Source organism: Streptomyces sp. NBC_01551 (genome assembly GCF_026339935.1).
Taxonomy (GTDB): Bacteria; Actinomycetota; Actinomycetes; order Streptomycetales; family Streptomycetaceae; genus Streptomyces.
On sequence record NZ_JAPEPX010000001.1, the window covers coordinates 285553 to 397852 of the forward strand.

Consider the following 112300-nt stretch of genomic DNA (forward strand, 5'->3'; position numbering starts at 1 on the left):
CGTAGACCTCGCGCATGTCGGCGGGGAAGCCGCGGCCGTGGACGGGGTCGAGCCACCAGCGGTTGACGTGGCCGTCCATGCGCACGGCAGCCGCCCGGTCGGCCTCGGAGGCGGTGGCGGGCTCGATGGTGGAGAGGTTGTTGACGATGCCGATCTCCGCCCCGGGCGCGGCGGCGCGGACGGCCTCGGTGGCCAGGCCGTGGCCGAGGAGCAGGTGGTACGAGGCGCGGACGGCGGCGATCAGGTCGGTCAGGCCGGGGGCCATCCTTCCCTCCAGGTGGCCGATCCAGGCCGAGCAGAGCGGCTCGTTGAGGGTGGCCCACCGGGTGACGCGGTCGCCGAGGCGTTCGGCGACGAGCTCGGCGTACGAGGCGAAGTGCCCGGCGGTCGCCCGCTCGGGCCAGCCCCCGCGGTCCTGGAGGGCCTGGGGCAGGTCCCAGTGGTAGAGGGTGGCGCAGGGGGTGATGCCGGCGGCGAGCAGGCCGTCCACCAGCCGGTCGTAGAAGTCGAGGCCCTTGGGGTTGACCGGGCCGTCCCCGCCGGGGACCACGCGGGGCCAGGCGACGGAGAACCGGTAGGCGTCGGCGCCGAGTTCACGCATGAGGGTGATGTCCTCGGGCCAGCGGTGGTAGTGGTCGCAGGCGGTGTCCCCGGTGTGGCCGCCGTCGACGGCCGAGGGCGTGTGGGAGAAGGTGTCCCAGATGGAGGGGGCCCGGCCGTCCTCGTCGACCGCGCCCTCGATCTGGTAGGCGGAGGTCGCGGTGCCCCAGGCGAAGTCGCGGGGCAGGGCGGCGAGGTCGATGGCGTGATCGGTCATTTGACGGCTCCTGCCGTGAGTCCGGCCACCAAGTACCGCTGCAACAGCAGGAATCCGGCGACGACGGGGATGCTGACGACGAGTGAGGCGGCCATGATCTGGTTCCAGTAGACGTCGTTCTGCGTGGAGTAGCCCTGCAGGCCGACGGCGAGGGTGCGGGTGGTGTCGTTGGTCATGACGGAGGCGAAGAGCACCTCGCCCCAGGCGGTCATGAACGCGTACACGGCGACGGCGACGATGCCGGGGGCGGCCGCCGGGATCACGACCCGCACGAGCGCGCCGAGGGGGCCGCAGCCGTCGACGGTGGCGGCCTCGTCGAGGTCGCGGGGCACCGAGTCGAAGTACCCGATGAGCATCCAGATGGAGAAGGGGAGGGAGAACGTCAGGTAGGTGAGGATCAGCCCGCCCCGGGAGCCGTAGAGCGCGACGCCGGTGCTGTTGCCGATGTTGACGAAGATCAGGAACAGCGGGAGCAGGAAGAGGATCCCCGGGAACATCTGGGTGGACAGCACGGTGACGGTGAACAGGCGCTTGCCGCGGAAGCGGTACCGGCTGACCGCGTAGGCCGCGAAGACGGCGATGACCACCGAGCAGACGGTGGCGGCGCCCGCCACGATCAGGGAGTTCACGAAGTACCTGGCGAGCGGGACGGTGTGCCAGATGTCGGCGTACGGACGGACGGTGAGGCCGCTGGGTATCCAGCGGAACCGGCCGGAGACGTCCCCCAGCGGCTTGAGCGAGCTGGTGACCATCACATAGACGGGCAGCAGCACGAAGCCGGTGAGGAGGGTGAGGAAGACGGCCCGCACGACGCGGAACGACGGCGGCGGGGCCAGCGGCGACCTCGTACGCGCGCGGGCGCGGCGGCGGTCAGGCATCGGCGTTCCTCCGTCCGCGCCCGGTCAGGACCAGGTACCCGGCGGTGACCAGCAGCAGGAACAGCAGCAGGAGGACGGACATGGCCGCGCCGGCGCCGAAGTTCCAGGTGACGAAGCTGGACTGGTAGATGTGCAGGGAGATCAGGTCGGCGGCCTCCGGGGCGGCCTTGCCGAACAGCACGAACGGCGTGTTGAAGTCGTTGAAGGTCCACAGGAACAGCACCAGGAGCAGCACCTGGTTGACCGCGCCGACCGAGGGCAGGGTGATCCGGCGGATCCGCTGCCAGCTGCCGGCCCCGTCCAGCGCGGCGGCCTCGTACAGCTCCTTGGGGATGTTCTGGAGCGCGGCCGTCACGATGAGGAAGGCGAACGGCCAGCCCTTCCAGACGGAGACGGTCAGCAGCGCCCAGAAGCTGTTGTCGCCGAGCAGCCAGAAGGTGTGGTCCGCGCCGCCGAGGCCGAGTTGGTCGTGCAGGACGTGGTTCACCAGCCCGTTGTCCCGCTGGAACATGAACGCCCAGGTGATGACCGCCGCGTAGACGGGCAGGGCGTACGGGACGAGGAACAGCGCGCGCAGCGCACCGCGGCCGCGGAAGGACTCCTGGGTGAAGACGGCGGCCGCGGTGCCGAGCAGCCAGCACAGGCCGACGGAGAGCAGGGTGAACAGGCAGGTGGTGAGGAACGAGCCCAACAGGGCTTCGCCGACGGGCTTGTTGACGTCGACGGCGAGTTCGTAGTTGGCCAGGCCCGTCCAGGCGGCGCCGGTCCAGTCCCGGATGAAGAACTGGGTCAGCTGCCGGAAGCTCATGACGATGCCCATGGCCATCGGGGCAAGGTGGATGAGCAGTTCGAGGAGCAGGGCGGGCAGCAGCAGGAGGTAGGGCAGGGCGGCCCTGCGCACGCGGCCGGTGCGGCGCGCGCGTGCGAGGGGGCGGGCGGCGGCGTGGGCTTTGGTGTGGGGGTCGGCGTGGGGATCCGCGTGGGGGTCGGTGCGGGTGTGGGTGTCGGTGTCGGTGTGGGCGCTCATGGGGCGGGGCTCAGCTCGCCATCTGCTGCTGGGCCTTGGTGAGCTTGGCCTTGACCGACTCGGTGGTCACGGGGCGGCCCGCCGCCGCGTCGGCGAACAGCTCCTTGACCGCGGTGCCGACGGTGGTCTCGAACTGGGATTCCTGCGGCACCTGAGGGAGCGGGGCGGCGCTGGTGGAGAGGGTCTCGCGGAGCACGGTGAGGTCCTCGGTGGCGAACGCGGCGTCGCTCTGGGCCGCCTTGACCGGCGGAATGGAGCCGTAGGCCTTGTTGAGGATCTTCTGCTCCTCGTCACCGGTCATGAACTTCACGAACGTGAGGGCGCCGTCGATGTTGTCGGTGTTCTTGAAGACGGCCATGTTGATGCCGGCGACCATGGAGTTGGTGTTCGTGCCGGTGCCGGGCGCGCCGCCGGCGGGCACCGGGACGGGGGCCACGCCCCAGTCGCCCTCCTTCATGCCGTGGCTCTTGAAGGAGGTGGCGGCGCTCTGCCAGAGCACCATGGCCGTCTTGCCGGCCGCGAAGTCCTGGAGGGACTGGTTCTGGGCGTACTCGGCGTTGCCCGGGGCGATGATCTTGTCCTTGGCCATCAGGTCGACATACTGCTTGACGGCTTCGACGGCGCCCGGGCTGTCGAAGGTGGGCTTGCCGGCCGCGTCGAAGAAGTCCGCGCCGTGCTGCCGGGCGAGGACGAAGACCTGGTGGATGTTGTTGGCGAGGTTCGACCCCTCCGCGCCGAGGGCCCAGCAGCCGTCCCTGGACAGCCTCTGCCCGGTCGTGACCATCTCGTCCCAGGTGGCCGGGGGCTTCTCGATGCCCGCCTCCCGGAACATCTTCTTGTTGTAGTAGAGCGCGTACGACATCGAGTAGAGCGGGACGGCGGCCGGGTCCTGGCCGGTGGCGCCGGCCGAGCCGATGGCGGAGGCGACGAAGCGGTCCTTGCCTCCGATGGCGCCGAACTTCTCGGCGTCCCAGGGCAGCAGTGCCCCGGTGGCCTGGAGGGAGGCGGACCAGGTGTTGCCGATGTTGAGTACGTCGGGCCCCTGGCCGGAGGCGGTGGCGGCGAGGATCCGGTTGAGGAGGTCCGCCCAGGGAACCACCTCCAGCTTGACCTTGATGCCGGTCTGCTGCTCGAACTTCTTCAGCTCGGGGCCGAGGGTCGCCTCGTCCGCCGCGATGTCGGGGCCCTGGTTGGAGGCCCAGTAGGTGAGTTCCTTCGGGGCGGTGTTGGAGCCGCCCCCGCCGTTCGTCGTGCCGCCGCCGCAGCCGGCGGCCGTGGCGGCGAGGAGGGAGACGGCGATCGCGGTGGTGGTGGCGGCTCGGGCTCTGCGCATGGCGGATCGGCCCCTTTCGGCAGGGTCGGGGAAAGCCGGCGGGCGGGTCTCGGCCGGGGCGCCTCGTCGGCGCCCACTGGTCCAGGCCTTAATTTAGGACGTGAGTTAAGCCTCGTGAAAGGGTCGCGTCAAGAGCTCGCGCAGGGGTATGTTGCGACCAACTGCAGGGCGGGAGGAGACAGATGACGACAGGGCGTAGCGGCCGTACGGTGCGGGACCTGCGGCGCGGCAACCGCAGCGCCGTGCTCCAGCGGCTGTACTTCGGCGGACCGATGAGCCGTCAGGAGCTGGGGCCGGCGACGGGGCTGAGCTCCGGATCCGTCAGCAACGTCGTCGGCGAGCTCATCGCGGACGGCTTGCTGGAGGAGGCGGGCGTCGTGGACTCGGACGGGGGCCGCCCGCGGACCCTGCTGCGGGTCTCCCCCGGCAGCGCCCACCTGATCGGGGTCGACGTCGGCGAGACCCGGGTCCGCGTCGAGCTGTTCGACCTCACCCTGACCGAACTCGCCCGTACCGAACTGCCGTTGCTGCCGCGCGGCTGCTACGACGTCGGCCCGATCGTGGACCACGTCCGGACGGGGATCGCGGCGGTGCTGGCGCAGGCCGGCGTCGGCACGGACCGGCTGCTGGGCGTGGGCGTGGGCGTCCCGGGGATAGTGGACCGCGAGGCGCCGGGCGGCGCGGTCGTCCACGGGCAGACGATCGGGTGGGACGCGGTGCCGCTGGAGGCCCTGCTGCGCGCGACGGGGGCGCTGCCGCAGGAGGTCCCGTACCTCATCGACAACGGCGCCCGGACGCTCGGCCAGGCGGAGATGTGGTTCGGGGCGGGGCGGGGCGCACGGGACGCCGTGGTGGTCCTGTTCGGGTCCGGGGTCGGCGCGAGCCTGATCACGGACGGCTCGCCGGAGGGCGGCAGTACGGAGGGCACCCCTCTGGAGTGGGGCCACTTGACGGTCTCGGTCCGCGGGCGGCGCTGCCGGTGCGGGGCGCTGGGCTGCCTGGAGGCGTACACGGGGGCGGAGTCGCTGCTGGCGCGGTGGGCGGAGCTCGGCGGGGACGTCGGGGGCCGGCGGGCCGACGCGGCGAACGAGGAGGAAGCCCTCGCGGCCCTGCTGGCGGCGGCGCTCGCGGACGACCCGGTGGCGCGGGACGTCCTCGACGAGACGGCGGAGTACCTGGGCGCGGGGCTGTCGGACGTGATCAACCTGTTCCGGCCGGAGCGGATCCTGATCGGCGGCTGGGCCGGCCTGCTGCTGGGCCCGTACATCCTCCCGGCGGTACGGGAGCACGCGACGCGCTACTCCCTGCGCCACCCGGCCGCCCGGGTCGCGATCGAGCTGGGCTCCCTCGGCCCGGACGCGGTCACGGTGGGCGCGGCCACGCTGCCCCTGTCCGCCTTCTTCACCACCGGCGGCCGCCGCCCCGCCCCGCCCGCCCTCCCCGAACAGCCGGGCTGGCGAACCGCGTTGACCCGGCGGGGCTAGGGAGTGTCGTCAAAGCGGCGCCTGGCCCGCGCCGCCCTTGCCGGGGGCCGGCGGGCGCCCCGGAGCGGAAGGAGAAGGCCGACCTCGTGGCGGACCACCGGATCCGGGAGCTGGACCTGACCGGCAAGATCCGGATGCGACTGGTACCGGCGGCCCGCGAGGTGCGCGCGCTCCACGAGCAGCGGGGCAACCCGTCGCACGAGCACTCCGGCAGCAGGCAGAACGGCCGCGGGGGCACGACCGTCGCCGCCCGGCAGTGGCGGATCCAGAAGGGCGAGGACGGCCGCCGGCACCTGGTCGAGACGCTCCGCTTCAGCAGCCGGGAGATCCAGGACCTCCTGCGCACCAACGTCACCGACGCGGGCTGGACGTGGCGCGGGGTGCTGCACAAGCCGTGACGGGCGCAGCCGCGGACCCGGCCCGGGGTCCGGGGGCCGGCGCGGCGGCGCGCCGCGCCAGGGCCCGGCTCACTCGTACTCCGTGCCGCCCTTGCGGGTCAGGTACGCCGGGCTGACGGCCTTCGCGATGGCGCGGCCGCCGACGACCGGGCTGTAGCGCTCCGCCGCCGGGCGGATGACGACGCCCTCGCGCAGGTGCAGGTTCCGCCCGGAGACGGTCTCGCGGCCGGTGGCCAGCTCCAGGACCACGTCCAGCGTGTACGGACCCTCGAACAGCCTCGGCACCTGCGGGAGTTCCCCGTCCGCCAGCACCTCGGCCGGGTCCAGCCAGCGCACCTGGCCGTCGATCTCGGCGGAGACGTCGAAGACCGCGAACCCGGGGGCCGAGCCGGCCAGCGCGGCGTGCGCCCCGTAGCCCAGGTCCTGGACGCCCGTCCCGTACACCTCGCCGAAGATCCCGACGCGGCTCGCGCCCAGCGTCCCGGCGAGCCGGGCGGCGACCTCCGCCACGCCGTGGCCGCGTACGGCCCGCCAGTACACGTTGCGCTCGTCCTCCTTGAGGGCCAGGCCCTTGGCCCCGATGCCCTTGGAGGAAACGAGCACCCGCTCCCCCTCGGCGACGTACGTCAGCAGGCAGGCGGTCCCGTGGAGCTTCTCCGTCAGGACGACCGGCTCGCCGGGCTCGAAGATGTGCGGGTAGCGCTGGAGGTTCTCGATGTCCACCCACGGCAGCAGATCGGGGGCGGACTCCACGTCGCCGTCCATGGTCGTGGGGATCGGCGGCGCCCATTTGGTGATGCCGAGCAGCCCGGCGAAGTCCGTGCCCTCCTCGGCCGCCTGCCCCAGGTCCACCTCGGCCAGCGCGCCCGGCCGGCACACCAGGCCCTGTGACAGCTCGCCCCGCAGCCGGACGGCCTTGACCCGGTCGCAGGCGCTCCCGGCGAGGCGGCCCGTCAGGCCCAGTTCCTCGATCAGGGCGGCGGGCAGTACGGCCTGCTCGGGTATGTAGAGCGCGAAGTCCCCCGTACGGTAGGCGCCCTTGGCGACGACGGCGCGGTACAGGCCGACTTGGGCCAGTTCCAGGGCGTCGGCGTTCGGGTGGTCGTGGACGGTCAGCTCTTCCACGGTGACGCGCAGGGTCGACATGGCAGGCTCCTTCGGGAATCGGTGTCGGGTGGACAAGTGGGTCTCGGGTGACGCCGGACCACTGTCCGTGGCGCCATTTGCGGTGGTCCAGCCGTTATCCGGCTGCTAGCCTGCGCCGCCCACCGCGTCACACAGGAGGCTCGCATGTCACGTCGCCCAGTCACGATCGTCACCGGAGGCAGCAGGGGCATAGGTGCGGCGGCCTGTGTGCGGCTGGCCTCGGCCGGCCATGACCTGGTCCTCGGCTACGCCACGGACGACGCGGCCGCCGAGGCCACCGCCGAGCGGTCGAGGGCGGCCGGCGCCCGGTGCGTGACGGTGCGCGGCGACACCTCCCAGGAGTGCGGCGTCGAGCGCCTCTTCGACATCGCCGGGGCCGAACTCGGCACGGTCACCGGCCTCGTCAACAACGCCGGCGTCACCGGGCCGCTCGGCCGCCTCGCCGACGCCACGACCGACGACCTGCGGCGCGTGGTGGAGGTCAACCTCCTCGGGTACCTGCTCTGCTGCCGCCGGGCCGCCCGCGACATGTCCGAGGCCGGCGGAGGCGCCGGCGGGGCCATCGTGAACGTCTCCTCGGCCGCCGCCACCCTCGGCAGCCCCGGGGACTACGTCCACTACGCGGCCACCAAGGCGGCCGTCGACACCCTCACCCTGGGCCTGGCCAAGGAACTCGGCCCGGACGGGATCCGGGTGAACGCCGTCGCGCCCGGCATCATCGAGACCGACATGCACGCGGCGATGGGCGACCCCGACCGCCCCGCGCGGGCCGCCGCCGGAATCCCCCTCGGGCGGCCCGGGCAGCCCGAGGAGATCGCCGGGGCCATCGCCTGGCTGCTGTCCCCGGACGCCTCGTACACGACCGGAGCCGTCCTGCGGGTCTCGGGCGGCCGCTGACCGGGCTTCGGGGCTCGGACTTCGCGGCTACGCGGCTTCGGGGCTTCGGGGCTTCGGGCTACGCGGTTTCAGCCGGGGTACTCAGCCGAACGCCGCCCGGGTGGCCGGGCCGTAGACGCCCTGGGGATCCCCGCTGATGCCCCGGTCGCTCTGCAACTGGGCGACGCCGCGCCGGGTGTGGCCGTCGTAGAGCCCGTTGACCTTGACGTACGTGAACCCCTGTCCGTACAGCCGCTCCTGAAGGGCGCGCACCTCGGGTCCGCGGTCCCCCGGGCCCAGCGTGCCGTCCCCGGCGGGCGTCGCCGGGGGCGCGACGGGCGCGCTCCGGCTCGCGGAGGCGCCGGGCGCGGGCCGGCCGCCGGACGCGGAGGCCGACGCGGAGGGCGAGACGGAGGCTCCCGGCGCCCGGGAGGCCGCGCCGGCACGTGGCGTGGACGCCGCGGGCGAAGGCTCTTCGGCCAGGCCGGGACTGCCCGCCGGGAGCGCCGGTACGGACAGCCCGGGCGGGGCCACCGCCCGCTCCGGGCCGGGCTCTTCGGGGCCCGTCAGCAGGAGCAGCAGAGCGCCCGCCGCTCCCAGCCCGAGCAGCGCGCACACCGCCACCGCCACCGGCCGGCGGCGGCCGCGCCCGGCCGCAGCGGGGACCGGAGCCGAGTCGGACATCGAACCGGAACCCGAACCGGAGGCAGCATCGGGCGCGCCCGCCGGTGGCGGGACGCGGGAGGAGACGGCGGGGCCGCTCTGGGGCCAGGCGGGCGCCGTCGGGGCGGACGGGCGGCTCGCGGGCGCGACGTAGGGGCGTACGAGCAGGCGGTCGTCGGGGACGGCCCCGCTCTCATCGGGATGGTGGGACACGGTTGTCTCCCGGCGGGGGTGGAGGCCGACGCGGCGGTGCGGTGCCGGCCTCCACCCGGCCGGTCAGGCCCCGCGCCGCCACGCGGCGAGGACCGTGCCTGGAGCGACGGCGGACCCGACGGCCCCGCCGGTCGCGGGAGAACCGCCGAAGCCGGCCGGGGCCGAAGCGGAACGCACTGCGGAATCCGCCGCGGAAGCCGAAGCCGGAGCGAGCGAGGAGCGAACGGATATGCGCATGCTGAGGGTCTCCGTAGTGCGGCTCAAGCGGGGTCTTTGATCGGCGCACTCTTGCCCTTCGGGACGGCCCCGGTCAAGCCGGACATCCGATCCGCCCTATCCATCCGCTTTGTTCGGGACTTCCGTCCCCGCCCGAGCCACCCCGAGCGGGTGGTCCGGGACCCCGGCGGTCGGCTCCCGGCGGCGGACCGAGGTGGCCCACACCGTGACGGCCGCCGCCAGCATCAGCGCGGCGCCGGTCAGCGGCGCGGCCGGAACGGAGATCCCGTCGACCGCGAGGCCCCCGACGAGCGCCCCGGCGGCGATCGCGAAGTTGAACATGGCCACCATCAGCGAGGAGGCCGCCTCGGCCGCGCGCGGAGCCGCCCGCGTCATCCAGCTCTGCAGGCTCACCGAGACCCCGCCGTACGCGACTCCCCACGCGAGCAGCAGGGCGGTGCCCGCGACCGCCCCCGGGAGGACGGCGATCAGTGCGAGGACCACGGTGAGGGCGGCGCTGACCACGAGCAGCGTACGGCGGGCATCGCGCGCCCCGGCCAGGAAGTTCCCGGCGACCCCGGCCACTCCGTACCCGAGGAGCAGGGTGCTGACGTACCCGGCGTCGATGCCGGAGACGTCCCGCAGGATCGGCCGTACGAAGGTGTACGCGGCGAACTGCCCGGTCACGACGAGAAAGGTGACGATCACTCCGGCCCGTACGCCCCGGTTGTCGCGCAGCAGGGCGGGGAGCTCCGCGAACCGGATGTTCCGGTCGGCGGGCAGCGCGGGCAGCAGCAGGAGCAGGGCGACCAGGGTGAGGAAGCCGAGGGCGGCCACGGCGGCGAAGGCGGTGCGCCAGCCGCCGAGTTCCCCGAGCAGCGTCCCGGCGGGGACACCGAGCACGGAGGCGGTGGGGACGCCCCCGAAGACGAGGGCGGTGGCCCGGCCGACGTGCCGCTCGGGGACCAGGCGGACGGCGAGCCCGCCGGCTATCGCCCAGAAGCCGCCGACGCTGACGCCCACGAGCAGCCGGGCCGCCAGGACCACGGCGAAGCCGGGCGCGAGGGCGGCGGCGAGGTTGGCGGCCGCCATCAGGGCGATCAGCGCGCACAGCACGAGCCGCCGGTCCAGGCGTCCGGCTCCGACGGTGACGAGCGGCGCGCAGAACCCGGCGACCAGCCCGGGCACGGTGACCATCAGCCCGGCGGTGCCGTCGGACACCCCCAGTGAGTCCCCGACGGGGGTGAGCAGCCCGACGGGCAGCAGCTCGGAGGTGATCAGGCAGAAGATCCCGAGGGAGACGGCCGCGACGGCCGCCCATCCCTTCCAGGGGCTGCCGGGCGCGGCGGCATCGGCGTCGGCGTCATTCATGGACTCGGCACTCCTACGGGTCGGGTGGCGGACGGGACACGGCGGCGCGCGGAGCACCGGAGGTCGCGCCTCCCCCGTCACCCCGCACTGCCGTTCCAATTCCCGGGCGACGCGGGGCATTCCCGCACCCCACTCCTCACGCGCCGCGCTTAGCCTGAGCCGCATGGACGACGAACTCGACGGAGTGGCGATCATCGCCTTCGCGGACGCCGCCGCGTTCGAGAACTGGCTGGCCGAGCACCACACCCGGCGCGAGGGCGTGTGGGTCAAGATGGCGAAGAAGAACTCCGGCATTGCGTCCGTCACTTCGGACGAGCTCGTCGACATCGGGCTCTGCTACGGCTGGATCTCGGGCCGGCGCCGCTCGTACGACGACGAGCGCCATTACCTCCAGAAGTACGTGCCGCGCCGGCCCAAGAGCCTGTGGTCGCAAGTGAACGTCGACAAGGTCGCGGCACTGACCGCCGCCGGCCGGATGCGCGAGCCCGGGCTGGCCGAGGTGCGCGCGGCGCGGGAGGACGGCCGCTGGGCGCGGGCGTACGCCCCGCAGAAGACGGCCCCGGTGCCACCCGACCTCGCGGCCGCGCTCGACGCGGACCCGCAGGCCAGGGAGGCCTTCGAGGCGCTCGACAAGACCGCCCGCTACCTGCTGGCCCTGCCGCTGCTGCAAGCTGGCACGCCGCAGACCCGGCGGTCCCGCCTCGACAAGGCCCTGCGTTCCCTGAAGCGGCGTCACCCGGACGCGTGAGCCGGGCACTCGGGCGGGCCGGGGGTGCGGCATGGTGGAGCGATGCAGTTGCGTCGGGCCGTGCCCCTCTCCCTCCTCGCGCTCCTCGCGAGCGCCGGATGTGTCTCCGTCGGCCCGGGCTCCCCGGCTCCCGCACGGGGTTCCGCACCACTCGTGGGCGCACCGGACGCATCGGACACCCCCGACGCCCCTGACACCGCCGAGAGCCCCGGCACGGCCGCCCTGCCCGCGCTGTCCGTCCCCCGCCCGCTCCCGCTGGGCGACCTGCCCGGGCAGGAGAGCGGCCCCGAACCGGAGCCGGACCGGAAGCGGCCCCCCGCCAAGGCGGCCCGGCCGCCCGCCAAACGGCCCGCGAAGCCCGCGCCACCGCACCGGGCGCACCCGCCCAAGCCCGCGTCGCCCCGGTTCCCGGAGCGGCTGCCCCGGGTGGACGAACTGTGCGCGGCCGCGGAGGGCACCGTACCCGCGTCGATCGTGGACCTGTGCGTTGGCCAGTACGGGCAGCCCGCCCGCTGACCTGACCCAGGGCGTAGGCTCCGCCGATGCGACGCGTACTGGTGGTCGGGATCAGCGGAGCCGGGAAGTCCACCCTGGCCCGGACACTGGGGCGGCTGCTCGGGCTGCCGTTTCACGAGATGGACGCGCTCCACTACGGCGGGCCGGGGTGGGCGGTCAGCGCCACGTTCGCCGAGGACACGGCGCGACTGGCGGGGACCGACCGGTGGATCTTCGACTCCCTGGGCCCGCCGGAGGTCCGGGATCTGCTGTGGGAGCGGGCCGACACCGTCGTGTGGCTCGACCACCCCCGGCACGTGGTGATGCGGCGCGTGCTGCTGCGCTCGCTGCGGCGGAGCCTGCTGCGCGAGCGGCTGTTCGGCGGGAACCGGGAGTCCTGGCGGGAGTGGCTGCGCCCCGACCATCCCGCGTGGTGGGCCTGGTCGCAGTACCGGTCGCGGCGCGCCGCGATCGCCCGGCTGGCGGGTGACGCCCGGTTCGCCCCGCTGCGCGTGATCCGCCTGCGCGGCCCGGGGGCAGCGGCGTCCTGGCTCCGGGCCCAGGAAGCACGGCCGGACGTGGACCAGGTGAACCAGGTGAACCAGGTGGACTAGGGGGTGTCGCCGGCCGAGCGGCGGCCGCGGACGTGGGCGCAGCGGGCGGCCGTGCCGCGGCGGGCGGCGCGCAGCCGGTGCATCGTGTTGTACCGCCGGCGCCGCCATTCGGCCCGCGGCAGCCCGGCCCGCTGACCGCCGCCGCTGATGAGGGCGTTGACCGGGGTCAACGGGTCCGCGCCAAGGCCCTTGGCGACCAGGACCCCGATGACGAGCGGGACCAGGGCCACGGCCAGCGCGGTGCCGGCGGTGGTCATGTGCTGCATGCGCGGGCGGATCGCGGGGCGCGGGGCGGCGGAAGTCATGCCCTCATTCGATCACCGGCGACGCGGCGGGGAATCGGGGCGGATACTCAGGCCGTTGGGCGTGAGGTACTCAGACGGGACCTGTGCGGCGAAGGGCGGTGGGTGATGACGGTACCCGGGCAGGGGTTCGAGCCCGCCACGGGCGACGGGCCGACGGAGCTCGGGGACGCGGCCGCGCGCTCCCGAGAGCTGCGGACGGCGTACGAGGGCCTGGTGCAGATCCGTCGTCTGGTGAACGCCGGGGCGGGCTCGGCGGTTCCCGCCCCGTGGGAGCTGAGGCAGATGCCGCGCGCGGTGGCCCTCGTACTGGAGGCGGCGGGGATCGCGCCGTCGGCGGTGGACGCGGAGGGCCGGCGTACGCGCACGGGCTACCGGGTGGCGGCCGCCGCGGAGCCCGGGCGGGTGGAGGTGACCTGGCTCGGCCCGCCGGGCGGCGGCGCGGCCGAGGAGGAGCAGGAGCGCCTGACGGCCTGCGCGGCGGCGCTGGAGCCGATGGGGTGGGAGTGCCTGCTGTACCGGGGCCCGCGCCGGCGGCGGTTCCTGGAGGTGGAACCGGCGGCCGGGCCGCCGAAATCCGCTTCCCCCCGGCCGTGACACCTGCGCACACTGCCCCGATGGGCATGCTCGACGCGATGGCGGACCGGGTCGGCCGGGGCGAGACCGTGGAGTTCCGGCCGACCGGCGGGTCCATGGTGCCGTTGGTCCACAGCCGGCAGCGGGTCCGGGTCGCGCCGGCCGATCCCGCGTTGATCGAGGTCGGGGACATCGTGCTGGCCCGGGTCTCGGGCACGGTCCACCTGCATCTGGTGTCGGCGGTGGACGCCCCGCGCCGACGCGTGCAGATCAGCAACAACCGGGGCCGTGTCAACGGCTGGACCGCCCACGACCGGGTGTTCGGGATCTGCCTGTCGGTGGACGACGTGCCCCGCCCGGGGGCGGCCGCGAAGGTGCGGCGGCCCGCACCCCGGCGCGCCCCGCCCGCCCCGCCCGCATCCACCTCACCCGCCCGGCCCGCCGGGATCGCGACCGACCGCCTTGATCTGGTGCCGCTGTCCGTCGGCCACGCCGCCGAGATGGCCCGCGTACTGGCGGATCCCGCGCTGTACGCGTTCACGGGCGGCGCGCCGCTGTCGCCCGAGGCCCTGCGGGCCCGCTACGCGCGGCTGGTGGCGGGCTCCCCCGACCCGGCGGTCGTCTGGTGCAACTGGGTGGTGCGGCTGCGCCCGGACGGCTCGCTGATCGGCACGGTCCAGGCCACGATCACCCCGGCCGAGGACCGGGCAGAGCTGGCGTGGGTGATCGGCACGGCCTGGCAGGGCCGGGGCTTCGCCGCGGAGGCCGCGCGGGCCCTGGCCGCCTGGCTGACGGCGCTCCCCGTCGGGCGGCTCGTGGCGCACGTCCACCCGGACCACCATGCGTCGGCGGCGACCGCCGCGGCCTGCGGCCTCTCCCCGACCCGGCACCGCCGGGACGGGGAGGTCCGCTGGGAGGGCGCCGGCCCCTGACGGCGGTCGTCGGGACCGGAGCCGTACGCGGCTCGGCGCCGGGTCGTGGCGCGCCTCGACCCCGTGTCCGGGTCAGGCGTAGATCGCGCCCGGGTACGCCCACGTCGTCGTGCCGAAGACGTCGTTCTCGTCGTTGATGGACACCTTCAGGTTCGTGATCTTGAGGCCGTACTGGCTCGCGGTGGTGCCGGCCGGGCAGTTGATCTGCTCCGGCGGGAAGTTCAGGTAGAGCTGCGGCCCGAGGTCCGCGGCGCCCTTGCGGAGTTCGGAGACGATCCGGTTGGCGTCCGCGTAGAAGTAGTTGTGCGCCAGCGCCGTCCGAACGGTCCGCACCACGACGTCGTCCGCGCGCTCGGAGCCGCCGTCCGGACGGACGCAGCGGAAGGTGCGCGCGGTGTCGGCGTGGGCCTGGAAGCGGTCGTCGGTGCTCCACAGGCCCGCCTTGAAGCCCGGGCTGCCCTGCACGTCGTGCAGGACGACGTCCAGGCTGAAGCCGCCGCAGCCCTCCGTCGCGTAGTAGTGGTGGTACTTCAGCACGCACGCCCGGGGCCCGTAGTAGGCGGTGGGATCGGGGTCGTACGGCTGGGGCACGACGGCCCCGTGGACCTTCACGGAGGCGGAGATCCCGCCCGGGACGGCCGCCGGGACCTCGACGGTCCGTGTGGCGTGGGCGGCGCCCGAGCCGGTGAGTACGAGGGCTCCGCCCGCGACGAGCGCGAGACCGAGCCGGGACGCTGACGCTGACGCTGACGCGGCAAAGGACATACGCAAGCGTGCCATCGTGTGGTTCCCCCCTGGACCAGTGGATGGTGGCGAACACCGGCGACCGTATCGGCGGAAGCGGCGGTTCGGCAGTACGCCCGGACGCACGGAGGGGCGCACCCCGAACGGGGCGCACCCCGAACGGGGTGCGCCCCTCCCCCTACGCCAAGGGCGTCACGGGGCGCCGAACGTCAGCGTCAGCCGCGGCGTCCCCTCGTTGGCGGCGGCCTCCGAGGACCACAGCCACAGCGCGTCGGTCCCGACGCTGGTGAGCGCCAGGCTGTAGCCGCCGCCGAGGGCCGCGGCGACGGTGCCCGTGGTCAGCCCGGTGGTGTGCACGGCCGAGCCGTCGGGGATCCCGGCGAAGCCGCCGAGCGCAGGACTTCCCAGCGCGGGGCGGTTGTTGTACGTCGTCCCGCCCTCGCTCCACGATCCGGTGACCGGGACCACGGAGACGGTGTCCGCCGTGCCGGCTCCGGCCATGGTGCTGGTCTTCACGCTGAGCGCGGCCGACTTGAGCACCGTACCCGCGGGCGCGGCCGGCAGGTTGAAGCGCAGGTAGCTCGCGTACAGGGAGGTCCCGCGCACGGCGAGCGAGCCCGAGGTGCCGTAATTGGCGGTGGGGGCGCCCGCGTTGGCGTACGTGTCCTCGTCGGCGGTGACCTCCACGACCGAGTCCGCCGGTGCGGAGGCCAGGGCGTAGTGGTTCTGGACCTGCGCCGCGCTCAGGACGCTCGGGTAGACGGCCGTCTCGTCGAGCCGGCCCGCCCAGAACTCGCTGGTGGGGCGGTCGGGCCAGCCGCCGAGGCTGTCGCCGCCGGCGTGCCAGTAGCCGGCGAAGTTCTCGTGCGTGGTGACGTTGAGGGTGCCCTTCTGGACGCCGTCCACGTACAGCGTCATCCCGCCCGGCCCCTGGGTGGCGACGACGTGGTGCCACTGGTCGTTGTTGTACCGGTCGGCGCCGCCGGTGGTGATGGTGCGGGTGGCACCGGTGTACACGCCGTAGACGAGCCGGCCGTCATTGGTCATGTAGATGTGCTTGTCGTACTGACTGCTGCCGCGGTCCTGGTTGTTCCCGAAGCCGAAGAGCTTCCCGCCCCGGGTGGTGTTCGTCTTGAACCAGGTCTCGATGCTGTAGCTGCCGCCCACGTTCTGGCGCTTGTCCGCGTAGACCCGGTTGTCCGTGCCGTTGAAGCCGATCGCCGTGCTCGCGCCGGTCACCGCGCCGGGCGTCTGGCGCAGGGCGGGGCCGTTCTGGTGCACTCCGCTCTGGTTTCCGCCGTCGGAGGAGTCCGCGACGAAGGGCAGCGCCGACTCGTCGTAGCGCCAGTACAGCTGGGCGCCGTCGCCGCGGATCGCGTTCGGGTAGCCGTCCGCCGAGGTGGGCACGGTCACGCTCGCCGTCCCGGACAGGGCGCTGGTGTTGCCCGCCGCGTCGGTCGCGGTGACCCGGTACGTGTACGACTGGCCCGGCGTGACGGTGGTGTCCGTCCAGGAGGCCTGCGGGCGCTTGAAGAACAGCGAGTCCGCCGTGACCGTGGCGATCGGCGCGGCCGCGCCGTTGCGGTAGATCCGGTAGGTCAGCGCGCTGTCGTCCAGGTCGAGGCTGGTGCGCCAGCGCACCTGGACCTCGCCGGGCTCGACGCTGACGGCGCCGGCCACGGGCACGGTGGGCGCACCCGTGTCCCCGGTGGAGGCGAAGCGGGTCAGGCTCTGCTGCGCCGCCCCGTTGACGGTGGTGAACTCCCCGCCGACCCACAGGTACTGGACGCCGCCCTTGGAACCGACCGTCATCACGCGCGGGCCGATGCCCTCGCCGATGCCGTCGTTGGTGTCGGGGGCCCAGCCGAGCTTGCCGGTGCCGCCGGTCGGCTGCGCCAGCAGGTGGTGGCGCTGGCCGTCGGGGAACTCGCCGACGCTGGAGCAGTCGTGCGCGTGGGAGGCGCTGTAGAGCACGCTCCGGTACGGGAGCACGGCCTGGGTGGCGCCGAGGCAGGTGTCGCGCCAGCGCTGGTTGAAATCGGCCAGGTTGAGGGCGATGCGGCCGTCGAAGACGCCGCCGCCGGTGCCCTCGTTGGCGGTGTAGAAGCCGCTGTCGTCGGTCGCGATGTCCTTGACCACCGAGTTGGTCTCGATGAAGCCGGCGTACGACTTGGTGAGGGCGCCGCTGGTGGCGTTGACGACGGCCAGCGCGTGCGTGTTCGTCCCGTTGACGGTGAAGAAGTCGCCGCCGAGGACGACGTTGGCGCCGTCCGGGGTGACCTCGATGGCCCGGCCGGGCTCGTCGGCGTTGGCGACGAAGGGCCTGAGCGTCCCGTCGACGGCGTCGACGGCGGCGAAGCGTTCGCGCTGCTGGCCTGCGACGGTGAGGAAGTCGCCGCCCGCGTACACGGTGTCGTCGGTGACGGCGAGGGCCCGTACGGTGGCCGCGAAGGCCGGCCGGAAGCCGGGCTTCACCGTGCAGGTCGCCACGTCGATGGCGGCGAGGCTGGAGACCGGGGTGCCGTTGACGGCGCCGAAGTAGCCGCCCGCGTACAGGGTCTTCTTGTCCGGCGAGAGGGTGAGCGCGCGGACGGTGGCGGTGCCGCCGCCGACGGTGAAGGACAGCTTGCAGGACGTCGGGGCTCCGGTCGCGGCGTCGAGTGCCACGAAGTTGACCGCCGACTGCTCGCTGCCGCCGGCGCCTTCGGGCGGGCGGACGGCGGAGAAGGTGCCGCCGGCGAAGACGGTGCCGCCCGCCTCCGCGAGGGCCCAGACCACGCCGTTGGGCTGCCAGGTCGACAGCGGGTCGGCGGTGAAGGCCACGGGCGGGGTGAGCGCCGCCGCCTGCGGGACGAGGCCGAGGCCGACGACCGCGCCGGTGCCGGCCAGGGACAGGGCGAGAGCGGCCGCCAACCCTCTGGATCTACGCATGAACCCCCCAGTTCGGTGTGCCGAGTGGTACCCGCACGGCGCGCGGGAGCGCGACGCGCCGTCGTATGACCGTTGGCCGTTGGCCCTCGGCTGTTGGCCCTTGACCCTTGGCTTGAAACCGATCGTGCGAACGGCCGAACTGTCATACGCGTGGGCGCACTCTAGGGCGATCCGGCCGCCCGGACACCCCACTTGACCCATCGGATACCGAAGGGACGCGGGACTTCACTCGGCTCAGGAGGTGGTTTCGCGGCTGCCGGGGCCCGGAGCGGCCTGCCGGGAGAGCCGGCCGGGCCCCGGCCTATCCTTCCCCCATGATCTTGTCGACTGAGCCCGCCGAGTCCGATCCGATCCAGCCAATCGAGCCGGTCGGGCTCGTGATCTTCGACTGCGACGGGGTGCTCGTCGACAGCGAGCGCATCGCCGCCCGCGTGCACGTCGCCCTCGGCGCCGAGCTCGGCTGGCCCCTCACCGAGGAGGAGACGGTCCGCCGGTTCGTCGGCCGCTCCAACGCCTCGATCCGGGAGCTGCTGGCCGCCCGGGTCGGCGCGCAGACGGCGCGCGAGTGGGACGAGCGGTTCGTGACGATGCACGCGGAGGCGGTGGACGCGGGGCTCACCCCGGTCGACGGCCTGCCCGAGGCGCTCGACGCGATCACCCTGCCGACCTGCGTGGCCTCCAGCGGAAGCCACGAGAAGATGCGCCACACCCTCGGCCGCACCGGCCTCTACGAGCGGTTCGCGGGCCGGATCCACAGCGCGACCGAGGTCTCCCGGGGCAAGCCGGCCCCCGACCTGTTCCTGTACGCGGCCGGGCGGATGGGCGTCGATCCGTCGGCCTGCGTGGTGGTCGAGGACAGCCGCCCGGGCGTCGAGGCCGCCCGCGCGGCGGGCATGCGCTCCTTCGGTTACGCGGGCGGGCTGACCCCGGCGGCCGCCCTCGCGGGGCCGGGCACGGTGGTCTTCACCGACATGCGCGACCTCCCGGCACTGATCGCCGCCGCGGGGACCGGGGCCGAGGCGGTGCGGGCGTGAACCGGCGTACGCGCAAGCGGCTCTCCCGCGCCCTCGTCGCGGCGGCCGGGAACGGCCCGGCCGGCCGGGTGGCCGCCTTGCTGAGGCTCGGCGCGGAGCCCGGCGGTACGGACGCGGAGGGCACGACCGCCCTGTACGCGGCGGCCGTCTCGGGGCACCCGGAGGCCGTACGGCTGCTGCTCGCGCACGGCGCGGCCCCCGACGCCGAGAGCGGCGGGCCGACGGACGGGACACCGCTGTGCGCGGCGGCGTCCTGGGGCGACGCGGAGACGGTGCGCGCGCTCCTGGAAGGCGGGGCCGACCCGCTCCTGCGCGAGGACGGCGGGAGCGGGCTGTCGCCGCTGGAGTGGGCGGTGCGCGGCGAGCACACGGAGGTCGCGCGGCTGCTCCGCGAGGCGGCCGCCGGCGAGCACTAGCTCCTCCCCGGCCCCCGTCAGGCGGCCGGGAGGGGGCGGCAGAGCAGCGCGGCCGGGCCTTGGCGGGCGGCGGCGCGGGTGGTGAAGGCGATGCCCGCCGCGTACTCGGTCGGCAGGCACTGGCCCTTGTAGCGGCCCGACGCGAAGTCGCCGCCGGCAACGCCCTGCGGGCGGTTGTCGCCCCGGTCGAACCAGACGGTGCGGCCGCCCGCCGCCGGGAGCGCGGTGCGCGCGGGGGCGCACAGGGCCGCCGAGACGCGGGCGCCCCGCAGGCTGTAGCCCGTCAGGTACTGCCCGGCCGGGCACTGGAGCTTCGTGTAGCCGGAGGCCCAGTCCCCGCCGGGCGGGACGTGCGCCTCGTCGCGGACCACCGTGTGCCCGCCCGTCGGGGCACGCAGGTCCGAGCCCGCGCACAGGCCCCGGCCGCCGGTGTGGGCGAGGCCGGCCAGCCGGGCGCCGTCGGGGCAGACGGCCTTGCGCGCACCGTTGTCCCAGTCGCCGGCGGCCCGGGTGAGCAGCGAGGCGACGTGGTCGCGGTGGTCGATGTCGAGCTGGTACCAGGCCGGCGCGTCCGGCACCGCGCCGGTCCGGCCCGCCGTGCCCGCGAGCCCGGTCCACGGGCCGGTGCGCCAGTCCGCCGGGTCCAGTACGCCGGACCGGCGGCCGGTGTGGTCGTAGCGGAGCATCGCCCAGCTGTCGCCGCCCGGGGCGCCCTGCGCGGTCGTGCTCCAGCCGACCAGCGGCCAGTACGCGAAGTCGGCGTCGGTGGTGGTCAGGTAGGCGGTGAGGTTCTCGAACCAGGCTCGGGGCCTCGCGCCGCTCTCGTCGGCGCCGATGCCGAACTCGCTGATCCACACGGGCGCGGTGAAGTGCGTGCCGGTCTCGGCGGAGACGAAGAAGGCCTGGTCGTAAAGGGTTTGTTCGAGTTGAGCCCGGGTCATGTCCTGGTAGCGGAGGTCGCTGGTCTCGCCGATGCCGGTGGCGCCGCTGTGCCGGGGGCCGGTGTAGCCGTAGAAGTGCGCGGAGTAGACCAGCTTGTGGGAGACCACGAGGGTGTGGGAGAGGGTACGGACGGGGGTCAGGGTGGGGCGGCCGTGCGGGAAGCCGTCCACGGGGATGCCGGTCCAGTTGATGCCCTCGACCACGATGAGCAGGTTCGGGTTGGCCTCGGTGAGGATCCGGTCGGCGGCCTCCTGGACGGCCGCGTGCCAGTCGTGGCCGTCACCGAGGCCCCAGTTGGGGTCGTCGAGGACGTCGCGGCGGACCTCGTTGTAGAGGTCGGCGCCGACCACGCGCGGGTTGTCGCGGTAGCGGCGGGCGAGGAACACCCAGTCGTCGGCCCACTGGGCGGTGGAACGGCCGCTGTTCCAGCGCTCGTTGCCGTCGAGGCCGCAGCACCAGCGGGTGGTGACGGTGTGGTTGTTCAGGATGACGGCGAACCCGGCGTCGGTGAGGGCGGCGACGACCGCGTCGTAGACCTGGAGCGGGGTGCGGCCGCGCAGCGCCGGGTTGGCGGCGACGGCCGCGTCCGGGACGGGGGCGGTGGTGCGGAGCATCTCGTTGGAGAAGGGCAGCCGGATGCTGTTGAGGCCGAGCGCGCGGAAGTCGGCCAGCAGGGTGGGCAGGGGAACCCGGTCGAGTCCGAGCGGGATGCCGTGGGAGTCCTGGCCGCTGTGGTGGGTGGCCGGGTCGTTGCGGTCGCCGGAGCCGCCCCAGGAACCCTGGGCTCCGTCCCAGTTGCCCGAGCGGAGGCGGAACCGGCTGCCGTTCGCGTCGACGATGTAGCGCCCGCGGGTGGACAGCGGCGCCGTCCAGGACTCCGCGGGGGTGGCGGCCGCGGCCGCCGGGGCCGCCGCCACCGCGGGCAGCAGGCCCAGCAGGAGCAGGAGGACGCCCGGTATCGCGCGTAAGAGGTTCTTCATCTCGCTCGCTCGCTCCTGCCGGGGCTTGACGGCCTGGACTGCCGCGGTCAAGTTACCGGCCGGTCCGCAGCAGCGGAAGCCACGGGCGGGGACGCCTTTCGCGGGGCGCGAGGGGCGCCGTCAACCGGGTGGGGCCCTCGCCACCCCTTCACACAGGGTCACCCTGGCGAAACGGCCCCGCGCGGCGCGCCGCGCCTCTACCGTGCCCTCAGGGTTGGCACGGCACGGGAGGGTGGGGCGGATGGACGACGAAGAAGACATGCGGCTGGCGAGGATGACCCCGGAGATCTCGCGCCGCACGCTCGCGATGCTGCGCGGGCTGGCCGGGCTGGAGCCCCCGGAACAGGTACCCGAGGAGGCCATGCTGGTGGCGGACGCGATCCTCGCCGAGCACGGCACGGACGGGCTCCGCGTCCTCGTGATGACCCTCGCCGCCTGGGCGACGGCCCAGATCGAGAACGTCGCGGAGCTGAGCCGGCGCAGCCACGAGGCGGTGCTCGACGCGATGGAGCTGGCCTGCCTGGAGGCGGGCGCCGAGGACTAGTGCTGTGGCCGGAACCGTTCCGGCCACAGCACCAGGGAGCGCCTGGGGGTCATCGCGGGCCCCGGCCCGGTCGCCCGCACCGGCCGCCGTCGGCGGGGGCGACGCACCGATCGGTGACGGGCAGGCCCTGGATCGGCGGGCGTCGGCGACACTGGTGTGAGCAGGAGCGTCCTGGGGGGTCGTGATCGGAGGCCGTCGTGAGCACACCTTCCCCCGTCCGGATCGCCGCCGTCCTGTCCACCGAGCACCGTGGACGGCTCATGTCGCACGCCCGCGAGGTCAATTTCCCCGAGGGCGCCCGGGTCTTCGACGAAGGGGCCCGTGCGGAATCCTTCTGGATCGTACGGTCCGGCACGATGACCCTGGAGCTCCCCATGCCCAGCCGTCGCCCCACGCCCATCGAGAGCCTCGGCCCCGGTGAGCTGGTCGGCTGGTCGTGGCTGTTCCCGCCGTACGTGTGGCAGCTGAGCGCGGAGGCGATGACACCGGTCCGCGCGTACGAGTTCGACGCCACGACCGTGCGGATGCTCATGGACGCCGACCCGGCCTTCGGCTCGGCCATCGGGCACTGGGTCGGGCGGGTCCTCGCCCTCCGGCTCCAGCAGACCCGTACGCGCCTGATCGACATGTACGCCCCGCGCGCCATCGCCGGCTAGAGCCGCACTCCGGGGGGCGCGCGAGGGGCTTCTGGGGGTGTGTTCGGCCGTTTCCGCCGTGCGCTCCCCCACAGGTCAGCATCCCGGCACCGCTGCGGACTGCACTCATGCGCTCACGATCGGTGACGGAAAACAGGGGTCCGAACGGGCGTTCACCGCCCGTTTGAGCAAGACTCCCGTCCGTTATCCGAAACACGAACCCAAAGGAGTGTTCGCAATGCGGTCCATCGCAAGGGGTCTCGGACTCGGTTCCGCCGCCATGGCTCTCACCGCGCTCACCGCGCTGGCCTGGCCCGGAACGGCCGGAGCCGCGCCCTCCGGTACGGAAAGCCTGTACGCGCCGTCGGCCCTCGTGCTCGGCATCACCGCCGGGGAGGACGCGTCGAGCGGTACGGTGCTGCGCGCGGTGACCCTCGTATGCGCGCCGACGCCGCGCGGCACGCACCCGTCGCCCGCCGCCGCGTGCGCCGAATTACGCGCCAACTTCGACACGTTGGACGCGGTGACGGAGCCCGAGTGGGGCACGGCGTGTACCAGGGAGTGGAACCCCATGACAGTGACGGCCGACGGCGTGTGGCAGGGGCGCCGGATGAGCTACTCGTACACCTTCGGCAACCCCTGCGGGCTGCACAACACCAGCGGGTCCCTGTTCGGGTTCTGATGACCCGGGACATCCCGTGACACCCGTGACATCCGTGTCACCCCCGACGCCCCGTGAGGCGTGGGGCCGGGCGGCGCCGTGCGACCGCCGTCCGGCCCCGGCCCCGCGGGTGCCGTCAGCCCAGTTCGAGGCTGGTGACCCCGTACAGGCCCGCCAGGTCCAGCTCGGGCGCCGCGCCCGTGTACATGCGGGCCGCCTCGAAGGTCGGGGTCAGGCCCAGGCCGGCGACCAGCGCGGTGGCCGCCGGGTTCGCGTCGGGCACGTCCACGGCGACCTCCCCGCCGGGCGCGTGCTCCGCGAGCCGCCGCAGCAGGGCGGCCGCCACCTGCGGGGTGGCGGCGTACAGGGGGCCGATCCGGGAGGCGGAGCTGCACGGGCGGATCACACCGAGCCCCTCGACGCGGCCGTCGCGGACGGCGGCGAGGGCGGTGCGGCCGGGAAGGCCCGTCCAGGCGGAGAGGAACGCGTCGCGCCGCTCGGGGAAGAACCGGCTGTCGTAGGCGGCGAGTTGAGGGAAGGGCAGGGTGGCCGCGTCCACGATCGCCACCCCGTCGGCGGCCGCCGCACCGCCCGGCAGGTCCTGGGGCACGCCTTCGTGGCGGACGTTGTTCCAGGCCGAACGGAACCCGGATTTACGGTAGTTGTCCTGCTGCTCGACCACCCCGTCCAGCCCTACGAGCCGCCCGTCGAGCCGCTGCATCCCGGCGTTCCAGAGCCGGATCCCGTAACCCCGGCCGCGGAAGGCGGGGCGGGCGATGTAGAAGCCGATGAAGCCGAACCCGGCCCCGTAGCGCACGGCCGAGATACAGGCGACCGGTTCGCCGTCGAGCCGGCCGACGAGGAAGCCCTCGGGGTCGGCGACCGCGAAGGCGAAGCGGTCGCCGTCGCCCGGATTCCAGCCCTCCTCGTCGGCCCAGGCGCGCAGCAGTTCCATGTCAGCGGCGCTGGCGCCGACAATCTCGAATCCTGTCATGTCGGGTGTTGTACCAGATGTACGAGCGGCCCGGCAGCGGGCGCCGACCAGCCGTCGGGAGGCCGGGAAACGCGCTGTCAGCCCGCGCAGATGACGTCGTCGAGCGTGATCGGCCGGGAGTCGAGGCGGACGTACGCGGTGAAGGTGTCGGTGCGCGCCTCGGGGCCGCTGCCCCAGTGGGTGGTCACGGTGGCCCACCCGATCCCCGCCGCCGGGGCGACGGTGGCGGGGCCGATTTCGATCTTCTCCGGGGTGTTCTGGGAGCAGAGCAGCACGTCGAACTCGGAGTGCTGCTGTTTGTCCCGGAGGGCCTGGGAGATGCGGCTCTCGCGGAACGTCTCGGTCGGGCCGTGATGGCCGTAGAAGTCGGCGAGGAAGCTAGTGATCTGGGAGGCGGTGTGGGGCGGGGCCGGTGCGGTGACGGTCGTCGCCGCCGCGGAGGGGGCGGCGGCGAAGACGGTCACGAGCAGGGCGCCGAGGGTGTGGGACATGGGCTTCATGTCCGGTTTCTTAACCGCCCGGGCGGGTCCGCAGGAGGGGCGCGGGGCGGATCTCACTCCTGTGGGGGGCGGGATTCACCGCAGAAACGACCATCCGGCGGCGCGCGGGCGGGGGCCGGAGCCGGGGACCGGGCCGTAAATCCGTTCGCGGCGCGATCCGGACCGTACGTAGGGTCGTCCCATGGGAAAGCCGCTTGTCGCAGTGTTCAGTGGGGCCGGGATGTCCACCGATTCCGGGATCCCGGACTACCGGGGACCGCAGGGGTTGTGGCGGCGCGAGCCCGACGCCGAGAAGCTCGTGACGTACGAGTACTACATGGCCGATCCGGAGATCCGGCGGCGCTCCTGGCTGATGCGCGCCGAGATCGGCGCCCTCGGCGCGCAGCCGAACGCCGCGCACCGGGCCGTCGCCGAGCTGGAGCGCGGCGGCACCCCGGTCCGGGTGATCACCCAGAACGTGGACGGGCTGCACCAGCTCGCCGGGATGCCCGCGCGCAAGGTGTTCGAGCTGCACGGCAGCGCCCGGTCGGTTCTGTGCACGGCCTGCCACGCCCGGTCGGGGATGGACGAGGCGCTGGCCCGGGTCGCCGCCGGGGAGCCGGATCCCGCGTGTGCGGCCTGCGGCGGGATCCTGAAGGCGGCCACCGTGATGTTCGGCGAGCGACTCGATCCGCAGGTGCTGGGGCAGGCCGTGGCGGTGGCCAAGGGGTGCCAGGTGTTCGTCGCGGTCGGGTCGACGCTCCAGGTGCAGCCCGCCGCCTCGCTGGCCGGCATGGCGGCGGAGGCGGGGGCCCGGCTGATCATCGTGAACGCGGAGGAGACCCCGTACGACCCGCTGGCCGACGAGGTGATCCGCGAGCCGATCGGCACCGCCCTGCCCGCGCTCCTGGCCCGGATCGCGGCTCCGAGCGAGTCCGCGACGTAGCGGAGCGGGGCCCCGGCCCGCTGTGACGTCCCCCACCCTTCCTTCCCCTTGCCCGGGGAAGGAAGGGTTACCTAAGTTCGTTGTATGGCTCCCTCTCCCCCCACACCTCCCACCGGTCCGGACGAAGCCGGCCGGCCGGACGCTCCCGCACTGGTCGACTTCACCGTCGACCTCACGCGCCAGGAGGCGCTCCGGCAGGTCCACGTCCTGGACGCGATCGGCCCCGACTGGGACCCGATGGAGGTGCTCCGCGGCGAGGAGGCGGCGTACGACCTGCTGTACTCCGGTCTCGACGCCGACCAGCAGCGCCTGTACGACGACCTCGTCGCGGCCGGCGTGCTGCCGCGGCGCGGGGGCGGCCGTGCTGCCGCTTGACCCGCAGGCGGACCCCGGCCGCCGGGCCTGGGTGACCTGCCCGAAGTGCGACGACAGCCGTGGCTGCGAGCCGTGCGAGGAGCGGCGTACCTGCTCCCACCACTGGCGCTACATGCTGTCCAACACCGGAAGCCTGCTGCACCTGCAGTGCCCGTCGTGCACCCATGTCTGGGTGCACGAGAGCGGCTTCGGCGCCACCCGTTCCCTGTGGGACCGCGTCACGAGCGGCTGGTCGCGCCGCTGACGGTTCAGCCGGCGTCGGCCGCGCGGCGCAGCTCCGCCACGTCGAGCTTCTTCATCTTCATCATGGCGGCGGTGGCGCGGGCGGCGCGCCCCGGGTCCGGGTCGGCGATCAGGTCGATGGCCCCGGGCGGGATGACCTGCCAGGAGACCCCGAACTTGTCCTTGACCCAGCCGCAGGCGGACTCCTCGCCGCCGTCCTTGGTGAGCTCTTCGTAGTAGTAGTCCGCCTCGGCCTCGTCCTCCGCGTTGATCTGGAAGGAGATGGCCTCGGTGAACGGGAACTGGGGTCCGCCGTTGAGGCCGATGAACTTCTGCCCGTTGATCTCGAACTCGACGACCATCACGTCGCCGGCCCGGCCGGGGCCCGCCTCGTTGTAGTGGCCGATCCTGCCGATGCTGCCGTTCTTGAACACCGACACGTAGTAGTCGGCCGCCGCCTCCGCGTTGCCGTCGAACCACAGGCAGGTGGTGAATCCGTTGCCGCTCATGACTGCCTCCAGAGAGTGTGTGCGGGACAGCGTCCCGCACCTACAGACCGGAGCCGGGACCGAAACTCATCGGTCGGCCCGGACCGGTCCGTGATTCCTCCTGGAACGCTCCGACGGCCTACGGCCTAGACCTCCAGATCGTTTTCGATCTTCTTCAGCTGGTGCCGCGCCATCGCGAGGTTGGCCCGGCCCCGGTCGAGCGCCAGGTAGAGGAAGAACCCGTCGGATCCCCGGGCCTTCATCAGTCGGATCAGGTGGTACTGACCGCCCAGGGTGATCAGGATGTCTTCGATCTCGTCCTTGAGGCCCAGCATCTCCATCGTGCGGACCTTCGCGCGCACCACGTCGGTGTTGCCGGCCGCCGCGACCGCGAGGTCGAGGTCCTTGCCTCCGCCGATGGTGCCGAGGGCCATGCCGCTGCCGTAGTCGACGAGAGCCGCGCCGAGCGCGCCTTCGATGGTGGTGGTGGCTTCCTTGAGGGCGGTCTCCACGTTGACCATGAGGGGTTCCTCTTTCCGTTTTCCTTGGGAACTGTTGAGCTGTCCTGGATTTCTCTACTGCGAGGGGTGGTCTGGGGGGGCTCAGGCGGGCGGGGCGCCGGGGGCATGGGCGCCCGGTCCCCGTCGGCCGAGGCTGTGCTCGATGAGCTCGGCGATGCGCAGGCTGGAGCGCCGTGCCTCCAGGTGGAGGCGGCCGACGTTGACGCGCGGCTCCGCGATCAGGGTGAGAACGGCCGCTTCGCCCGCCGCGTAGGTGGCGACGTACCCGTGTTCGCCGCGTACGAGGAGTTCGCGGAAGCCGCCCTGGCCGGTGCTGTCGCTGAGCCGTTGCGCCACTCCGAGGGCGGCGGCGGTCAGGGCCGCCACGGCCTCGGCTTCGGCGGCAGCGCTGTCCTGGGCGAGCACGAGGCCGTCGACGCTCGCGGCGAGGGTGCCGGTGAGCTGGGGGACACGGGCGCGCAGCCGCCGGAGCTCGGCGAGTAGCTCTGCTTCGGCCTCGGCGGACACCATCGCCGTCATCATGTCGGCCTTACTCCTTTCGGGCTGCCTCCGCTCCGAGCGTTCGGCGCGCAGGACCGGTCGCAGCGGGAGCCTCACAGGCTTGCCTCCAGTGCGTCGCGTAACCGGCGGAGCAGCGCCACGTCCGGGGGTTGGGCTTGGGTCATCCAGTCCGGCAGCGGTGCTTCCACCGGTGGCGGAGCGGGGGCGTGGGGGGTTTCGACGAGTCCGGCCGCTGCGAGTCTTCGTACGTCGAGCAGTGTGTGGAAGGCCGGCCGGCCCAGTACCCAGGCGAGGTCGGCCGGCGTGCGTATGCCGTCCGCCCGGGCCAGCAGGAGGCGCTGGCGTGCGGTGACCGTCTGGCCGGGGGCGGCGGGGCGGGGCACGACGGGGGCGGTGTCGAGCAGGGGGTACGGCCAGACCGCGTCGAGGAGTTCGCGGCGGCGCAGGGTCTCGCGTTCGACGGCGGCGGCGGGGACGGAGCGTACGGAGCCGATCCAGTGGGTGGCCCCGCGGCGGAACCGGGAGGGGCCGCTGCCCGGGGAGAGGGCGAAGAAGGCGGCGTCGAATATCGCGGCGAGATGGCAGATTTCCAGTTCGCCTCCCGCGAGCCCGCCGCTGTCGACGAGGAAGCGGGCGACCTGGCGGCGGGCGCCGGCCCGGTCGACGGCCTCCCGCCAGCGCTCGGGGGCGAGACCGCCGCCGGTGGTGAGGAGGACGTCGAGTCCAGGGGTGGCGGGGCTTTCGGCGTGGACGATGCGGCCGTCTTCGAGGAAGAGCGTGCCGCGGTCGCGGAGGAGGGCGCCGGTGGCGCGTTCGGCTGCGAGCCGGGTGAGCAAGGGAGATACCTCAACGGGGGTGCCGGGGAGGGTGGAGGGGGTCATCTGAGTACCAGTCCCTCGGCGAGGGCGCGGAGTCGGTGGCGGGCGAGGGCGAGGTTTCCGTCGGCGCGGTCGAGCCATAGGTGGAGGAAGACGCTGCTGTCGAAGCTCGTCTCGACGAAGCGCAGGACGTGGTAGCCGGAGCGGGTGGTGACGATGAGGTCCTCCACGGGCGGACCCGCGGGGTCAGTTCCCGCGGCGTCCGGTCCGGCCGGGGCGAAGGACTCGTACTCGGCTGCCGCCCGGGCCAGTTCGGCGGTTTCGGCGGCGGTGGTCTCGTGGTCCCCCACGGGTGACTCCCCGATGGTGCCGAGGGCCAGTCCGCTGCTCCAGTCGACCAGCGAGGCCCCCCGCGCCCCGGGCAGGGTCATGGCTTCGAGCAGGCATTCGTCGATCCCGGGCACGCGGGCTCCCCTCCCGGCCAGACGTGCTGGGTGCACGGTCGTACGGCGCGACAGGAGGGAACTTACTCAAGTTCCACAGTACGAAAGGGCGTTCTGGCATTTTCCGCTGGAACATGCACGGGTGTGCTAGACAGCTTGGCCGGAACCCGTCCGCTTTTGATCACGAGGCAAGCGGAAGATCGTCCTCAAGCCTGAACGCCCCGCCCTCGCGCCGCACATAGCCCTCGTGGCTGAGCGTGCGCAGCAGGTGGTAGACGGTGGGCAGGGGGATTCCGGTGACCCGCGACAGCCTCTTGGCGGTGGCCCCGCCCTCCGCGTGCATCGCCTCGACGAGACGCAACGCACGCTGCACGGAACCGATGAGGGTGGGAGTGGTGTCCTTCTGGCTGCGATCGGCGCCCATGAGTGATCCCCCTGCTCCGGTACGAGGCCTGGCGAACCCATCAAAGTCGGTCACCGGCCGCAAAACCAGCGGACGCGCTTAAACCTGAGCATAAGATCACCGCACGCCGCCCGGGCGCCCCCCGCACCCACCCCGCCCCATATCCTGCCCGGAACGCGCCCTGGGGAGGGGCGTGACGGGAAAAGCGAGCGTGGAGATCAGGGGTGGGGTGGCGGCCCCGGCCCGCGCGGAGCCGGCCCGCCGGGTCATCCGCGACCACGCCGGCCGAACCGCTACCGCGTGCACGTCACGAATGCCGGGAGCGGCGTCTCCTCGATCAGGTGCCTCGGCAGGGCGAGCGCGAAGCGGGCTTCCAGTACGGCGAGGGTGAGCCGGTCGCGCTCCTCGCCCGGTTCGTCCTCGGGGCGCACGTAGGCCCCGTCGGGCGCGAGGATGCCGGCCGTGACCAGTTCCGGGAGGAGGAAGTCGGGCTGGTGGCCGCCGCGCCAGCACTCCTCGCCGAGGCCGAAGCAGCACACCAGCTCCCCGTCGCGGGCGTACGCGAACTGGCGGGGCGGGTGGTCCGGCTGCGGGTCGAGGTGGACGGCCTCGACGCCGCCCCGGGAGACCTCGGCGAGCCGCTCGGCGCCGGCCGGCAGGCCGTGCTCGACGGCGAAGGACCAGCCGCCCCAGCTGCCGACCCGGGCCACCCCGTCGCCGTCCACGGTCTCGCCGGCCATGCTCCAGGCGTCCATCGCGCCGAGCGGACCGGGGTGGATGTCGGGCAGCGCGCCGAGGCGGGCCGCGAGTTCCTCGGGGCCTATGCCCCGGGCGAAGGTGAGACTCACGAACCAGCTGTCCCAGTGGGCGAGCCACTGGATGCCGGCGCCGCCGGTGTCCCCGATGGCGCCCGAGATGTCGGCTATCAGCACGGTGTCCTCCCGTGTCCGGTAATCCCCCACCGGCACGATAGTCACTCCGCGGGCGAATCCGGGAGGAGGCGCTCGACCATTGCCTCAATGAGCCCCTCCACGGGATAGGGGTCCAGGACCGCCGGCACGGTCAGGTCGTCCACGATCAGGCCCAGCATGGCGAGGTAGAGCAGGACGACGCCCTGCCGGTCCCCGGGCAGGCCCGCCGCCAGGTGGAAGGCGACGTTCGCCTCCAGTTCGAGGCCCTGGAACCGGGCGGCCTCCTCCTGGAGCTCGGGGCGTCGGGTGGCCTCCAGCCGGAGCTCCAGCATCGCGATGTGCACGCTTCGCTCGCGCCGCATCCGGGCGAGGAGCTGTTCGAGCAGCACCTTGGTGTCCAGGGGCCCGGCCAGGTCCGCCGGGTCGGGGACCAGGCGTTCCCGGGTCCGGTGCAGGATCTGGACCAGCAGCTGGGCACGGTTCGCGAAGTAGTTCGAGGCGGTGCCGGTCGGTACGCCCGCCTCCTTGTCGACCGCGCGCAGGGTCAGGCCGCGCGAGCCCTCGCGGGCCAGGACTTCGATGGCGGCGTCGAGCAGCGCGGCGCGGCGCTCCGGATTCTGGCGCATGGGCGGGTCCCTGGGGGCGTGGGGGCGTCGCGGCGGCCGGTGGAGCGGGCGCGGCGGGACGGCGGGCGGACACGGGCGAAGCACTGCACGTGCAGTGCTTCGCACACGCTAGCGGACGCGGCGCGGTCGGCACCCTCCCCACCGGCCCCCCGCCCGTGTCACTCTGCCGGTCATGGATCGGATCATCGAGCAGATACGCGAGGACCTGGCCCGCCGGATCGCCGTGACGGCCGACCGGCTCGCCGACCGCACCCTGGCCGAGGATCCCGCGTACGCCGCGCTGCTGGGCCGCGCCGAGCTGCGCGAGCGGATCCACCTCACCCTGCGCCAGGCCGTCGAGGGCCTGGCTCGCAGCGCCCGCGGGCTGCCGCCGGAGCTGGCCGACGCCCGCGCCACCGGCCGGCTCCGGGCCGAGCAGGGCCTGCCGCTCGACTCGCTGCTGCGCGTCTACCGGCACAGCGGGCGGATGCTGTGGCAGACCCTCGTCGAGGCCGTCGGCGCCTACGACCGGGCGGCGCTGCCCCGGCTGCTGCCGGGCGCCGCCGCGCTGTGGGACGTACTGGACCAGATGACGGACGCCGCGTCGGAGGCGTACCGGCACACCGAGGCGGCGCGCGGGGAGCGCGACCGGGAGCACCGGGCGGCCCTGCTGGACGCGCTGCTGGACGGCACCGGGACGGCGGCGGAGGCCGCCGCGCGGCTGGGCCTCCCGGAGCGCGGCCGCTTCGCGGTGGTCGTCCTGGGGCCGGGCGGCACCGGCAGCGCGGGCCTGGAATCCGGCTCGGGCGCCCCGCGCGTGCTGCGGCGGATCCGGGCCGACGGGGAGAGCGCCCTGGTGGAGCTGGGTCACCTGCCGCTGGAGGCCGTACGGGAGCGGCTCGCGCCGCTCGGGGTGCGGGCCGGGATCAGCCCGGTCGTGGAGGACCCCGCCGACCTGGCGCGGGCCCGGCGGCTGGCCGCGCTCGCGCTGCGCACCGCGCCGGCCCCCGGCTCCGGCGGCGGCCCGCGCACGGCCGTGCTCGACGAGCGGCTCCCGGCGGCGCTCGTCGCGGCCCACGCGGAGCTGGCGGACCGGCTGCGCCAGGTGGTGCTGGGTCCGGTGCTGGCGCTGCCCCCGGAGGACGGCCGGGTGCTGCTGACCACGCTGGGGACCTGGCTGGCTTGCCAGGGCTCGACCACGTACGCCGCGCAGCGGCTGTACTGCCACCGCAACACCGTCTCGAACCGGCTGCGCCGCCTGGAGCAGCTCACGGGCCGGTCGCTGTCCGATCCGGCGCACGTGGTGGAGCTGGCGCTGGCCCACGCGGCGGTGACGCAGCGGGCGGCGGCTACCGCGCAGGCCGCGCCGGCCGCGCCGATTCCAGCAGGTACGGCACGTCGATCACCGCGACCCCAGGGGTGAACAGCAGCCGCGCCTTGAGCCGCAGCGCGTTCTGGTTGTGCAGGGGCTGTTCCCACCAGTGGCCCACCACGTACTCGGGGATGACCACGGACAGCACGTCGGTGTCCTCGGCGGCGGCCTGTTCCTGTACGTGGGCCAGCACCGGCCCGATCACCTCCCGGTACGGCGAGTGCAGCAGCGTCAGCGGGATCCCCGGGTCGTGTTCCGCCCACGCCTCCCGCAGCCGGCGGGCGTCCTCCTCGTCGGCGGCGACGGACAGCGCGGTCAGGGTGTCCGGCCGCAGCCCCGCGCGTAGCCGAGGGCCTTGAGCGTCGGCGCGTGCACGTTGGCGACCAGGACGACGACGTGGTGGCGGGCGGGCATCCGCGGCCGGATCCCGGGGGCGACGGCGACCTGCGCGGCGACGGTGTCGTAGTGGCGCCGGACGCCCTTCATGCCGATGAACAGAACCGGCATCGCGATGACGACCAGCCAGGCGCCGTGCGTGAACTTGGTGATGAGGACGATCACGAGCACCAGGGCGGTCATGCAGGCGCCGACCGCGTTGATGGCGCGGCGGCGGTGGATGTGGACCCGCTCCTGACGGGGGGTCGCGGGCGAGGCGAGTTCCCGCTTCCAGTGCCGGACCATGCCCGACTGGGACAGGGTGAAGGAGACGAAGACGCCGATGATGTAGAGCTGGATGAGACGGGTCAGCTGGGCGTCGAAGGCGACGATGAGGGCGACGGCGGCGAGCGCGAGCAGCACGATGCCGTTGGAGTAGACGAGCCGGTCGCCGCGGTTGTAGAGCTGGCGGGGCGCGTAGTGGTCCTTGGCGAGGATCGAGGCGAGCATCGGGAAGCCGTTGAAGGCGGTGTTCGCGGCGAGGACCAGCACGCCGGCGGTGACGGCCTGGAGCAGGTAGAAGAGGAAGTGCCAGTCTCCGAAGGTGGCGCGGCCGATCTGGGCGAGCGCGGTGGAGGTGGGGGTGCCGGCGGGCAGCCCGAGCTCGGTCGGGTCGGCGGCGACGTGGACGTGGTAGGCCATGGCCAGGACGGTGATCCCGGTGAACATGGTGATCGACAGGGCGCCCATCGCGGCCAGGGTGGTGGCGGCGTTGCGGCTCTTGGGCTTGCGGAAGGCGGGAACGCCGTTGCTGATCGCCTCGACACCGGTCAGCGCGGTGCAGCCAGAGGCGAAGGCGCGCATCGCGAGCAGGACCAGGCCGAGGCCGGTGAAGGTGCCCTCCGCGATGATCGGGAGGTCGGCGGATTCGGCGCGGACGGTGTCGCCGGTGGCGTACCGGACCGCCGCGACCGCGAACATGACGTAGATGACGAGGACGAACCCGTAGGTGGGCACGGCGAAGACCCGCCCCGACTCCCGTACGCCGCGCAGGTTCATCAGGGTCAGCAGCACCACGAACCCCACGGAGAGCCCGACTTGGTGGTCGCTCAGCGCGGGGACGGCCGAGGTGATCGCGGCGACGCCGGACACCACCGACACGGCGACGGTCAGGACGTAGTCGACCAGCAGCGCGCTGGCGGCGGTGAGCGCGGCGGTCTGGCCGAGGTTCTCGGCGCTGACGACGTACGCGCCACCGCCGCCGGGGTAGGCGTGGCAGGTCTGCCGGTACGAGGCGACGACCACCAGCATCAGGAAGACGATCGCGGCGGCGGCGTACCAGGTGAGGTGCAGCAGCGTGACGCCGCCGAGGGCGAGGATCAGCAGGATCTCCTCGGTGGCGTAGGCCACCGAGGAGAGCGGGTCGCTGCAGAAGATCGGGAGCGCGAGCCGTTTGGGCAGCAGGGTCTCGCCCAGGCGCGCGGTGTCGAGCGGCTCGCCGACCAGCACGCGTTTCGCATTGATACGCCTCATTCAGGCATGATCAGCCAGCTCCTGCGCGCTTCGACCGTTCTGCGGCCTGTGTCCCGCGATGTCATGCCATAGGTCCAGTCACATCCGGGCGGCGGCGCTGCGGATGGCCTCGCGGATCCGGAAGTAGGTTCCGCAGCGGCAGATGTTGGCGATGGCGTCGATGTCCTCGTCCGTGGGCGCGCTGGTGCGCCCCAGCAGGGCGACGGCGGCCATGATCTGCCCGGGCTGGCAGAAACCGCACTGGGAGACGTCCTGTTCGAGCCAGGCCTCCTGCACGGGGTGCAGTTCGTCGCCGTCGGCCAGCCCCTCGATGGTGGTCACCGTCTTCCCGGCGCACGCCGACACGGGCACCACGCACGGGCGGATGTCCGCGCCGTCGAGGTGGCTGGTGCAGGCCTTGCAGACGTCCACGCCGCAGCCGTACTTGGGGCCGTGGACGCCCAGCATGTCGCGCAGGACCCACAGCAGGGGCAGGTCGTCGGGGGCGTCAACGGTGACGCTCCGCCCGTTGACGGTGAAGGTGTGCGAGGGCACGAGGTACTCCTGGACTAGCGGGGGTAAGGGGTGAAGTCGACGTCGAAGTCGAGGGGGAAACTGCGCGGCTTCGTGCCGGTGGCCCGGGCGTAGGCGTTGGCGATGGCGCCCACGGCGGCGGGGACCCCGAGCTCGCCCGCGCCGCCCGGCTCGCCGGCGGTGGCCGGCAGCACGAAGACCCGTACGTCCTTCGGGGTGTCGCGCTGGCGCGCCCAGTGGAACTGGCTGTAACTGCCCTCCAGCGGCAGGCCCTTGTCCAGGTGCAGTCCCGCGCGCAGGGTGGTGGAGATGGCGTCGGTGAGACCGCCGATCATCTGGGCCTCCAGTCCGCGCGGGTTGACGGGCAGGCCGACGTCCACGGCGATGACCGCCTTGGTGACGCGGACGTGCTCCGGGTCCCGGGTGTCGATCTCGACGAGGCAGGCGGTACGGGACTTGTACTCCTCGTGGAAGGCGATGCCCTGCGCGCAGCCGGCCGGCATCGCCCGGCCCCAGTTCCCCTCGGTGGCGGCCTTGTCGAGCACCGCCCGCTGGGCGGCGGTCTTCAGGAAGGTACGGCGGAACTGGTACGGGTCCCGGCCGGTGCGCTCGGCGAGCTCGTCCACCACGATCTCCTCGGCGCCGCGGGTGTTGGCGGAGTAGACGGAGCGCCAGGACGCGGTGGGGATGCCGGTCGGGACCTCGGTGAGGGCCTGGGTCGTCAGCCCGAAGTGGTACGGCGACTTGACGGTGGTCAGGAACAGGGTCTGGGCGAGGGTGGCGTTGCCGATGCCCGAGGGGAGGCTGGCCGCGGTGGCGGTGATGATCTCGCCGAGGCCGTGGCGGAAGTCGGTCTCGGCGGCGGCGACCCGGTGTTCGAAGCTGAGCACCTCGCCGAGCAGGTGGGTGGCCCGGATCCGGTGGTGGGTCGCGGGGCGCATCCGGCCGTGCCGGGTGTCGTCGACGCGGGTCCACATCAGCTTCACGGGGCGGCGGCAGGCCTTGGAGACGCGGGCGGCCTCCAGGGCGGCGTCGAAGAAGAGCCGCCGGCCGAAGGAACCGCCGGCCTGGACCACGTGGACGGTGACCTTGTCGAGCGGCAGGCCGAGCTCGGCGGCGATGGTCTCCCGGGCCACGATGGGGGACTTGAGACCGGACCAGATCTCGGCGCGGTCGTCGCGTACGTCGGCGATCGCGGAGTTGGTCTCCATCGGGGCGTGGCTGACGAAGGCGAAGTCGAACTCGGCGTCCACGTACGGGGTGAGCAGCGGCGGCACCAGCAGCGGCGGGGTGGCGGCGCGCAGCTTGGCGCGGATCTGCGCGTCGGACAGCTGGTCGGCGGGGCCGGGACCCCAGCTGACCTGGAGCGCGGCCTTCGCGTCGAGGGCCTGCCCGAAGGTCTCGGCGACGACGGCCACCCCGGTCGGGACGCTCACCACGTCCAGGACGCCGGGCATGGCCCGGACGGCGGCCAGGTTGGCGACGCTCTTGACGGTGCCACCGAGGCTGGGCGGGCGGCGCAGTACGCACGGCTTGGCGCCGGGTACGTCGAGGTCGAGGGTGTAGCGCTGGGCTCCGGTGACCATGGCGCGGGCGTCGATGCGGCCGGTCGGCTTGCCGACCAGGGTGTGCCGGGCGGCCGGCTTCGGGGTGGCGCCGAGGACGATCAGGCCCGGGTCGGCGGCGGACGCGGCGAGGCTGCCGTAGCCGGCGGTGCGGCCGTCGGGGGCGCGGACGGTGCCGGCGGCGGTGGTCAGTGAGCCCGCGGAAACGTTCCAGCGGCGGGCGGCGGCCGCGACCAGGCGGGCCCGGGCGGTGGCGGCGGTCTGGCGGACGGGTCCGTAGAGCGAGCGGATGGAGTTGGAGGAGCCGGTGAGCTGGTTGAAGAGCAGCTCGGGCCGCGCGTCGTCCAGCTCCACGCGTACGTGGGCCAGGGGCGCGTCGAGTTCCTCCGCGACGAGCATCGCGACGGCGGTGGTGAGGCCCTGGCCGACCTCCTCGCGCGGGAGCCGGAAGCGGATGCTCCCGTCGGCCTCGACGGAGAGCGCGAGCAGGGCGGCGGTGGGCGAGCCGGCCAGGATGAACAGGTCCCCGAGGTCCACCAGGTCGGCGATGGCGGGCAGGGTCGGGATCACCGCGTGGGCGGTCTGCGGAGCGAGGGCGTCGGCCCCGGCGCGGGTGACGAGGGCGAGGGTGGGGGCCGCGACCAGGTAGGTGAGGAAGGAGCGGCGGCTCGGCCCGGGCGAGGCGGGCGGCTTTTCGGCCCGCCCGGCCTGGCCGGCCGGTCCAGCCTGATCGGCCTGCTCGGCCTGCTCGACCGCGTCGAGTCGTCCGGAAGCGCCGGTGTGCGCCGTCATGTCGTTGTGTCCCCACCCTGCGCGGGCCCGCTCGGCGCGGACCTCCCCGGCTCGTTACCGGCACGTAGCGTAGCGATCACGGGGTGGGGTGGGAAGCGCTGGTTCCGTAGCACTTCTCGCCGATGACGAGGGGGTCCTCCGTTCGGGGGGTACTCCGCGGGGGACCGTGAACGGCCACGTACCCCCGTCCGGGGGTACCGCCCGCTCGTACACGTCGGCCATACGATCGACCCACCCCTCCCGGAGGGCCGATTTCCGGCCGCGGGCGGACCATGGAGGGAGAACGGTTCAGCGCACCGAGCGAGCGAGGAGGTGTGCGGCGGTGACGAAGTTCATGGACGTCCACCACGGCATGCACGGGATCACGGCGGACCAGCTGCTGGCTGCCCACAACGCGGATCTGGCGATCGAAGGAGACGAGAAGGTCCACTTCGAGCGGGCCTGGGCCGACCCCGAATCCGGGATGGTCTACTGCCTGTCCGAGGCCCCCTCGGCCGAGGCCGTCCAGCGCATCCACGAGCGCACGGGGCACCCGGCCAGCGAGATCCACCCGGTCCCGCTGATGGTGTGACACACCGGGCGGACGCCGGGCTCGCGCCGGGCTGACCGGATTCGTTCGTACAGGCGCCGCAGACCCCGCAAGGCCGTAGGCATATACCAGAAGCAACACCGTTACGGATGTTGCCAAACGCCTTACGGGCCGTCTCGGGCTGTGCCACAGTCGTTACCGGTCCTTCCTTCAGACTTGGCCGCGCCGCGCCTGTATCGGAGTGCTCATGCCGTCCCACCTGTTCGCGGACCGTCCCGCGCAGCCACCCGAGCCGGGGTCGGTGGACGCGCTCATTTCGCAGACCCGGCGGCTGCGCGGAGACGTGGACGCGGTGCGCCGCGACACCGTCGTGGACGACGACGACGCCCAGGGCCGATGGCAGCGCGCGCTGTGCGACCTCGCCGTGCACCACCTCGACGACCTCGGCGAGCACCTCGGCCAGCTCAAGGAGGGCCTGCCGCCCGCGCCCGACCTGGTGGAGTTCCCGCGCCAGGCGGAGGCCGAAGCCGTGCCGGAGGACCGGCAGGCCCGGGTCGGCAGCGCCGAGTGGAACCTGCTGACCGACGAGGTCACCTGGTCCGAGGAACTCTTCCAGATCTTCGGCCGGTCCCCGGAGTCGGGTGCGCTGCCGCTGGACGAACTGGGCTCGACCCTCTTCTCCGAGGACCAGCCGCTGCTGACCGCGATGGTCACCGCCTGCCTCGTCGACGGCCGGCCCCTGGACGGCGAGTTCCGCATCGTCCGCACCGACGGCCGGGTCCGCACCCTGCACATGCGGGGCGAGCCCGTCCTCGACGACGACGGCTGCACGGCCTCCATGTGGGCCGTGCTGCGCGACGTGAGCGACCTGCGCCGCAGCGAGCGGGCGGTGCGCGAGACCCGGGACTCGCTCCAGCGGCACCGGGAGATCGCGCGGACCGAGCGCCGGCTGGCGGTCGAACTCCAGGAAGCCGTACTCCCCCCCTGGGGCGGTTCCCTGCGCTTCCCGCACCAGAGCACCGGCGCGCTGGACACGGCCGCGCACTACCTGCCCTCCGCGACCAACGCGCTGATCGGCGGCGACTGGTACGACGCGCTCGAACTCCCCGACGGCCGCTCGATGCTGACGGTCGGTGACCTGACCGGGCACGGGGTGACCGCCACCTCCGGGATGGCGATGATGCTGGGCGCCCTGCGCGGGATGGCCATGGCCGGCATCGAACCGGGCCCGCTGATGGGCTGGCTCAACCAGCTGCTGGAGAACTCCGTGCAGCCGGCCCTCGGTTCGGCCGTTTGCTGTCGCTACGATCCCGCGCGCCGGGTGCTGTCCTGGGCGCAGGCCGGACACTCCGCTCCGCTGCTGTTCCGCCGTGGCCAGGGCCGCTCGCTGCAACCGCCGGAGGGCGTGCTGCTGGGAGCGACCTCCGGCGCGACGTACGGGCAGGCGGAGGAGCGGCTCGAAGCGGGCGACGTACTCGTCCTGCACACGGACGGGCTCACGCCGCGCAGCATCGAGTTCAGCCGGACGGACGGGACCGAGCGGCTGCTGGCGCTGGCGCCGCGGTTCTCGTCGGCGCGGTCGGCGCAGGACTGCGTGCGGATGGTGATCGAGGAGTTCGGCGAGGGCGAGCGCGAGGACGACGCCTGCGTGCTGGTGGCGCGGGTCGGCGGATAGCCGTCGCCGTCAGGGGATTCGGGGCCGCGCCGGGAGGCGCGGCCTTCTTCGTGTGTCCTGTGCGGAACGGGGGTCCGGTGCTCACGCGGCGGCACCCTAGACGACGTGCTGCGGCGTCGGGCTGTTGGGCAGGGCCAGCTTGATCTCCGCGCGCAGGTCCTCGATGCGCGAGTAGCCGGCGTACTGGCCGGTGAGCCGGTACATCTCGCGCAGCCGGTCCCACGTCCGGTGCGAGGAGGTCTCGTTCATCGAGACCAGGGCCAGCCGGGCGTAGCGGTCGGCCTGTTCCGGGTCGTCCGCGATGAAGCAGGCCGAGGCCATGGAGATGTAGTCGAAGATCTGCGAGCGCTGGTGGCCGCTGGCCCGCAGCCGCAGCGCCTCCATGGCGTGCCGCTGGGCGATCGGGGCGGCCGAGGGGTCGTGGTCCGCGAGCGTGCGGAAGGCCAGCGCCTGCATGCCGTGCAGGTCCGCCTCGTCGAAGTTCTGCATCCAGCTCGGCGGCGGTACGTCGCCCTTGTCGGACACGAACAGGTCCTCGGCCTCGCCCAGGGTGCGGCGCATGGCCTGCCCCTTGCCCATGGCGGCCTGCGCCCACGCCTCGATGGTGTGCAGCATGGCGCGGGTGCGCGGCAGGGTCTCCTCGCCGGAGCCCGACTGCGCCAACTTCATGAGGTCGAGGGCCTCGTGCGGCTTGCCCAGGTGGACCATCTGGCGGGCGGCCCGGGAGAGGGCCTCGCCGGCACGCGGCCGGTCGCCGCCCTCGCGGGCCGCGTGCGCGGCGATGACGAAGTACTTCTGGGCGGTGGGTTCGAGGCCGACGTCGTGCGACATCCAGCCCGCCAGTACCGCCAGGTTGGCCGCCACCCCCCACAGGCGCCGCTGGAGGTGGTCGGGGTGGTGGTAGGCCAGCATGCCGCCCACCTCGTTGAGCTGGCCCACGACGGCCTTGCGCTGGAGCCCGCCTCCTCTGGAGGCGTCCCAGGCGCGGAAGACCTCGACCGAGCGCTCCAGGGCCTCGATCTCCTGCGAGCCGATCGGAGCCGCCTCGTAGCGGTCGTAGCCCGCCTGGTCGGCCTGGAAGGAGTCGCCGAAGGCCGGCGCGGCCTTCGCTGGGGTGGGGTCGGCACGCAGCCAGTCGTACATGGCGTTGCTGAGGGCTGAGCCGGCGGTGAGCGCGGCTCCCGCGCCCATCAGACCGCGACGGTTGAGCATGAGGTCCATTCCCGTGAATTCGGTGAGGACCGCGGCTGTGCGTTCGGGCGCCCAGGGCAGGCCGTCGGGGTTCTCCTTCGCCCCGTCCGGCTGCCGTTTGGTGGTGCGCCGCTGCCGTACGAACCCGAGGTCCTCGATGGTCACGACACGACCGAGCCGCTCGGTGAACAGTGCTGCCAGTACCGTGGGCACCGGTTCGCGCGGGGTCTCCCCCATGTCGATCCAGCGCCGTACCCGCGAGGTGTCGGTGGCCAGCTGGTGGTGGCCCATGGCCGCCGCCTGCCGGTTGACCATCCTCGCCAGTTCGCCCTTGGACCAGCCGGCCAGGCCGAACAGGTCGTTGAGACGGGTGTTTGGACCTTTGCTCACGTCAAGCCCCCAGGTTCTCGGCTGAGTTGACAGTAGCCCGCCGTCAGATGCCGAGCGACTATTCGCCAGGGTTCGCCAGGGTCCGCCAGATGGTGTGCCACCCACGGCCGGGTGTCAGGTAGGAATGCGCCTCCCCGACCCGGTTCACCGGCGGAACTCCCCAGGGTGAAGTACGGGATCCGGCGGGGCGGCGTACGCAACTCGTCGGCGCACGAAGGGAACCGTAACCGCCATGTACGCAGCAACGTCCTCCGTGTCCGCGCCGGTCCGGCCGCACCGCACCATCCCCGCGGGCGGCGGCCCCTACCTCGATCCCGGCCGTCCGACGGCCCCGGCCCAGGGCGCCGTACGGGCCCGGCGCATCCCGGGAGCCGCACCGCAGCCGCTGAGCGGAAGAATCGACCTCTCGGGGCCGCAGGGCGCGCAACTGCGCACCGCGCTCGCCTCGGTGCAGCGGATCTGCCCGGAGTTCGCGCCGGTCCAGGTGCTGCGGCGCAGCGGCCGGTCGGTCCTGCTGGTGGGGACCACGGGGCGGATGACCGCCGTCGCCAAGGTTTTACTGGATCACTCGCCGGAGTGGCGTGAGCGGTACCGGCACGAAATAGCGGCATACAGGGCGTTCGTCCGGCACCGCCCGCCGGTCCGGGTGCCGCGGCTGATCGCCGCGGACCCGGAGAACTGCACCCTGGTCGTGGAGCGGATGGCGGGCCGGGTGGCGGCCTTGCAGCGTCATCCGGTGGAGGCCCCGCCGCGGCCGGACGTACGGGCGGCCCTGGGCGCGGTGTGCCGGGTGAACCAGTGGCGGCCGCCGGCCGACCTGTTCGGACACCCGATGGACTACGCCCGGCGGATCACCCGGGATCACGAGCTGGGGCTCTTGACCGACCGGGACTTCGGCGACCTGCAGAAGCTGCTGCACGGGCTGAAGCTGGCCGGGACCCCGTGGCAGTTCAACCACGGCGACGCGCTGCTGTCGAACCTGCTGCTCTCCCCGGCGGGGCCGGTGCTGCTCGACTGGGAGCACGCGGGCTGGTACCTGCCCGGGTACGACCTGGCCACGCTGTGGACGGTGCTGGGCGATGCCCCGGCCGCCCGCAGCCAGATCAGCCGCCTCGCGCAGTCGGCCGGTCCGGCGGCCCGGGACGCGTTCCTGGTGAACCTGATGCTGGTCCTGACCCGCGAGATCCGGATGTCCGAGACGGCCGTCCAGCGCTCCATGCAGACGGCCGCCCCGGCCCAGCCGCTGCCGGCGGGTTCCCTGTCCTCGGGCGAGGAGCAGCGGCTGCTGCTGCGCCGCCTGCACGACGACTGCGGCCTGGCCCGCAGAGCGGTGCGTGCGGCGGTGGGTACGCGCTGACGGCGCAGGCGTGATCACGCAGATCCCGTGGTGGGCACATCTGGAGTGCCTGCCACGGGATTTCGCCGTTCCCGGGGCCGATGGGCGGGCATGCCCGGACAACCGGCGCGCATGCCTTGACTTCACATGATCCCCCGAACACCTTTTCTGACTCGACATCAGAACGGTCGAGCCTTCCCCGCCCTCCCCAGCCGCTGGAGCATGCCCATGTCCGCAAGCCCCGAACGCGTGAGCACAGAACACACGAGCCAGGAACGCATGAGCCCGGAACGCGTGAGTCCAGAACGCGTGCGCATCGGACAGACGCATGCCGCCCTTCCGTCCCGCCGGGCGGTCCTCGCCGGGACCGGGGCCGGGGTGCTCGCCGCCACCGTGCTTCCGGCCGCCGTCGCGCGGGCCTTCGACGGGGCCCCGCTCGGCGAGTACGACGTCGTCGTGGTCGGGTCCGGGGCGGCCGGGATGACCGCCGCGCTCACCGCCGCCAAGCGGGGGCTGAGCGTGCTCGTGGTCGAGAAGGCCCCGACCTTCGGCGGTTCGGCCGCGCGGTCCGGGGCGGGCATATGGCTGCCGAACAACTCGGTGGTCCTTGGCGCGGGCGTGCCGGACACCCCGGCGAAGGCGGCCGCGTATCTGGCGGCCGTCGTCGGGCCGGAGGTGCCGACCGACCGGCAGCAGGCGTTCCTCGCCAACGGGCCCCGGATGCTGGACTTCGTGATGGCCAACAGCCCGCTGCGGTTCCGCTTCATGGAGGGGTACAGCGACTACTACCCCAACCTGCCGGGCGGCCTGCCGAACGGTCGCTCCATCGAGCCGGTCCAGATCGACGGCCATGTCCTGGGCGCCGAACTCGCCCGCCTGAACCCGGCGTACATGCCGGTGCCGGACGGGATGGTGGTGTTCAGCCAGGATTACAAGTGGCTCAACCTCGCGGCCGTGAGCGCCAAGGGGCTGGCGGTGTCCACCGAGTGCCTGGCGCGCGGTACGAAGGCGGCGCTGCGCGGGGAGAAGCCGCTGACCATGGGCCAGGCGCTGGCCGCCGGGCTGCGGGCGGGGCTCCAGCGGGCGGGGGTGCCGGTGTGGCTGAACAGCCCGCTGGTCGATCTGGTGCAGGAGGGCGGCGCGGTCACCGGGGTGGTGGTGGAGAAGGAGGGCGTACGGGGCGTCGTGCGCGCCCGCAAGGGTGTCGTCATCGGCTCGGGCGGCTTCGAGCACAACGCGGAGATGCGGGCGCGCTACCAGCAGCAGCCGATCGGGACGCAGTGGTCGGTGGGCGCGAAGGAGAACACGGGCGACGGGATCCGGGCCGGCGAGCGCGCCGGGGCGGCGCTGGGGCTGATGGAGGACGCCTGGTGGGGGCCGTCGATCCCGCTGCCCGGCGAGCCGTACTTCTGTCTCGCCGAACGGACGCTGCCGGGCGGGCTGATCGTGAACCGGAACGGGGCGCGGTTCGTCAACGAGGCGGCGCCGTACAGCGATGTGGTGCACGTGATGTACGAGAAGGACCGGGGCGCGGTCGGGTCGCACATCCCGGCGTGGCTGATCGTGGATCAGAACTACCGCAACAAGTACCTGTTCAAGGACATCCTGCCGATGCTGGCCTTCCCGGACGCGTGGTACGAGGCGGGGGCGGCGAAGAAGGCGTGGACGTGGGACGCGCTCGCCGGGCAGATCGGGGTGCCGGCGGCGGCGCTGCGGGCGACGCTGGGCCGGTTCAACGCACAGGCGTGGAGCGGGAACGACGCCGATTTCCACCGGGGCGACACGGCGTACGACCACTACTACACGGACCCGAACGTGCACCCGAACTCGTGCCTGGCGCCGGTCTGGGCGCCGCCGTTCTACGCGTTCAAGATCGTGCCGGGGGATCTCGGGACGAAGGGCGGCATCGTGACCGACGCGCGGGCGCGGGCGCTGCGGGCCGACGGATCGGTGATCCGGGGCCTGTGGGCGGCGGGCAACGCGAGCGCGGCGGTGATGGGGCACAGCTACGCGGGCGCCGGGTCGACGATCGGGCCCGCGATGACGTTCGGCTACGTGGCGGCCAACGACATCGCGGACGCGTAGCGCGCCGACCGGCTTCCGCCGGCCACGCCCCTGTTGCCTCAGCCCTGCTGGAAGAGCTCGGCGGGGAGCGGCTTCAGGAGGGCGTAGAGGTCGTCCGTGATGGGCCGGTCCCAGCTGGCGATGGTGACCAGGACGTTGTCACTGCGGTCGAACTGCACGCAGCTGATCCGGCCCTCGGAGAGCTTGATCTTCCGGACGATGAGGAGGTTGTCGCCCTGCATGACGGGGCAGTCCTCGATGCCGGTGACCTCGACGTCCTCGTCGTTCTCGAGGGCGTCGAGGAGCTGGGCCACCTCGAACGGGACCTGGCCGTCGGCGAGGTCCCGGGCGGGGGATCCCTCGGGCAGGTTTCCGATGATCATCGCGGGGCCGCGTCCGCCGAACAGGTCGTAGCGGAGGAAGACGCCCTGGCAGCTGCCGTCGGGGGCAGGGAGCAGCCCGGCCCCGAGATTGCCCGGCCAGTCCCCCGGGTCCATGGCCAGGACGTCGAAGTCCGGGCCGGCGGGTGTGGCGGCGCGGTGGCGGCGGAGGAAGGACATGCCGCCATGGTACGTGCCCGAGCCCCTTCCCCGGCCCTGCCCCCCTCATCCCACACCACACCCCGACCCGCCCCAGCCCCGCTCCCCCAGACCGCGCCCTGTCCCGAACCCAGACCGCACCTCCCACAACACGACCCCGCCCGGCCCTGCCCCGCACCTCCCCCACGCGGCACCACCCGACCCCAGCCCCCCACCCGCCACGACGCGGCGCCGCACCTCCCACACCACGACCGGCCCGGCCCTGCCCGCTCCCCCGCACCACCCGGCCCAGCGCCGCACCCCCCACACCACGGCACCACCCGAGCCCTGCCCGCACCCCCCACACCACGGCACCACCCGAGCCCTGCCCGCACCTCCCACACCGCGAGCCCGCCCGAACCTGCCCCGCGCCTCCCACAACGCAACCCCGTCCGGGCTCGGCCCTGGGGTGCCTGCCTGCGCACCCGCCCGCCGGCAGGACATGGCACCCCGGGCGCACTCGGGAGATGCATCCTGGGCTCCGTCCCCGGCCGGCCCGGCTCGCCCCGGCAAGGGCAGCGGGTACGCCCGGCGGATCACGCGCGGGCCCCGCATCCCCGGATCATGCTCCAGTGGGCGGCGTGGCCCGCAAGATCGCTCGGCCCGCCCAGACCCGGGGCGCGGCGCACGACGCCAGAGGCACGACGATGCGCGGGCGGGCCGCCGCGCGGGCCGTTTCCCCATCCCGCCCGCTCCCGAACCGGGCCCCGGAGGGGCGGCCCTGCGGGCACGGCCGCGCCTGCCGCTGCCGGTACGGCTGGCAGCCCCTCACGCATCGGCAACCCGTGAGCGCGGTTCGCGGCGTGCCGAAAACGTCGGCCCGTCCGCACCACGAGGCCCACGGCAAGGGAGCAGCCCTCGGAGCCGGTCAGCGGCGCGCCCGCCGGCGCGGTTCCCGCACCGCCGTCGGCCTAGGGCCCACCAGACCCCGGAACCGCCCAGCCCGGCTCCGTCCCGGCTCCGCGACAGCAACCCGGGACCCTGCCCGACGGCGGCAACCGCGGAACACCGCCAGCGGTGACGGTCACACGCGCCGTCGGGCCCAGAGCGCGGTCGGCAAACCGCGCCCCAGGCCGGGCCGGGTCGACACGGCCCCGGGTCGGACGGCCAGCGGCGTGGCGCGGGCGTTCTGTGCCGCCGCCCGGGCTCGGCCAGAGCCCCGGCCCCGGCCCCGGCGTCATCGGGCCCCGTAGCGGTAGCGGCACCGGCATCGCCCGGAGCGGTGCGGGGTGTTGGCCGGCAGGGGTCGCTTTCAATTCGACAACAATCGTTGGCTCAATATGGATCTTGTATTTTCAGCCGCCTACTCTGTCCCCCAGGCGTGCACGCCCGCTGATTGCCCTCGGACACAGGAAGTGCAGGCAGATGATCGAGTCTGTTCCTTCCCTCGACGTGACGCTCACTCAGATCCGGGCGCTCGCCAAGGAGAGGCAACTCAACGTGGACGAGATCCTCGACATCGAGGCTCTCGCGGCCGGTACCGGCGTCCCCGCCAAGGTGGTCGCCGGGCTGTTGCGGGGCGAGGACGACGCCGGCGAGGCCGGGCCCGCGGAGACCGCCCGGCGGCGGGCCGTGTTCCTCTGCGCGAGTTCCCGCGATGCCGGCGGGCACCCGTACCCGCCCGCCGACATCGCCGACGCGATCGGCGCCAGCCCACGGGCCGTCGCCGAGTTCGCGGCCGGTGAGGCGGGAAACCGGCCACCGGACGTGCGGCGCATCGCCCGCTTCTTCGGGCACGACGGCACTTTCCTCACCGACACCCCGCCCCAGGCGATCAGCCGCGCACTACAGCCGACACTCCGGTCGCTCCGCCACGTCTCCGGCGGCGACATGATGGCCGACCTCGTCAGCCGGTACGGGCTCGTCTCCGTCTCCACCCGCAACGCCACCCCGGGCAAGGCCCTCACCCGTACGCAGGAGACACTGCTCCTCGGCATGATCACCGGAATCCTGTCGTCAGAGCCGGAGTTCGGGCCGGATTCGGAGTTCAAGGCAGAGTCGGAGTTCGAGGCGGAGTCGGAGGGGGTCTCGTGAGTGTCGCCCGTTCCATGCGCAGGCTGTGCGCCACGCTGACCTCGTCCCTCGACGTCGGCCGCGACCTCGACGCGCCCGTCGATCCGCACACCCTCCTGCGGCGGCTGTGCGACGCGATGAGCGCCACCCGCGGCGGGCGGCCCATCGTCCTGCGCTTCGAACGCTTCCCCACCCAGCTGACCACTTCCGGCCTGTGGCTGAACATGGAGGACTACGACATCGTCGTCGTCGAGAAGTTCACTACCCCTGACCATCAACTCGTCATCCTCGGGCACGAGTTGTGGCACATGCAGGCCGGCCACACGGCCGCCCCGCACGGCCCCGGCGCAGCCGCCGCGGCCCAGTCCCTGCCCGACGGGCCGGACCTGACCTACGCCGCCGTCGCCGCGCGCTCCCACCACGAGGACGCCCACGAGATCGAGGCCGAGACCTTCGGGCTGCTCCTCGGCGACCGCTGCCGGGCCTGGCTGTCCGGCGGCGACGGCGCCCCCGGCTCGGTCCGGCGCCACGGCGTGGCCGGGCGGATCGGGAACACCCTCGGCTATCGCGGACCGAACGGCTGACCTTGACCTCGGACAAGTACTACATCCCCTATTTCATCCCGGCGGCGATCCTCACCCTGGCCTTCGTGATCCGGCTCCCGGTGATGATGAGGTTCTGGCGCAACGACCCCAACGTGCGCAACGTCGGCGGTCTGCTGCTCCTGGGTTCCGCCGTGTTCTACTTCGGCCGCCCCGCGACCATCGCCGCGCTGAACCGCGCCAGCGGGATCAGCAACTTCGCCGCGCCCGTCGTCTACACGGTGCTCACGCTGTTCTGCGCCGCCTGCCTGGTGATGATCATCCACTGGCGCGGCGGGAACCCCCGGCGCGTGCGGCGGACCACGTGGACGATCGGCGTGATCTACTCCGCGGTCGTGGCGGGCCTCTGGATCACCTTCGCCCTCGCCGACGTGCCCGTCGAACGCCTCCGTGACCTGGACACGTACTACGCTAATACGCCCTGGATGCGCGAGCACATCCTGCTCTACCTGCTGGCCCACACCACGGCGTGTGCGATCACCTCCGTGGTGACCTGGACCTGGCTGCGCCAGGTTTCGGGCTGGCTGCGCGCCGGCCTGGTGCTGCTGGTCATCGGGTTCATCCTGAACCTCGCCTACGACACCGTGAAGCTCATCGCCGTGGTGAGCCGCTGGACCGGCAACGACCTGGACTGGCTCAGCACGTTCGTCGCCCCGCCGCTCGCCGCGGTCTGCGCGCTCTTCGTCGCCGTCGGGTTCATCCTGCCGCACGCCGGTGAGGCGGTGCAGGGCTTCTTGCTGGACTACCGGCACTACCGCTCCCTCGGGCCGTTCGTGAAGGAGCTGGCCGCCCTCGACACCGGGACGATCCGGCTGCAACGCCGGGCCCCGATGAGCCGGCGCCTCGTCCACCGCCGGACGCGGATCAGCGACGGACTGCTGCGCCTCCAGCCGTACATGGACCCCGAGGTGCGCCTGCGCGCGCTCGCCGAGGCCACCGAGCGCGGCGAGAGCCCGGAGCGGGCCACCGCCACGGCCGACGCGGTCGCGGTGATCGCGGCGCTCCACCGGCTGCGCCTCGACGACGAGTTCGACCCCGAGGCGGAGGCCGGCGGGGAGACCACCCTCTCCGGCGCGCCCGGCGGGATGCCGGCCGCCCCGGATCTGGTCGCCGTCTCCAGGGCCCTGCGCCGTTCCCCCGCCGTCCATGCCCACCGTGCCCGGTACGGGCCGGCCGACCGTCCAGAGAGCGTGACTTCATGAGCGATTCGCCGTCCTCCGCGGGCCCGCGCACGGCGGTCGTCATCGGAGGCAGCCTCGCGGGCATGCTCACCGCCGCCGCGCTCGCCGAGTTCGCCGACGTCGTGGTCGTCGAGCGCGACGTACTGCCCGACGGGCCCGAGGCGCGCAAGGGGCTGCCGCAGGCCCATCACGCGCATCTGCTGTGGTCCGGCGGGGCGCGGGCCATCGACGCCCTGCTGCCCGGCACCGTGGGGCGGCTCCTGGACGACGGCGCCCACCGGATCGTGCTGCCGACCAACATGGTCGGATACTCCCCCGCCGGCTGGTTCCGCCGGTGGGCGGAGCAGTCGCACCACGTCGTGCTCGCCGGGCGGGACCTGCTCGACTGGCACGTACGCCGTTCCGTACGGGCGCTGCCACGTGTCACCATCACCGACCGCACCACGGTGCTGGGCCTGGCGGGCGACGCCCGGCGCGTGACCGGGGTCCGGGTGCGCGGCGCCGACGGGGCGGAGCGGGTCCTCGCCGCCGATCTGGTGGTCGACGCGTCCGGGCGGTCCTCCCGTACGCCCTCCTGGCTCGCGGAGTTCGGCCTTCCGGCTGCCGCGGTACGCACGGTCGACCCCGGCCTCGTCTACGCCAGCCGGATCTTCCGGGCGCCGAAGGACCTCGGGAGCACCTTCCCGGTCGTCGTGAACGTCCAGGCCGATCCGCGCGAGGCCGGCCCGGGGCAGTCCGCGACGCTGGTGCCGATCGAGGGCGACCGCTGGCTCGTCACGCTGTCCGGCACCCGGGGCGGTGAACCCACCAAGGACCCGGAACTCTTCGAGGCGTTCGCCCGGTCGGTGCGGCATCCGATCGTCGGCGAGCTGATCTCCGGGACGGAGCCGCTGACGGACGTCGTGGTCACCCGTACGACGGTCAACCGCCGGCACGCCTACGAGCGGGGCCGGCTGCCCGAGCGGTTCGTCGTCCTCGGGGACGCGGCCGCCGCCTACAACCCGGTGTACGGGCACGGCATGTCGGTGGCGGCGCAGAGCGCCCTCGCGCTGCGGGACACGGTCCGCGCGGTGGGCTGGGCCGCGCCCGGTCTCGGTGCCCGCGCCCAGAAGGCCGTCGCCGGGCCGGTCGGCGCCGCGTGGGCGCTGTCCACCGGCAACGACGTCTTCTACCCGGGCGCGACCGAGGGCGGCCCGACGCTGGCCGAGCGGATCGGCGCGGCGTACGTGCGCCGCCTGCTCCTGACGAGCACCGGCAACGGGCGGGTCGCCCGCGCCGTCACCGATGTGATGACCCTGGAGCGCCCGGCCTCCCGGCTGTTCACCCCGCCGGTGCTGCTGGCGGCGGCCCTGGGACCGCGCCGCGAGCAGCTGACGCGACCGCCGCTGCGGGAGGCCGAACGCGAGGCGATCGCCGGGATCCTCCCGTAGCGGCCGGGGCCGGGGGCTGGACGGGCGGGAGGAGTGCGAAGCCAGGACTCGGGCCCGTCCCCCGGCTGGTCGGTCTCCGACCTGGTCGGACACCTCGGCGGGGTGCACCGCTACCTGACCCGCGTGCTGCGCGGGCGGCTCGCCGAGCCCCCGGACCCGGCGGACCTCACGCTGTACGGGCTCCCCTCCGACGAGGCGGTACGGGACGCCTGGCCGAAACCGGAACGGGCACCCGTGCCCGGGGCGTTCCTCGTCTGGTTCGCGGAGGGCGCGCCCAGGACGGGACCAGCGGGATTTTCCTTCCGGGGTCGAGGGCGCGGCGGACGGCCTTCTCGAAGGCCACCGCCTCGCCGCGGAAGTGGCCGAGGCGGGTGAGGTGGTCCATGGGACCTTCCTGCCCCGTCAGGCCGGTCGGCCGCTCGCGTTCGGCTCACGGCGGACGGCCGACGCGTGCAACGCCTCCGCGAGACCGGTCAGGTCCGTGCCCAGTTTGCGGCACACCGCCGACAGCAGGGACCGCTGCGGCTCCGTCGTCACCGGGTCGCCGTCGCAGGCCCGTTCCGCCAGACGCCGCTCCTCCTCGGTCAGGGCGCCCTGCCAGTCCGAGCCGCCCGGCAGCGCGCCGCCGAGCCTGAGCAGTGCCTCGGTCGTGCGCGCCGCGAGGCCGTCGGCGCCGCACTCGCGGGCCGTGGCCACCGCCCGGGCGAGCAGGTCCGTGTCCCTGAGCTCCGCCCCCAGCGCGGCCAGCGCCCGGGCCAGCTCGTATCCCGCCGGGGAGGCCGACAGCAGTTCCACCGCCTCCGTCAGCGGCGCGGCCCGCTCGCCCGGGGACGCGACCTCGGCCGCCACCCGCAGCGCCTGGCCGATGCCGGACGGAGCGCCGAAGGCGCGGGCCCGGCGGACCGCGTCCGCCGCGAGGGCGCGGGCGCGCTCCGGGTCGTCGGCGGCGACCGCCCGGGCCAGGTGCAGCTGCCACGGGCACCAGGCCGGGTTCTGGATGCCGCGCGGGGTCAGCCTGCGGTCCACCGCCTCCAGTTCGGCGGCGGCGGCCTTCGTCTCGCCCCGGGCGAGCAGCAGTTCGGCGTAGACCGTCTGGGAGTCGGGGAAGACGACCGCCGAGGGGAAGGGTTCGCCGAACTCGTGCTCCCGCGCCAGTTCCCAGGCCTCTTCGGTCCGGCCCCGGGCGAGCAGGGTGGTGGCGAGGATCGCGATGGCGTACCAGTGGACGGGCGTACGTCGTCCCACGCGCTCGGCGAGCCGCAGCCCGGCCCGGGCCAGCTCCTCGGCCTCGGCGAGCCGTCCGCGCCGGTAGCGGACGTAGGCGCGCAGGCTGTACCCGAAGGACAGGTGCGCCCCGCGCCAGCCCTGCCGTTCGAACTCGGCGGTGCCGTGCTCGAAGAGCTCCTCGGCGCGACCGGGCCGGTCGGCGTACATGTGGACCATGGCGGCCAGGACGGGGACCTCGAAGCCCCGGTCCTCGTGGGCCCAGCTGAGGCCGCCGTCGAGGGCGCGCCGGGCGTGGTGCAGGACGGTGTCGACGGGTTCGCCGCGCAGGCAGGCGTCCCAGGCGCGCAGGCCGATCACGTACCGCTCGGTGAGGTCGCGGCCGATGAGCCGGTCGGCGAGCCGGGCCAGCCGGCGCGAGCGGGCCGGGGACTCGGTCTCGTAGGCGTTGAAGGCGTCCCACATGAACTGCTCGGACTGGAGCCGCAGCCGGGCGCGTACGTCCCGGGTGTACGGGATCTCCCGCGCGAGCGATTCGGAGGCCTCGGCGAGGCGGTCGCTGTGCGCGAGGACCTGGGCGAGCCGGATCACGATGCCCTGGCGCAGGGCGGGGTCGTCGAAGGGCTCGGCGAGGGCGGCGCGCAGGTGGTTCACGGTGTTGGCGGGCTCGGTGAGCAGGGAGGCGCAGCCGAGTTCGTAGAGCACGCCGGCGCGCTCGTCGAAGTCGGGGGGTTCGCGCAGGGCGCGGGCGAGCTGGCGGCGGGCGGCGTCGGGGGCGCCGGCCCGGAGGTTCTCGGCGGCGGCCTCGCGCAGGGTCCGTACCACCCAGGGGTCGCTCTCGGGGTGGGTCTCCAGCAGGTGGCGGGCGGCGGTGGAGGGGCCGAGTCCGGCGTCGACGACGGCCACGGCGGCCTGGCCGTGCAGGGCGACGCGCAGGGCGTCGGGGATGGACCGGTAGAGGGCGGTGGCGATGAGGGGGTGGACGAACTCCAGCGGCGCGGCGTCGGCGTCCGCCAGGATGCGGGCGTCGCGCAGCCGCGCGGTGGAGTCGGCGGCCTCCTCGGTGCCGAGGCCGGCGACGCGGGCGGCGAGGTCCTGCGGGATGGCGGTGCCGAGGACCGCGCAGGCCCAGGCGAAGCGGACGGTGGAGGGCCCGAGGCTGTGCAGCCGGGCGACGAGGCCGCTGCCGCGCTGGGCGGCGGCGAGGTCGCGCAGCAGCGGGGCGCTGGCCTCGACGGGTTCGACGCCCTTGTCCCGGACCTTGGCGGTGAGTTCGACGGCCTCGAAGGGGTTGCCGGTGGTGACGGCCCAGGCCTCCCGGCAGAAGGCGTCGTCGGCGTGCTCGCCGACGGCTTCGCGGATCAGGGTGGAGACGGCGGCGGCGGTGAGCGGGGCCAGACTGAGCGGACGCTGTCCGGCCCGGCCCGGCAGGGTGCGGAACGCCTCGGCGTGCGCGGGCAGTTCATCGGGGCGGTAGGCGACGACGAGCAGCAGCGGGAGGTGTTCGGCGCGCGGGGCGAAGGCGGCGAGCCAGCCGAGGGATTCGGGGTCGGCCCAGTGGGCGTCGTCGAGGACGAGGACGACGGGGGCGCGCTGCACGGCGAGGTGGGTGAGCACCCAGTCGAGGCCGTCGCGCAGGCCCTGGGGGTCGGGCGGGGCGCCCTGTTCGGGGGCGCACAGGCCGAGGGCGGGGCCGACGATGGCGTACCAGCTGCCGAGGGCGGAGCGCAGTTCCTCCTCGGGGCGGCCTGCCAGTTGGGGCTGGATGAGCTGGCGGGCGACGTGGAAGGGCTGGGTCTGTTCCTGTTCGCCGCCGCGGGCGGCGAGGAGGGTGCAGGAGCGGGCGTGGGCGCGGCGGTGCACCTCGGTGAGGAGCGTGGTCTTGCCGAGGCCGGCCGGGCCGGAGAAGGCGAGGAGGGCGCCGCCCCCGGGGCCGCCGCCGGGGCCCCCGCCGGGGTCGCCGTCGCCGGTTCCGGTGAGCTGGTCCAGCGCCTCGTCCACGGTGGCGAGTTCGCTCTCGCGTTCGAACATTACGCGCCGTCTGCGGGTCAGGCGTTCCGTCATGGCTGGTACCCCCCAGGCCTGTTCGGGGCATCAGCGTACGCCCGCGCACGTGCGCGGGGAGGCTCCGGCCGGGAAAGATCGGATACTTTTTCGGATTTTCCTATTCCGCCGATCGCTTGGCCAGTTCTTGTAGTACGGCGACGGCTTCGGCCGCCCGGTCGGCGGCCACGAAGAGGTGGTCGTGGTGGTATCCGGCGATGACGTTGCAGCTGAGCCCGTGGGAGGCGAGCTCGGCGGCGAAGGCCCCGGTGAGGCCGACGGCGTCGAGGGCCGAGTGGACGCGCAGGGTGATCCAGCCGGCGGTGTAGTCGTAGGCGAGGCCGGCGGCGTCGGCGTCCTCCTGGCGCAGCACCAGGGTGAGCCCCTCGGCCTCCAGCACGGTGGCGACGGGGGCGGTTCCGGCCGGGGGCGCCGTGACCCCGGGGACCGTGCAGAACACGTACCGCCCCTCGTTGAGCTCGGGGCGCATGCCGCTCAGCAGTTTCCTCAGGTCGCTCTCGCCGCTCATGCGGCCACCCTACCTATCATCCCGATATGACGGATTCCGCGCCGGCAGCGTCGGCGCCCGCGGAGGGCGAACGGCACGCCTCCTGGCTGGAGCTGTTCTTCGATCTGACGGCGGTCGCGGGGGTCGCCCAGCTGGCGCACCTGCTGCACGGCAGCCCCGGCTGGGACGACGTCGGCCTGTACATGGTGATGTTCCTGGCCTTCTGGACGGGCTGGATGCTCTTCACCGTGTACGGGAACGTCAGCGGGGACGAGGCCCGCACCTGGACCGTGCTGGCGGGGATGTTCGGGATGGCCGTGATGGCGGCCTCGGTGCACGGCGTACGGGAGGACCGGGCGGGGGCCTTCGCGCTGGCCTACATCCTGGTGCGGTCGCTGGCCGGCAAGGCGTGGGAGCGGCGCGGGGAGTACGTGCCGGACCTGCCGATCACGCAGATGGGGCTGGGTCTGACGCCGTGGGTGGTGTCGCTGTGGTTCGACGGGACGGCCCGGTACGCGTTGTGGGCGCTGGGGCTGGCCATCGACTTGGCCGCCATGTTCACGGTCTCCGGCAACAGGCTGAGCGCCCGGGTGGACGCGCGGTACGCGCGGGAGGGGCGCGGGCCGGGGCTCGTGGTGGGGCCCGCGCGGCGCGCCGCGGCCAAGCCGGAGGCCGCGCTGATGGACGCGCCGCACCTCGGGGAGCGGCTGGGCCTGTTCCAGCTGATCGTGCTGGGCGAGGCGGTCGCCCAGGTGGTGGCCGCCGCTTCGCAGGTGGAGTGGGACGCGGCGCTGTACGGGATCGGGGTCGGCGCGTTCGTGCTGCTGCTCCTGCTGTGGTCGCTGTCGCTGCGGCACGGGGCGGACGGGGTGCCGCTGCTGGCGTGGGACGTGCTTCCGGTACGGGTGATCCTGCCGCTGCACTGTTTCGTGGCGGGCTCGGTGGCGGCGCTGGCGGCCGCGCTCGGGGACTCCGTGGAGTACACGCACCACCCGGTGCCGGAGCCGGTGCGGTGGCTGATGTGCGGGAGCCTGGCGGTTTACCTGGTGATCGCGGGGGCGGCGGCGTTCGCCTCGGGCCGCGGCGCGCGCGGGGCGCTGCTGCTGGTGGGGCCGTCGCTGGCGATCGTCCTGGCGACGGGGGCGGCGGCCCGGGCGGCGGTTGCCGTGCAAGTGGTGTGGCTGCTGGTCCTGGCGGCCGCGTGGCCCCGGGCGGTGACGGGCCGTCGGCGGCGGCCCCCGGCGTAGCGCGCAAGCCGGCGGGGCGTCAGCGCGGCGGGGGCGTCAGCCCGTCAGCCCCCGCGAGGCCTCAGGGCGCTGAGGCGTCGGGGCGCCGAGGCGCCGGGTCTGACCCACGGGCCGTCAGGGCGAGCGGGACCGTGGGCGGTCGGCTGGGAGCCGGGGCCGCGCCGAGGGGGCGCCGGGGTGAGTGCGGATGCCGTTTCGGTGGCCGCACCCACCCCGCACCGGCCGGTCCCACCGGCATGGTTACGTGAGGTCGAAGGCACCGCCGCGCGCGTTCACCACGAACTTGCGCCACTCGTCCGGCGCGAAGATCAGCGAGGGGCTCTCGGGGTGCTCGCTGTTGCGCATCGCGATGAACCCCTCGACGAAGGCGATCTGGACGTCGCCCGCTCCCCGGCTGCTCGACTGCCAGTCCGCCCCGCTGAGATCGAGGTCCGGCTTGCCCCAGCCGGCCAGAGGCTGCGAAATCATGCTCTCGGCCACGTGCGTGCTCCTCCCGGTACGTCGTCCGGGGGCCAGGGTAACCATCGCGACGGGTGCCGCACAGGCCACGGTGCGTCACGCGTGACCGGTCCGGCACCGTGGATCCGGAAGAACGTTCCCGTCAGGACGCCGGTTCCTCCGCCCCCACCAGCCACATCGCGAAGAACTGCGCCCCGCCGCCGTACGCGTGCCCCAGCGCCCGGCGGGCGTCCGGAACCTGATGCTCCCCGGCCTGTCCCCGCACCTGGAGGGCCGCTTCCGCGAAGCGGATCATGCCGGAGGCGCCGATCGGATTGGTGGACAGCACCCCGCCCGACGGGTTCACGGGCAGGTCGCCGTCGAGTTCGGTGACGCCGGCCTCGGTGAGCTTCCAGCCCTCGCCCTCCTGCGCGAAGCCGAGGTTCTCCAGCCACATCGGCTCGTACCAGGAGAACGGGACGTACATCTCCACCGCGTCGATCTCGCGGCGCGGATCGGTGATCCCGGCCTGCCGGTAGACGTCGGCCGCGCAGTCCTTGCCCGCCTGCGGGGAGACGAAGTCCTTGCCCGCGAACAGCGTCGGCTCGCTGCGCATCGCCCCGCCGTGCACCCACGCCGGCCGCCTCGGTGAACGGGCCGCACCCGCCCGGCCGGTGAGGACCATCGCGCATGCCCCGTCCGAGGAGGGGCACGTCTCGGAGTACCGGATCGGGTCCCACAGCATCGGCGAGGCCTGCACCTTCTCCAGCGTGATGCCGTGCTCGTGCAGGTGCGCGTACGGGTTCTTCAGCGCGTTGCGCCGGTCCTTGTACGCGACGAGCGAGCCCACCGTGTCGGGTGCGCCGGTCCGCCGCATGTATGCCCGCACGTGCGGGGCGAAGAACCCGCCGGCGCCCGCCAGCAGCGGCTGCTGGAAGGGCACGGGCAGCGACAGCCCCCACATGGCGTTGGACTCGGACTGCTTCTCGAAGGCCAGCGTCAGGACGGTGCGATGGACGCGCGCCGCGACCAGGTTCGAGGCGACGAGCGCGGTGGATCCGCCGACCGAACCGGCGGTGTGGACGCGCAGCATGGGCTTGCCGACCGCGCCGAGGGCGTCCGCCAGGTACAACTCCGGCATCATCACGCCCTCGAAGAAGTCGGGGGCCTTGCCGATGACGACCGCGTCGATGTCCGCCCAGGTGAGCTCGGCGTCCGCGAGCGCGCGCGCCGCCGCCTCGCGTACCAGCCCGGCGATGGAGACGTCGTGCCGGGCGGCCACGTGCTTGGTCTGGCCGATGCCGACGACGGCCACGGGCTCCTTGTTCGTCGCGTTCAACGCGGGTCCCCTTCCAGGACGGCGACCAGGTTCTGCTGGAGGCAGGGGCCGGAGGTGGCGTGCGCGACGGCCCGGTCGGACTCGCCGCGGTGGATCCGGGCGGCGGCTTCGCCGATCCGGATCAGACCGGCTGCCATGACCGGGTTGGCGGCGAGCGCCCCGCCGGAGGGGTTGACGGCGACGTCCGCTCCCAGGCCGAGCGCCTTGCGCAGCACCACCTCCTGGGAGGAGAACGGCGCGTGCAGTTCCGCCGTGTCCACCGGGCGTTCGAAGACCCCGGCCCGCTCGGCGGCGATCCGGGTGGACGGGGAGTCGGTGAGGTCGCGCAGCCCGAGGCCGTGCGCCTCGATGCGGTGGTCGATGCCGGTGATCCAGGCGGGCCGCTCGCACAGCCGCCGCGCCTCGTCCCCGGCGGCGAGGATGACGGCGGCCGCGCCGTCGCCGATGGGCGGGCAGTCGCCGGTACGGAGCGGGGCGACCTGGTAGTCGCCCTGCGGGACGGCGCCGCTGAGCTGGGCGTGCGGGTTGGCCTCGGCGGCGGCCCGGCTGCGGGTGCCGATGGCGGCGAGCGCGCTCTCGTCGGTCTCGCCCGCGTCGATCAGGGCCCGTGCCTGGAGCGCGGCGAGGGCCACCGAGTCCGGCCACAGGGGCGCGAGGTAGTACGGGTCGAGCTGGCGGGTCAGGACGTCCCGTACCGACCCCGGCGAGGACTTGCCGTACCCGTAGACGAGCGCGGTGTCGGCCTCGCCGGTCTGGATCTTGACCCAGGCCTCGTAGAGGGCCCAGGCGCCGTCCATCTCGACGTGCGACTCGGAGATCGGCGGCCAGGCGCCGACGCCGTCGAGGGTCATGGTGAAGGAGAAGGCGCGGCCGGCGAGGTAGTCGCTGGAGCCGGAGCAGGTGAACCCGATCTCCTTGGCCTTCAACCCGGTCTGGGCCAGCACCTGGTGGAGCACCGGCATGACCATCTCGACTTCGCTGAGCTCGTCGGTGCGGCGCAGGTGGTCGCTCTGCGCGAAGGCGACGACGGCGACCTCGCGGGCGGGTCCGGTCCGGGGCATCAGATGAGCTCCTTGTACGCGTCGTAGTCGGCGTCCGGCTCACCGGTGGGGCGGTAGTGGTCGGGATGGCGGCCGCCTTCGGTCCAGACGGGTTCGACGCGCAGGCCCATGCGGACCTGGTCGTACGGGATGCCGCCGATCCGGCCGTGGAGGGCGAGGCCTGCGCCGTCGAGGGCGATGTGGGCGTAGACGTAGGGGACTTCGATGTCCAGGTTCTTGGCCTTGATGTTGACGATGCAGTACGTGGTGACGGTGCCGGCCGGCCCGACTTCCACGTGGTCGGTGGTGGCGACCCCGCAGGTCGGGCACGCGCCGCGGGGCGGCACGTACACCTTGTGGCAGGAGGGGCAGCGCTCGCCGACGGTCCGCCGCTCGGAGAGGGCGTTGATGAACGCGCTCTGGGCGCGGCCGGGGCTGTAGGTGTAGTCGAGGCGGGCCTCGGCGACGATCCCGGTGACGGCGTCGGCGAACCGGCCGTCATGCGGGACGGCTTGCCCCGCCCCGGCCCCCTCGTGGGGCTCGAAGCAGGCGATGTCGGTGATGGCCCCGGTGCGCTCCTCGGCCCACCGCACGCGCACCCGCATCCCGGTGTGGACGGCCTCGGGGCCGGGCGCGTCGAGGGCGTGCAGGATCGCGGTGTCGGCGCCGTCGAGCTTGACCAGTGCCCAGGCGAAGGGGGTGTCCAGGGGCTGGTGGGGGCGCGGGGTCCCGTTCCACGCCCAGGTGGTGACGGTCCCGGTGGAGGAGACCTCGACGAGGTCCCGGATCTCCTCGGCGGTACCGGGGTCGTACTCGACGGGCGGAACCATCACCCGGCCGTCGCGGGTCCGGACCCCGAGCACGACGCGCTCGCGCAGCCCGGTGAGGAAGGCGCTCTGAACGGGCCCGAGGGACCGGGTGAAGGGGAACTCGACGACGAGGGGCGCACGAAGCACCCCGGGCGGGGACGCGGCTGCTGTCATGAGCGACTCTCCGATGTTCGCAACGGTCAAAACACCTACACATCCGGCTCCGCCGGCCCTGCCGGCCCTGCCGGCCCCTCCAGCCCCGCCGGCGTTTGAGGCGCGGGGTCCGGGGCAGAGCCCCGGCAACGGCGCCGCACCGGCCCGCGACCCGCGCCAACGCCCGGCACGGCACTGGCCCCGGCCCGCAACCCCCGTCAGAGCCCGGCAGGGCACTGGCACCGGTCACTCCCGCCGGTACACCGCCGGCCTCTTCTCCGCGAAGGCCCGCGCCCCCTCCTTCGCGTCGGCCGTGTCGAACACCGGCCACCCCCGGACGAGTTCCGCCGCCAGCCCCTCCGCCTCCGTCATCTCGGCGGTCGCGTAGACCGACGCCTTGACGGCCTCGACGGCCAGCGGCCCGCACGCGTTGATCCGCTCCGCGATCTCCAGCGCCGCCGCCAGCGCCGTCCCGTCGGGCACCACCCGCCCGACCAGCCCGATCCGCTCCGCCTCCGCGGCGGAGTACGGCCGCCCGGTCAGCAGCATCTCCAGCGCGTGCGTGCGCGGGATCTGCCGGGGCAGCCGCACCGTGGAGCCGCCGATCGGGAACAGCCCCCGCTTCACCTCGAAGAGCCCGAAGGTGGCCCCTTCCCCCGCGACCCGGATGTCGGTGCCCTGGAGGATCTCCGTACCGCCCGCCACGCAGTACCCCTCCACCGCCGCGATGACCGGCTTGCGCGGCCGGTGGTGGCGCAGCATCGCCTTCCAGTGCAGGTCGGGGTCGGCCTTGAGGCGGTCCCGGTACTGGTCGCCCGCCATTCCCTTCCCGGCGAGCGCCTTCAGGTCCATGCCGGCGCAGAAGTCCCCGCCCGCTCCCGTCAGGACGACCGAGCGGATCCCGTCGTCCGCGTCCGCCTCCAGCCAGCCGTCGTAGAGCCCCACCAGCAGCGGCAGCGAGAGCGCGTTCTTCGCCTCCGGCCGGTTCATGGTGAGCACCAGCGTGGCGCCGTGGCGTTCCGCGGTCAGGTGTTCCGTCCCACCCATTGCCGTCCTCCCGTCTCAAGACCTAGAACAGGTTGCAGGAGGGGCGAGTGCAGTTCAATAGTTTTCTGACACCCAGTCAGATTTCTTGGACGGCGCCCTTCCCCCTTGGCCTGAGCGGCGCTGTAATGACCGCCGAGCAGACCACTCACGGGGTCGGCCATGGGAATTTTCGGGTCAGGAGGAACGGTGGAGTACAACCTTGCCGACCTGTTCGAGTCGGTTGTGGACGTGGTCCCGGACCGCGAGGCCCTTGTCTACGTGGACCACCCCGGGACCGGCGCCGAGCGGCGCCTGACGTACGCGGAGCTGGACGCCGCGGCCAACCGCGTCGCGCACCACCTGCTGGACAGCGGGCTGCGGCCCGGCGAGCACCTCGGCCTGCACCTCTACAACGGAATCGAGTACCTCCAGACCGTCCTGGCCTGCCTCAAGGCCCGCCTGGTGCCGGTGAACGTCAACTACCGGTACGTGGAGGAGGAGCTGGTCTACCTCTACAACGACGCCGATCTCGCCGCGCTCGTCTTCGAGGGCGAGTTCACCGAACGGGTGGCGGCCGCCCTCCCCCAGACGACGGGGCTGCGCCACCTGATCCGCGTCGGCTCCGCCCCCGAGGGCGCCCCGGAGCCCTCGATCACGCCCGTCGCGTACGCGGACGCCGAGGCGGCCGGCTCGCCCGCGCGCGGCTTCGCGCCCCGTTCCCCCGACGACCTGTTCATCATCTACACAGGCGGCACCACGGGCATGCCCAAGGGCGTGATGTGGCGCGCCGAGGACCTGTTCTTCGCGGGGCTGTTCGGCGGCGAGCCGTCGGGCGAGCCGGTCAAGCGGCCTCAGGAGCTGGCCGAACGGGTCGCGTCCAAGGGCGCCGGGCTCACCTTCTTCCCCGCTCCCCCGCTGATGCACGGCACCTCGACGCTGACCTCGTTCATCGCCTTCAACTACGGGCAGCGGGTGGTCATCCACCGCAAGTACGCGCCCGAGGAGGTGCTCCGTACGATCGAGAAGGAGAAGGTATCCAGCGTGTCGCTGGTGGGCGACGCCATGCTGCGGCCGCTCATCGACGCCCTGAACGGCCCGCTCCGGGGGACCGACCTGTCCTCGCTGTTCAGCGTCTCCTCCTCCGGGGCGATCATGTCGGAGACGGTCCGGGCCGAGTTCCAGCGGCTGGTGCCGAACGTGCTGCTGCTGAACAACTTCGGCTCCTCCGAGTCCGGTTCCAACGGCAGGGCGACCGACGACTCCGGCCCGGAGAAGGGCTTCCGGCTGGTGGTCAACGACCGTACGCAGGTGGTGGACCCGGTGACGCACGGGCCCGTGCCGGTGGGCGTGCCGGGGCGGCTCGCGCAGCGCGGCCACGTGCCCCTCGGCTACTACAACGACCCGGCGAAGACCGCGGAGACCTTCTTCCAGCGGGGCGACGAGCGGTGGGTGCTGCTCGGGGACATGGCCACGGTGGACGAGGAGGGCATCGTCACCGTCCTCGGGCGCGGCTCGCAGTGCATCAACACGGGAGGCGAGAAGGTGTACCCGGAGGAGGTCGAACAGGCGCTGAAGTCGCACCCGGACGTGTACGACGCGCTGGTCGCCGGGGTGCCGGACGCGAAGTGGGGCAACCACGTCGCGGCGGTGGTCCAGGTGCGGGCGGGGGCGGCGGAGCCGACGCTGGAGGAGATCCAGGGCCACTGCCGCACCAAGCTGGCGGGGTACAAGATCCCGCGCCAGCTGGTGATCGCCCCCGCCATCCAGCGCTCACCGAGCGGCAAGGCGGACTACCGCTGGGCCAAGTCGGTGGCGACGGAGGCGGACGCCGCCGGGTAGTCGCGCGGCTCAGGAACCCGTGGCCAGGAAGCGCTCCACGCGGGCCGCGAACCGCTCGGGGTCGTCCAGCCACGGGAAGTGGGCCGCGCCCGCCTGGACCTCGACGGCGCCGCGCGGGAGGAGTTCCGCGAGTGCGGCGGCGACGCCGGGGGTGGGGTAGCCGTCCAGCTCCCCGGCCAGGACCAGCGCCTCGCCCTCGAACCGGCGCAGCGCGGCCCGGGTGGCGGCCGGGTCGAAGGCGCCCGGGCCGGCGTAGACGGCGGCCGCCGCCGCGTTCCGCTCGCGCTCGCTCGCGTCGAGGTGGGCGCGCGCCCGCTCGTCCCAGCGCCCGTACGCGAGGACCATCGCCTGGCGCCGGTCCTGCGGGGAGGGGTCGCCGCCGGCCGCCACCATCCGCTCGTAGGCGGCGATGGCCGTGTCGTAGAGCTCCGAGCCCGCCCGCGACCGGACCACCTCCAGGCTCTGCTCCGGGGTCGCTTCGAGGCCCACGGCCCAGCAGGTCGGGGTGAGCAGGACCAGGCGGCGCACCCGCTCGGGGTGGGCGGCCGCGTACAGCAGGCCGAGGTTGCCGCTCGCCGAGTGGACCAGCAGGTCCATGCGCTCCAGACCGAGGTGGATCCGCAGCGCCTCCACGTCGGCGACCTGGCGGTCGACCCGGTAGGTGGCCTCGTCGGCCGGAACCTCCGAGTCGCCCGTGCCGCGCGCGTCGAGGAGGACCAGCTCGCGTCCGGCGGTCAGCCCGCCGAGGTCGCCCAGGTAGACCGAGGCCCGCATGGGGCCGCCCGGGAGACAGACGAGCGGTTCGCCCGCACCCCGGACGTGGTAGGCGAGTGCGGTTCCGTCATGGGTCTTGAAGATCGGCATGAGACCATCCCATCATGCGATCACTCGTTCGAGTCATTGATTTAGCCGACGCGGTCCGGCACGCTACCGAATGATCGGTCGGTTGACTCAAGGGCGAGGTGACGGCATGACGGCATACGCGGACGGCCAGGACGAAGGCGAGCGGCTGAGCGGCGACGAGCTGGCCGCCCTCCAGCTGAAGCGGCTGCGCGCCACGCTGCACCGCGCGTACGAGCGGGTGCCCTTCTACCGGCAGGCCTTCGACAAGGCCGGCGTCCACCCGGACGACTGCCGCTCCCTCGCCGATCTCTCCCTCTTCCCCCTCACCACCAAGGGCGATCTGCGCGACCAGTACCCCTTCGGCATGTTCGCCGTGCCCCGCTCCGAGGTGCGCCGCATCCACGCCTCCAGCGGTACCACGGGCCGCCCCACCGTCGTCGGCTACACCGACGGGGACCTGTCCACCTGGGCGGATGTCGTGGCCCGCTCCATCCGGGCGGCGGGCGGCAGACCCGGCCAGATCGTGCACGTCGCTTACGGGTACGGCCTGTTCACCGGCGGCCTCGGCGCGCACTACGGCGCCGAACGCCTCGGCTGTACGGTGGTGCCCGCCTCGGGCGGCATGACCGACCGCCAGGTCCGGCTGATCCAGGACTTCCGGCCCGAGGTCATCATGGTGACCCCCTCCTACATGCTCACCCTGCTGGACGAGATGGAGCGCCAGGGGATCGACCCCCGCGCCACCTCCCTGCGTACGGGGATCTTCGGCGCGGAGCCGTGGACCGAGGAGATGCGCCGGGAGATCGAGGAGCGGCTCGGCATCGACGCCGTCGACATATACGGGCTGTCGGAGGTGATGGGGCCGGGCGTCGCGCAGGAGTGCGTGGAGACCAAGGACGGCCTGCACATCTGGGAGGACCACTTCTACCCGGAGGTGGTCGACCCCTTCACCGGCGCGGTGCTGCCCGAGGGCGAACCCGGGGAGCTGGTGTTCACCTCGCTCACCAAGGAGGCCATGCCGGTCATCCGCTACCGCACCCGCGACCTGACCCGGCTGCTGCCCGGCACCGCCCGCCCGGCCTTCCGCCGGATGGAGAAGATAACGGGCCGCAGCGACGACATGATCATCCTGCGCGGGGTGAACCTGTACCCGACGCAGATCGAGGAGATCCTGCTGCGCACCGCCGGCCTGGCCCCGCACTTCCAGCTGCGGCTGACCAGGGAGGGCCGGATGGACGCCCTGACGGTACGGGTGGAGGCCCGCCGGGACACGGACGCGGACCGGCGCGAGGCCGCGGCGGCCTCGGTGGTCCGCGCCGTCAAGGAGGGCATCGGCGTCTCCGTCGCGGTCGAGGTCGTCGCTCCGGAGACCCTGGAACGCTCGGTCGGCAAGATCAAGCGGATCGTGGATCTCCGGGAGACCCCCCGGGGCGCCTGAGTTCCCCCGCGCGGGCGCGGGAAACCACCCCTTCGGGCCTGTTACCGCCGGTCCACCGGGGCGCGCCGGACGCTCCCGGGTAGGTCAGTGCGCGTGACCCCGAAGCCCCGGACGCTGTACGACCGGCTCCAGGCCTCGCCCGCCGGGCTGGCCTGGAGCCGGGGGCGTGAGATGGAGCTGATGCACCGGGCCATGGGCTTCGCCGCCCTCGGGTTCCTCACCCTCGTCCCGCTGCTGGTGGTCGTCGCGGCCGCCGCCCCCGGCAGCGGCTCCGGGTTCGGCCGCTGGCTCGGCCAGGCCCTCGGGGTCACGCAGGCCTCGCGGGCGCGCGTCGAGATGCTGTTCGGCGAGGCGGACCAGGCGCTGGAGCGCACCACCGCCTTCGGCCTCGCCGCCTTGGCCGTCTTCGGCCTGACCTTCGGCTCGGCGGTGCAGACGGGCTACGAGAAGGTCTGGGACCTGCCGACGGCCCGCTGGCACACCATGTGGCGGCACGTCGTCTGGCTCGCGCTGCTGGTCTGCTACCTGGCGGTGCTGGTGGGGATCCCGTCGCCGTCGGACAACGCGCCGGGCACCCTCCTGGGCACCACCGGCGACCTCCTGGGAACCTGCCTGTTCTTCTGGGGGTCCCAGCGGCTGCTGCTCGGCGGCCGGGTCCGCTGGCGCGCCCTGCTCCCGGGGGCGGTCGCCACCAGCCTCGGCCTGCTCGGCCTGCGGGTCTTCTCCCAGCTGGTGTTCTCCCCGCTGATCGCCTCGAACGCCGTGACGTACGGCCCGTTCGGCACGCTGCTGGTCGTCCAGTCCTGGCTGGTCGGCGTCGGGTTCGTGACGTACGGCGGCGCGCTCGTCGGCCGCCTGGTCCACGAGCACCTGACCCTGCGCCGCCTCAAACGGGACGGCCTGCTGCCGGACTAGACGTCCCCGCGGCCGGCGGCGGGCCCCGGAGCCGGGCTCAGTGGCCCGGCTGCCCGAAGCGGTCCCGCAGTTCGCGCTTGAGGATCTTGCCGCTGGCGTTGCGCGGCAGGGCGTCCACGAACAACACCCGCTTCGGGGCCTTGAAGTGCGCCAGCCTCTCCCGCGCGTACGCCAGCAGCTCAGCCTCCGTCACCTCGCCGCGCGGCACCACCACCGCCGTGACGGCCTCGATCCACCGCTCGTCGGGCAGGCCCACCACCGCCGCCTCGGCCACCCCCGGATGGGTGTACAGCGCGTCCTCGACCTGCCGGGAGGCGACCAGTACGCCGCCCGAGTTGATGACGTCCTTCACCCGGTCGACGACCGTGAAGTACCCCTGCGCGTCCCGTACCGCGAGGTCCCCGGAACGGAACCAGCCGTCCCGGAAGGCCTTCTTCGTCGCCTGGGGGTCGTTCCAGTAGCCCAGGCACAGCTGCGGCGAGCGGTAGACCACCTCTCCCGCCGTGCCGTCCGGGACGTCGGCCCCGTCCTCGTCGACGACCCTCGCCTCGACGTGGCGTACCGGCCGCCCGCAGGACTCCATCCGCCCCTCGTGCTCGTCCGGCCCCAGCACCGTCGCCAGCGGCCCGATCTCACTCTGCCCGAAGCAGTTGTAGAACCCCAGCCCGGGCAGCCGGGCCCGCAGCCGCTCCAGGACCGGCACCGGCATGATCGAGGCCCCGTAGTACGCCTTGCGCAGCGCGCCCAGCTCCCGCCGCCCGAAGTCGGGGTGGCCCGCGAGCCCGATCCACACCGTGGGCGGCGCGAACAGGCTGTCGGCCCGCCCCGCCTCCACCAGGTCGAAGATCTCCTCCGCGACCGGCGCGTCCAGGACGGTGTTCTCGGCCCCCACCGCCAGATACGGCAGCAGGAACACGTGCATCTGCGCCGAGTGGTAGAGCGGCAGCGAGTGCACCGGCCGGTCCCCCTCGGCCAGGTCCAGCGCCTCGATCGCGCTCTCGTACTCGTGCGCCAGCGCCTTGTGGGTCATCACCGCGCCCTTCGGCGCGGCCGTGGTGCCGGAGGTGTAGAGCAGCTGCGCCACCCCGTACGCGTCCCGGTCGGGCTCGAAGTCCAGCGGTTCGGCGAGCTCCGCGAGGAAGGAGCCGGGCGCGTCGCGCAGCGGCCGTACCGGGCATCCGTCGGGGATCCGCGGTGCCAGGTCCGGGTCCGCGAGGACCAGCGCGGCCGCGCAGTCGTCCAGGATGTACGCGAGGTCCTCGCCGGTGAGGTTCTGGTTGACCGGGACGTGCGTGAGCCCGGCCCGGGCGCAGGCGAGGAACGCCAACAGGTAGGCGTCGCAGTTGTGGGCGAAGGTGGCGACCCGGTCCCCCTCCGCCAGCCCGTACCGCTCGCGCAGGACGGCGGCGCCGGTGGTGATCGCCGCGTCGAGTTCCGCGTACGTCCAGGTCCGGTCGCGGTAGCGCAGGGCCGTGCGGTCGGGGACCCGCCGCGCGGTGTCCCGTACCAGTCCGTCGACCGTGTTCTGCCGCACCGCCCGAGCTGCCGTCATGGAGTGATCCTCGTCTTCTTCGGCGGCCGGGGTCAATGACCGGGGCACCCGGGATACCAAACGGGATGTTGACAGATCATCAGGTCGCCTGCATGAGTGTGGGGGCACGGAAGCACTGCCCGTTTCACGGACAACCTCGCCCAACCGCAGGCTACTTGGGAGGTACGTTGCAATTCCGCACCCGTCCGCTCCTCCGTCGTGTCGCCCTCACCGGCGCCGCACTGCTGGCCGCCGCCGCGCTGCCGCAGTCGGCAGCGGCCGCTCCGGCGCCGCACGCGACGGACCGCGGCCCCTCCGCAGGCGGGCTCTCCGCCGTCATCCGGTACACCGAGAACGGCGTTCCGCACATCCTGGCGCAGGACTACGCGCACCTCGGGTTCGGCACCGGCTGGGCCCAGGCGGCCGACCAGGTGTGCGTGCTCGCCGACGGGTTCGTGACCGTCGCCGGTGAGCGCTCGCGCTGGTTCGGCGCGGACGCGGCGCCCGACTTCTCGCTCTCCTCGGCCACGAAGAACCTCTCCAGCGACCTGTACTTCAAGGGCGTGCGGGAGTCCGGCACGGTCGAGAAACTGCTGGCCACCCCCGCCCCGGCCGGGCCCAGCAAGGACGTCAGGGAACTGATGCGCGGCTGGGCCGCCGGGTACAACGCCTGGCTGGCCCAGAACGAGATCACCGATCCGGCCTGCAAGGGCGCCGACTGGGTCCGCCCGGTCACCGCCACCGACGTGGCCGCGCGCGGCTTCGCGGTGTCCGTGCTCGGCGGCCAGGGACGCGGCGTCGACGGGATCACCGCGGCGCGGCCGCCGGCCCGGACCGGCGCCGGCGCCCGCCCGCAGGGGGCACAGCCCGCGCTCGACCCCGAAGCCGCGCTCGACCCCGAGGCCGCCGCCGAGGCCGCCCGGGCCTTCTTCGACACCACCCGCTACGACATGGGCTCGAACGCGGTCGCCTTCGCCGGCTCCACCACGGCCTCCGGCGGCGGTCTGCTCCTCGGCAACCCGCACTACCCCTGGCAGGGCGGACGCCGGTTCTGGCAGTCGCAGCAGACCATACCCGGCGAGCTGAACGTCTCGGGCGGTTCACTGCTCGGCACGGTGGCGGTGAACATCGGCTTCAACGAGAAGGCCGCCTGGAGCCACACGGTCGCCACCGGCACCCCCGTCAACCTGCACCAGCTCACCCTGGACCCGGCCGACCCGACGGCGTACCTGATCGACGGGAAGTCCGAGAAGATGACCGAGCGGAAGGTCACCGTCCAGGTGGCGGGCGCGGCTCCGGTCGCCCGCACCCAGTGGTGGACCCGCTACGGGCCCGTCATCACGAGCCTCGGCACGGGCCTGCCGCTGCCCTGGACGGCGGGCACGGCATACGCGCTGAGCGATCCGAACGCCTCGAACCTGCGCGGCTCCGACTCCGCCCTGGCGATGGGCAAGGCCCGCTCGGTCGCCGGCATCCAGGACGCCCTGCGGCGCACCCAGGGCCTGCCGTGGGTCAACACCGTCGCGGCCGACGCGGCGGGCGGCACGCTGTTCACCCAGTCCCAGGTGCTCCCCCGGATCACCGACGAGCTCGCCGCGCGCTGTTCCACCCCGCTCGGCAGGGCCACGTACCCCTCCTCGGGGCTCGCGGTGCTCGACGGGTCGCGCGGTGACTGCGCGCTCGGCTCGGACCCCGACGCGGTGCAGCCGGGCGTGTTCGGCCCCGGCAAGGCGCCGACGCTGCGCGACGCCCCGTACGCCGAGAACTCCAACGACAGCGCCTGGCTGGCCAACGCCGACCGGCCGCTGACGGGGTACGAGCGGATCTGGGGCAATGTCGACAGCCCGCGGTCGCTGCGCACCCGCGGGGCGATCGAGGACGTGGCGGCGATGGCCGCGAAGGGCCGGCTGACGGTGGCCGACTTGCAGAAGCAGCAGTACGCCAACCGGGTCCCGGCCGGTGACCTGGCGGCCGCCGACGCGGCGAAGGCCTGCGCGGCCCTGCCCGGCGGCAGGGCGACCGGGAGCGACGGAGCCGCGGTGGACGTGTCGGCGGCCTGCGGGGTGCTGGCCGCCTGGGACCGTACGGCGGACGGCTCCAGCCGGGGCGCGCTGCTCTTCGACCGGTTCTGGCGCAAGGTGACGGCGGGCACGCCGGCCAAGGACCTGTGGCTGGTGCCGTTCTCGCCGGCCGATCCGGTACGCACGCCCCGTACGCTCAACCAGGCGGCGCCCGGCGTCGGGCGGGCCCTGGCGGACACGGTCACCGAGCTGAAGGCGGCCGGGATCGCGCTGGACGCCCCGCTGGGCGAGCACCAGTTCGTGGTGCGCGGCGGCGTCAGGCTGCCGGTGGGCGGCGGCACGGAGGCGCTCGGCGTCTGGAACAAGATCGAGGCGCCGTGGGACGCGGCGGCGGGCGGCTACGCGGAGGTCGTGCACGGCTCCAGCCACATGCAGGCGGTCGGCTGGGACGGCGGGCGCTGCCCGGTGGCGCGCACGCTGCTGACCTACGGCCAGTCGGCGAATCCGAACTCGCCGTACTACGCCGACCAGACGCGGCTGTTCTCCGAGGAGCGCTGGGTGAAGGCGCGGTTTTGCGAGTGGGACATCCTCACCTCGCCGAAGCTGAGGGTTCTCTGGCCGCGCGAGCGGCGCTGACCGGGACCGGCGGGGCCGGCCGCGGCGGGGGCCTGCCGCGGCGGGCCCCCGCCGGACGCCGCCGCCCCCGCCGGGCGCTCACGGGCTGACGGCGAGGAAGAGGTACGCGGCCAGCAGGACGATGTGGACTCCGGCCTGGAGCAGGGTGGCGCGGCCCGGGACGATGGTGAGGGCGCTGACCACGACGGTGAGGGCCAGCAGCACCATGTGGATCGGGCCGAGGCCGAGCAGCAGCGGCCCGGAGAGCCAGATCGACGCCAGCGCGATCGCCGGGATGGTCAGGCCGATGCTGGCGATGGCGGATCCGTAGGCCAGGTTGAGGCTGGTCTGGACGCGGTCGCGGCGGGCGGCGCGGACGGCGGCCAGGGTCTCGGGGGCCAGCACCAGCAGGGCGATGATCACACCGACGACCGCGCCCGGCAGGCCCGCGCTGGCGACGCCCGCCTCGATGGTGGGTGAGACGGCCTTGGCGTCGCCGACGACGGCGACGAGCGCGACGAGCAGCAGCCCGAGGCTGATCAGGGCGTCCCGGGCGGAGGGCGGATCGGCGTGGCCCTCGTCCTCGGGACCGGGGGAGGCCGCGCCCGCCCCGGCCGGACGGCTCTGGGCGGCGCCGGTGTCGACGGGCAGGAAGTAGTCCCGGTGGCGGACGGTCTGCACCGCGATGAACACCCCGTACAGGCAGAGCGAGGCGACCGCGGCGAAGGCGAGCTGGGCGGTGGAGAACTCGGGTCCGGGCTTGCTGGTGGTGAAGGTGGGCAGCACGAGGCTGAGTACGGCCAGGGTGGCGACGGTGGCCAGGGCCGCGCCGGAGCCCTCGGCGTTGAAGACGGCCACCCGGTTGCGCAGGGCGCCGACGAGCAGGGACAGGCCGACGATGCCGTTGCAGGTGATCATGACGGCGGCGAAGACGGTGTCGCGGGCGAGCGAGGAGGTCTTCGGGCCGCCGTCCGCCATCAGGGTGACGATGAGCGCCACTTCGATGACAGTGACGGCGACCGCGAGGACGAGCGAGCCGAAGGGTTCGCCGACGCGGAGTGCGACGACCTCGGCGTGGTGGACGGCCGCCAGCACCGCGCCACCGAGGCAGACGGCGACCAGCGCCACCACGCCTGAGGGCAGGTCGCGTCCCCAGCTGAAGATCAGCGCCACGAGCGCCACCACGGGGACCACGAGGGTCCAGTCGGTCAGGGGGGATTTGCTCGTTGCCGTACTCATATCGCCCAAGTTGCCAGAAGTGTCCTCCAGGTGCGGCGCATCGCGCGCTCCCGGGGCGTTGACGTGGCACTTCTCACGCCGTGCCGGGCGTGGCGAGTACGGTGACGAGGGCCCGGCGGTGGCCGCCGTCAGAGCCGGCGCTGGGCCGACTCGACCATGTCGTCGAGGCCCACGTTGAAGGCGATCGCGGCGTCGGGCGCGTGGCGTCGCACCAGGTTCACGATGGACTCGAAGAGCGGGAGCAGTTCCGGCGTCTTGCGCAGACCGCCGCCGACCACGACGACGTCCCAGGGGCGCTCGGCGAGCGCGGCGACGATCACGGACTCGGCCGACCCGTCGAAGACGAGCAGCGTCATGGCCGCGTCGATGCCGTGCTCGCCGAAACGGGCGAGCTCCTTGTCGAGGGAGGCGCGGAAGGGCTCCACGTCGATGCCGGGGACCGCGACCGGGTCTATACCGAGGACGAGTGCAGTAGACATACCGTCAGATTACCCAAGCGGTACGTCACATCGCGCGCTCGCGTCCCTCCCAGTACGGGTCGCGCAGCCGCCGCTTGTACAGCTTGCCGTTCGGGTCACGCGGCATCGTCTCGATGAAGTCGACCGTCCGGGGCCGCTTGTAGCCGGCCAGCTGCCGCTCGCAGTGGTGCAGGATCTCGGCGGCCAGCGCGGCACTCGCGGCGAAGCCCTCCGCCGGCTCGATGACCGCCTTGACCTCCTCGCCCCAGTCGGCGTGCGGGATGCCGAAGGCGGCGGCGTCGGCGACCGCCGGGTGGGTGAGCAGGGCGGACTCGATCTCGGCGGGGTAGATGTTGACCCCGCCCGAGATGATCATGTCGATCTTGCGGTCCCGGAGGAAGAGGTAGCCCTCCTCGTCCATCAGGCCGAGGTCCCCGACCGTGAAGAAGTCGCCGATGCGGTTCCCCCGCGTCTTGACCTCGTCCTTGTGGTAGCTGAAGCCTCCGGTCCGCATCTTGATGTAGACGGTGCCGAGTTCGCCGGGCGGCAGCCGGTTGCCGTCGTCGTCGAAGATGGCGAGTTCGCTGATCGGCCAGGCCTTGCCGACGGTTCCCGGCTTCTTCAGCCAGTCCTCGGCGGTGGCGAAGGCGCCGCCGCCCTCGCTGGCCGCGTAGTACTCCTCCACGCAGCTGCCCCACCAGTCGATCATCGCCCGCTTGACGTGGTCGGGACAGGGCGCGGCGCCGTGGATGGCGTGCCGCATCGAGGAGACGTCGTGGGCGTCCTTCGTCTCCTGCGGGAGCGCGAGGAGGCGGTGGAACTGGGTGGGGACCATGTGGGTGTGCGTGCACGCGTGAGTGTCGATCAGGCGCAGCATCTGGGCCGGGGTCCACTTGTCCATCAGGACCAGCGGGTGCCCGATGTGCAGGGAGGCGCCCGCGAACTGGAGTACGGCGGTGTGGTAGAGCGGCGAGCAGACCAGGTGGACGTTGCCGTCGAAGGGGCGGATGCCGAAGATGCCGAGGAATCCGCCGAGGTAGGTCTCCTCCGGGAGCTTGCCGGGCAGCGGGCGGCGGATGCCGCGCGGGCGGCCGGTGGTGCCGGAGGTGTAGTTCATGACCCAGCCGAGGGTGCGGTCCTCGGGAGCCGTGGCGGGCTGTCCGTCGAGGAGTTCGCCGTACGGCCGGAAACCCGCGACCTGTCCGACGGCGTAGCGGTGGCTCGCGGGGAGCCCGGCCTCGTCGGCGGCGTCGGTGGCGGCGTCGGCGAAGCGCTCGTGGGCGATGAGGACCTTGGCGCCGGAGTCGGAGACGATCCAGGCGATCTCGGGGCCGACGAGGTGGTGGTTGACCGGCACCAGGTAGAAGCCGGCCTGGGAGGCGGCGAGGTAGGCGGTGAAGAACTCGACGCCGTTGGGCAGGACGACGGCGAAGACGTCGCCCGGCTCCATCCCGGCGGCGCGCAGGCCGTGGACGAGGCGGTTGACGTCGGCGTGCAGGCGGCCGGCGCTCCACTCCTCGCCGTCGGGGGCGATCAGTACGGTGCGGCCGGGGTCGGCGGCGGCCTGGGCCCAGAAGCCGTTGGGGGCCTGCTCTTCGGCTGACGTCACGCTCATGCGGCTCACTCCTCAGGCCCGGCCGGCGATGCGGTTGATGCGGTCGATGGCGCGTTCGAACCCGCTGGTGAGGTCGTCGAAGACGGCCTGGACGTCGCGTTCGGAGTTCATCCGGCCGACGATCTGCCCGACGGGGGTGCCGAGCAGCGGCTGGACCTCGTACTTCTGGATCCGCGAGACGGCCTCGGCGACGAGCAGCCCCTGGAGCGGCATGGGCAGCGCGCCGGGGCCGTCCGGGTCGTCCCAGGCGTCGGTCCACTCGGTGCGCAGCTGGCGGGCGGGCTTGCCGGTGAGGGCGCGGGAGCGGACGGTGTCGCCGGATCCGGCGGCGAGCAGCTTCTCGGTGAGGGCGCGGGAGTGCAGGTCGGCCTCGGTGGTGGTGAGCCAGAGGGAGCCGAGCCAGGCGCCCTGGGCGCCTAGGGCGAGTCCGGCGGCGATCTGCTCGCCGCTGCCGATGCCGCCGGCGGCGAGGACGGGGAGCGGGGCGACGGCCTCGGCGATCTCGGGGACCAGGACCATGGTGGCGATGTCACCGGTGTGGCCGCCGGCCTCGTAGCCCTGGGCGACGACGATGTCGATGCCGGCCTCGGCGTGGCGGCGGGCGTGCTTGGCGCTGCCGGCGAGGGCGGCGACGAGGACGCCGTGGTCGTGGGCGCGCGCGATGACGTCGGCGGGCGGGGAACCGAGGGCGTTCGCCAGGAGTTTGATGGGGTAGTCGAAGGCGACGTCGAGCTGGTTGCGGGCGACCTGCTCCATCCAGCCGGTGATCCGCCAGCCGGAGGCCTCGCCCTCGGCCAGTTCGGGTACGTGGTGCTTGGCGAGGATGTCGCGGACGAACTCGCGGTGCCCGGCCGGGATCATCGCCTCGATGTCGGCTTCGCTGATGCCGTCGACGGCCTTCTTGGCGGGCATCACGACGTCGAGGCCGTACGGCTTGCCGTCGGTGTGCTCCTGCATCCAGTCGAGGTCGCGCTTGAGGTCGTCGGGGGCGGTGTAGCGGACCGCGCCGAGGACGCCGAGGCCGCCGGCGCGGGTGATGGCAGCGGCGACCGCCGGGAAGGGCGTGAAGCCGAAGATGGCGTGCTCGACTCCCAGTTTCTTGCTCAGCTCCGTCTCCATGGGGCGCAGGATGCCGCAGGGCGGCGGCCGAGGGAAGAGATTTTCTGATGCTGTGTCAGATTCTTTGACGGCCGGTCGGTGCGGGGGGTGCGCGGCGGGCGGGCAGATACTTCGGGAGGGTGCGACAGCGGACAGGAGGGCCGGCATGGACGGGGTCACGGGGGCGGTCGGGAACGGCGGCGAAGGCGGCAACGGCAGCGGTCGCGGGAAAGCAGCCACACCGGCACCCGCCGACCCACCCGCCGGCACATGGACCAGCGCGGACGCCGGCAGGAGTACGAGCACGCCGACCGGTACGGGGACCAGCCTGACCGCCGGCACAGGCACCAGCACACCCGTCGGCACGGGCACGCCCGCCGGTACAGGGGCCGGTGCGGGGGCTGCCGGAGTCCGGGCGCCCGGACTGAGCCGGCGCCGACTCGGCGCGCGGTTGCTCGCGCTCGGCGGGGTGCTCGTCCTGCACGCCGCGCTGCCCGGGTCGGCCGGGGCCGCGGGAAGCCCCGCCGAGCGGCGGGCCCTTCAGGGCCTGCGGCTGCGGTACGGGTCCGCCCGCCAGGCCGGGTTGCTGGACGCCCACCTGGAAGGGGTGGCGGACGAGGCGAGGCGGTTCCTGGGTCCATCCCCCGAACACCCTTACTACGCCGGTGCGGTGGTCCTCGCCGGGCGGGGCCGCACGGTCGCGCTGCACCGGGCGATGGGCCACGCCGTCCGGTACGCGGAGTACGACGGACGGACCGACCGGGTCCGGGAGTTCCCGGAGGCCGAGCGCATCCCGATGGCCGAGGACACGGTGTTCGACCTGGCCTCGCTGACCAAGCTGTTCACCTCGATCCTGGCCGTGCAGCAGATGGAGCGGGGCCGGCTGGAGCTGGAGGCCCCGGTGGTCCGGTACCTGCCGGAGTTCACCGGGGGCGGCAAGGAAGCCGTCACGGTCCGCCAGCTGCTGACGCACACCTCGGGGCTGCGCTCGTGGGCGCCCTTCTACCAGCAGCCCACCCGGGAGGCGCAGCTGAGGCTGCTGTGGTCGGTGCGACCGCAGGACACTCCGGGGACGGTGTACAGGTACTCCGACCTCAACCTGATCTCGCTCCAGCTGCTCCTGGAACGGATCACCGGTCGCACTTTGGACGCCCTGCTCCACGACGAGATCACCGCTCCGCTCGGGATGCACCGCACTCGGTACAACCCGCCGCTCTCCTGGCGCCGGGTCACCGCCGCCACCGAGGTGCAGCGGCCGCCCTGGTCCGGCCTGGACCGCGGGCTGGTGTGGGGCGAGGTCCACGACGAGAACGCGTACGCCCTCGGCGGCGTCGCCGGCCACGCGGGCGTCTTCGGCACCGCCTGGGACCTGGCCGTCCTGGCCCGCGCCCTGCTCGACGGCGGCGTCTACGCGGGCAAGCGCATCCTGCGCCCCGCCTCCGTGGAGCTGCTCTTCACGGACTACAACACCGCGTTCCCAGGCGACGACCACGGCCTCGGCTTCGAGCTCTACCAGCACTGGTACATGGGCGCGATGGCCACCCCGCACTCCGCCGGCCACACCGGTTTCACCGGCACCTCGATCGTCCTGGACCCCTCGACCGACTCGTTCCTGGTCCTGCTCGGCAACTCCGTCCACCCCGTACGCACCTGGCGCGCCGGCAGCGCCCCCCGGGTGGCGGTCGGCAACCGGTTCGCCCGCGCCGTCCCGGTCCGTACCCGGCACGGCGGCCCGGCCTGGTTCTCCGGGATCACCCCGGGCGGCTCGGGGACCCTCACCCTGCCGCCGGTCGCCCCGGCCACGGGCGCGGCCCGGCTGCGCTGCGCCGTGTGGTGGGACACCGTCCCCGGCGAGGGCTCCTTCCACCTGGAGGCCTCGGCCGACGGCGCGACCTGGGAGCCGCTGCCCTTCAGCACGGTGCGGACCACCGGCGGAACCCCGGAGCAGTGGCCGTCCGGCTCCGCGGGCGGCTGGTCGGGCCGCATGTGGCACCGCCTCGAAGCCCCGCTCCCGTCCTGGGCGGGCCGCGAGGTGCGACTGCGCTTCCGGCACACCGCGACCGGCCGCTACGTCGGTCGGGGGATCTACGTGGACGTCGTACGGGTGGCGGAACCGGCACGGCTCCTCTTCGCCGAGGACCGCCCCCGCGACGCGGCCCGCGTCGAGGCCACCGGCTGGACCAAGTCGGCCGACTAGCCGGGGATGACGCGGTACGGCGCGTGAGGACGCTAGCCGCGTCCGCGCGGCTTGCCGCGGCGGGCGCCGCCGCCCTTGACGCCCTTGGCACCCTTGGCGCCACCGGAACCACCGGAACCGCCGGAACCGCCCCGGGGGTTCTTGCCGGTGGACTTGCCCGTCGCCTTGCCGCCCGCGGGCTTGCGCCGCGCCCCGGCGCCCTGGTCGGGCCGCTTGGCCTTCGACTCCGTGGCCGGGGCCGGCGGCTTGCCGCGCCCCCGCGAGCTGTTGACGGTCCGCCCCCGGACGATCCCGATGAACTCCTCCACCAGGTCGGTGGTCTCGTCCTCCAGCCACGACAGCGCGACGCGCGACTCGGGCGCGTCCGAGACGGGCCGGTAGGTGAGGTCCTTGCGGTGGTGCAGGCGCGCCAGCGACTGCGGGACGACGAGCACGCCGATCCCCGCCGCCACCAGCTCGATGGCGTCCGCCGTCGTGGCGGGGCGCTCGATCGCGGGCTTCCCGGGCAGCCGCTCCCAGTCCAGGGTGTCGTCCATCGGGTGCAGCACGATCTCGTCGGCCAGGTCCTCGGTGGAGATCTCCTCGACCGCCGCCACGACGTGGTCCTTCGGGACCACGACGACCGTCACCTCGGTGTAGAGCGGGATCGCGCTGAGGGCCGTCCGGTCGATCGGAAGCCGCACGAACCCGGCGTCGGCGCCGCGCGCCCGCAGGACGTCGGGGGCCTCGACGGGGTCCACCGTGATGAGGGTCAGCGGGACGTCGGGCAGCCGCTCGTTCCAGATCCGCACCCACTTGCTGGGCGTCACCCCCGGAACATAGGCGAGCCGGAACGAAGGAGGTACTTCCGAGCCTGTCACCCGCCCAGATTACCGGTCGTGGTCGGAGGTATCGCACACGCTCGCTACTCTTGACACCATGACGTCGCACCAGACCACCCAGACGATGAAGCCCGCGACCGCGGCGAAGAAGCTGGGTGTGTACCTCGAAGCCACACCCGCAGAGTTCCAGGAGGGTGTCGTTTCGCGCACCGAGTTGAGTGCGCTGCAGGCCGATCCGCCCCAGTGGCTGCAGGAGCTGCGACGCAACGGCCCGCACCCCCGGCCGGTGGTCGCGGCGAAGCTGGGCGTCTCCATCGCCGGCCTCGCGCGCGGCGGGATCACCGACGCGCTGACCACGGCCGAGATCGACGCCCTGAAGACCGAGAACCCCGAGTGGCTGCAGAAGGAGCGCACCACGCAGGCGGAGGTCCGCAAGGAGGCCGTCCGCATCAAGGAGAAGCAGGCGGAGAAGGCCGAGCGCGCGCAGAAGCAGCAGCCGAACGCCTGATCCCCAGAGGCACACGCGTCACACCACGTGACACCGCGGGTCCCCGGCGACGTGATCGCCGGGGACCTCTGCGTTCTCCCCGCGCCGTGGCGGCATAGAACCGTGCCCGTCCGTGTTGCGATTCGTTGGTGGGTTGGTTGACCTTTCAACGCCGAAGGCAGGTGCGTGACGCCATGACCGACATCGACTGGGATCACCCGAAGGACCCTAAGACGGGCTGGGCGCTGGACCACGTCAAGCAGTACGTCAGCTCGGACGGAGCCGAGGGGCACCACTGGAACGGCACCCAGACACTGCTGCTCACCACCGTGGGCCGGGTCTCGGGCAACCCCGTGCGGACCCCGCTCATCTACGGTGAGGACGACGGGCGCTACTTCATCGTCGCCTCGTACGGCGGGGCGCCCGATCACCCGCTCTGGTACAAGAACCTCACCTCGCACCCGGAGGTCCGCATCCAGGTCGGCCCGAAGGTCATGCAGGGCACTGCCCGTACGGCCACGCCCGAGGAGCGCACCGCGTACTGGCCGCTGATGGTGAAGCACTGGCCGTCGTACGACGAGTACCAGGCCAAGACCGACCGGGAGATCCCGATCGTGGTGATCGAGCCGGCGGGGGCGCGGGCCTGAGGCCTGCGTCCGCCCTGAGGCCTACGTCTGCGGCAGGCGCTCCAGGACCGCCATCGCCGCGTTGTGGCCGGGCACTCCGCTGACCCCGCCGCCGCGGACCGCGCCCGCCCCGCACAGCAGCACGTTGGGGTACGGCGTCTCCACTCCCCACCGGGATCCGTCCGTCCCGTCCCCGTACGGCCAGGACAGGTCCCGGTGGAAGATGTGGCCGCCGGGCAGCCGCAGTTCGCGCTCCAGGTCCAGCGGGGTCTTGGCCTCGATGCAGGGCCGCCCGTCGGCGTCGAGGGCGAGGCATTCGGTGATCGGCTCGGCCAGGTGCGCGTCGAGCTGCGCGAGGGTGGCCGTCAGGAGCACCTCGCGGACCCCGTGGTCGTCCTTCTCGAACAGCCGGGCCGGGGTGTGCAGGCCGAACAGCGTGAGCGTCTGGTAGCCCTGCTCCACCAGCTCCGGCCCCAGGATCGACGGGTCGGTCAGCGAATGGCAGTAGATCTCCGAGGGCGGTACGGAGGGCAGTTCGCCGGAGGCCGCCTCGGCGTGGGCGCGGCGGAGCTCCTCGTACCCCTCGGCGATGTGGAAGGTGCCGCCGAACGCCTCGCGGGGATCGACGGAGGTGTCCCGCAGCCGGGGCAGCCGCCGCAGCAGCATGTTGACCTTGAGCTGCGCGCCCTCGGCGGGGGCCGGCGCGCTCTCCCCGAGGAACCCGGCCAGTGCCTGGGGCGAGGCGTTGACCAGCACGTTCCGGGCGACGACCCGCCCCTCCCCGGTCGCGGTCCGGAAGGTCACCTCCGCCGGAGCCGCCGCGTCCGTGTCGATCCGCAGCACCTCGTGTCCGGTGGCGATCTCGGCCCCGGCGTCCCGCGCGGCCGTGGCCAGGGCGTCGGTGAGCGCGCCCATCCCGCCGACCGGGACGTCCCAGTCACCGGTGCCGCCGCCGATCACGTGGTAGAGGAAGCAGCGGTTCTGCGCCAGCGAGGGGTCGTGGGCGTCCGCGAAGGTGCCGATCAGGCCGTCCGTGAGGACCACGCCCCGTACCAGGTCGTCGGTGAAGTTCCGCTCCACGGCCTGCCCGAGCGGCTCCTCGAACAGCATCCGCCAGGCCGCCTCGTCGTCGATCCGGGCCCGAAGTTGCGCCCGCGTGGGGAGCGGCTCGGTCAGCGTCGGGAACACCTTGCGGGCGACCCGGCCGGTGGTCCCGTAGAAGGCCCGCCAGCTCTCGTACTCCCGCTCCGAGCCGGTCAGCCGCGCGAAGGACTCCCTGGTCCGCGTCTCGTCGGCGCCGACGAGCAGCCCGCCGGGCCGGCCGTCGCGCTCGGTGGGCGTGTACGAGGAGACCGTGCGCCTGCGTACCTCGAAGCGGAGTCCGAGCTCGCGGACGATCTTCGACGGGAGCAGCGAGACCAGGTAGGAGTAGCGCGAGAGCCGGGCGTCCACGCCCGCGAAGGGGCGGGTGGAGATGGCGGCCCCGCCCGTGTGACCGAGGCGCTCCAGGACCAGGACGGACTTGCCCGCCCGGGCCAGGTACGCGGCGGCGACCAGGCCGTTGTGCCCGCCCCCCACGATCACCGCGTCGTACACGTCGGAGCCGAACGTGTCGGAGCCGAATGCGCCAGAACCGGAGCCGTGCGAGGCCGATGCCGAGGTCGTCATGGCTCTTGGTAACACACCTGGCCCAGCCGCTCCAGACAGTGTGCCTCGTCGGCGTGGGCCGCGACCGTCTCGGGATGCTCGTCGCCGAGGGACCGTTCGCGAATGCCGGAGAGTTCCCGGTACACGGGCAGCGCCTCGTGCCAGCGCCCGAGCCGGCCGAGCCCCACGGCGAGTTCGCGGCGGCTGACGAGGGTGTCGGGGTGCTCGGCGCCGAGCGCCTTCGCCCGCGCCTCGGCCACCTCGCGGGCCTCGGTCACGGCCTCCTCCCAGCGCTCCAGCCGGCCCAGGTTGACGCCGAGGACGTGCCGGGCGCGCAGCGTCTCCGGGTCGCCGGCCCCGTAGGCCCGGGTGCGGTCGCGGACCAGGACCCGGAACAGGTCGAGGGCCTCGGCGGCGCGGCCGGTGCGGCCGAGCGCGATGCCGATCTCGTAGCGGGCGGCGAGGGCGTCGGGGTGGTCCCGGCCCAGGACGCGTTCCCGTACGTCGGCCACCTCGCGGAACGCGCCCAGCGCCTCGTCCCAGCGGCCGAGCCGGCCCAGGGCGTAGGCGACCTCGTACCGGGTGAGCAGTGTGTCCGCGTGCTCGGGGCCGAGGACGGCCGCCCGGTCGGCGGCCACGTCGGCGGCGGTGCGCAGGGCGTGCTCGTACCGGCCGAGGGCGCCCATGGCGCAGGCCAGGTTGTGGCGGCAGCGCAGGGTGTCGGGGTGGCGCGGGCCCATGGTCCGGACACGGGCGGCGAGTACCGCGCCGTAGATCTCGTACGCCTCGTGGTGGCGGCCGAGCCGGCCCTGTTCGTACGCCTCCTCTTGGCGCGCGGCGAGGGTGTCGGGGTGGTCCGGGCCGAGCACGCGGGCCCGCCCGGCGGCCACGGTCGCGTACAGGGCGAGGGCCTCCTCGGGGCGGCCGGCGCGGCTGAGGGTGAACGCGCGGGTGTGCCCGGCGGCGAGGGCGTCGGGGTGGTCGGGGTGGGCCGGGTCGGGGCCCGGGGCGCGCGGCAGCCCGTAGGCGGCGGTCAGGCGCGGGTCCTCGGCGGCGGCGGGCCGCAGGATCCGGTGCGGCCCGCCAGCGCGCGGGGCGCCGCTGACGCGGGGCGCGCCGACGGCCCGGGCGGCGGTCCAGGAGCCGGTGAGGACGGCCCATTCGCCGCTGGCGGGACGGGCGTCGATGCCCGCCTTGCGGCCGGCGGTCATGCCCTGGGCCCAGTCGGGCAGCGGGGCCTGGGCGCCGGGCAGGCCGCCGGGGCCGAGGCGGGCCTCGACGAGCCTGCGGTGCAGGTCGCGGGCGTCGCCGGGGCGGTCCTCTGGGTGCTTGGCCAGCAGGTCCAGGACGGCCTGCTCGACGTACTCCGGCAGCTCGGGGCGGTGTTCGCGCAGCGGTACGGGGGTGTTGTCGCGGTGGCCGACCAGGACGGACCAGGAGTCGCCGAGGTCGAAGGGCGGGGCGCCGGTGGCGATCTCGTACAGCACGCAGCCGAGGGAGTAGAGGTCGCTGCGGTGGTCGACCTCGCCGCCCGCGATCTGCTCGGGCGACATGTAGTGCGGGGTGCCCATGGCCATGGACCCGCCGGTGAGCTTGGCGGTGAAGCCGATGTCGTGGGCGAGGCGGGCGATGCCGAAGTCGCAGATCTTCACCGTGCCGTCGGTGAGCCGCATGATGTTGGCGGGCTTCAGGTCGCGGTGGACGACGCCCTGGTCGTGGGTGTAGCCGAGGGCGGCCGCCAGCTGCTCGGCGATGTCGACGACGACGTCCACGGGCAGTGGGCGTGCCTCGTTGTCCTCCATGAGCTGGCTGAGGTTGCGGCCTTCGAGGAGTTCCATGACGAGGTAGAGGGGGCCGCCGGCGGCGCTGTCGTCGCCGAAGTCGTGGACGACGGTGACGCCCCGGTGCTGGAGCGAGGCGGCGACCCGCGCCTCGCGGCGGAACCGCTCGCGCAGCACCTGGGTGAAGTGGGCGTCCTGCTCGGCCCCGACCGGCTTGAGGCATTTGACGGCGACCTGCCGGCCCAGCGACTCGTCCCGGGCCCGCCACACCTCGCCCATGCCGCCGCGCCCGATCAGATCGAGCGACCGGTATCGGCCCTGGATCAGTCTGGACTCCGCCATGTCTTGAAGCCGCCCCCGTTGTCTGCTGCGTCCTTGTGCGTCCTATGCCCTCCCCGGCCGGTCCAGTATGGACGCTGATGAACGCAGTGTGTACGGGGAGGGGCGGCTCCCGGGGCCCATGCGACGCATCGCTTTCAAGATGTGACCTGGGGGCAGCTTCCAGCGCAGACCTGCGGGAATGGCGCGCAGCAAGTGGCCGGTGAGGCGCAGGCGCCGGGTGACGGCGCGCGGGGCCGGTGCGGGCGTCCCGTACAGCTGGTGCGCCCACTCGGGGAGGGTCGCGTACGCGAGTCCGGTGAACGGCCGCCACAGCAGGTTTCGGCCAGGGACCAGGAGCGGGTGGATGGGCGGGCTGCGCAGGAAGGCGGCCACGTCGAGGGCGTCGGGGCCAGCCGCGAGCTCGGGGCGGACCTTCTCGAAGTAGGCGGCCAGCTGGGCGGTGTCGGCGGGAACCCCGGCCGGGTCGAGACCGACGAGACGGGCGCCCACCCGGTTCTCGTCCACGTAGCGGTCGGCCTGGGCAGGGGTGAGGGGGACGCCGGAGCGGCGCAGGACGTGGAGGAAGCTGTCGATCTGCGCGCAGTGCACCCACAGGAGCAGGGCGGGGTCGTCGACGGGAAAGCGCTCCCCGGTGTCGGGGTCGGTGGCGGACAGTGACCGGTGGATCCGCCGGACCCGGGCACCGGCGCGTTCGGCGGCCTCGGTGGTGCCGTACGTGAGCGTGCCGACGAAGTCGGCGGTCCGCAGGAGCCGGCCCCACGCGTCGCGCCGGAAGTCACTGTTCTGGGTCACCCCCCGCACGGCGCGCGGATGCAGGGCCTGCAGGTACAGCGCCCGCACGCCGGCGATCCACATCACCGGGTCCCCGTGGCACTGCCAGGTCACGGACCCGGGCCCGTACACCCCGGGATCGGCTTCCCTCGTCCCTTCACCGGTCATGCGAAAACCATGCCCCGGTTTCGGCCCCGGGAAAAGCGCGGCCTTCAGCCCTTGCCGCTGTCGCGCTGTTCCTCGTCCGTGTCGCGGGCGACGGCATAGGTGGGGCGGGCCTGGACGGCTGTGTAGACGCGGGCCATGTACTCGCCGAGCATGCCCAGGCAGAAGAGCTGGACGGCGCCGAAGAACAGGACCGTGATGATCAAGGACGTCCAGCCGGGCAGGGTGTTGCCCGTGACGTGGACGATGACGGTCCAGACGAAGAAGACGAGACAGACGACGAGACTGAACGCGCCGATCGCCGTGGCCAGGCGCAGCGGGACCGCCGAGAAGCTGGTGATGCTGTCCAGGGCCAGCAAAACCATCTTGCGTACGGGGTACTTGGTGGTGCCGGCCACCCGTTCCGCGCGCCGGTAGGTGATCTGGCCGCTCGGGAAGCCGAGCCAGGGGATGAGCAGGCGGTAGACCTGCTGTTGGTCGGGGAGGGTTTTGAGGGTCTCCACGACGGGGCGGGACAACAGCCGGAAGTCCCCGACGTGAGCGGGGACGAAGGTGCCGACCAGGCGGCGCATGAGCCAGTAGTAGACGGCCGCCGTCCGGCGTTTGAGGAAGCTGTCGGTGGAGCGGTCGGTGCGGACGCCGTAGACGATGTCCAGTCCGTCCGCCCGGGCGGTGGCGACCATGTCGGGGATGGCTTCCGGCGGGTCCTGGAGGTCGGCGTCGAGGCTGACGACGTAGAAGCCGCAGGCCCGGTGCAGTCCGGCGGTGAGGGCGGCCTGGTGGCCGCTGTTGCGCCGCAGGGTCACGACGCGCAGCTGGGGCCAGACGGAACGCAGCTCGTCCAGCAGCCGGGGGGTCCGGTCGGTCGAGCCGTCGTCCACGGCCAGGACCTCGTACGGTTCGCCGAACCCGTCCAGGGTCGGCCGGAGCCGCGCCGTCAGGGCGGGCAGGGCCTCCTCCTCGTTGAACATGGGGACGACGATCGACAGCGCGATCGATCCCCGGTCTGTGTCGTGCACAGCAGTCATGATGCGGGAGGCTCCGGGAGGCGGCATCTCGGCGTTCGCCCCGTCCCCGGGTCGCTCACACCAGCACTCCGGCGAAGAACATCGCCCCCAGGAAGACGTACTGGACCGAGCAGAAGACCAGCAGTGCCGCCTGGATCCACCGGGGCAGCTCCTTGACCAGTACGAGCCCGACGAACATCTGCGCGTGGTTGCGGTACCACGACATCGCCGCGCCGGCGAGGAAGGGCAGGAGGAAGATGCCCACCGTCAGGATCAGGGCGGCCCACTGCCCGGTGTCGAGCCGGCGGTTCCGGACGAGTTGGACCGCGGCGGCCGCCACCACGAGCAGCACGAAGGTGATGTTCAGCCAGAGCTGCGTCCTGTGCGCGGAGAGACTGTGCTCCACCAGCCAGGACAGGCGGCCCTCGGGCCGGTACCACTCGCTGAACGGAAAGCCGTAGGCCTTCACCATCTCGGCGAAGGGCGCGCGCAGGCCGCCCTGTCCGTAGCTGGACTCCTGGATGATCTCGTACGCGTCCCAGTGGCCCGTCGCCTGCCACATCAGCCACTTGGCCCAGAGCAGGCCGCAGCCGGCCACGGCTGCCGACGAGACGGCCTTCGCGAACCGGACCGGCCACGCGTCCTTCTGCCACGCGAAGAACGCGCTCAGCAGCAGCATCGCGCCGGCGACCGCGCCGACGAGATGGCAGGCGACGGCCACGAAACCGCCGGCGGCCGCGATCGGCCAGGAGCCCCTCTTCACTCCGGCCACGCAGACGAGCAGGGCCAGCGTTCCGAGGGCGATCGGGAACACCGCGTGGAAGTAGACGCCGCCGGGGAAGACCGCGGCGATGGCGAGGGTCAGGCCGGTGGCCCAGGTGAGCCGGGCGCCGAGCAACCACCACAGCACGGCGAACATGCCGAACAGGGACGCCTCGGTGACGACGACGGCGGATGTCTCGTAGGAGAGCCCGGTCGCGGAAAGCGCCCGGACCGCCATGGGATACCCGGGGAACCAGGCGACGTTCCCGCACATGACGTCGCGGAAGTCCGGGTAGCGCTCCCGGCACCGGAACATCTCGTAGCCGGTCTGCGCGATGGACAGGTAGTGCGTCGAGTCCCAGCGGCGCCGGCCCTCCGTGGACCAATAGGCCACGCCGGATCCGTCGCCGTCGACGGATCCCGTCGCGACCAGCCAGGTGATGAGGTTCGCGACCAGCCATGCCACGGCCGGGGGCGACAGGTTCCGCCGCAGCGCACTGTTCACCGGGGGCGCACGAGCCTGGGAAGTCCGGTCATCTCCAGCTCCGTGATCGTCTCGGCGGCCCGTGCCGTGTTTCACGATCAGTCTGGCGAACGCCCCGTGCGGCCGCACCCGGGAGTACTCCTCCCGCTTCCGCGCGGGCTGCGCCGCCGAGCCGGCCCCGCGGGTTTCATCGGGATGTCATCGGCCGCTGCCACGGTCGTCCGGTGACCTCGGCCGACCGCCTCTTCCGCATCACGCAGCGGGGAGCGCCGGCCCACTCCATGGGGAGGATTGCATGCGAACACGAAGGATCGCGGCCGCGTCGGCCGGGCTGCTGCTGACCGCCGGGCTGTCAGTGGCAGGGGAGGCCACGGCTCAAGCGGCGGCTCCGTGTGAAGGCACTTACACGATCGTCGTCGGGGGCACCGGCAGTTCCTGGAACAACGACGGCTTCACCGGCAACATCCAGCAGCACGTCGGGTACCCCACCCAGATTCCCAACGGTGCGAGCGCCCGGGCCGGCGTCAACGAGCTGAACCGGCTGGTCCGCGACCAGCGTGCCGCGTGCCCGGGCCAGCACGTCAAGATGGCCGGGTACTCGCTGGGTGCCGGAGTGGTGCACACCTGGGTCTCCGAGAACTGGCGGACGTTCGACAACGTCAACGCCATCCTCATCGCGGACCCCAAGCGCCAGGGCCCTCCCGGCGCCAACGGCGGAGCCGTCCCGTTCGGCGGCCTCATCGGCCCGCCGCTCGCCGGCGCCGACCGGGACTTCGGCAACGTGCCCGTCAAGACGATCTGCCACTGGGACTACGTCTGCGACGAGTCCGCGGGCATCTGGACCTACCCGAACAACCACGTCAGGAACTACCCCGAAGACTTCAACATGGATCACCACAACGACAGCGCCAGCGAGCAGTGGTACAACGGCGCCTGGTATCCCTGGTAGCCACGCAGAGCTCACCGCGGGGACGTCGTGAGGCCGAGGCCGGCTTCGTCCCCGCGCAGCACCATCCGGTGCGTCCGCCGCAGCATCCCGCTCGGAGCGACCCCCAGGTCGTCGGCCAGCCGGTGGCGGGTGCGGTCGAACGCGGCCAGGGCGTCGGCCTGCCGGCCGTCGCGGTACAGCGCGCGCATCAGCATCGCGGCCACCGGCTCGTTCAGGGGGTGTGCCGAGGACAACGCGAACAGCTCCGCGATCGCCTCGGCGTGCCTGCCCAGCCGCAGCTGCCACTCCACCTTTCCCTGCGCGATGGCGATCCTGCGCTCGGTGAAGCGCAGCCGCTCCAGTTCGGCCAGCGGCCCGGGCAGGCCGGCCAGCGGCTCCCCGCGAAACAGGTCCAGGGCCTGAGCGCACAGGCGGACCGCCTCGGCCGGTTCGCCCGCCCGGGCGGCCGTCCTGGCATCGGTGACGAGTTCCTCCATGCGCGCCGCGTCCACTTCGACGGCGCCCGAGGCCAGCCGGTAGCCACCCCGGTCGTGCTCGATCACCGAGTCAGGGCTGTCACCGAGGCGCAGGGTCTTGCGCAGGCGGTAGACGTACACCGGCACCACGTTCGTGGCCGGAGGCTCCATCCCCCACACGCCATCGAGCAGTTCGTGCCGGCTGACCGTCCGCCCCGCGCACAGCGCGAGCGCCGCGAGCACGGCCTGCTGGCGCAGGTGGCCCAGGTTCAAGGGCCGCCCGTCCCGGCATGCCCGCACCGGCCCCAGCACGCAGATCCGCACCCTCGGGCCGGCCGCCCGGCCGGTGGCGCCCCCCGTCACGGGGCTCACCTCCCGCGCGCGGGGGCCGCAGCCGGCGACGACCAGGCCGCAGTCGAAGGCGTGGGCGATGGCGGCGGCCCGGTCGCGCAGCCCGAGCTTCACGAGGATCCGCGTGAGGTGTCCGGCCACGGCGCCCTCCGGCACCGCGAGCGCGGCGGCGATCTCCTCGTCGCGCAGGCCGCACCCGACCCTGTAGAGCACCTCGCGCTCCAGAGGCCCGAGTACGGCGGCAGGTGGCCGGCCCTTGACGGCGGACGTCGGCATCACAGCTCCCCGGGTGTTCGTCTGGCGGACGCCGTCGCCAACGTAACGGCGACGGCGCCGACCGAGACACCCGGAACGTTCCGGAGTGACACCCGTGATCTGCCGTACGACCGCACGGCCGTGGTGTGCCGCGTCGGTCAGCGGGTGCGGAAACTGCCGGTGTACACGTCCGTACGGTTCTGTGGTGCGCCGGAGTTGGTCTCGGTGAGCACCGCCCGTACTCCCTTGTCGTCCGCCACCAGGCCTTGGTAGTCGCCGAGGAAGTAGCCCCCGGCGAACGGTGCCTGCAGCCAGTCGAAAATGCGCGAGATGCGTCGCTCGGTCCGGCGTTCAAGGTCTCCGTGCGGCAGGGTGGCCAGCTGGTAGGCGGTGGGCAGGGTGGTGGTGTCGCCCGGCTTGAGGAAGCGCAGGTCGTAGTAGGTGAGTGCGACCGTGCCCCGCTCGTCGACCGCGATCGACGGAGAGAAGGCCGGCACGTCCTCCGGGCTGATCAGCTCCGGGGCTCCCCAGGTGCGTCCGCCGTCGGTGGAGCGCACCAGTTGGACGGAGTCGAAGCTGCCGCCGGAGAAGTCCGAGCCCTCGTACGCCATGTAGAGCGTGCCCGTCTTGGGGTCGACGGCCGGGCTGGGCAGGGTGGACGCGGCGCGCAGCAGTTTGGTGGGGTCGTTCGGGTCGACCTCCGGTACGGAGGTGTCCTTGGCCACGGTGACCGGGGCGCTCCAGGTCTCTCCGGCATCGGTCGAGGTGACCACCTCGTAGCGGGCTTCGACGACGGTGCTCAAGTCCTCGGCGTAGGTGATCCGGTCGAAGAAGTCGTACAGGGTGCCGGAGCGCCGGTCGGCGACGATCAGATGGCCGATGGTCTGGGTGTTGGGCACGGCGCTGGTGTCGACGAACGGCCGGGCCTCGCTCCAGGTGCGGCCGCCGTCGCGGGTGACGGAGATGTAGCCCGGACCGTCGAGGGAGCTGGGGCCGGGCGGGTCGTTGTCGAGGCGGTTCCAGACCTGGTAAGCGGTGCCTTCGCGGATCGGGTCGGCGGTGAGCGAGGGCTTGTCGTTGAAGAACGGCTGCTCGTCGACGTGCGTGGTGGTGACGTTGCGCCAGGTGCGGCCGCCGTCGCGGGACGTGGCGGCCAGCAGGCCGGTGCGCGTGCTCTTGGTGAAGTCGACGCCCTCGCCGCTCGCGTAGACGGTGCCGTCCGGTCCGGTGCTCACCCAGGGGTCGGTGGCCCGTTCGAAGTCCGCTCCGCCCGGGGCGCAGAGGCTGAACGGCAGCGTGCTCCGGTGGAAGGTGTGGCCGTCCGTGGTCCAGCCGGCCACCAGGCCACGGGCGCCGCCGTCGTTCCAGCGGTCCTGCTGGAACACGGTGACCACGCGCTTGGGGTCGCGCGGATCGACGGACAGGTACGGCTCGACCTCGGTGGCCGGGTAGACGATGCTGTCGGGGGATCTCGCTCCGATGGTGCACTCCGCGTACGGGTCGCCGTGGGACACCTTGACCAGTGGTGTGCCGTCGGGGTTCCGGTCTGCTGCGGCGGGAGTCGCGCCGGTGACCGTGACGAGCAGGAGCGCGGCGGTGGTGACGGCGGTCAGGGGCAGGAAGACGCGCATGCGGGATCTCCTCCGGGCCTGTCGGCTGGGGCACGGAGGCGTATCGGAAGGCGAGGGTGGGGCGACTCCGCTTGGTTGTCTTCGGCGTTGCGGCCGGCGCCCTTGATGGGCCGAACGACGGAGTCGTCCCCGGGGTCGTCGAGGAGCACGGCGGAGCCGACCGGCGGGTGCGGCGTGCCGGTCGGCTCCTTGGTCGTGCTGTTACGGCGCCGTCTCGTAGGTCCCGGGAGAGGGCCGCGGGCCGCTTGCCGGTTGGCGATGCCGGCGGGGTCGGCCTTGTCTCAGACGGGTCGGCGCGATCATCGCCCGCGCCAGAAGGAAGACTCCATCACGTCGGCGCAGAAGCGGGCGACGTCGATGGTCTTGGCGTCGAGACCGTCCGCCGGGGCCCGCGTTGTGTCCGGGCAGGCCGGAGGTTGAGGAGGAGGCGGGCCGTACCTGCCTCCGACCGGTGCCGGCGGGCGGCTGCCGCGCGCGGTCCCCTAACGCGGCTCGTGGGCCGCCGCCCGGCAGGCACCGGTCGCGGCGCCGCCCGCCACTCCGGCCCCGGTCAGCCCGGTCACACAACTCTGCAGGTCTCCGACCACGCCACGGCTGCAGGCCGCTGCGGCGGAGTCGGAATCGGTGGCACCGGCCAGTTCGGCCATCTGCGTGCAGGCGGGGATGTCCGCCCGGGCCGCGGGAGCGGCGACCACACCGCCGAGGGCGAGGGTCAGGCCGGTGAGGGCACCGGCGATACGGGTCGACGTGCGCATGGGACGCACCTGCCTTCCGGGTTGGTCGCGCGGTCCTGGTCCCGGCGGGCCGGATCCACGCGGTAGGGCCGCCTGGCGACGCTCGGTGAGTGGTGCCCCCGGCCGGCGGGCTCACGGACTGACCGCACGGTCTGCGTCGCATCCATCGAGCCGCACCGGGACATGGCCGCCAGGCCGAAGGGGAGGGCCGCGGACCGGACGAGACGCACTCGGACTTCCACTCGCGGGCCCCACTCCAGCGTCGCATCCTCTCCCCCGCCCGTCCTGGGCACCGGGGGGCGGCCGGCCTCCGCTTCCCCGTGGGGGGTGCTGGGCCGCCACTGCGGTGGCATGTTCCAGCGGGTGGTACCGCAGTCGCCGCCCCGACCGGGAGCGGGTCCCTGATCAGGCGCGGTGTCGGACTCCCCCCGCACCCGACAGCACTGTCAACCGCATGGCCCAACATGACGCGCCACCCACATGGGTGAGAAGCTGAACAGTGCCCCAACAGAGGCAATCCGCGAAAGGGGAACCGAATGCGCATTCGACGAATCCTCGCTGCCGTCATGGCCACGGCAGCCCTCGCAGGACTCGGCCTCACAGGTGCCGCCGCCGCCACCGCCGCCACCCCACAGGCTGCCCCATCCGTCGTCACCCCTTCTGAGTGCAAGGACGGCGGCGGAACGCCCGCGATCAATGAGGATGGCAACTACTGCAACGGCGGTACGAAGGACGGGGAGCAGGTCGACTGAACGCCACAAGGCGCCCTGCGCCCCGCAGCCACGCGCCGCGGGGCGCTCCGCGCGAGCGGAGCCGGGAGAGTCCGCTCGTGTGACCACAGCCGCTAGGCAGTGTCTTCAAAGGGTTCTGATGGGGGATCATGGAGGCATGGTGCGTCGTCATGAGTTGTCGGATCTGGAGTGGGAAGCGTTGTCCGCGTTACTGCCGCGGTCGTCTTCGGGGCGGCCGCGGCTGGATGACCGCAGGGTTCTGAACGGGATCGTATGGAAGCTGCGGACGGGGTCGGCGTGGCGTGATGTGCCGGAAAGGTACGGGCCTTGGCGGACGTTGTATACGCGTTTCCGCAGGTGGGCGCTGGATGGGACGTTTACGCGGATGCTGGCCGCGGTGCAGGCGGAGAAGGACGCGTGCGGTGACATCGACTGGCTGGTGTCGATCGACTCCACGGTCGCGCGGGCCCATCAGCACGCCGCGGGTGCCCGCAAAAAGGGGCGGGGCGGGGGGACGAATTGTGTGATCACGCCCTCGGGCGATCCCGAGGCGGACTGACCACAAAGATTCACCTCGCGTGCGACGGTCGCGGCCGGCCGCTCGGCTTCGTCCTCACCGGCGGCAACGCCGCCGACTGCACCCGCTTCGAGGAGGTCATGGACACCATCAACGTCCACCGGGCCGGGCCCGGACGGCCTCGAACCCGCCCAGACCATGTCCTGGGCGACAAGGGCTACAGCTCCCGCAAGATACGCGCCTACCTGCGCAAACGCGGGATCAGCCACACCATCCCCGAACGCCGTGACCAGCGCGCCCACCGATCCCGCCGGGGCCGCGCCGGAGGAAGGCCGCCAGCCTTCGACAAGCGGCTCTACAAGCACCGCAACGTCGTCGAACGCTGCTTCAACCGCCTAAAACAGTGGCGTGGCATAGCCACCAGATACGACAAAACCCGGGAGTCCTACCAAGCAGCCGTCACGATCGCGTCCCTCCTCCTCTGGATCAAACCAGTTTGAAGACACTGCCTAGGTGTCCCCAGCCCATCCGATTGACCTGCACTTGTGCCAACCAGCTTCGGCACCATGCGGCGCTGTCTACCGAGAGTTCTTGGCACATCGGTACAAACACTCGGGCCCTCCGGCCGCTGTGCTGACCAAGACGCCTCTTCCCCCTCCAGCAACCGCAAGATGGGGGCTCCCCCACTTCGTCGCTCCCGACTCCTTCCCGGACTGCCGCTGGATCATTCCCTCGAAAGCGCGTCCGCGGTGCCTTCTTGACTACCGACGAGGCTGCCGGCGGTGCCCATCGTGGAGCCCTCCGTCCAGCCCCTGCCGTGCGCCGAATCGCTCCGTCACTCACGGGCCCTCGGCCGTTCGCGGTCAGCCACTGCGGGGCTGAACCCTGAAAAGCACGCCGCCGAAACATCTTCTTGCAGCGCTCCCCCAAGGCTCCCGGGTCGCCTACCACAGGCTGGGCCACTGACATCTCGGTGTGATGAGACGAGTTGCGCAAGTAAGAAGACAGTCACGATGCTCTTCGCAATTTCCACCGCACTCATGGCATGTAAGGCGGAGTCGTGGCTCCTCAGACCCTGCTTCTCGATCGCGAGCCAGTCTGCGCACCGAGGGCGACCGACCCTTGGTCGGACACATCGACGCTGCATGATCTCGCGCGAGTGCATGACATTTCGGCTGATGCTTTCAGCCAGTTGGTCATGCGGTCGGATTGGAGTGCCCGGTGGACGACGGCCTGGCGTTTTGGGAGGACAGCGACCGATTACGCCGTTCAGGACCTGGGCGAAGTTGACATGGCCTCCAGTGTTCCTGTGCGCCGCTTCACTTGGCGTACCGATCAGTGGCATCGTCCGGGCCTTGGCTATCTGGGCAGACTGGCGTCTCTCACCCGAGGACTGGAAGACATTGTGCGAGGGGATCCCCGGCCTCGAACAGCGTCAGGCGACCGGCGACCCTCAAGTCGGCGAGGCAGTGATCTGGTGCATGGTCAATGAGTCCAGCTATCTTCACAGCCCGGCGGTAACGCAACGTCGCTCCACTGCGCGCTCTCCACATCGGCTGACCGAACAGGCCGGGCTATTCGCGAACAGGAACCAGCGCAGGCCCTCCTACATCGCTCTGCGCCACCGGCTCATGGCCTATGCCACCCAGCTCGCCCGAGCCTGCGACGAGGGGACGGACTTGCAATTCGAAGCGCTGAGCTGGGTCGCGCCGGCTGCCACACGCAGGTTGGATCCGATCCGTTGACGACACGTCCGCTCGCACGGAGTCTCGCCCCACTGCCGGAAGAGTCTCTGCCGGGACTGCTCCTGCGGCTTGCATACCGACTGGATCGCTCACCTGCAAGAATTGCCACACTCTGCGGCCTGAGTCACTATCAGAATCGGCTTCCTGCGGAGTACTTGGTTTCTTTGCCATCTGAGACCGCCAAGGCTTTCGAAGCCGCCGCGTCTTTGCACGTAGGTGAAGCCAACGCCCTCACTCTGTCAGCCATGACCACCTCCTATGCACCGCTGGCTGCCCTGCGTCTGGACGGCAGTCGCAATTTGACCTCTGCTCGACGTACCTGGGCCCTCAGCCTGTCCAGCCGCTACTGCCCAAACTGCCTCCTCGGGGACGGGAACGCGGTGCAGAACGCGTACGGCGGCCCGTGGAAACTGCGCTGGCATCTCCCGGCCTCCTTCGCGTGCACTGCCCACGGCCGCCTTCTGGCACAGGGGTGTCCGCGGTGCGGAGGCCGTCAGAACCTACCCTCGAGCACCGAGCGCCAAGGGCTTATCACGCAGCGCGCGATCACTGGCCTGCACCCGGCACAGTGCCGCCACCTCGTCGCCGGCACTGTCGATACCGGCGGCCGGACACCCCTGTGTGGAACACGCCTTGACAAGGCGGGTTGTGCGAGCACGGGACCGGACAGCGGCCTCGACTTAATGCTCGCCCTGCAGCGACGAATCGACCGACGCCTCGCGTCCAGGCAGTCACCAGCGACAAGGGACGAGTACTTAGGATCAGAGCAGTACTTCTTTCCCGACCTGATCGCTGCCGCTCAGCTGATCCGGCTCAGCTGGCCTGACAGCGCACGCTTCGCCGCCTCGAGCACGCTCGCCGACCGGATTGCCGTCCACGTGGCCACGTGGACCGCCCTCCGCGACGGGTGCAGCCCGGACAAGCGGGTTCGTGACGCGTGGGCCGCGCCCGAAGATCCGGCCGAGTGCGGAGCGCTCCTGTTGGCTGCGGAAACCCTGCTCGGCGATCGGGGCCAAGGAGGTACGGCCCTGCGCGAGCGGATCCAGCCCCTCGCCGCCACCGCGTTCCTGCGTAGCGGGGCAAACATCGGGGCCACCTTCCGGCGCATGGACGTCTCCACAGACCTGGCAAAGGCTCTTGTCCGGCGATCCTTGGTTTCAACCGCGCTGGCGGACACCCCCATGCCGGACAGCTCCTTCCGTCACGCACGTGTCATTTCGGGATCGAGCATGTCCCTGCCCTGCTGCCGGAGGCATGGCTCGGCGCGCACTTCACTGAACTCACGTCACACGGGAGAATCAAGGGTGCCTGGAATCCACGGCACCTACGCCGAGTCGCTTCGCTGAGGCTCGTCGAAATGGCCGGAGGCGGGACCTGGCCACAATGCGCCGAAATTCTAGGAATTCCTCGGATCACCGCCGAACATAGTTTGACCGTACTCAAGCGAAGCCTGCTGCCCAGCGGCCATTGGCCGCTGCTCGACGTGGCGGTAGAGACTGTTGCCAAGGAATTGGACACGGCCGCCGCGCTACGCGTGGATTTCGCTGCACGCCGTCGAACGCTAAGCACTTGGCAGATTCCTGCAGAGGATCTCGAAGCGCTGACTGCCGGCCTGACCCGCCTCGCCCGCGTGGATTCCCCCTTGACTCAGTCCGTTGTAACTGCGCTCGTGTGGGCTCGCGTCACCCAAGGCGACTACCTGCACAGTCCGACGGTCGAGGCACTCCGCCAAGCGCAGCAAAGCACCAAGCTGGTGGTCGCCGCCATCGGACAGCTACAGACCCCCAGCAACCGCAGAGGAGCCAGGCTCCGCTTCCTCCTACGCATCAATGACTACGCTGACGGTCTCGCATCAGGACCATAGATAACCCGGCCCGCCAACGGCTGTGTTGAGTGCCCGCTCGAACTCGAGATACTCACGCTTTGTCGAGCGGCCACCAGGATTGCGGCCGCAGAGAGCACAGTGAACGCTTCTCGGTCACCGTCATGGCCAGGTCGTACGAGCGCGGCGGCACCAGTGGCCGCGGCTACGGCACAGCCACACGGGTTGGGGACGACCAGCTCACGTCATGCATGTCCGCGGTCATCGACCACGACATCGCTGCCCCCTTCCCGTGCAGTGCACGCAGGGCGTGCGGGAACGACACTGCTGGCAGGGCGCAGCAGCGGGCCAGCTGCTCGACGTCGGCCAAACCCGTCCTCGCTCCTGGCGGCACGTGTGCCGCCAGGACGAGCACGAGCAGTTCCTCCGAAACCGACGCGCCCAGTTGCCGCGCCGCTGCCGTCGTTCGCAGAGCCCAATCGGCGGCGCGAGCGCGGTCGGTCCGCCCTGGACTCTGCACGAGCGCCACACCATCGAGTACTTGAGCCTCCACAGTGCTGCACTTGTTCACCGACCAGCATCCGGACCATCGCAGCCATCCCTCGAACTCGAGCTCCCGCCACAAACTCACACGGCTGTGCACCCCCATCCCCCGCAGGAGACCTCCGGGTAGCCGGACTCCTCCCGCCCGCGAAGCGCGTAGCGCGCATTGCACGGCCACCAGACGGGCATGCGCGCCTACAGCCGGATCCAGCGCCGATGCCAGGTAACTGAGTAGGTAGGCCACCCGCCGCCGCTGCGCCTCACCATGGCGGTACCCGCCCGAGGCCGTGGCACCGGGCTTGAGCAAGGGCCGTACCGCCAGAACGGTCGAAGGGACGACCGCGGCCTGTTCCGTCGCCCGAGCGCACTCCAGACACGCCTCGGCCAGTGTCCAGCGACGCTCGCCTTCACTTCTGACGAGGACGAGCTCGAGGGCTCCATGGCACCCACGACGGCTTCGGTGCCAGCGGCAACCGTGCTCGGAGCACCGACAGACCCGCAGGTGCTGCGGCAGAGCCTCTCGTCGGGCATGCTCCGCCAGATGCCCGAAGGCCGCGGACCGCGCGTCCCGACCGGCGCTCTTCACGCTGCCGCAGGTGTGACAGCTGAGAACCGGCCCGTACTCGCCGGGTCGGATTGCCACGGACCACATCTGCTTCATCACGCTTCTCCTCCTCCCAGAACCCGAACGCCAGCGCGCACACCAGCAGAGCGGTCCGCAGCAACGTCACGGCTGCGCGGATACTGCCAAATAGGGCAGAGGTCTGCACTGACAGATGTGGGGTCGGAACCGTGCGATAGCCAAGTGACGATCTTTCCGCCGGACCCGAACCTCGAGGCCCTCCGCCTGGAGCTGTCTCGTCTTCGGGCAGCGCGGGGATTGACCTACGACCAACTGGCCGAGCGCAGTGGTCTGGCACGCCGCACGCTGATTGAGATCGAGCAGGGGCGGACCGTCGGCAGCCTGGCGACATGGCATGCCATCGCGCACGCGCTCGGCACGCCTCTCGGCGACATCCTCGGCTTGATGTGCCAGGGGCACGAGCCCCCTGCCACTCCAGCCTCGCCTTAGGTCGCCGGTACTCCACTTTCGCTTCAACCCGCACGAGTGAATGAAACCGCGCATGTTTTCGCATGTCGTATTGCAGTGCAACCCGGTTCGGCCGTGCGGGGGTGTACGCCACGCACAACCCCGTCGCCTCATGCTCGCGCTGCCAGGGTCGCGGCATGCGCACAAACACCTCCCCACCGTCCCGGCCGCCAACCCAGTCGGCCTGGCATCTCTCTTCCACCGACGTTCGGTCTGTCGACTGCCCCACCTGTGACGCGTCGAAGGGCCAGCCTTGTCTGAGCCTGCGCAACCGCCCCTTGAACGTTCTCCATCGTGGACGCTCGTCGCGCTACTTGAATCGCCGCTTCGGTCTGCGCTCGACAACACCCCGGAAAGGTGGGACGCAGGCAACCGCTCGTCCGCAGACCGGCCCGGCGCTGCGAGCCGTCCCGGTGGCGCACAACGAACCCTGGCGGCTTCCTCTGAACGAACTCGCGGCGACCGACTGTCCGCCTCCATCGACGCATTGACGTACGCCCAGCACGACCTGCAGATCCGTCGCGAAGAACGGTGCCTCGTCGTCGGCCGTTGGGACGAAGAAGCCCAACACCTCGACTGGCAGTACTCGGCCGTTGCGCAACGCGCCCAAGAAGCCCGAAAGGAGTTTCAGCGACGCCGTACGGAGGACCTCACCATCGCCGGGGTCCTACCCGGACTGCCGGCCACGGATGATCCGCGAGAGCAGGCACTCCTGTGGCTCGCCCAGCACCTCGAACCGCAATTCCGCGGACTGTTCACCGAGTATTCGACGGCCGCGGGGCTGCCCCCGGAAGCCTCAATGGCCGTCCGCACCAGACACGGCGCGATCGAGCGCGCCACGGCACGCGGCCTGATTCACGCTCCCCTCCATGGGGAGGCTCTGCGCGTCCACAGCATGAGCGAGGAGGAGTTCCGTCTCCGGGTGCTGCATGATGCCAGTACGCAGGCCGATCGCGATGACGCCCTCTGCCATCCGCTCATCCTGCACCGCTGGCGCCAGCATCTGAAGCAGCTCCAGACCGAGGTCGCGCCGGGCGCGCTCAGCCCCTCCGCTCAAAGCCTCGTGGCCCTGGCCTGGGAGGAATTGCGCCCGCAGTCGCTCCACGAGGTGAGGGAACTGATGGGCCGACGACGCCTCCTCGGGAACCTGCTCCAGCGATACGGCGAGAACGGGCGCCTGCGGCACGCCGTACACGATGCCATCAGCATTGCCGAGCACACTCATCCCGAAAAGCCCCTCCTCATGGCAGCGGCGCGCGAAGCCCGCGAGGAGCTCGGCCGTGGGCACCCCGATGGTTGCAAGCTCATCCGCAACCTTCTCGAACCACATCTGACGCGGTATGGACGGCTGCGGCTAGGGAGCGCTCAAGACAGACAGCAGGTGCGCGGCGAAGTCATGCTGGCCCTCCTTGAATTGGACAGGGCCGTAGCGCCACCGAGCCAGCTCCGACACTGACCCTCCCATCTTCGGCGCCCGGCTCCTCAGTCGGGAGACTTGGTCAGAGGGCTGGATCGTGGCCCGTGGCGCGTTGCCAGTCGCGATAGGCGGCAACGGCTGTGGGGAGTGTGGGGAAGATGCGCTCCTGGCCGACTGCGGCTGTCAGGCCGTAGGCGTCGAGGGGGTGGCGCAGGTCCTGCTTGACGCGGGCGAGGGCGAAGACGATGTCCCGTTGGGTGAGTTCGGAGCGCAGGGCCTCGACGGCGTCGAGGGCGGTGATGTCGACCTCGACGTTGGCCTCGGTGTTCAGGACGAACCAGTGCACAGGTTCGTCCTGGATCGCCACCGAGGCCAGCGCCCGGCGGCGGAAGTCTTCGGCGTTGGCGAAGAACAACGGCGAGTCGTAACGGTAGATGAGGAGGCCGGGAATGGTGCGGGCGCTCGGATAGTCGTCGATGTCGTGCATGCCGGCCAGGCCCGGAACGATTCCCTCGACGGCGTCGTGGGGTCGGGCGACCCTCGTGAGGAGTTCGGCAACGGAAAACGCCACGGCGAGGAGCACGCCGTACAGGATGCCGAGGGCGAGGACACCAAGGCCACAGCCGAGGGCGAGCAGGAACTCGCGGCGTCGGAAGGCTGCCAGCCTGCGGAACTCGCCCACCTCGATCAGGCGTACGGCGGCGTAGACGACGATGGCGCCGAGGGCGGCGGAGGGGGTGTGGGTGAGCAGTGGGCCGAGGAAGAGCAGGACGGCGGCCACGCAGGCGGCGCCGACGAGGGAGTACGCCTGGGTGCGGGCGCCGGCGGAGTCCGCGAGGGCGGTGCGGCTGGCGCTGCTGCTGACCGGGAAGCCGTGCAGGACTCCGGCGCCGAGGTTCGCCGTGCCGAGGGCGAGCAGTTCGCCGTTGGCATCCAGCGAATGCGGGTCGTCGTGCCGGGCGAAGGCGCGCGCGGTCAGGACGACGTCGGTGTAGCCGACCAGCAGAACCCCGAGGGCCGGCAGCACCAGGTCGGCGAGGTCAGCGAGTCGGGGCAGGGCGAAGCCCGGCAAGCCGGTCGGGACCGTGCCGATGACATCGATCCCCTGCTCCTCGCCCAGTGCGAAGACCGTCACCACCGCTGTGGCGAGAACGAGGACAACGAGGGGGCCGGGCAGAGCCCGCCACAGCAGAGGCAGGGTGAACAGCAGGAGCAGGCAGCCCGCGGCCATTGCGGTCGTGGGCAAGTGCAGGTCGCCGATGTGGCGGAGGAATGAGAAAAGCTGGGGGAAGAACCCCGATCCGCTGCCGCTGGTCCCGGTGAGGCGGGGTAGCTGATCCACGATCATGATGAACGCGACACCGGCCAGGTAGCCGACGAGTACGGGCCTGGAGAGAAGGTCGGCAAGGAAGCCGAGCCGGACGGCCCACGCGACCAGGCAGAGCAAGCCGACGGCGAGGGCCAGGGCTGCCGCGAGCGCTGCGTAGCGGACGGGGTCGCCAGCGGCCAGCGGTCCGACGGCCACGGCGGTCATGAGGGCGGTGGTCGACTCCGGTCCGACGGACAGCAGGCGCGAGGTGCCGCTCACGGCATACAGGACCATGGCCGGCAGGACGGCCCACAGGCCGGCGACCGGGGGAAGACCTGCCACGCCCGCGTAGGCCATGACCTGGGGGACCAGGTAGGCGGCGACCGTGATCCCGGCCAGGACGTCGCCGCGTAGCCAGTTCCTCCGGTAGCCACGGAAGGCGGGCGGGATCGCAGTGCTCCGTCCGTGCTTCGGCATGGCACCTCCGGGACTCCATGCGGGCCTTTGCCTCACCATGGTGCCGGGCGGAGGGCTACAAGCAGGTGAAGCGCGCGAGTGGGCCGACCCCTACGGGCTGCTCTCACGCAGTCGGAAGCCGGTGATCACGTCGGGCCTGATCCGGATGGTGCCCGATGCGGTGCCCTCGACCCACGGGTGCAGGAGGTGCGCGTAGCGCTCGATCTCGCTGGGGGCGGTGACGGCGGTGGCGTAGCCGGTGGCGACCACGCTCCACCCCAGGTGAGCGCCTTGATCGATGACGTCGGCTTCGTACGCGACGACTACGCCCGCATCTGCCTGAGCCGCGAGCAAGGCTCCCAGCGTTGAGCCGTCCTGGACCCGAACGATGATGTCGCCTGCGTCGAGAAGGTGGTTGACTGGGCGCACCGCGGGCAGCGCGTGACGGGTGAACACGATCCGGCCCAGCTGAACGGTGCCCAGCAGCTGCAGCGCCTCGTCAGCACTGAGCTCTTCCATCTGCCGTCCCGGCATGCTGACGGCAGGCAAGCTGGGGGACGTAGTAGCCGGGTCGCTCTTCATCGTGGGCATCCTCGGTCAAGCGGGCGGGACACCGGTGCCCTTGCCCGCTGTCGGCTTCTCAAAGGGGCGTGGGCCCAGGGGCGTGGCTTCGCAGCACCGCGAGCCGCCGGCTGTACTCCTCGTCGTCGATCTCGCCTCTGGCGAATCGTTCCGCGAGAAGCCTCTCGGCCCCCCTGTCGGAGGCTCGGTAAGGCGCGGGTGCTGTGCGCCCGTCCGCACCATCTCGCTTGAGGGCGCGGACCACGAGGACGGTCGCCGCGACGATCAGGGTCCAGACGATCAGCGTGGTGAGGGACATGGCGAACCAGCCCCAAGCCCCCATGCCATGGCCGTTCCAGTACATCGCGCACCTACCAGGTGGACGGGGTCGAAAGCCGCGAGCCGGCCATCTCCTGCCAGCATCTCCGGCCGCACGAGCCCCGGCATGGGCCGGTCGGCCCACAGACGGGACCACAGGGCCCATGCCCGGGACCGGCGGAAACACAAAGACTGAAGACGGACTCGAACAGGAGGCCGTTCATGAGCACCCCTTCACCCACCCGTATCTCCGAGGCGCTGCCCGCCGACTGCCGTGCCCGCCTGATGGAGCTGGCACGAGAGGTCAACTTCGACGAGGGGGCCCATCTCTTTCGCGAGGGTGGCCACGCCGATCGGTTCTGGATCGTCCGGTCCGGCACCGTGACCTTGGACGTCCACGTGCCCGGGCGGCGCGCCGCCGTCATCGAGAGCCTCGGCGCCGGCCGGCTGGTCGGCTGCTCGTGGCTCTTCAAGCCCTACTCGTGGAGCCTGGGCGCTGAGGCGATGACGCCCGTCCGTGCGTACGAGTTCGACGCGGAGCGCGTACAGACGCTGATGGACGCCGACGCCGCCTTCGGCTCCGCCCTGGGCCACTGGGTCGGGCAGGTCCTCGCCAACCGGCTGCAGGCCGCCCGCGTGCGCCTTCTCGACCTGTACGCGCCCTACGGCAGCGGCAGCTTCCTCTGATCGTCCGTACGCCGAAGGAGCCGGTCATGCCCGCATCCCGCTACACCGTCAGTGACGTCATGACGCACACCGCCGTCGCCATCGGCCGGGAGGCGTCCTACAAGGAGATCGTCGAGCTGATGCACGAGTGGAAGGTCAGCGCGGTCCCCGTCCTGGAAGGCGAAGGCCGGGTGGTCGGCGTGGTCTCCGAGGCGGACCTGCTGCCGAAGGAGGTGTTCCGGCGTAGGGACCCCGCGCTGCCCGAGCAGCTGGAGGAAGCGTCGAAGGCCGGAGCAGTTCTGGCCGAGGAGCTCATGTCGACTCCGGCGATCACCGTGCACCCCGACGCGCCCGTCGCCGAAGCTGCAAGGATCATGGCGCGCAAGCACGTCAAGCGCCTGCCCGTGGTGAACTCGCTCGGGATGCTGGAGGGTGTGGTCAGCCGCAGCGACCTCCTGAAGGTGTTCCTGAGGCCTGACGAGGAACTCGAGGAGGAGATCCGCCAGACCGTGCTCACCGAACTGGCACCCGGTGTGACCTTGGAATTCGTCGTACAAGACGGCGTCGTCACTCTTGGCGGCCCGCTGCGGGATCGGGCCTTGGTCCCCCTGCTCGCACGGGCGATCCGCGCGGTCGAGGGCGTCGTGGACGTCCGGATGGAGCTGGAAAGCACCATTACTGCCTAGCGAGCCTGCTCGTTGGCCACGGGTGCATTGTGCGTCTTCCTGAGACAATTCGTAGGGAAACGCACAGCACGGACCGAGCCAGGGGCGATCATGTCCGAGGATCCGAACCCGTCCGCCGGAGCGCCTATCAAGGTGTTCCTCCTCGATGACCACGAGGTGGTCCGGCGCGGGCTGCGGGACCTCCTGGACGCAGAGCCGGACATCACGGTCGTAGGCGAAGCCGGAACGGCCGAGCAGGCGCTCGCCCGCGGGCCGGCGCTCCGTCCGGACGTCGCCGTACTCGACGTCCGGCTACCCGACAGTGACGGCATCACCGTCTGCCGCGAGCTGCGCTCGCGCATGCCGGGCCTGGCCTGCTTGATGCTGACCTCGTTCGACGACGAGGACGCCCTCTTGGACGCGATCATGGCAGGGGCTTCCGGCTACGTCCTGAAGCAGATCAAGGGCTCCGATCTGGTCTCGGCCGTACGCACGGTCGCCACCGGACAGTCCATGCTGGACCCTGCGACCACCGCCCGCCTCATGCACTCCCTGCGCGACCCGGAAACGGCGAAGGCGCCGGAGGACGCCCGCCTGGCGGCTCTGTCCGAACGGGAGCGGGCCGTCCTGGAGCTCATCGGCGAGGGCCTCACCAATCGGCAGATCGCCAAGCAGCTGTACCTATCCGAGAAGACGGTCAAGAACCACATCTCACGGCTCTTGGGCAAGCTCGGAGTGGAGCGGCGGGTCCAGGCGGCCGTGATCGCCGCCCAAGTGCACGAGCACGATGCCGGGACGGCGAAGTAGGCAGGAGCACCGGCGACGGTCAGCGCGGTGGCGGGACCAGAGGTACCTGCCACTCCAGGCGAGTGCCCCGCTCCCCATCGCGCCGCGCCGCGGCCTCCATCTGGCCGCTGAGCCGTTCGGCACGCTCTGCCAGGTTCCGCAGTCCGCTGCGCCGACCGCCTGCGGGCAGGCCGACGCCGTTGTCGGTCACGGTGACCGTCAGGTTCCCGTCGGCCGCAACGATCGAGACCTCCGCCCGCGTGGCCTCGGCATGGCGGGCGACGTTGCTGAGAGCTTCCCCCACCACAGCGAGGGCCTCGTCCGCGACGGCCGACGGTACGTCCGTGTCGATCAGCCCCTCCACCCGCAGGGCCGGGGCGAAGCCGAGGGCTGCCGAGGCCTCATCCAGGGCTTGGGCCAGGCGGGAGCGCATCTTGGACGCCTCACCGGGGGCTTCGTGTTCGCGGAGTCCGAAGATGGTCGATCGGATGATCTTGATGGTCGCGTCGAGGTCGTCCACGGCACGTGCGAGGCGTTCGGACGCCTGGGGGTGGTCGACGAAGCGCTGGGCGCTCTGGAGGGTCATGCCGGTGGCAAAGAGACGCTGGATGGCCAGGTCGTGCAGGTCGCGGGCGATGCGGTCGTGGTCCTCCAGCAGGCTCTTCTGCTCGGTGTCGCGGCGCCGGTCGGCAAGCTCCAGTGCGAGGGCGGCCTGGCCCGCGAACCCCGGAAGCGCGGCGACCTCCGTGGTGGCGAATACGGGGCGACCGTGCCGCCGGGCGAGCATCAGGACGCCACTGAGCTTTTCCTTGGTGCCGACAGTGACGGCCACGGCCGGGCCGAAGCCCGCCCACCGCTCGGGTTGCACGGTGACGCGCTCATCGATCGCCACGTCGGGGACGGTGATGAGGCCGTTGCGTGCCAGGGCGGCCTCGGCGAGAGTGCCCTGAGTGCTGGGCAGGACGATCCCGCGGTGCGCCTCGGCTCCCTCCCCGAGGGCAAGCGAGCCTCGCAGTTCACCGGCGGGGCCGAGCAGGTAGAAGACGCCCATATCGGCGCTGGCGATGTCCTTGGCCCGCTCCAGCATGCCTTCGAGGACCTCCTCCTCGGGCGCTCCGGAGAGCAGGGCGCTGGTGATGTCGGAGCTGGCTTCCAGCCAGCGCTCCCGCAGCCGGACCTCCTCGAAGAGCCGGGCATTTTCGATGGCGATGCCGGCCGCGACAGCGAGGGTAGACAGGACCGCCTCGTCCTCGGCCTCGAACTCGGCTCCTCCGCGCTTCTCGGTCAGATAGAGGTTACCGAAGACCTCCTCGCGAATGCGGATCGGGACACCGAGGAAGGAGTGCATCGGCGGGTGGTGGTCCGGGAACCCGTAGGAGGCCGGATGCTCGGACAGCTCCGACAGTCGCAGCGGCTCGGGGTGGCGGATCAGCTCACCGAGGATGCCGTGGCCGGAGGGCAGGTCTCCGATCTGTGCGCAGAGGTCGTCGCTGATGCCGACGGGAAGGAACTCGGCCAGCTTTTTGTCGTTCCCGATGACGCCGAGAGCCCCATATTCGGCGTCCACGAGCACCACGGCAGCCTCGACGATCCCGCGCAGCACCTGCGGCAGGTCAAGCTCCCGGCCCACGGACATGACGGCCTCGAGCAGACCGTTCAGCCGGTCCCGCGTGCCTCTGACCTCGTCGATCCGTACCTGCAGCTCATCCAGCAGTTCGTCGAGCCGCAGTCGAGGAACACCGCTCCGGGTGGGCTGTTCCCCTGTGCTCATGCCCACCTCCGGCCGGAAGTGATGGCGAGACGGCCATCGCTTCCACGGTATCTCCGGCCGGATGGCCCGGCCTTCCCCCTCAGGGGGAGGTCATTGCCCCATTCGGGCTCTCCTCGTGCCCGGGCGTACCGGTTTCATCGTGCAGGTGCCGGACGTGGGCGTCCGGGCCGGGGAAGAACACGGTGGTACGGCCTGTGTCCGACCAGCGCACGTCGTACGGCGGGGTGCCGTCGTCGTGGTGCAGGGCGATGACTTCGCCGTCGCGGCCCGGCGTGCCGACGGTGGGGCCTCCCACGACGATCTGGTCGCCCACCTCGGCGTGGATCCCGTGCCCGTGGGCAAGCGGATTCGCGTTCATGTTCATGCCTTTCTGTGGAATGCGCCTCTTAGGAGCCGGGCGGCGACGAATGCCGCGAGGGCTGCCGCGGTGGCGAGCCCGGTGCCGGCCCAGCCCACCGGCTGGGTGTCCAGCAGCGACTGCAGGGCGGGAACGTTCAGGGCTGCCATCGCGAGCAGGGCGGAGGTCGCCACGGAGGCGGGGAGGAAGAGGTTCTGGGTGGTGAGCAGCCGGGCTCGCAGGCCGAGGGCCACTCCGAGCTGGGCTCCGAGCAGGGACAGGAAGAGCACGCTCTGCCAGGGCAGGCCCATGCCGCGCGCGCCGATGCCGGCAATCAGGCTGAACGCTGTCACGGCTGCGGCGAGGACGAGGAGGCGCTGCCACACGCCTGCGGCCAGGATGTGCTGTCCGGGCGGCCTGGGCGGGCGCCGCATGGCCTCCGGCGCGGCCGGTTCGGCGCCCATGGCCACGCCAGTCAGGCCGTGGGTGAGGAGGTTGATCCACAGGATCTGCCCCGCCCGAAGAGGGAGGGCGAGGCCGAGCAGGGGACCGGCCAGCATCACGAGGATCTCGGCGGCTCCGCCGGCCATGGCGTAGACGAGGAAGCGCCGGATGTTGTCGTAGACGCGGCGGCCTTCCTCGACGGCCTTGACCACGGTGGAGAGCTCGTCGTCCGTGAGGACGAGGTCGGCGGCCTGGCGGGCCACCTCGGTGCCGCGGGCGCCCATGGCGACGCCGATGTCCGCTTGGCGGAGTGCGGGGCCGTCGTTGACGCCGTCCCCGGTCATGGCGGTCACGGCGCCGCGGGCCCGCCAGGCGTGGACGATGTCCAACTTCTGCTGTGGATCGGTCCGGGCGAAGACGCGGACCGCGGTGAGGTCGATGTCCGGTTCCGCGGCCAGCTCGGGTCCGGTGACGACCGCATCGGCGGGACCGTCCTCGACGAGTCCGATGCGTACGGCGATGGCGTGGGCCGTCGCGGGGTGGTCGCCGGTGATCATGACCGGGGTGATGCCGGCGGCGCGGCAGCCTGCCAAGGTGGCCGCGGCCGCCGCTTTCGGTGGATCGCTGATGGCGATCAGGCCGAGAAGGCTTAGCCCGTGCTCCGCCTCGGCGGCGGGCGGGCTCCACTGGAGCCGTTCGGCGCCTGCCACGGCCAGGACCCTGAATCCGTGCGCGGCCAGCTCGGCGGCCTGCCGGCGAGCCCGGTCCAGGACCTCGGGCGGCTCGGCGAGCACCGTGGGGGCCAGGACGGCCTCGGGCGCCCCCTTGAGGCAGATCAGGACGTTGCCGTCGGGCAGGTGGTGGACGGTGGTCATCCGTTTGCGCAGGCTGTCGAACGGTGCCTCTCCGATCCGGGGGCAGTCCCGGTGCAGTTCGGAGGGGTCCGGGCAGTCGGCCTTGGCAGCTGCTGCCAGCAGTGCGGCCTCCATGGGATCGCCCACGGCCGTCCACACGCCGGGACCGCTCTGCGGTGGTTTCAGGCTCGCGTCGTTGCACAGCGCCGCCGTGGTGAGCAGCTCCTGCAGCGGGCGGAGCTGCTCGGGGGTCAGGGACCGTCCGGAACGGGACAGGGCTCCGTGGGGCTCGTATCCGCTCCCGGACACGTCTGCGGATCCCGACGGCGTCCACACGTGCTGGACGACCATGCGCCCCTCGGTGAGGGTGCCGGTCTTGTCCGTGGCCAGCACGCTCACCGAACCCAGCGTCTCGACCGCGGGAAGGCGTCGGATGAGGGCGCCGCGTGCCGCCATGCGGCGGGCTCCGAGGGCGAGGGCGAGGGTGACCACGGCGGGCAGGGATTCGGGCACCGCGGCGACCGCCAGACTGATGGCGGTGACGGCCATCGTGCTCACGCCGAGGCCCCGTACGAGCCCCAGGGCGAAGAAGAGCACGCACAGGGCGAGCGTGGCTGCGGCCAGAACGCGGCCGAGGGAGGCGAGGCGGCGCTGGAGCGGGGTCGGCCCGTGTCCCCCGTCGAGGAGGGCCGCGATCCGGCCGAGGGCACTGGCGGATCCCGTGGCCGTGGCGGTCGCGACGCCCCGACCGCGCACCACGACGGTGCCGGCACCGACCGTGTCACCCGCAGTCTTGGTGACGGGTTCCGATTCGCCGGTGAGCATCGACTCGTCCATCAGGAGAGCCGACGCCTCGGCGAGATCGGCGTCCGCGGCGACGATGTCCCCCTCGCCCAGCAACAGGCTGTCACCCGGTACCACGAGCGCCGCCGACACCTCGTACGCTTCGCCGTCGCGACGTACCCGGGCATGCGGCGCCGAGAGAGCGGAGAGCGCGGCGACCGCGCGGTCCGCCCGGACCTCCTGGGCTACTCCCACCGTCGTGTTGAAGACGACCACCAGTCCGATGACGACGGCGTCCGGGTGGTCGCCGATCGCGATGGTCAGGAGTGCGGCACCGAGCAGCACCATGATCAGTGGATCACGCAGCTGTGCCAGCACCCGGCGGTGGAGGGGGGTGGGCGGCGGAGGTTCCACCTCGTTGCGGCCGTACCGGGCCAGTCGGCGTTCGGCCTCGGCCTGCGTCAGCCCCGCCGGGGCTGAGGAGCCGGCGGACGGCATTTCGATCGCGCGGCTGGTCATGGCGGGCTCATCCAGTGGGGACGGTGATCACCGGGCAGTGGGCACGGTGCAGGAGGCCGTGGACGACGGATCCGATCCGCATGCCGGTGTAGCCGCCGCGGCCGCGGCGGCCCACGACGACGGCCAGGGCGTGCTCGGCGGCCCGGGCCAGTTCCTCGACGGGGTGGCCGGTGAGGACCTCGTGCGTCACATGCACGTCCGGGTACTTCTCGGACAGGCCGGCGGTGGCCTCGGAGAGCAGGGTGCGCTGGGCGTGCAGCGCCACCTCCTCATCGTCCAGCATGATGAGCGGCGGCTGCCACACGCATACGACCCGCAGCGCCGCCCCCCGAAGGTCGGCCTCGTCGAAGGCGAAGCCCAGCGCGGCCGTGGCGGATGCACTGCCGTCGATCCCGGCGACGACATAGGGCGGCTGCTGGCTGATGTGCTCGGCGTCGCCCACGACGACGACCGGGCAACGGGCCTGGGCGGTGACGGGGACCACGAGCGAGCCGGCGCTGAAGAACTCGGCGGTTCGGCTCAGGTGCCGGGAGCCGAAGACGATCATGTGGGCTTCTCGCGCCGCGCCGCCCAGCACGGGGGCGGGGAAGCCGCTCAGCAGGTCACCGGTGACAGCCACCTCGGGGTGGCGGTCACGTACCCAGTTGCACGCTTGTTCGAGCCGGTCGGATCCGGCCTGCCTCAGGGCCGTCTGCCGGGGCGTGTCGTCGACATGTTGGGTGTCGTGCTGGGGCGGTACGGCGAGCACCAGGCGCAGCGGGAGCCTGCGCCGTTGCGCCTCGTCGGCGGCCCAGGCCAGGGCGAGGTGCCAGTCCCTGTCCGGGTCGATGCCCACGACGATGTCACGGCTTGCTGACGGGTGACTGGTCATGACTGACTCCCGAAGTCGCTACCGGTCCGGGGGATGAGGAGGACGGGGCAGTGGGCGTGGTGCAGCAGGCTGTGCGTGGCCTTGCCCAGGTTGGGGGCGAGTCCGAGGGGCCCTGGGACCCGGCGGCCGCCCATGACGAGCAGGTCGGCGTGACGGGACGCCTCGACGAGGACACCGGCCACGGAGATGCTCTTCTCCGCATCGGCCTGTACCTCAAGGTCGGGGAACTCTCCGCGGATCACGTCCGTGACGGCCCGCAGGGTCTCTGCGTGTCCGCCGGCGATCTCGTCGACGCCGTCGAGCATGGTGACCACCTCACCGACGGACTGGAGCACGTTCCACACGTGCAGCAGCCGCAGGGAGGCCTTGTGCAGCTCGGCTTCCTTGGCGGCGTACCTGGCGATCAGGAGGTCGTGTTCGTCGCGTACCGCGGCGAGGACCGTGCCGCTCTCCTCGGCCCCGTCGATGCCGCGGACGACGATGACGGGCGTCATGGCGATGGCCGCGATGCCCAGTCCGACCGAGCCGAGCATGAGGGAGTTGAACCCGCCCAAGCCGCGGTTGCCCACCACGACCGTGCCGTGGAGTCCACCGGCCCGGTGCAGGGTGTCGACGGCGCTGGCGCGGCTGAATTCGGTGGTCACGCTCAGCCCGGGATACTCGGCCGACACAGCCTCCGCCGTGTCGTCCAGGAGCGCCCGGCCGTTGACGCGGACCCGTTCGATGATCTCCGCCGACAGGTACAAGGCCCTGCCATCGGTGTCGGCGCCGTAGACGATGTGCAGGGGACGGTCACGGCGTACAGCCTCCTTGGCTGTCCACAGGGCAGCGACGCGTGCCGACTCCGAGCCGTCCACGCCGACCGTGACCGAGCTGGTGTCCGGGGTGCGGAAGGTGCTTTCCACGATTCCTCCCAACCGAGAAGCCGATGAGGGACACCACTCACGCTGGCACCGTCGACGCATCAGGAAGAGGGCCGCCCGGGACCGCCGACGGGACCAAAGGTCCCCATCGTCCCGGGCTCGGCAAACCACGGGCCCTTACGGGCCCTCGAACGGGACCGTTCGGCCCTCGATCACCGGCAGTCGCCGGCGGATGGTGGGGGCACACCCCACACCGGACATCAGCCTCGCGCGACAGGGCGGAGCAGGAGGGCCTCATGAAGCACCTCAAGGTGGCGGACCTGATGACCGACGAGGTCGTCTCAGTGGCCCCGGGCACCGCCTTCAAGGACGTGGCGAAGCTCCTCGCCCAGTACGACATCTCAGGAGTCCCTGTCCTGGATGACGAGGACCGTGTGGTGGGCGTCGTATCGCAGACGGACCTGCTGGCCCACACGTTGCCGGGGCACCATTCCTCCGAGCAGGGCATCACAGCGGCTGGGCCGCCTACCGCGGGTGACGTCATGTCCGTGCCCGCGGTCACCGTCCACGCCGAAGAGACAGTGGCTGACGCCGCCCGGCTGATGACCCGCCGGAGTATCGAACGCCTCCCCGTCGTGGACGTGGAGGACCGGCTCGTCGGCATCGTCACCCGCCGGGACCTGCTCCGCATGTTCCTGCGCCCGGACTCCGAGATACGCCGACGCGTCACCGGCGAGGTCCTCACGGAGGTGCTCGGTGTGCCGCCCGGTGACATCGACGTCCACGTGGTGGACGGGATCGTCACCCTGGACGGCCAGGTCGAGCGCCGGAGTCAGCTCCCCGCACTACTCAGCCTCGTCGAACGGCTCGACGGGGTCGTCGCCGTGGCATCACGCGTCACCGCCCGTACCGACGACACGGCAACCCACGCGGACCACGCCCGGCACGCAATGCCGTGGTGATGAGCGCCGGACCGGACGAAGGGAATCGCAGCCATGAAGACCCACGTGACCGTCGGAGTCGACGGCTCCGCGGAGAGCCGGGCAGCCGCACGCTGGGCCGCCCAGGAGGCCGTCCTGCGGCAGGTGCCGCTGCGCCTCGTGCACGCCGTCGACTGGCCCCTGGACCCGGTCTTCCCCGGCCTGGGCCGCCAGGACGTGGACCGTTGGGCGGACCAGGCCCTGACCGAAGCGGCGCAGGAGCTGCACGGGCGCCACCCACGCTTGGAGATCACCACCCGCTGCCTGACAGCACGGCCGGCAGCCGCTCTCGCGGCCGAGGCCGCCGACGCCGGGCTGCTGGTCCTGGGATCGCGTGGCCTGGGCGGTCTGGTCGGTTTCATCGTCGGCTCGGTGGCGATGTCCACCGTGGTCGCGACCGACACCCCGGTCGTCCTCGTTCGCCTCGCCGACGACCCGGACGGCCCGGGCACCGGCTCCAGCGGCGAGGTCGTCGTAGGCGTCGACATCCACGAAGCGTGCGACCGGGTACTCGCCTTCGCCTTCGAAGAGGCGGCGCGGCGCGACTGTCCGCTGCGGGCCGTGCACGGCTGGAAGATGCCGCCCGCCTACAGCTACGTCCCCTTCTTCGACCCGGACAACGAACGGGACATCGGCAGGAGCGTCACACACATGGTGGACGACATGCTGCTGCCCTGGCAGCACAAGTTCCCCGACGTGAACGTCAGCCACAACGTGTTCATGGGATCCGCGGGCGAGCATCTCATCCGGGCCTCGCAGGGCGCGGGACTCGTCGTCGTGGGACGCCATGTGCGCCGCTCCACGCTCGGCGCGCACCTGGGATCGGTCGCCCACGCGGTCCTGCACCACGCAGCAGCCCCCGTGGCGGTCATCGCCCACGACTGAAGGAGCCGTGGCAGTGGCCGGACCGCAGCAAAGCCCCGGACGGCCCTGCCCACGAACGGTCGCCCACCATCGCGAATACCGCCCGCGCCATCGAGGAGGAAGGCCATGAAGCACCTGCGCACCGTCGAGGACGTCATGACGCACGCCGTGATCTCCGTCGACCGAGGAACCGCGTTCAAGGACATCGTGGAAGAGCTGCGGATGTGGAACGTCAGCGCGCTCCCCGTCCTTGCCCAGGACGGACAGGTGGTCGGCGTCGTCTCCGAAGCCGACCTGCTGCTCAAGCCCCAAGGCACCGACACGGCCCACGACACCACCGCCGAGCAGCTGATGACCCGCCCGGCCGTGACCGTCACGAAGGACGCCACCATCCCCACCGCAGCACGTCTGATGGCCCGCAGGCACCTCAAGCGCCTCCCTGTGGTCGACGGCGACGGCCGCCTCGTCGGCGTCGTCAGCCGCGGCGACCTGCTCAAGGTCTTCCTGCGCCCGGACGAGGACATCGGCGCCGAGATTCGAGAACTGATCACGTACCAGCTGCTCCCACAACTCCCCGCCGAAGCGCACGTCCACGCGCACGGTCCCGTCGAGGTGCACGTCCACGTGGCAAACGGCATCGTCTACCTCAACGGTTCGCTGCCGGACCCCGCGTTGGAAGACATCGTCGTACGTGCCGCCGGCACCGTACCGGGCGTCGTCGACGTCAAGGCGGATTTCACCGCCCCCGTCTCCGCCTGAAGGCACCACCGCCATGAGGCACCGCAGTGTCGCGGACCTGATGACGCACACGGCCGTCACCGTCCGGCGCACGACCGCGTTCAAGGAGATCGCCCGGCTGCTGAGGGAGTTCGACATCACCGCCATGCCCGTGATCGACGAAGCCGGGCACCCGGTCGGCGTCGTCTCCGAAGCCGACCTTCTCCGTCGACGGCCTGCCGGTGGTGCGGCAACAGCCGAGGACCTGATGACGAGCCCGGCCGTCACGGCCCGACCCGGGTGGAGCGTGGTCCGCGCGGCCCGCATCATGCAGCGGCACCGGGTCAAGCGGCTGCCCGTCGTCGACGAGGAAGGCCGCGTGGTCGGCATCCTCAGTCGCAGCGATCTGATCCAGCTCTTCCTCCGCCGCGACCACGCGATACAGGAAGAAATCCTCGAGGACGTCCTCACCCGGACACTCCACCTCGCTCCTTCGGCCATCACCGTTGAAGTTGACGACGGGCTGGTGACGCTCAGCGGCACCGTGCCGCAGCCTGGCCTGCTGCCCGTGGTGGTGCGCCTCTGCCAGAGCGTCGACGGGGTCGTCGACGTCGACAACAGGCTCACCTCCACCGAGGCCGAACGGAGGTGACTGGGCGAGGAGGGCCGATCGGTCCCCGGTTGGCCCACTCGGACCTTCCCACGGGCAAGGCAAACGGAACAGCCTGAAAGCAGCCGACCACCCGACTCCAGGAGGAACACCATGTCGAACCGGATCACGGTAGGACTGGACGGATCGGGCGCCGGCAGCGCCGCTGCCGACTGGGCCGCGGATGAGGCCGAGCTGCGCGGCGCGGCTCTGGAACTCGTCCACGCGGAGGACTGGGCACAGTACGGGCCCTTCGCTGCTCCGCTCCCCGAACCGCGTCCTCAGTGGGCAGAGGACCTCCTGTCGCTCACGCGGGACCGGCTCCTACGCGAACACCGCACGCTCGACATCACCACCCGCACCACCAAGGGACTCGCGGCCTCCAAGGTCCTCGCCTCGTCCGCAGCAGATGCGGACCTGCTGGTCCTCGGCTCTCGTGGTCTCGGCGCTGTCGCCGGGTTCATCGTGGGCTCGACCGGCTCGGCGACCATCCCCGAGACCGACACGCCCGTCGTCCTCGTGCGCTCGACCGACGGCGAAGACCGGCCGCTCGGGCACGCGGACAATGCTGGAGCGGTGGTGCTCGGAGTGGACCTGCGCAGCAACTGCGACCGGCTCCTCGCCTTCGCGTGCGAGGAAGCGGACCGGCGGGGCTGCCCGCTCGTCGTCGTACACGGCTGGTCGCTCCCGCCGGTCTTCTCCTACGCTCCCGCCCTCGACCCCGGCGTTGAGAAGGAGATGGCCGAGGGACTCGAGACCACGCTCCGTGAGCTGCTGAGTCCCTGGGAGCGGAAGTACCCGCAACTCGCCGTCGACGCACGCATCGTCATCGGCCAGCCTGCCATCCAGATCCTGGACGTCGCGTCCGGCGCGGCACTCGTCGTGGTCGGCCGGCGTATCCGCCGTCCGGCACTCGGCGCCCGCATCGGCCCCATCACCCACGCGGTGATGCACCACGCCACCTCACCTGTCGCCATCGTGGCGCACGACTGAGGCTGCGCATAGACAGGAGCAGTCCAGTGACCACTACATACCTTGACCCCGATACCGTCATCCAGCTCGTCGGCGACGCCGTCACTGCCCCGTCCATGCACAACGCCCAGCCGTGGAAGTTCGTGTTCCATGTCGACAGCGGTGCCCTCGCTCTGTACGGCGACCGGGAACGCGCCATGCCGCGAACGGACCCGAACCACCGTGGCCTCCACCTCGGTTGCGCCGCCGCACTGTTCAACCTGCGCGTGTCCGCAGCCTGGATCGGCCTCCCGGTTCGCGTGCAGCTCTTGCCCGACGACGCCGA

Annotated in this window: 107 protein-coding genes and 1 pseudogene (2 of these 108 running past the window's edge); 51 read left to right on the forward strand and 57 right to left on the reverse strand. The window is 72.5% G+C overall.

Annotated features, from left to right (window positions below; all coding sequences use genetic code 11):
* The 4 genes in view from OG982_RS01095 to OG982_RS01110 are tightly spaced (at most 10 nt apart) and all read right to left on the reverse strand, a layout consistent with a single transcriptional unit that may run on beyond the window.
* Window positions 1–817, reverse strand: partial view of a GH1 family beta-glucosidase gene (locus OG982_RS01095; protein WP_266947722.1) — the 5' portion only. Its footprint begins 539 nt before the window's first position; the window shows 817 of its 1356 coding nt (coding positions 1–817); it begins with the start codon at window positions 815–817; its stop codon lies off the left edge, out of view.
* Complete coding sequence (locus OG982_RS01100) at window positions 814–1695, reverse strand: carbohydrate ABC transporter permease (protein WP_266790608.1); 882 nt, start codon at window positions 1693–1695, stop codon at window positions 814–816. The genes OG982_RS01095 and OG982_RS01100 overlap by 4 nt, the downstream gene beginning before the upstream one ends.
* On the reverse strand, window positions 1688–2722 hold the full coding sequence (locus tag OG982_RS01105) for a carbohydrate ABC transporter permease (RefSeq protein WP_266947723.1): 1035 nt from the start codon (window positions 2720–2722) through the stop codon (window positions 1688–1690). Before OG982_RS01105 ends, OG982_RS01100 begins: the two co-directional genes overlap by 8 nt.
* Before the next feature lie 10 nt (window positions 2723–2732).
* Window positions 2733–4055, reverse strand: a complete 1323-nt coding sequence (locus OG982_RS01110; protein ID WP_266947724.1) for a sugar ABC transporter substrate-binding protein — start codon at window positions 4053–4055, stop codon at window positions 2733–2735.
* Between the two features lie 182 nt (window positions 4056–4237).
* Between OG982_RS01110 and OG982_RS01115 the strand changes: the two genes are divergently transcribed.
* Entirely contained in the window at window positions 4238–5539 is a 1302-nt protein-coding gene (locus tag OG982_RS01115; protein WP_266947726.1) for an ROK family transcriptional regulator, read from the forward strand.
* Between the two features lie 86 nt (window positions 5540–5625).
* Window positions 5626–5937 (forward strand): hypothetical protein, encoded by a 312-nt coding sequence (locus OG982_RS01120; RefSeq protein WP_266947727.1) that lies wholly within the window; start codon window positions 5626–5628, stop codon window positions 5935–5937.
* Window positions 5938–6006: 69 nt separating this feature from the next.
* Here OG982_RS01120 and OG982_RS01125 read toward each other — a convergent pair whose 3' ends face one another.
* Window positions 6007–7083: an RNA ligase (ATP) gene (locus OG982_RS01125; RefSeq protein WP_266790598.1), complete on the reverse strand. Its 1077-nt coding sequence runs from the start codon at window positions 7081–7083 to the stop codon at window positions 6007–6009.
* A gap of 144 nt (window positions 7084–7227) precedes the next feature.
* Between OG982_RS01125 and OG982_RS01130 the strand changes: the two genes are divergently transcribed.
* Entirely contained in the window at window positions 7228–7980 is a 753-nt protein-coding gene (locus OG982_RS01130) for an SDR family oxidoreductase (RefSeq protein WP_266947728.1), read from the forward strand.
* An 81-nt stretch (window positions 7981–8061) separates the two neighbouring features.
* On the opposite strand, the gene OG982_RS01135 is transcribed toward OG982_RS01130, so the two are convergent.
* A complete protein-coding gene (locus tag OG982_RS01135; protein ID WP_266947729.1) occupies window positions 8062–8835 on the reverse strand; it encodes a peptidoglycan-binding protein in 774 nt (257 codons plus the stop codon).
* A gap of 333 nt (window positions 8836–9168) precedes the next feature.
* On the reverse strand, window positions 9169–10422 hold the full coding sequence (locus OG982_RS01140) for an MFS transporter (protein ID WP_266947731.1): 1254 nt from the start codon (window positions 10420–10422) through the stop codon (window positions 9169–9171).
* A 163-nt stretch (window positions 10423–10585) separates the two neighbouring features.
* Between OG982_RS01140 and OG982_RS01145 the strand changes: the two genes are divergently transcribed.
* Genes OG982_RS01145 through OG982_RS01155 form a run of 3 tightly spaced genes read left to right on the forward strand, consistent with a single transcriptional unit; the run spans window position 10586 to window position 12279 of the window.
* Window positions 10586–11170 (forward strand): YdeI family protein, encoded by a 585-nt coding sequence (locus OG982_RS01145; protein ID WP_266947732.1) that lies wholly within the window; start codon window positions 10586–10588, stop codon window positions 11168–11170.
* A 42-nt stretch (window positions 11171–11212) separates the two neighbouring features.
* Entirely contained in the window at window positions 11213–11686 is a 474-nt protein-coding gene (locus tag OG982_RS01150; protein WP_266790589.1) for a hypothetical protein, read from the forward strand.
* A 26-nt stretch (window positions 11687–11712) separates the two neighbouring features.
* A complete protein-coding gene (locus tag OG982_RS01155) occupies window positions 11713–12279 on the forward strand; it encodes an adenylate kinase (protein WP_266947734.1) in 567 nt (188 codons plus the stop codon).
* On the opposite strand, the gene OG982_RS01160 is transcribed toward OG982_RS01155, so the two are convergent.
* On the reverse strand, window positions 12276–12584 hold the full coding sequence (locus tag OG982_RS01160; protein ID WP_266947736.1) for a hypothetical protein: 309 nt from the start codon (window positions 12582–12584) through the stop codon (window positions 12276–12278). The genes OG982_RS01155 and OG982_RS01160 overlap by 4 nt on opposite strands.
* 105 nt (window positions 12585–12689) lie before the next feature.
* Between OG982_RS01160 and OG982_RS01165 the strand changes: the two genes are divergently transcribed.
* Both OG982_RS01165 and OG982_RS01170 read left to right on the forward strand, forming a co-directional pair.
* Entirely contained in the window at window positions 12690–13178 is a 489-nt protein-coding gene (locus OG982_RS01165) for a hypothetical protein (protein ID WP_266947738.1), read from the forward strand.
* A 425-nt stretch (window positions 13179–13603) separates the two neighbouring features.
* Complete coding sequence (locus OG982_RS01170) at window positions 13604–14089, forward strand: GNAT family N-acetyltransferase (protein WP_266949844.1); 486 nt, start codon at window positions 13604–13606, stop codon at window positions 14087–14089.
* A gap of 72 nt (window positions 14090–14161) precedes the next feature.
* On the opposite strand, the gene OG982_RS01175 is transcribed toward OG982_RS01170, so the two are convergent.
* Together OG982_RS01175 and OG982_RS01180 are read right to left on the reverse strand one after the other, a co-directional pair.
* On the reverse strand, window positions 14162–14860 hold the full coding sequence (locus OG982_RS01175; RefSeq protein WP_266947739.1) for a hypothetical protein: 699 nt from the start codon (window positions 14858–14860) through the stop codon (window positions 14162–14164).
* A 165-nt stretch (window positions 14861–15025) separates the two neighbouring features.
* Window positions 15026–17764, reverse strand: a complete 2739-nt coding sequence (locus tag OG982_RS01180; protein ID WP_266790580.1) for a DNRLRE domain-containing protein — start codon at window positions 17762–17764, stop codon at window positions 15026–15028.
* 314 nt (window positions 17765–18078) lie between these two features.
* Here OG982_RS01180 and OG982_RS01185 point away from each other — a divergent pair, with 314 nt between their 5' ends.
* Window positions 18079–18798, forward strand: coding sequence for an HAD family phosphatase (locus OG982_RS01185; RefSeq protein ID WP_266947740.1), 720 nt, complete (start codon window positions 18079–18081; stop codon window positions 18796–18798).
* Window positions 18795–19214: an ankyrin repeat domain-containing protein gene (locus tag OG982_RS01190; protein WP_266790577.1), complete on the forward strand. Its 420-nt coding sequence runs from the start codon at window positions 18795–18797 to the stop codon at window positions 19212–19214. The genes OG982_RS01185 and OG982_RS01190 overlap by 4 nt, the downstream gene beginning before the upstream one ends.
* Before the next feature lie 17 nt (window positions 19215–19231).
* Here OG982_RS01190 and OG982_RS01195 read toward each other — a convergent pair whose 3' ends face one another.
* Window positions 19232–21136, reverse strand: a complete 1905-nt coding sequence (locus OG982_RS01195) for a glycoside hydrolase family 5 protein (protein ID WP_266790575.1) — start codon at window positions 21134–21136, stop codon at window positions 19232–19234.
* A 241-nt stretch (window positions 21137–21377) separates the two neighbouring features.
* Between OG982_RS01195 and OG982_RS01200 the strand changes: the two genes are divergently transcribed.
* From OG982_RS01200 to OG982_RS01210, 3 genes are all read left to right on the forward strand, one after another.
* The gene (locus OG982_RS01200; RefSeq protein WP_266790574.1) at window positions 21378–21680 is read left to right on the forward strand and encodes a hypothetical protein; all 303 of its coding nucleotides are present in this window, start codon (window positions 21378–21380) and stop codon (window positions 21678–21680) included.
* 197 nt (window positions 21681–21877) lie between these two features.
* The gene (locus OG982_RS01205; RefSeq protein ID WP_266790573.1) at window positions 21878–22336 is read left to right on the forward strand and encodes a Crp/Fnr family transcriptional regulator; all 459 of its coding nucleotides are present in this window, start codon (window positions 21878–21880) and stop codon (window positions 22334–22336) included.
* Between the two features lie 217 nt (window positions 22337–22553).
* On the forward strand, window positions 22554–22997 hold the full coding sequence (locus tag OG982_RS01210; RefSeq protein ID WP_266790571.1) for a subtilase-type protease inhibitor: 444 nt from the start codon (window positions 22554–22556) through the stop codon (window positions 22995–22997).
* 115 nt (window positions 22998–23112) lie between these two features.
* On the opposite strand, the gene OG982_RS01215 is transcribed toward OG982_RS01210, so the two are convergent.
* Together OG982_RS01215 and OG982_RS01220 are read right to left on the reverse strand one after the other, a co-directional pair.
* Window positions 23113–23970 (reverse strand): GNAT family N-acetyltransferase, encoded by an 858-nt coding sequence (locus tag OG982_RS01215; protein ID WP_266947742.1) that lies wholly within the window; start codon window positions 23968–23970, stop codon window positions 23113–23115.
* A 77-nt stretch (window positions 23971–24047) separates the two neighbouring features.
* On the reverse strand, window positions 24048–24470 hold the full coding sequence (locus tag OG982_RS01220) for a hypothetical protein (protein ID WP_266947743.1): 423 nt from the start codon (window positions 24468–24470) through the stop codon (window positions 24048–24050).
* A gap of 181 nt (window positions 24471–24651) precedes the next feature.
* On the opposite strand from OG982_RS01220, the gene OG982_RS01225 reads away from it, so the two are divergent.
* The 3 genes from OG982_RS01225 to OG982_RS01235 all read left to right on the forward strand — a co-directional run bounded on the left by OG982_RS01225 (window position 24652) and on the right by OG982_RS01235 (window position 26014).
* Window positions 24652–25395 carry a Sir2 family NAD-dependent protein deacetylase gene (locus tag OG982_RS01225; RefSeq protein WP_266790566.1) on the forward strand — a complete coding sequence of 248 codons (744 nt, stop codon included), beginning with the start codon at window positions 24652–24654 and terminating at the stop codon, window positions 25393–25395.
* An 84-nt stretch (window positions 25396–25479) separates the two neighbouring features.
* The gene (locus tag OG982_RS01230) at window positions 25480–25770 is read left to right on the forward strand and encodes a DUF6400 family protein (RefSeq protein WP_266790565.1); all 291 of its coding nucleotides are present in this window, start codon (window positions 25480–25482) and stop codon (window positions 25768–25770) included.
* On the forward strand, window positions 25757–26014 hold the full coding sequence (locus OG982_RS01235; RefSeq protein ID WP_266790563.1) for a hypothetical protein: 258 nt from the start codon (window positions 25757–25759) through the stop codon (window positions 26012–26014). The genes OG982_RS01230 and OG982_RS01235 overlap by 14 nt, the downstream gene beginning before the upstream one ends.
* Before the next feature lie 4 nt (window positions 26015–26018).
* On the opposite strand, the gene OG982_RS01240 is transcribed toward OG982_RS01235, so the two are convergent.
* The 8 genes and pseudogenes from OG982_RS01240 to OG982_RS01275 form a co-directional block, all read right to left on the reverse strand.
* A complete protein-coding gene (locus tag OG982_RS01240; RefSeq protein WP_266790561.1) occupies window positions 26019–26501 on the reverse strand; it encodes a VOC family protein in 483 nt (160 codons plus the stop codon).
* Window positions 26502–26626: 125 nt separating this feature from the next.
* Window positions 26627–27001, reverse strand: coding sequence for a hypothetical protein (locus OG982_RS01245; RefSeq protein WP_266790559.1), 375 nt, complete (start codon window positions 26999–27001; stop codon window positions 26627–26629).
* A gap of 81 nt (window positions 27002–27082) precedes the next feature.
* Window positions 27083–27523 carry a roadblock/LC7 domain-containing protein gene (locus OG982_RS01250; protein ID WP_266790558.1) on the reverse strand — a complete coding sequence of 147 codons (441 nt, stop codon included), beginning with the start codon at window positions 27521–27523 and terminating at the stop codon, window positions 27083–27085.
* A 71-nt stretch (window positions 27524–27594) separates the two neighbouring features.
* Window positions 27595–28383, reverse strand: coding sequence for a transcriptional regulator (locus OG982_RS01255; protein ID WP_266790556.1), 789 nt, complete (start codon window positions 28381–28383; stop codon window positions 27595–27597).
* Complete coding sequence (locus tag OG982_RS01260) at window positions 28380–28784, reverse strand: hypothetical protein (protein WP_266790554.1); 405 nt, start codon at window positions 28782–28784, stop codon at window positions 28380–28382. Before OG982_RS01260 ends, OG982_RS01255 begins: the two co-directional genes overlap by 4 nt.
* Before the next feature lie 187 nt (window positions 28785–28971).
* A pseudogene (locus OG982_RS01265) lies at window positions 28972–29187 on the reverse strand (helix-turn-helix domain-containing protein); the annotation flags it as partial.
* A 272-nt stretch (window positions 29188–29459) separates the two neighbouring features.
* Window positions 29460–30098, reverse strand: a complete 639-nt coding sequence (locus tag OG982_RS01270; protein ID WP_266790552.1) for a DUF6461 domain-containing protein — start codon at window positions 30096–30098, stop codon at window positions 29460–29462.
* 41 nt (window positions 30099–30139) lie between these two features.
* Entirely contained in the window at window positions 30140–30703 is a 564-nt protein-coding gene (locus OG982_RS01275) for a TetR/AcrR family transcriptional regulator (protein ID WP_266790551.1), read from the reverse strand.
* A gap of 172 nt (window positions 30704–30875) precedes the next feature.
* Between OG982_RS01275 and OG982_RS01280 the strand changes: the two genes are divergently transcribed.
* Window positions 30876–32105, forward strand: a complete 1230-nt coding sequence (locus OG982_RS01280; protein WP_266947744.1) for a CdaR family transcriptional regulator — start codon at window positions 30876–30878, stop codon at window positions 32103–32105.
* Here OG982_RS01280 and OG982_RS30925 read toward each other — a convergent pair.
* The 4 genes from OG982_RS30925 to OG982_RS01295 form a co-directional block, all read right to left on the reverse strand.
* Window positions 32032–32247, reverse strand: a complete 216-nt coding sequence (locus tag OG982_RS30925) for a hypothetical protein (RefSeq protein ID WP_323139215.1) — start codon at window positions 32245–32247, stop codon at window positions 32032–32034. The two genes, OG982_RS01280 and OG982_RS30925, sit on opposite strands and share 74 nt — an antisense overlap.
* 122 nt (window positions 32248–32369) lie before the next feature.
* Window positions 32370–33962, reverse strand: coding sequence for an APC family permease (locus tag OG982_RS01285; RefSeq protein WP_323139216.1), 1593 nt, complete (start codon window positions 33960–33962; stop codon window positions 32370–32372).
* Window positions 33963–34040: 78 nt separating this feature from the next.
* Window positions 34041–34496: a (2Fe-2S)-binding protein gene (locus OG982_RS01290; RefSeq protein ID WP_266790546.1), complete on the reverse strand. Its 456-nt coding sequence runs from the start codon at window positions 34494–34496 to the stop codon at window positions 34041–34043.
* Between the two features lie 14 nt (window positions 34497–34510).
* Window positions 34511–36832, reverse strand: a complete 2322-nt coding sequence (locus OG982_RS01295; RefSeq protein ID WP_266947746.1) for a xanthine dehydrogenase family protein molybdopterin-binding subunit — start codon at window positions 36830–36832, stop codon at window positions 34511–34513.
* A 322-nt stretch (window positions 36833–37154) separates the two neighbouring features.
* Here OG982_RS01295 and OG982_RS01300 point away from each other — a divergent pair, with 322 nt between their 5' ends.
* Window positions 37155–37403 carry an SCO4226 family nickel-binding protein gene (locus tag OG982_RS01300; protein ID WP_266790543.1) on the forward strand — a complete coding sequence of 83 codons (249 nt, stop codon included), beginning with the start codon at window positions 37155–37157 and terminating at the stop codon, window positions 37401–37403.
* Between the two features lie 205 nt (window positions 37404–37608).
* Window positions 37609–39036, forward strand: coding sequence for a PP2C family protein-serine/threonine phosphatase (locus tag OG982_RS01305; RefSeq protein WP_266790541.1), 1428 nt, complete (start codon window positions 37609–37611; stop codon window positions 39034–39036).
* 96 nt (window positions 39037–39132) lie between these two features.
* On the opposite strand, the gene OG982_RS01310 is transcribed toward OG982_RS01305, so the two are convergent.
* A complete protein-coding gene (locus OG982_RS01310) occupies window positions 39133–40617 on the reverse strand; it encodes a hypothetical protein (RefSeq protein ID WP_266790540.1) in 1485 nt (494 codons plus the stop codon).
* A gap of 232 nt (window positions 40618–40849) precedes the next feature.
* On the opposite strand from OG982_RS01310, the gene OG982_RS01315 reads away from it, so the two are divergent.
* The gene (locus OG982_RS01315) at window positions 40850–41974 is read left to right on the forward strand and encodes an aminoglycoside phosphotransferase family protein (RefSeq protein WP_266790538.1); all 1125 of its coding nucleotides are present in this window, start codon (window positions 40850–40852) and stop codon (window positions 41972–41974) included.
* Window positions 41975–42331: 357 nt separating this feature from the next.
* Window positions 42332–44038, forward strand: a complete 1707-nt coding sequence (gene kstD, locus OG982_RS01320) for a 3-oxosteroid 1-dehydrogenase (protein ID WP_323139289.1) — start codon at window positions 42332–42334, stop codon at window positions 44036–44038.
* A 38-nt stretch (window positions 44039–44076) separates the two neighbouring features.
* Here kstD and OG982_RS01325 read toward each other — a convergent pair whose 3' ends face one another.
* Complete coding sequence (locus tag OG982_RS01325; protein ID WP_266790537.1) at window positions 44077–44577, reverse strand: hypothetical protein; 501 nt, start codon at window positions 44575–44577, stop codon at window positions 44077–44079.
* A gap of 1383 nt (window positions 44578–45960) precedes the next feature.
* Between OG982_RS01325 and OG982_RS01330 the strand changes: the two genes are divergently transcribed.
* Genes OG982_RS01330 through OG982_RS01350 form a run of 5 tightly spaced genes read left to right on the forward strand, consistent with a single transcriptional unit; the run spans window position 45961 to window position 50196 of the window.
* Entirely contained in the window at window positions 45961–46629 is a 669-nt protein-coding gene (locus OG982_RS01330) for a hypothetical protein (RefSeq protein ID WP_266790535.1), read from the forward strand.
* A 14-nt stretch (window positions 46630–46643) separates the two neighbouring features.
* Entirely contained in the window at window positions 46644–47192 is a 549-nt protein-coding gene (locus tag OG982_RS01335; protein WP_266792288.1) for a toxin-antitoxin system, toxin component, read from the forward strand.
* Between the two features lie 2 nt (window positions 47193–47194).
* Complete coding sequence (locus tag OG982_RS01340) at window positions 47195–48412, forward strand: MAB_1171c family putative transporter (protein WP_266790533.1); 1218 nt, start codon at window positions 47195–47197, stop codon at window positions 48410–48412.
* A complete protein-coding gene (locus OG982_RS01345) occupies window positions 48409–49821 on the forward strand; it encodes an NAD(P)/FAD-dependent oxidoreductase (protein ID WP_266947747.1) in 1413 nt (470 codons plus the stop codon). Before OG982_RS01340 ends, OG982_RS01345 begins: the two co-directional genes overlap by 4 nt.
* Window positions 49822–49854: 33 nt before the next feature.
* Window positions 49855–50196 carry a maleylpyruvate isomerase N-terminal domain-containing protein gene (locus tag OG982_RS01350; RefSeq protein ID WP_266947749.1) on the forward strand — a complete coding sequence of 114 codons (342 nt, stop codon included), beginning with the start codon at window positions 49855–49857 and terminating at the stop codon, window positions 50194–50196.
* A 27-nt stretch (window positions 50197–50223) separates the two neighbouring features.
* On the opposite strand, the gene OG982_RS01355 is transcribed toward OG982_RS01350, so the two are convergent.
* Window positions 50224–53076 carry an AAA family ATPase gene (locus OG982_RS01355; RefSeq protein WP_266790528.1) on the reverse strand — a complete coding sequence of 951 codons (2853 nt, stop codon included), beginning with the start codon at window positions 53074–53076 and terminating at the stop codon, window positions 50224–50226.
* Window positions 53077–53209: 133 nt separating this feature from the next.
* Window positions 53210–53617, reverse strand: coding sequence for an ACT domain-containing protein (locus tag OG982_RS01360; protein ID WP_266790526.1), 408 nt, complete (start codon window positions 53615–53617; stop codon window positions 53210–53212).
* Window positions 53618–53643: 26 nt separating this feature from the next.
* Between OG982_RS01360 and OG982_RS01365 the strand changes: the two genes are divergently transcribed.
* Window positions 53644–54843: a low temperature requirement protein A gene (locus OG982_RS01365; protein ID WP_266790525.1), complete on the forward strand. Its 1200-nt coding sequence runs from the start codon at window positions 53644–53646 to the stop codon at window positions 54841–54843.
* Window positions 54844–55083: 240 nt separating this feature from the next.
* Here OG982_RS01365 and OG982_RS01370 read toward each other — a convergent pair whose 3' ends face one another.
* From OG982_RS01370 to OG982_RS01390, 5 genes are all read right to left on the reverse strand, one after another.
* Window positions 55084–55323 carry a DUF397 domain-containing protein gene (locus tag OG982_RS01370; protein WP_266790523.1) on the reverse strand — a complete coding sequence of 80 codons (240 nt, stop codon included), beginning with the start codon at window positions 55321–55323 and terminating at the stop codon, window positions 55084–55086.
* A gap of 121 nt (window positions 55324–55444) precedes the next feature.
* On the reverse strand, window positions 55445–56620 hold the full coding sequence (locus tag OG982_RS01375; protein ID WP_266790521.1) for a thiolase domain-containing protein: 1176 nt from the start codon (window positions 56618–56620) through the stop codon (window positions 55445–55447).
* Window positions 56617–57681: a thiolase domain-containing protein gene (locus OG982_RS01380; protein ID WP_266790519.1), complete on the reverse strand. Its 1065-nt coding sequence runs from the start codon at window positions 57679–57681 to the stop codon at window positions 56617–56619. Before OG982_RS01380 ends, OG982_RS01375 begins: the two co-directional genes overlap by 4 nt.
* Window positions 57681–58643 carry a Zn-ribbon domain-containing OB-fold protein gene (locus tag OG982_RS01385; protein WP_266790518.1) on the reverse strand — a complete coding sequence of 321 codons (963 nt, stop codon included), beginning with the start codon at window positions 58641–58643 and terminating at the stop codon, window positions 57681–57683. The genes OG982_RS01380 and OG982_RS01385 overlap by 1 nt, the downstream gene beginning before the upstream one ends.
* A 225-nt stretch (window positions 58644–58868) precedes the next feature.
* Complete coding sequence (locus OG982_RS01390; RefSeq protein WP_266790516.1) at window positions 58869–59669, reverse strand: crotonase/enoyl-CoA hydratase family protein; 801 nt, start codon at window positions 59667–59669, stop codon at window positions 58869–58871.
* 186 nt (window positions 59670–59855) lie between these two features.
* Between OG982_RS01390 and OG982_RS01395 the strand changes: the two genes are divergently transcribed.
* Window positions 59856–61487 (forward strand): acyl-CoA synthetase, encoded by a 1632-nt coding sequence (locus OG982_RS01395; RefSeq protein WP_266790514.1) that lies wholly within the window; start codon window positions 59856–59858, stop codon window positions 61485–61487.
* Between the two features lie 9 nt (window positions 61488–61496).
* Here the strand turns inward: OG982_RS01395 and OG982_RS01400 are convergent, their stop codons facing one another.
* Window positions 61497–62351, reverse strand: a complete 855-nt coding sequence (locus OG982_RS01400; RefSeq protein ID WP_266790512.1) for an alpha/beta fold hydrolase — start codon at window positions 62349–62351, stop codon at window positions 61497–61499.
* A gap of 106 nt (window positions 62352–62457) precedes the next feature.
* Between OG982_RS01400 and paaK the strand changes: the two genes are divergently transcribed.
* Both paaK and OG982_RS01410 read left to right on the forward strand, forming a co-directional pair.
* On the forward strand, window positions 62458–63768 hold the full coding sequence (gene paaK, locus OG982_RS01405; RefSeq protein ID WP_266790510.1) for a phenylacetate--CoA ligase PaaK: 1311 nt from the start codon (window positions 62458–62460) through the stop codon (window positions 63766–63768).
* 93 nt (window positions 63769–63861) lie between these two features.
* Window positions 63862–64683, forward strand: a complete 822-nt coding sequence (locus OG982_RS01410) for a YhjD/YihY/BrkB family envelope integrity protein (RefSeq protein WP_266790508.1) — start codon at window positions 63862–63864, stop codon at window positions 64681–64683.
* Between the two features lie 37 nt (window positions 64684–64720).
* Here the strand turns inward: OG982_RS01410 and OG982_RS01415 are convergent, their stop codons facing one another.
* The gene (locus tag OG982_RS01415) at window positions 64721–66235 is read right to left on the reverse strand and encodes a fatty acyl-CoA synthetase (RefSeq protein WP_266790506.1); all 1515 of its coding nucleotides are present in this window, start codon (window positions 66233–66235) and stop codon (window positions 64721–64723) included.
* A gap of 167 nt (window positions 66236–66402) precedes the next feature.
* On the opposite strand from OG982_RS01415, the gene OG982_RS01420 reads away from it, so the two are divergent.
* The gene (locus OG982_RS01420) at window positions 66403–68871 is read left to right on the forward strand and encodes a penicillin acylase family protein (RefSeq protein ID WP_266790504.1); all 2469 of its coding nucleotides are present in this window, start codon (window positions 66403–66405) and stop codon (window positions 68869–68871) included.
* A 78-nt stretch (window positions 68872–68949) separates the two neighbouring features.
* Here the strand turns inward: OG982_RS01420 and OG982_RS01425 are convergent, their stop codons facing one another.
* From OG982_RS01425 to OG982_RS01440, 4 genes are all read right to left on the reverse strand, one after another.
* On the reverse strand, window positions 68950–70089 hold the full coding sequence (locus OG982_RS01425; RefSeq protein ID WP_266790502.1) for a calcium:proton antiporter: 1140 nt from the start codon (window positions 70087–70089) through the stop codon (window positions 68950–68952).
* Window positions 70090–70217: 128 nt separating this feature from the next.
* A complete protein-coding gene (locus OG982_RS01430) occupies window positions 70218–70568 on the reverse strand; it encodes a hypothetical protein (RefSeq protein WP_266790500.1) in 351 nt (116 codons plus the stop codon).
* Window positions 70569–70593: 25 nt separating this feature from the next.
* Window positions 70594–72162: an acyl-CoA synthetase gene (locus OG982_RS01435; protein WP_266790499.1), complete on the reverse strand. Its 1569-nt coding sequence runs from the start codon at window positions 72160–72162 to the stop codon at window positions 70594–70596.
* A 12-nt stretch (window positions 72163–72174) separates the two neighbouring features.
* Window positions 72175–73281: a nitronate monooxygenase gene (locus OG982_RS01440; protein WP_266790497.1), complete on the reverse strand. Its 1107-nt coding sequence runs from the start codon at window positions 73279–73281 to the stop codon at window positions 72175–72177.
* 145 nt (window positions 73282–73426) lie between these two features.
* Here OG982_RS01440 and OG982_RS01445 point away from each other — a divergent pair, with 145 nt between their 5' ends.
* The gene (locus OG982_RS01445) at window positions 73427–75457 is read left to right on the forward strand and encodes a serine hydrolase (RefSeq protein WP_266790495.1); all 2031 of its coding nucleotides are present in this window, start codon (window positions 73427–73429) and stop codon (window positions 75455–75457) included.
* Window positions 75458–75489: 32 nt separating this feature from the next.
* Here OG982_RS01445 and OG982_RS01450 read toward each other — a convergent pair whose 3' ends face one another.
* A complete protein-coding gene (locus OG982_RS01450; protein WP_266790494.1) occupies window positions 75490–76317 on the reverse strand; it encodes a LysR substrate-binding domain-containing protein in 828 nt (275 codons plus the stop codon).
* A gap of 58 nt (window positions 76318–76375) precedes the next feature.
* Here OG982_RS01450 and OG982_RS01455 point away from each other — a divergent pair, with 58 nt between their 5' ends.
* Both OG982_RS01455 and OG982_RS01460 read left to right on the forward strand, forming a co-directional pair.
* Window positions 76376–76786, forward strand: coding sequence for a DUF5997 family protein (locus tag OG982_RS01455; RefSeq protein WP_266790492.1), 411 nt, complete (start codon window positions 76376–76378; stop codon window positions 76784–76786).
* A gap of 173 nt (window positions 76787–76959) precedes the next feature.
* Window positions 76960–77412 (forward strand): nitroreductase family deazaflavin-dependent oxidoreductase, encoded by a 453-nt coding sequence (locus OG982_RS01460; RefSeq protein ID WP_266790490.1) that lies wholly within the window; start codon window positions 76960–76962, stop codon window positions 77410–77412.
* Between the two features lie 21 nt (window positions 77413–77433).
* Here OG982_RS01460 and OG982_RS01465 read toward each other — a convergent pair whose 3' ends face one another.
* From OG982_RS01465 to OG982_RS01485, 5 genes are read right to left on the reverse strand one after another with little or no spacing between them, the layout of a single operon-like run.
* Complete coding sequence (locus tag OG982_RS01465; protein WP_266790488.1) at window positions 77434–79059, reverse strand: NAD(P)/FAD-dependent oxidoreductase; 1626 nt, start codon at window positions 79057–79059, stop codon at window positions 77434–77436.
* Window positions 79056–81161 (reverse strand): serine/threonine-protein kinase, encoded by a 2106-nt coding sequence (locus OG982_RS01470; RefSeq protein ID WP_266790486.1) that lies wholly within the window; start codon window positions 81159–81161, stop codon window positions 79056–79058. Before OG982_RS01470 ends, OG982_RS01465 begins: the two co-directional genes overlap by 4 nt.
* A gap of 42 nt (window positions 81162–81203) precedes the next feature.
* Window positions 81204–82100: an oxygenase MpaB family protein gene (locus OG982_RS01475; protein ID WP_266790485.1), complete on the reverse strand. Its 897-nt coding sequence runs from the start codon at window positions 82098–82100 to the stop codon at window positions 81204–81206.
* Between the two features lie 44 nt (window positions 82101–82144).
* The gene (locus tag OG982_RS01480) at window positions 82145–83125 is read right to left on the reverse strand and encodes a glycosyltransferase family 2 protein (protein WP_266790483.1); all 981 of its coding nucleotides are present in this window, start codon (window positions 83123–83125) and stop codon (window positions 82145–82147) included.
* Between the two features lie 55 nt (window positions 83126–83180).
* Complete coding sequence (locus OG982_RS01485; RefSeq protein WP_266790481.1) at window positions 83181–84371, reverse strand: hypothetical protein; 1191 nt, start codon at window positions 84369–84371, stop codon at window positions 83181–83183.
* Window positions 84372–84645: 274 nt separating this feature from the next.
* On the opposite strand from OG982_RS01485, the gene OG982_RS01490 reads away from it, so the two are divergent.
* On the forward strand, window positions 84646–85299 hold the full coding sequence (locus tag OG982_RS01490) for a cutinase family protein (RefSeq protein ID WP_266790479.1): 654 nt from the start codon (window positions 84646–84648) through the stop codon (window positions 85297–85299).
* Window positions 85300–85310: 11 nt separating this feature from the next.
* Here OG982_RS01490 and OG982_RS01495 read toward each other — a convergent pair whose 3' ends face one another.
* The 3 genes from OG982_RS01495 to OG982_RS01505 all read right to left on the reverse strand — a co-directional run bounded on the left by OG982_RS01495 (window position 85311) and on the right by OG982_RS01505 (window position 88746).
* A complete protein-coding gene (locus tag OG982_RS01495) occupies window positions 85311–86381 on the reverse strand; it encodes a BTAD domain-containing putative transcriptional regulator (RefSeq protein WP_266790477.1) in 1071 nt (356 codons plus the stop codon).
* Between the two features lie 137 nt (window positions 86382–86518).
* Window positions 86519–87991 (reverse strand): sialidase family protein, encoded by a 1473-nt coding sequence (locus OG982_RS01500; RefSeq protein ID WP_266790475.1) that lies wholly within the window; start codon window positions 87989–87991, stop codon window positions 86519–86521.
* Window positions 87992–88473: 482 nt separating this feature from the next.
* Entirely contained in the window at window positions 88474–88746 is a 273-nt protein-coding gene (locus OG982_RS01505) for a hypothetical protein (RefSeq protein WP_266790473.1), read from the reverse strand.
* A 515-nt stretch (window positions 88747–89261) separates the two neighbouring features.
* Here OG982_RS01505 and OG982_RS01510 point away from each other — a divergent pair.
* The 7 genes from OG982_RS01510 (at window position 89262) to OG982_RS01540 (ending at window position 96629) form a co-directional block, all read left to right on the forward strand.
* Window positions 89262–89477, forward strand: coding sequence for a hypothetical protein (locus tag OG982_RS01510; RefSeq protein ID WP_266790471.1), 216 nt, complete (start codon window positions 89262–89264; stop codon window positions 89475–89477).
* A 136-nt stretch (window positions 89478–89613) separates the two neighbouring features.
* Window positions 89614–90473, forward strand: a protein-coding gene (locus OG982_RS01515; protein WP_266792286.1) for an IS5 family transposase whose coding sequence is annotated in 2 segments (ribosomal slippage) — window positions 89614–89962 and window positions 89962–90473 — 861 coding nt in all. Because the reading frame shifts where the segments join, the coding sequence is not laid out codon by codon here.
* Between the two features lie 855 nt (window positions 90474–91328).
* Window positions 91329–91718, forward strand: coding sequence for a hypothetical protein (locus tag OG982_RS01520; RefSeq protein ID WP_266790469.1), 390 nt, complete (start codon window positions 91329–91331; stop codon window positions 91716–91718).
* Window positions 91715–93064, forward strand: a complete 1350-nt coding sequence (locus OG982_RS01525) for a TniQ family protein (RefSeq protein ID WP_266947751.1) — start codon at window positions 91715–91717, stop codon at window positions 93062–93064. The genes OG982_RS01520 and OG982_RS01525 overlap by 4 nt, the downstream gene beginning before the upstream one ends.
* An 83-nt stretch (window positions 93065–93147) precedes the next feature.
* Window positions 93148–93582 (forward strand): hypothetical protein, encoded by a 435-nt coding sequence (locus OG982_RS01530; RefSeq protein WP_266947753.1) that lies wholly within the window; start codon window positions 93148–93150, stop codon window positions 93580–93582.
* Window positions 93583–94888: 1306 nt separating this feature from the next.
* Complete coding sequence (locus OG982_RS01535) at window positions 94889–95155, forward strand: helix-turn-helix transcriptional regulator (RefSeq protein WP_266790463.1); 267 nt, start codon at window positions 94889–94891, stop codon at window positions 95153–95155.
* 505 nt (window positions 95156–95660) lie between these two features.
* Window positions 95661–96629, forward strand: coding sequence for a hypothetical protein (locus OG982_RS01540; RefSeq protein ID WP_266790461.1), 969 nt, complete (start codon window positions 95661–95663; stop codon window positions 96627–96629).
* A gap of 43 nt (window positions 96630–96672) precedes the next feature.
* Here the strand turns inward: OG982_RS01540 and OG982_RS01545 are convergent, their stop codons facing one another.
* The 3 genes from OG982_RS01545 to OG982_RS01555 form a co-directional block, all read right to left on the reverse strand.
* Window positions 96673–98376 carry a SulP family inorganic anion transporter gene (locus OG982_RS01545; RefSeq protein ID WP_266790460.1) on the reverse strand — a complete coding sequence of 568 codons (1704 nt, stop codon included), beginning with the start codon at window positions 98374–98376 and terminating at the stop codon, window positions 96673–96675.
* A 90-nt stretch (window positions 98377–98466) separates the two neighbouring features.
* Window positions 98467–98937 carry a pyridoxamine 5'-phosphate oxidase family protein gene (locus OG982_RS01550; RefSeq protein ID WP_266790459.1) on the reverse strand — a complete coding sequence of 157 codons (471 nt, stop codon included), beginning with the start codon at window positions 98935–98937 and terminating at the stop codon, window positions 98467–98469.
* A gap of 58 nt (window positions 98938–98995) precedes the next feature.
* A complete protein-coding gene (locus tag OG982_RS01555) occupies window positions 98996–99280 on the reverse strand; it encodes an SHOCT domain-containing protein (protein ID WP_266790457.1) in 285 nt (94 codons plus the stop codon).
* Window positions 99281–99456: 176 nt separating this feature from the next.
* On the opposite strand from OG982_RS01555, the gene OG982_RS01560 reads away from it, so the two are divergent.
* The 3 genes from OG982_RS01560 to OG982_RS01570 all read left to right on the forward strand — a co-directional run bounded on the left by OG982_RS01560 (window position 99457) and on the right by OG982_RS01570 (window position 101372).
* The gene (locus OG982_RS01560) at window positions 99457–99921 is read left to right on the forward strand and encodes a Crp/Fnr family transcriptional regulator (protein WP_266790455.1); all 465 of its coding nucleotides are present in this window, start codon (window positions 99457–99459) and stop codon (window positions 99919–99921) included.
* Between the two features lie 26 nt (window positions 99922–99947).
* Window positions 99948–100586, forward strand: coding sequence for a CBS domain-containing protein (locus tag OG982_RS01565; RefSeq protein WP_266790453.1), 639 nt, complete (start codon window positions 99948–99950; stop codon window positions 100584–100586).
* Window positions 100587–100676: 90 nt separating this feature from the next.
* A complete protein-coding gene (locus tag OG982_RS01570) occupies window positions 100677–101372 on the forward strand; it encodes a response regulator transcription factor (RefSeq protein ID WP_266790452.1) in 696 nt (231 codons plus the stop codon).
* A gap of 19 nt (window positions 101373–101391) precedes the next feature.
* Here OG982_RS01570 and OG982_RS01575 read toward each other — a convergent pair whose 3' ends face one another.
* The 5 genes from OG982_RS01575 to OG982_RS01595 form a co-directional block, all read right to left on the reverse strand.
* Complete coding sequence (locus tag OG982_RS01575; protein WP_266790451.1) at window positions 101392–103122, reverse strand: GAF domain-containing sensor histidine kinase; 1731 nt, start codon at window positions 103120–103122, stop codon at window positions 101392–101394.
* A gap of 79 nt (window positions 103123–103201) precedes the next feature.
* Window positions 103202–103480 (reverse strand): DUF1918 domain-containing protein, encoded by a 279-nt coding sequence (locus OG982_RS01580; RefSeq protein ID WP_323139217.1) that lies wholly within the window; start codon window positions 103478–103480, stop codon window positions 103202–103204.
* 2 nt (window positions 103481–103482) lie between these two features.
* The gene (locus OG982_RS01585; protein ID WP_266790449.1) at window positions 103483–106059 is read right to left on the reverse strand and encodes a cation-transporting P-type ATPase; all 2577 of its coding nucleotides are present in this window, start codon (window positions 106057–106059) and stop codon (window positions 103483–103485) included.
* Between the two features lie 7 nt (window positions 106060–106066).
* Window positions 106067–106930, reverse strand: a complete 864-nt coding sequence (locus OG982_RS01590; protein ID WP_266790447.1) for a universal stress protein — start codon at window positions 106928–106930, stop codon at window positions 106067–106069.
* The gene (locus OG982_RS01595) at window positions 106927–107835 is read right to left on the reverse strand and encodes a universal stress protein (RefSeq protein ID WP_266790445.1); all 909 of its coding nucleotides are present in this window, start codon (window positions 107833–107835) and stop codon (window positions 106927–106929) included. Before OG982_RS01595 ends, OG982_RS01590 begins: the two co-directional genes overlap by 4 nt.
* 254 nt (window positions 107836–108089) lie before the next feature.
* On the opposite strand from OG982_RS01595, the gene OG982_RS01600 reads away from it, so the two are divergent.
* The 6 genes from OG982_RS01600 to OG982_RS01625 all read left to right on the forward strand — a co-directional run.
* Entirely contained in the window at window positions 108090–108755 is a 666-nt protein-coding gene (locus tag OG982_RS01600; protein WP_266790444.1) for a CBS domain-containing protein, read from the forward strand.
* A gap of 33 nt (window positions 108756–108788) precedes the next feature.
* Window positions 108789–109658 carry a universal stress protein gene (locus OG982_RS01605; RefSeq protein ID WP_266790442.1) on the forward strand — a complete coding sequence of 290 codons (870 nt, stop codon included), beginning with the start codon at window positions 108789–108791 and terminating at the stop codon, window positions 109656–109658.
* 105 nt (window positions 109659–109763) lie between these two features.
* Window positions 109764–110396, forward strand: a complete 633-nt coding sequence (locus OG982_RS01610; protein WP_266790440.1) for a CBS domain-containing protein — start codon at window positions 109764–109766, stop codon at window positions 110394–110396.
* A 13-nt stretch (window positions 110397–110409) separates the two neighbouring features.
* Window positions 110410–111006, forward strand: a complete 597-nt coding sequence (locus OG982_RS01615) for a CBS domain-containing protein (protein ID WP_266790438.1) — start codon at window positions 110410–110412, stop codon at window positions 111004–111006.
* Between the two features lie 111 nt (window positions 111007–111117).
* Window positions 111118–111996, forward strand: a complete 879-nt coding sequence (locus OG982_RS01620; protein ID WP_266790436.1) for a universal stress protein — start codon at window positions 111118–111120, stop codon at window positions 111994–111996.
* Window positions 111997–112022: 26 nt separating this feature from the next.
* Window positions 112023–112300: the 5' end (the start) of a nitroreductase family protein gene (locus tag OG982_RS01625; protein ID WP_266790434.1), read on the forward strand. It continues 715 nt past the right edge of the window; 278 of the gene's 993 nt are visible here — the first part of the coding sequence; it begins with the start codon at window positions 112023–112025; its stop codon lies beyond the right edge, outside the window.

Excerpts from the sequence above, each read along its gene's own strand:
- OG982_RS01365 (WP_266790525.1), top strand. The coding sequence starts at position 53,644 with ATGACGGATTCCGCGCCGGCAGCGTCGGCGCCCGCGGAGGGCGAACGG.
- OG982_RS01380 (WP_266790519.1), bottom strand. The coding sequence starts at position 57,681 with ATGCCCCGGACCGGACCCGCCCGCGAGGTCGCCGTCGTCGCCTTCGCG.
- OG982_RS01560 (WP_266790455.1), top strand. The coding sequence starts at position 99,457 with ATGAGCACCCCTTCACCCACCCGTATCTCCGAGGCGCTGCCCGCCGAC.
- OG982_RS01445 (WP_266790495.1), top strand. The coding sequence starts at position 73,427 with ATGGACGGGGTCACGGGGGCGGTCGGGAACGGCGGCGAAGGCGGCAAC.
- OG982_RS01360 (WP_266790526.1), bottom strand. The coding sequence starts at position 53,617 with ATGAGCGGCGAGAGCGACCTGAGGAAACTGCTGAGCGGCATGCGCCCC.
- OG982_RS01575 (WP_266790451.1), bottom strand. The coding sequence starts at position 103,122 with ATGAGCACAGGGGAACAGCCCACCCGGAGCGGTGTTCCTCGACTGCGG.
- OG982_RS01330 (WP_266790535.1), top strand. The coding sequence starts at position 45,961 with ATGATCGAGTCTGTTCCTTCCCTCGACGTGACGCTCACTCAGATCCGG.
- OG982_RS01435 (WP_266790499.1), bottom strand. The coding sequence starts at position 72,162 with ATGAGCGTGACGTCAGCCGAAGAGCAGGCCCCCAACGGCTTCTGGGCC.
- OG982_RS01315 (WP_266790538.1), top strand. The coding sequence starts at position 40,850 with ATGTACGCAGCAACGTCCTCCGTGTCCGCGCCGGTCCGGCCGCACCGC.
- OG982_RS01355 (WP_266790528.1), bottom strand. The coding sequence starts at position 53,076 with ATGTTCGAACGCGAGAGCGAACTCGCCACCGTGGACGAGGCGCTGGAC.
- OG982_RS01555 (WP_266790457.1), bottom strand. The coding sequence starts at position 99,280 with ATGTACTGGAACGGCCATGGCATGGGGGCTTGGGGCTGGTTCGCCATG.
- OG982_RS01185 (WP_266947740.1), top strand. The coding sequence starts at position 18,079 with ATGATCTTGTCGACTGAGCCCGCCGAGTCCGATCCGATCCAGCCAATC.
- OG982_RS01550 (WP_266790459.1), bottom strand. The coding sequence starts at position 98,937 with ATGAAGAGCGACCCGGCTACTACGTCCCCCAGCTTGCCTGCCGTCAGC.
- OG982_RS01285 (WP_323139216.1), bottom strand. The coding sequence starts at position 33,962 with ATGAGGCGTATCAATGCGAAACGCGTGCTGGTCGGCGAGCCGCTCGAC.
- OG982_RS01425 (WP_266790502.1), bottom strand. The coding sequence starts at position 70,089 with ATGAGTACGGCAACGAGCAAATCCCCCCTGACCGACTGGACCCTCGTG.
- OG982_RS01385 (WP_266790518.1), bottom strand. The coding sequence starts at position 58,643 with ATGACAGCAGCCGCGTCCCCGCCCGGGGTGCTTCGTGCGCCCCTCGTC.
- OG982_RS01480 (WP_266790483.1), bottom strand. The coding sequence starts at position 83,125 with ATGACTGCTGTGCACGACACAGACCGGGGATCGATCGCGCTGTCGATC.
- OG982_RS01465 (WP_266790488.1), bottom strand. The coding sequence starts at position 79,059 with ATGACGACCTCGGCATCGGCCTCGCACGGCTCCGGTTCTGGCGCATTC.
- OG982_RS01430 (WP_266790500.1), bottom strand. The coding sequence starts at position 70,568 with ATGTCTACTGCACTCGTCCTCGGTATAGACCCGGTCGCGGTCCCCGGC.
- OG982_RS01255 (WP_266790556.1), bottom strand. The coding sequence starts at position 28,383 with ATGACCCCCTCCACCCTCCCCGGCACCCCCGTTGAGGTATCTCCCTTG.
- OG982_RS01610 (WP_266790440.1), top strand. The coding sequence starts at position 109,764 with ATGAAGCACCTGCGCACCGTCGAGGACGTCATGACGCACGCCGTGATC.
- OG982_RS01155 (WP_266947734.1), top strand. The coding sequence starts at position 11,713 with ATGCGACGCGTACTGGTGGTCGGGATCAGCGGAGCCGGGAAGTCCACC.
- OG982_RS01390 (WP_266790516.1), bottom strand. The coding sequence starts at position 59,669 with ATGGGTGGGACGGAACACCTGACCGCGGAACGCCACGGCGCCACGCTG.
- OG982_RS01500 (WP_266790475.1), bottom strand. The coding sequence starts at position 87,991 with ATGCGCGTCTTCCTGCCCCTGACCGCCGTCACCACCGCCGCGCTCCTG.
- OG982_RS01195 (WP_266790575.1), bottom strand. The coding sequence starts at position 21,136 with ATGAAGAACCTCTTACGCGCGATACCGGGCGTCCTCCTGCTCCTGCTG.
- OG982_RS01585 (WP_266790449.1), bottom strand. The coding sequence starts at position 106,059 with ATGACCAGCCGCGCGATCGAAATGCCGTCCGCCGGCTCCTCAGCCCCG.
- OG982_RS01100 (WP_266790608.1), bottom strand. The coding sequence starts at position 1,695 with ATGCCTGACCGCCGCCGCGCCCGCGCGCGTACGAGGTCGCCGCTGGCC.
- OG982_RS01150 (WP_266790589.1), top strand. The coding sequence starts at position 11,213 with ATGCAGTTGCGTCGGGCCGTGCCCCTCTCCCTCCTCGCGCTCCTCGCG.
- OG982_RS01605 (WP_266790442.1), top strand. The coding sequence starts at position 108,789 with ATGAAGACCCACGTGACCGTCGGAGTCGACGGCTCCGCGGAGAGCCGG.
- OG982_RS01165 (WP_266947738.1), top strand. The coding sequence starts at position 12,690 with ATGACGGTACCCGGGCAGGGGTTCGAGCCCGCCACGGGCGACGGGCCG.
- OG982_RS01110 (WP_266947724.1), bottom strand. The coding sequence starts at position 4,055 with ATGCGCAGAGCCCGAGCCGCCACCACCACCGCGATCGCCGTCTCCCTC.
- OG982_RS01590 (WP_266790447.1), bottom strand. The coding sequence starts at position 106,930 with ATGACCAGTCACCCGTCAGCAAGCCGTGACATCGTCGTGGGCATCGAC.
- OG982_RS01295 (WP_266947746.1), bottom strand. The coding sequence starts at position 36,832 with ATGACGGCGCACACCGGCGCTTCCGGACGACTCGACGCGGTCGAGCAG.
- OG982_RS01415 (WP_266790506.1), bottom strand. The coding sequence starts at position 66,235 with ATGACGGCAGCTCGGGCGGTGCGGCAGAACACGGTCGACGGACTGGTA.
- OG982_RS01565 (WP_266790453.1), top strand. The coding sequence starts at position 99,948 with ATGCCCGCATCCCGCTACACCGTCAGTGACGTCATGACGCACACCGCC.
- OG982_RS01225 (WP_266790566.1), top strand. The coding sequence starts at position 24,652 with ATGGGAAAGCCGCTTGTCGCAGTGTTCAGTGGGGCCGGGATGTCCACC.
- OG982_RS01220 (WP_266947743.1), bottom strand. The coding sequence starts at position 24,470 with ATGAAGCCCATGTCCCACACCCTCGGCGCCCTGCTCGTGACCGTCTTC.
- OG982_RS01130 (WP_266947728.1), top strand. The coding sequence starts at position 7,228 with ATGTCACGTCGCCCAGTCACGATCGTCACCGGAGGCAGCAGGGGCATA.
- OG982_RS01210 (WP_266790571.1), top strand. The coding sequence starts at position 22,554 with ATGCGGTCCATCGCAAGGGGTCTCGGACTCGGTTCCGCCGCCATGGCT.
- OG982_RS01335 (WP_266792288.1), top strand. The coding sequence starts at position 46,644 with ATGCGCAGGCTGTGCGCCACGCTGACCTCGTCCCTCGACGTCGGCCGC.
- OG982_RS01180 (WP_266790580.1), bottom strand. The coding sequence starts at position 17,764 with ATGCGTAGATCCAGAGGGTTGGCGGCCGCTCTCGCCCTGTCCCTGGCC.
- paaK (WP_266790510.1), top strand. The coding sequence starts at position 62,458 with ATGACGGCATACGCGGACGGCCAGGACGAAGGCGAGCGGCTGAGCGGC.
- OG982_RS01600 (WP_266790444.1), top strand. The coding sequence starts at position 108,090 with ATGAAGCACCTCAAGGTGGCGGACCTGATGACCGACGAGGTCGTCTCA.
- OG982_RS01250 (WP_266790558.1), bottom strand. The coding sequence starts at position 27,523 with ATGATGACGGCGATGGTGTCCGCCGAGGCCGAAGCAGAGCTACTCGCC.
- OG982_RS01240 (WP_266790561.1), bottom strand. The coding sequence starts at position 26,501 with ATGAGCGGCAACGGATTCACCACCTGCCTGTGGTTCGACGGCAACGCG.
- OG982_RS01440 (WP_266790497.1), bottom strand. The coding sequence starts at position 73,281 with ATGGAGACGGAGCTGAGCAAGAAACTGGGAGTCGAGCACGCCATCTTC.
- OG982_RS01115 (WP_266947726.1), top strand. The coding sequence starts at position 4,238 with ATGACGACAGGGCGTAGCGGCCGTACGGTGCGGGACCTGCGGCGCGGC.
- OG982_RS01460 (WP_266790490.1), top strand. The coding sequence starts at position 76,960 with ATGACCGACATCGACTGGGATCACCCGAAGGACCCTAAGACGGGCTGG.
- OG982_RS01615 (WP_266790438.1), top strand. The coding sequence starts at position 110,410 with ATGAGGCACCGCAGTGTCGCGGACCTGATGACGCACACGGCCGTCACC.
- OG982_RS01145 (WP_266947732.1), top strand. The coding sequence starts at position 10,586 with ATGGACGACGAACTCGACGGAGTGGCGATCATCGCCTTCGCGGACGCC.
- OG982_RS01105 (WP_266947723.1), bottom strand. The coding sequence starts at position 2,722 with ATGAGCGCCCACACCGACACCGACACCCACACCCGCACCGACCCCCAC.
- OG982_RS01275 (WP_266790551.1), bottom strand. The coding sequence starts at position 30,703 with ATGCGCCAGAATCCGGAGCGCCGCGCCGCGCTGCTCGACGCCGCCATC.
- OG982_RS01160 (WP_266947736.1), bottom strand. The coding sequence starts at position 12,584 with ATGACTTCCGCCGCCCCGCGCCCCGCGATCCGCCCGCGCATGCAGCAC.
- OG982_RS01280 (WP_266947744.1), top strand. The coding sequence starts at position 30,876 with ATGGATCGGATCATCGAGCAGATACGCGAGGACCTGGCCCGCCGGATC.
- OG982_RS01510 (WP_266790471.1), top strand. The coding sequence starts at position 89,262 with ATGCGCATTCGACGAATCCTCGCTGCCGTCATGGCCACGGCAGCCCTC.
- OG982_RS01325 (WP_266790537.1), bottom strand. The coding sequence starts at position 44,577 with ATGTCCTTCCTCCGCCGCCACCGCGCCGCCACACCCGCCGGCCCGGAC.
- OG982_RS01215 (WP_266947742.1), bottom strand. The coding sequence starts at position 23,970 with ATGACAGGATTCGAGATTGTCGGCGCCAGCGCCGCTGACATGGAACTG.
- OG982_RS01345 (WP_266947747.1), top strand. The coding sequence starts at position 48,409 with ATGAGCGATTCGCCGTCCTCCGCGGGCCCGCGCACGGCGGTCGTCATC.
- OG982_RS01125 (WP_266790598.1), bottom strand. The coding sequence starts at position 7,083 with ATGTCGACCCTGCGCGTCACCGTGGAAGAGCTGACCGTCCACGACCAC.
- OG982_RS01140 (WP_266947731.1), bottom strand. The coding sequence starts at position 10,422 with ATGAATGACGCCGACGCCGATGCCGCCGCGCCCGGCAGCCCCTGGAAG.
- OG982_RS01545 (WP_266790460.1), bottom strand. The coding sequence starts at position 98,376 with ATGCCGAAGCACGGACGGAGCACTGCGATCCCGCCCGCCTTCCGTGGC.
- OG982_RS01495 (WP_266790477.1), bottom strand. The coding sequence starts at position 86,381 with ATGCCGACGTCCGCCGTCAAGGGCCGGCCACCTGCCGCCGTACTCGGG.
- OG982_RS01580 (WP_323139217.1), bottom strand. The coding sequence starts at position 103,480 with ATGAACGCGAATCCGCTTGCCCACGGGCACGGGATCCACGCCGAGGTG.
- OG982_RS01245 (WP_266790559.1), bottom strand. The coding sequence starts at position 27,001 with ATGGTCAACGTGGAGACCGCCCTCAAGGAAGCCACCACCACCATCGAA.
- OG982_RS01305 (WP_266790541.1), top strand. The coding sequence starts at position 37,609 with ATGCCGTCCCACCTGTTCGCGGACCGTCCCGCGCAGCCACCCGAGCCG.
- OG982_RS01490 (WP_266790479.1), top strand. The coding sequence starts at position 84,646 with ATGCGAACACGAAGGATCGCGGCCGCGTCGGCCGGGCTGCTGCTGACC.
- OG982_RS01400 (WP_266790512.1), bottom strand. The coding sequence starts at position 62,351 with ATGCCGATCTTCAAGACCCATGACGGAACCGCACTCGCCTACCACGTC.
- OG982_RS01570 (WP_266790452.1), top strand. The coding sequence starts at position 100,677 with ATGTCCGAGGATCCGAACCCGTCCGCCGGAGCGCCTATCAAGGTGTTC.
- OG982_RS01620 (WP_266790436.1), top strand. The coding sequence starts at position 111,118 with ATGTCGAACCGGATCACGGTAGGACTGGACGGATCGGGCGCCGGCAGC.
- OG982_RS01505 (WP_266790473.1), bottom strand. The coding sequence starts at position 88,746 with ATGCGCACGTCGACCCGTATCGCCGGTGCCCTCACCGGCCTGACCCTC.
- OG982_RS01475 (WP_266790485.1), bottom strand. The coding sequence starts at position 82,100 with ATGACCGGTGAAGGGACGAGGGAAGCCGATCCCGGGGTGTACGGGCCC.
- OG982_RS01470 (WP_266790486.1), bottom strand. The coding sequence starts at position 81,161 with ATGGCGGAGTCCAGACTGATCCAGGGCCGATACCGGTCGCTCGATCTG.
- OG982_RS01455 (WP_266790492.1), top strand. The coding sequence starts at position 76,376 with ATGACGTCGCACCAGACCACCCAGACGATGAAGCCCGCGACCGCGGCG.
- OG982_RS01230 (WP_266790565.1), top strand. The coding sequence starts at position 25,480 with ATGGCTCCCTCTCCCCCCACACCTCCCACCGGTCCGGACGAAGCCGGC.
- OG982_RS01200 (WP_266790574.1), top strand. The coding sequence starts at position 21,378 with ATGGACGACGAAGAAGACATGCGGCTGGCGAGGATGACCCCGGAGATC.